This window comes from Paraburkholderia sp. EG286B (assembly GCF_040965655.1).
Lineage (GTDB): Bacteria > Pseudomonadota > Gammaproteobacteria > Burkholderiales > Burkholderiaceae > Paraburkholderia.
The window spans coordinates 340,071-454,057 of sequence record NZ_JBFRCF010000005.1 but is presented as its reverse complement, the minus strand read 5'-3'; the positions used below and the strand labels follow the sequence as shown (position 1 = coordinate 454,057).

The following is a 113,987-nucleotide window of genomic DNA, read 5'->3' as shown; positions in this document are numbered from 1 at the left end:
CCATCCCAGCAGCGCCGTGAAGGTCGCGACCAGCACCACCATGAGCCAGAAGCCGTGGCGGTTTTCCGCGAGCGGAATGCCGCCCACGTTCATGCCGAAGAAGCCCGCGACGATGTTGATCGGCAGCGCGAGCACGGTAACGAGCGTGAGCGTGAAAAGCGTGCGGTTGTTCTGCTCTTCGAGCCGCGCGGCGATTTCTTCCTGCAGGAGCTTGATGCGCTCGACGAGTCCGGCCATGTCGCCCAGCACGAGCGAGAACTCTTCGGTCGCCTCGCGCAGGTCCTGCATGTCGGGTGTCTGGAGCCAGCGCGGCGGGCGAGCGAGCAGACGGAAAATCGAACCCGGCTCCGGCGCGAGCATGCGTTGCAGGCGCACCAGGATGCGCCGCATGGCCGCGAGTTCATGGCGGCTCCTGGAGCGGCGCGAGGCGAGAAACTGGTCCTCGGCACGATCGACGTCAATACTCGTGCGGCGCACGATCTCCACCATGAGGTCGGCCTGGTCGCGCATCAGGTGGATCAGCAGCTCGGCCGGCGAGCGGAACGTCTCGCCGTTGCGCACGTAGCCGCGCAGACGGTCGATGGAGCGCAACGGCTTCAGGCGCGCCGTGACGAGAATGCGCTCGTGCGTGTACGACCAGAGCGTCGCGATCTGCGAGGGCGTGAGTTCGAAATCGAACATCACGTCGTTGACCACGGCGAACAGGCCGTTATCGACGTGTTCGATGCGCGTGGAGTGCGAGCCTTCCACGAGCATCTCGAAGAAGGCGTCGGGCAGGTCGAGATGCGCGCGCATCCACGGTTGCGCCGCGGCGTGGGCGAGATTGAAGTGCAGCCAGTAGAACGTGTCGTCGCGCGCGCCCTGCGGCTCGCCGCTCTCGTGCGTGCGCCGCAGCGCCTCGAGGACATCGTCGCACGTGACGGGCTGCCCGGGCTGGCCGGGCGTGAAGTGAAAACCGCAAATGAGGCCCGACAGGTCGGCGCCATAGGTTGCGACGGACGAAGCGAAATCCATGGTCGTCATGGCCGGTTGATCGGCGCACAGCATGCCACACGCGTGCTTTGACAGGCAAGCGCGCGAATCGATGCGCCGACACGCGCGGGTCATGTGCCCATGTTAGGCAACGCCGGGCAGGCCAAGCTGGGTGCGGCCGAGCGGCGTGAGATCGGCCACGCCCGCCCGGTCCGCCAGATCGGCTTCGATATGTTCGGCGGGAAAGTCCGGCGGGCTGCGGCCTTCGAGAAAGCTCGGCAACTGGCGCTGTAAATAGGCGTCGTTCTTCGCGCAACCCGGTGTGGCCGGAATGTACATCACGTTACTGTAGCCGCTGCCGCGGTGCTCGTCTTCCACGGAGTGAATCACGTCGCAGTGCCAGAACACGGTGTCGCCGGCTTGCATCTGAGGAATCGAAATCAGCGCATCGATCAGCGGCGCATGCCACTCGCGGCTGATCGGCAGCCCACGGCCCGGCTGGGCGCCGCACAGGTCGTCCTCGGCCACGTCGTCCTGCAGTGCGCGCAAGAGGACGTACGCCATCGCGTTGGCAATGGGCACGATCTGCAGCGTGCCGTCGCCGGGGCCCTGCGGCGTGAGCGCGGTCCAGCCCTGGAAGGTGCGGAACATCGAAGAGGCGATGCGTGAGGGAATCTCGCTCGCATGCGTGCGGTACGCGCCGTCGAACGGGTCGTAGCGCCGCCAGTCGCCCGAGAACACGTGGCGATAGACCTGGCGGAAACTCTCGTCGACCCAGCGCTCGACCGCGCCGCCGTCGCAATGCGGGGCGAGGCCGGGCGCAGCCGTTCCAGGCGGCCGGCGCCGCAGACGGTCGGCGTAGACGGGCACGACATCGGGATCGAAATGCACGCGCCCCTCGCTCTCGTGGCGCCACAGGCGGTTGAGGAAGACGCGCGCGGCCGTCAGTTCGGCGGACTCGCGCGCCTGCACCTGCGGGCGGGACCAGTAGAGGCCATAGATCAACGGGCGGCTCGCCTGCGGCGGGAGGGCATTGCGCTGCGCCGCGCGCTGCGCGGCACGCGCGTCGAGATCGTTGCGCGCCACGTACCCGGCGATTTCGGCGTCCCAGCGTGCGGCCTGCTCCGGCTCGAACACGCGGCGGATCACGCAGGCGCCGCGCGCCTTCACGAGCGCGATCGCCTCGGGACTCACGCGCTGCGCCTGGATGTCGGCGAAAGCGATCTCCGGGATCACGGCCTCGCCCGCTTCGCGCAGCCGGGCAATGTGCCGTGCTTGTTCGCCTATGGCCTGCGCGACCTCCTCGAACACTTCGCGATAGTTCGGCAGTTGCGCGCGCAACATGCGCTTGGCTTGCCGGATCGCGGCCGGGACATCGTCGATTTGAAGTGCCGCCATGCGTGTCTCCATCGGGGTTGAATGCCGTCGTTTGATGGCAAGCATACGCCTCCATGGCGCTCGTCTGGCGTTAGCCGTTTGGCATCCCACTTCCTGGGTTTTCAAATTTTCAACAGGTAAACTTGCAAGTTTGGCTGTTTATATTCATGATGGGCTGACGTTCCCCAGCCGAATCCGCGTGAATCGTTTTCAAGGCGGGCGACATCATGAGAAGGCTGGCTGAACGATGAGCGGCACGCGTGAGCCCAGCGGTGCCGGCAACCGGATTTCCGCGTCCGTCTGGAAGGTCGCCGTGGTCGTCTCGATCGGCTCGTTCATGGCACAGATGGACTCGACGCTCGTGAACGTCTCGCTATCGGCCATCGGCCATGCGCTCCACTCGCCCGTTGCCACGACGCAGTGGATCATGAGCGGCTACCTGCTGGCCATGGCGCTCATGCTTCCGCTCAACGGCTGGCTGGTGGATCGCGTCGGTGCGAAGCGGCTTTATCTCTTTGCCTTCACGGCCTTCACGCTCGCTTCGGTACTGTGCGGCGCGGCGCAAAACATGGGGGAACTAATCGGCGCGCGCATCGTTCAGGGCCTCGTGGCGGGGCTGCTCGCCCCCATGGCGCAGATGATGATCGGGCGCGTCGCGGGTAGGAACATGGAGCGCGTGATGGGCTACGCCACGCTGCCCATCCTGCTCGGGCCGATCCTCGGCCCGGTGCTTGCCGGCGCGGTGCTGGCGCGCGCGGCGTGGCCCTGGCTGTTCCTGATCAACGTGCCGGTCGGCATACTCGGCGTCACGTTGGCCACGCGTTTGCTCGCGCCCGACACAGCCCAACCACAAAGGCGCCGCTTCGATTTCGCGGGCTTTGCGTTGATCTCGCCGGGGCTCGCCGCGCTCGTCTATGGCTTCCAGAGCGCCATGCACGCCGAAGGCGCGGGGTTTCTGCTAGCCGGCGCCGCGCTACTCGCGGGATTCGTGTGGCACTCGTTGCGCCGGCCAACGTCGGCGCTGATCGACGTGCGCCTCTTTGCGGACCGGATGTTCGCGGTGCCCGCCATCACGCAATTCTTCGCCAACGGCATCATGTATGGACGGCAGCTGGCCGTTCCGCTCTACCTCATTGCAGGCTGCGGCCTGAGCGCCGCGCATGCGGGCTGGCTGCTCGCGGCGACGGGCGCGGGCATGATGGCCTCGTTCGCCTTCATGGGCTTTCTCACCGAGCGGCTGGGCTGCCGCGCGCTCGCGGCGGGCGGCGCACTGCTGGCGCTCGTCGCCACGCTGCCGTTCCTGTGGATGACGGGCCACGCGTTCTCCACGGGCCTCGCGTTGGCGAGTCTCTTTATCGCGGGCGTGGGTCAGGGAACCATTAGCATTCCTTCGATTTCCGCCGCGTATGCCCGCATGCCGAAGGCACGGCTTCCGGTCGCGAACACCGCGTTGAATATCGCGCAGCGGATTGGCGGCCCGTTCGCCACGACGCTCGTCTCCATCGCCGTTTCCCTGGCAATGCCGAGTGCTTCCGCTGCCGAACCGCGGCACTTCCTGCCGGCGTTCGCGGCGCTCTGCGGGCTGCATCTCCTGTGCTTCGCGGCGGCCATGCTGCTCCCGGCGAGAGTGCGCCGCGCAAACGAGGGCTGACGCCCCGCTCACACCATGTCGCTTGCCGCAGTTCGGCGCTGCCGCCGGAAGAACTGCCACATCAGCGCCATCGCGTCGGGACCTCGGTCCGAATGAAACGCTTCGCGCGGATCGCCGCCGCTCCATGCGTGCCCGAGCCCGCGAACGACACACACCCGCACGACGAGCCTGCCCGACTTGACATAGTCGGTGTATGCCACCGCGTCACGGCTATAGGTCCGGATCTCGCCGACGCGCAATTCGCCCTGCGCGTCGAGCAGCCGGTTGACACGCGCGAACTGCATGCCGAGCTGTGCGCCGTTGCGCTTCGCCACGACCGCGTCGATTTCGCCTTGCACGATGAAGGCGGGCACACCTGGATGGGCGGCGACGTCGAGCGCGGCATCGACCAGATGCACCGGGTCTTCGCGGCTGCCGTGGCGCATGACGCTCATCGCGCTCATGGTTGAACTGGCCGCACCGAAAACCGGCCCCGAGTGCAGGCCCACTGCCGCGAAGCGCCACGGATGGCGCATGGCGAGCACGGACGCGAGACCCGCTCCCGCCGAGATGCCCGCGAGGTAGACGCGCTCGCGATCGAAGCCGTGCTCGCGCGCGACGGCATCGACGAGCGAGGCGACCGCTGGCGCTTCCGACTGCGCATGATCGCCGTGCCAGTGCCAGCATCGCTGCGCGTGCGCCGTTTTCGCCTGCTCGGGAAGCAGCACGGCGAAGCCTGCGCGATCCGCCAGCCGGCAAACCCGCGTGCCCGCGGCAAACGACTCCGCCGTCTGCTTGCAGCCGTGCAGCATGACCACGAGCGGCAGGCCCGTGGCGCTGGCCGCGCCGGCGGGCAAATAGAGCGCATACGCGAGATGGTTGACGAGATGCCCGGCCCTGGGCGGCGCGGAATGATAGGAGCGGATCCACCTGCCGGCCGTGCCCGCCGGTTGCGCACGCCCCACGTGCGCCTTCCCTGCGCGCCTCGCCGGTTTGGCTGCCGGCCTCGCGACCTGCGCGGCCCTGGCGGGCACCGTTTTGCGTGCGGCGGCCTTTTTCTTCGGTCGCGGTGCGCTCATGCGGGTGAGCAGTTCGAGACCTTTGAGCCAGACGCTGGTCTTTTTCCTGGGCATGAGCAATGGCGACAAGGCGTTTTGTTCACGTCACGCCAGGCGGCACACGGCGGACAGCGCAAATACATCGATCGCAGCGATGGCAACGATCGAGCCGCTGCGAGTCCTACCATCATAACGGCCCTGACCTCGCGCTGAATTTTGCGTGACCGCGCGCGCCCGCGTCACAGGTGTTGCGGCGCTATAATTTCGGCCACCGCCGCAAGAGACGATCGCCGAACCGTTCGGCATTACCCGCCTTCCGTCATCCCCGTGACCGCTTCCACGCCAAACGCCTCGCCGGGCCCCATGCTGTTCGGACTCTTTCTGATCTTCAGCCGCATTGGCATGACGAGCTTTGGCGGCGGTTTGAGCGGCTGGCTGTTGCGCGAATTCGTCCAGGATCGCAACTGGATCAGCGAAGAGGACTTTCTCAACGGGCTCGCCATTTCGCAGGCGCTGCCCGGCATCAACGTCAAGAACATGGCGATCTGGATCGGGCACCGGCTGCTGGGCTGGCGTGGCGCCGCCGTGGCCGTAACGGGCATCCTCGTGCCGCCCGCATGTCTGATCGTCGTGATCGGCAGCGTGGTCGGCGCGCTCATCTTCCATCCGCTCACGCAGATTCTGATCGCGGGCGCCGCCGCGGCGGCCACCGGATTGTCGCTGTCGATGGGTGTCGTCACCGCACGGCGCGTGCGTCGGCAGGTCCTGCCGCTGCTGCTCATGGCAGCGACCTTTGTTGCGATCGGCATTCTGCGTTGGTCGCTGGTGTGGGTGGTCGTGGCAGGCGGCACCGTGAGCGTGCTCTACGAATACGTGGCGATCCGCCGGGGTGCGCGATGAATGCACGCCTGCTCGGTCAGCTCGCCGCCATTTTCGCGCCACTTTCGCTCGTGACGATCGGCGGTGGCCAGGCGATCGTCGCCGAGATCCAGCGCCAGGTCGTGGACGTGCATCCGTGGATGACGCATTCGCAATTCGCGGCCGACTTCGCGATTTCGCGCATGGCGCCGGGGCCGGGTTCGCTGCTCGTCACGTTGATCGGCTGGCAGGTTGCCGGCTTCTGGGGCGCGCTCGTGGCGACCGCCGCGCTCCTGCTGCCAACCGCTATCCTCATCTATGGCGTCACGCATATCTGGGGCCGCTATCAGGGCGCGGCGTGGCAGTTGGCGCTCGAGCGCGGCCTGCGCCCCATCGCGGCCGGCATGATGCTCGCGGCGGGCTGGGTGCTGCTCGAGTCGCTCAACGGCGGCCTGCCCGCGAAGGCCATCGCCGTCGTGTCGCTTTGCGTGCTGCTCAGGACGCGGGTCAGTCCGCTCGTCCTTCTGTTTGCCGGCGCGCTCGCGCTCTTTGGCGTCAGCCTGATCGGCGCGGACCTGCCGCATTGGCTCCAGGTGCAGCTCACGTAGAAAAACTCCCTGCGGCAACAACTTCACGGGAATAACAGCCCACCCGCGGCGGTATACCCATTGCAGTCTCCGTTGATTCGACCGTGCGCCAGCCGGTCGCCGAACCATGCTATTTAATCAGGAGTTCGAAATGATCATCCGCCGCCCGCTTTTCGCCTTGCTCGCCGTGACGGCTTGCATCGGCGCCGTATCCACCGCGTCAGCGCAGGGACTCACGCGTGCCCAGGTGCGCGAACAGTTGATCGAAGCGCAGGCCAACGGTTCGCAATTCGTGACCGATAGCTCGTATCCCGACGTGAGCCCCATCTCCGCGCAGCAAGTCGCGCGTGCGAAGGCCCAGCATCAACAGCAGGAACCCAGCGGCATGGGCGCGCCGATGCAGGGCACGAGCGACTCCGGCGCACCGCACACGACGTGTGTCGGGCCGGTGAGCTTCTGCAACCTGTATTCGGGTAGCTGAAAGCGATCGCCGGAACCCGCTCCCGGCCCCGCCAAAGCCGAAGCCCCGCTCGCGACGAGCGGGGCTTTTCGCGGGGCTTTTCGCGCGCCTGCTCGGCGTCGCCCCCACCCTTTCCTGAGCATCCTGACCTGCCGCGAAGTCAGCCAGGCGTCATGTTCGATGCGCCGCGCATGCACCGTGACGCCTGCGTGCCGATTTGCGTGCGGTACAGGACAAACCCTGCCCCCCAATTGTCTTGTGGCGTGACTACACTATGGACGTCGGCATTCGTTTGCTATCCGCGTTCGCGTGCCGCCCGCCAGCACGATGACCACTGGGAGGTGTGCTGTGCTCCGCCTGACCTTCGCCCGCACTTCGCGCCCTGCGGCGGCGCTTGCCCTCGCGCTTGCCAGCGCTTTCTGTTACGAGGCGAACGCCGCAACGCCGCCTCCGGCCGCCGCCAAGCCGCCCGCCAACAAAGCCGCCGCCAATAAGGCCGCTAACAGCAAGGCCGCTAACGACAAGGCGGCAAGCGATACGGCAGTTGGCGACAAGGCGGCTGGCGACAACGCCGCCGCGCCGAAGGCCACCGCCGAGGCAAACGCGCCCGCGGCCGTGGCCGCGCCCGACTTCTTCTCGCTCGCCGAGCGCTACGGCCCAGCCGTCGTGCACGTGATCGCGCGCAGCGCCGACGACCCGTCCGCGCCGCCCGAGCAGGAAGCGATCGATGACGCCGATCCTTTCTTCGCGTTCTTCCGGCGCGCGCCGAAGCCGGCGTCCGACGCCGAGGCCGGCGGACCGCGAGTGATGACGGGCGCGGGCTCCGGCTTCATCGTCAGCCCCGATGGCGTCGTGCTGACCACGGCGCATATCGTCGACAACGCCGAGCAGGTGACCGTGCGGCTCACGGACAAGCGCGAGTTCAAGGCGGAGGTCGTGGCCGTCGACCCGCAAAGCGACGTTGCCGTGCTGCAGATCGACGGCCACGATCTGCCGTTCGTGAAGCTCGCCGATACGGCGAAGGCGCACGCCGGCGAGCCCGTGCTGTCGATCGGGTCGCCGGACAGTTACCAGAACACCGTGACGACGGGCATTCTCAGCGCGACCTCGCGCACGCTGCCCGACGGCAAGCCGTTCCCGTTCCTGCAGACCGACGTGGCGGTCAACCCCGACAACTCCGGCGGCCCGATCTTCAATCGCGCGGGCGAGGTGATCGGCATCGGCGTGCAGATTTACGCGGACGGCGGCCGCTACCAGGGCCTGACTTTCGCGATTCCGATCGACGCCGCCAACCAGTTCCGCGCGCAGTTGCAGGCGCGCAAGGCGGCGCCCGCCGCCAGCGCCAATGCGGCGAACGCGGCAACCGCGGGCAACGGCGGCACGATCCGCACCTTCGGCATGCAGGTGGAAGACGTCAGCCCCGGGCTTGCGGCCGCGCTCGGCTTGCCGCACGCGGGCGGCGCGCTCGTCGACGCCGTCGATCCTGGCTCGCCCATCGGCAAAGCGGGCATCCGGACCGGCGACGTGATCGTGCAGGTCGGCAGCAAACCCGTCGACCGGGCCGCGACGCTCGCCGCCGCGCTCGCTGCCGTGCCGCCGGCGACGCCGGCGTCGCTGAAGGTGATCCGCAACCGTCAGCCCGCGGTGGCGGGCTTCTCGAACACGGCGTTCGAGGCGAAGGCGGCGGATGGGGATGCGCCTGCGGCGGCGACAGGCGCAGCGGGGGCCGCTGGCGCCGCTGGGGCGACGGCAGCACGGGCTACCGAAGCCGCACAGGCGGCGGAGAAGACCGACGCGCCCGTCGCGCCCGCCGTAGCGGATCCGGTGAGCAAGACGCCGCCGTCTGACGTGCACGCCGTCAAAGCGGCGATGACAGACCCGAACGCGCAGCCCGCCGCTGCGACAGCACCGGCCGCGCGCCATGCCGCCGACCGCCTCGGTCTGATCGCGCATGCGCTGAGCGCCGAGGAAAAGCGCACGACCGGGTTGCCGCTTGGTTTGATGGTGGAAGCCTCCACTGGACCCGCCGCGAGCGCGGGCGTGCGGGCTGGAGACGTCGTGCTGTCGCTCGACGACACGCTGGTCGAATCGCAGGAGCAAGCTGTCGCGCTCGAGGCGAAGGCGACGAAGAGCATGTCGCTGCTGATTCAGCGGAATAATGCGCGGAGCTTTGTTGCTGTGAAGATTCGGTGATGGGCGCTGTGCGCGGTTTCTGGCTGCTTTCGGCGTTTCCTTGCTTTCGCGTCATACCGACGCGAAAGCAACGAAAGGCTAACCCGGCCAGGAACAACAACAAAAGACCAACCCTCACCGCGGCGTCAGCTGCGCATAAACATCATGCGCAAGCTGCAGCAGCTCCTTACGGTCGATCCCGCCCGAAAGCGCATAACCAAAGTCGCCATCCACCCAATAAAACACATTCACCGGCCCGTCCTGATAAAGCTTGAACGCGGTCGTGTTGGCGCTCGTCTTACGGTGCGAGATACACAGCGTCACCCGCTCGCCTCGCGCGTTGTGATACATGAACTGCGCAACTTCGCCGCCGTCGTCGGCCGGCAACAAGCGCCCCCCCGAAAGCTCGAACCCGCTCTTCGAGAGCATCGGCGCGTGCACGTTGGTGCCGAGCCGGTTCGCGAGCCACTTCACGAAGTCCTGCTCCTGGCTGACGTCCATCGTGTCGGGCCGCGCCACCGTCGGCATGTAGACCACATGCGCCAACGCCGCTTGCTGCGCGAAGCGCATGGAGTTGTCCGCGCTCACCGCCCGCAGCTCGCCGCCGCCAGCCGCGCCTGCGGCTCCGCCCGTGCCGCTCATGCCGTAGTGCATGCCCCACCCGATTCCCACGCCCAGCACCAGCGCCGCCGCAAGGCCCGCGAAGCGCGGCCAGTTCGCCGCCGGGCGCGTGTCTCGCACCGCTTGCGACCCGGGTTCGGGAGCGGCCACGCGCAGGCGCGCGGGCAGCGGCTCGTTGAGCACACGGTCGTAACGCTCGTGCAGCAGGTTGTTGAGCGCGAAGAAGTCGCTCGCGCGCGCGGCAAGCTCGGGGTTGCGCTCGAGCTCGCGCTCCACGTCGGCGCGGCGCGCCTCGGAAAGCGTGCCGTCCACGTAGGCGTGGATCTCGTCTTGCGTGACTGGATTTTGTTGCTCGCTCATCGCACCACCTTCAGATTCGCACGCGGGACGGAACCGGCCATGAGCGCCCGCAAGCGCTCACGTCCCCTCGACAGACGCGACATGACCGTGCCGATCGGTATGTCGAGCGCCAATGCGACATCGGCGTAACTCATCTCCTCCAGTCCTACCAGAAGCACCACCTCGCGCTGCTCCACGGGCAGGCGCTGCAGCGCGAAGTCCAGATCGCGCACTTCGAGCGCGCCCGTCTGCGTGGCGGGCACGGCATAGTCGGTTTCGGGCACGCTGTCGTCGTCGACGGAAACGTGCGCGCCGCGTGCCGCCGACTTGCGCACCTGGTTCACGAACAGGTTGTGCATGATCGTGAAAAGCCAGGCGCGCAGGTCGGTGCCCGAACGAAACAACTCCGTGCGGGCGATGGCGCGCTCGAGCGTGTCCTGCACGAGGTCGTCGGCGAGCTCGCGGTTGTTGATCAGCGCGCGCGCGTAGCGTCGCAGGCGCGGCACGTGTTCTATCAGCTCGTCACGGATGTCCATGTTTCATCCTGGATTGCCGCAAGGGTCATTGCGCGGTTTGCATCGTCGGGCAGGTTCACGATCCTTCGCCTTCATGCGCCGGCTGCGTGGCGAGCGTCGCGAGATCCGCCGCGCGCATCAAGCCGCGCGTTTGGGCGTTGCCCGCGAGCACCCAGCGCGTGCCGCGCTCGCGCCACATCAGGAGCCGCAGCGGACCCGCGCGGTGGGCGCTCCACTGCGGCGCCGCGCCGGCCAGCCAGGCACGGCTCGCGAGCAGCACCACGCGCTCGCCCTGGTTGTTCTCGTAGACATAGCGCTGCGCCCTCGCGAACGGGCCGACCCGCACTTCGCCGCCGCCGAGAAAGTGCAGGCCCGCCGCGCCGAAATCGAACGGCGCACGCGCCGCGCCCGCTTCCAGCGCCTCCGGCTGCGCGTTTTCGGCTTCCATCAGCGCCATCACCGCGGCATTGTTCAGCACTTGCTGCGACGGCTCGGTCACGCCGATCCACGCCACTGCGGCGCCCGTCATCGCCAGGGCGGCCGCGAGGGCGATAGCGTAGCGCAACACCCGCCTGCTTCGGGCTGGGGCGGTGCGCGAGTGCGCCGCCTGCGCGGTCGACGCACCCGGCGCACCCGGCGCCGGGTAAGCATCGCGGATCTGCGCGTTCAGGCGCCGGTAGAACAGGATGCGATGCCATTCGCCGGGCTTGCCCGCGAGGTAGCGCCGCACGTGCGCCGCCCGCGCGCCGGCAAGCGTGCCGTCGCTATAGGCCTGGATATCGGCTTCGGAAACCGGCGGCTCGTCGAGCGGCCCGCGAAACTTCATGATCGTGAATCGATGCTGATTGGGTGGAGATGCGGGGGCTAACGCGCGGCGGGCGCGGATTATTCCCGCGGGCGGCGAAATTCCCCTTTTGCGCGGCGCTCGAGCGATTTTGCGCCACGCGGGTGCCCCATTCACCGCATCCGCATAAAAAAACGCCACATTACCCGCATTGAATAATATTTGAATTATTTCCTTAAAAGCGCATGCGAGCATCACGCCCAACTGCCGCGCACCCTGCGGCAGGTTCGTGATTGATGGGAATTCAAGTGAAAAATGCTGCTCGCCTCATTGCCTTGTCGGTTGCGCTGCAAGGTCTCGCCATTCAACCCTGCGTTGCGCAAAGCACGCTCAACTACACCACGTCCTGGATCGGCAACAGCTTCGGTTTCGGCGACGGCAAGTGGATGCAGCAGGACGTCCAGGCGATTGCCGTCGCGCCCGACGGCACCGTCTACGCGAACGCGCCCTGGGACGAAAGCGGCAGCGAGATCGGCGTCTACCGCGGCGGAGACAAGCTCGCCGTGGCCGGCAACACGCACGGCTGGGGCAATGCGGGCGGCGACGCCATCGCGGCGAACAGCACTTACGTCTATGCCGCGATGTCGATCGGCAACCAGAGCAACGCTCTCGTGGGCGCGGACTATCCGCCCGCCAACCAGACGTGGTTCGGCGTGACGCGCCGGCTGCGCTCGAACGTGGCGCAGGGCGCGCCGTTTGCGAGCGGCATCGGCAACAGCGCGAACGCGACGAAAAACAGCTTCCTGCGCGTGCTCGCGGCGCCGGGCAGCAGCGACGGCGCCGTGCGCGGCCTGGCCGCCACCGACGCCGAGCTGTACGTTGCCGATACCGCGGACAGCCGCATCGTGGTCTACGACGCGCAAACCATGCGTCAGATGCGTGCTTTCTCCGTGCCGACGCCGGGCCGCATCGCGCTGGCCACGGACGGCACGCTCTGGGTGATCCAGGGCATGCAGGACGCGAACGGATCGAGCATCGGTCACTACCGCAAGGACGGCACCGCGCTCAACGATGCGCCCGTGCTGCCCGCGGGCAGCGTGCCCACCGACCTTGCGTTCGCGCCTTCCGGCCAACTCTCGATTGCCGACAACGGCCCCTCGCAGCAGATTCTGCTTTACGCCCGCGCGTCGAGCGGCCAGATGGCGGCCGCGGGTACGCTCGGCACGCGCCAGGGCATCTTCCACGTCGTGGAGGGCACGCCCGGCGACTGGCGCTTCAACGGCATCACCAGCATCGGCTACGACCAGGCGGGCAACCTGTACGTCGCGCAAAACGGCCAGGGGCCGCGGCCGTACGGCACCGCGCTCGTCGGTCAGGGGGCGGTGCTCGAAAGTTACGCGATGGGCACACGTACGCTGGGCTGGCGCCTCGATGGCCTGACCTTCGTCGATGCCGCCGCCTTCGACCCCGCCAACACCGCGAACGTCTTCACCGGCTCGAAGCGCTTCACGCTCGACTACCGCCAGGCGCCCGGCAAGCAATGGACCTATGCGGGCTTCACGCTCAACCGCTTCGCGTATCCCGACGATCCCGCGCTGCACTCCACGCGCGGCGTGCGCGGCTCGCCCATGGTGCGCCGCTTCAATGGCCAGCCATTCCTCTATACGCTCGACCAGTACGCACACTACCTGAACATCTACCGCTTCTCGCCTTCAACCGATGGCGAAGTCGCGATTCCCTCGGGCCTGCTCGCCCAGAATCCGATGCCCGGCAACTGGCCCGCCGGCCAGCCGACCTACGGCGAGTGGATGTGGCGCGATGCGAACGGCGACGGCCACGTGGACGCCAGCGAGATCGCCTCGAACCCCTCGACGGGCGCGACCGTCGGCAACGGCTACTGGTGGGTGGACACGCCCGGCAACGTGTGGCTCGCCACGCCCCTTTCGGGGATTCGCGAGATGCCGATGCAAGGGCTCGACGTGCAGGGCAATCCGCAGTACACCTACGCATCGTCGAAGATGTTCCCGATGCCGGCGCCGTTCAACCGCATCGCGCGGATCGTCTACGTGGCCGAAACCGACACGATGTACATCACCGGCTTCACCGCGAACATTCCGTGGGATGCGTCGCACTGGAAGGAAGCGGGGCCCGTGCTCGCGCGTTACGACAACTGGTCGAGCGGTTCGCCCACGCTCACGTGGCAGGCGTCATTGCCCTGGAATACGGGCAGCAGCCCGCAGGTGACGACGGTGGGAATCGCCGTGGCCGGCAACTACGTGTTCATCGCGGAGCTCTACACGCAGAAGGTCGACGTGTACGACGCGCGCAGCGGCCAGATCGTCGGCTCGATGACGCCCGGTGCGAACGTGGGCAACACGAGCGGTTGGGTGGACATCTATATGGGCATGAGCGCCGCGCAGCGCGATAACGGCGATTACGTGGTGCTCGTGGAGGACGACGCGCGCGCCAGGATCCTCATGTACGACTGGACGCCAGCTTGAGGCGCCGCGGCTTTACGGCCGCCCCGACGCGTGCGTGGAAAACGCCACGCGATTACGGCCGTCCCGCTTTGCACGATACAGCGCGGCGTCGGCTTCCTCGATCAGCGCGGTTTCCGCGAGCCCCGGCGCGGGCGTGAGCGTCGCCACGCCGATGCTGATCGTGAGGTGCTCGCTCACGGCGGAGCCCACGTGCGGCAACGCGAGCCCCACCACGTCGCGGCGCATTTTCTCGGCGAGCAGCCGCGCGCCCGCGCTGCCCGTGCCCGGCAGCACCACGGCGAACTCTTCGCCGCCGAAGCGCGCCACGAGGTCGCGCGGCTGACGTATCTCGCGGCGGATCGTCGTCGCCACCGAGCGCAGCACGTTGTCGCCTGCCACGTGGCCGTAGGTGTCGTTGTAGGGCTTGAAGTAGTCCACGTCGATCATCAGCAGCGACACTTCGGTGCGCTCGCGCTCCGCCCGCTTCCACTCGGCGCTCAGGAATTCGTCCAGATAGCGCCGGTTCGAGAGGCCGGTCAGGCCATCCGAATGCGTGAGGCGGCGCAGCTCGAGGTTCGCCCGCAGCAGTTCCTGCTGCGAGCGGCGCAGCGCGCGATAGGCCTCGTCGCGCTGCAGCATGCTTACGTAGGAGCGCGAATGATATTTCACGCGCGCGATCAGCTCGACGCTGTCCGGCAGCTTGACGAGGTAATCGTTGGCCCCCGAGGCGAACGCCGCGCTCTTGATGGCGGGTTCTTCCTTGGTGGAGAGCACGATGATCGGCACGTCGCGCGTCGCTTCGTTCGCGCGGTAGGCGCGCACGAGCGTGAGGCCGTCGGTGCCCGGCATCACGAGGTCCTGCAGGATCACGGTCGGGCGCACTTCCTCGGCCATGCGCACGGCCTGGTCGGGATGCGCGCAGTAGTGGAAATCGATCTCGCGCTCGCTGGCGAGCGCCCGGCGCACGGCCTCCGCCACGATCGCCTGGTCGTCCACCAGCAGCACCATCATCGGCATGTCGGCGGCGGGCAGCGTCTGCTCCAGCGCGCTGCGCACGGCCTCCAGCGCGACGGCGAGCGAAGCGTCGTCGGCGCTGCCAGGGTCGAGACCCGCGTCGACGCCGACGTCCGGCCCGATGCCGTCGGCAACGTTTGCGCTGGTGGGAAGATTGGACTTCTCGGTCATGATATCGGTCGCGTCTCGTGATGGCTGGCGTCTAGCCGGCGGGTTGATGCAGTAGTTTCACCCGGCTCGCAAGCTCGGCGGCAATGGCGCCGAGCGGCAGGATCGCGCGCGCGGCGAACAGCGCGGCCGCCGCCTTGGGCATGCCGTATACGGCGCTCGTCGCCTCGTCCTGGGCGATGGTGTGCCAGCCCTTGGCGCGCATCGCCTTCAGGCCGATGGCGCCGTCGCGCCCCATGCCCGTGAGCAGCACGCCGATCGCCTCGCCGGTCCAGGACTCGACGAGGCTGTGAAAGAACGTGTCGACGGAGGGACGGTAGGGTGTGTCGGCCGGCTCGCGAGTGTAAGCCAGCTTGCCGCCCGCTGTCATGCGCAGATGATCGTTGGTCGCGGCGAGCAGCACGCAGCCGGGCTCGGGCTGTTCGCCTTCGAGCGCGATGCGCACCGTGAGCGGCGTCTGGCCGTCGAGCCAGGCGGCCATGCCCGCGGCGAACGACTGGTCCACGTGCTGCACGATCACGATGCTCGCGCCGAAACTGGCGGGCAGCGCGCCGAGCACGGCGGCGAGCGCGCTGGGCCCGCCCGCCGAGGCGCCGATCGCAATGAGCGGTGCTTTTGCCATGCCGGCAGCGCTGAACGCCGGCGTGCGCGCGGCGAGATCGAGCGCGCCTGAAACGCGCCCGATCTGCTCGATCTTCGCGAGCAGCAGGTCCATGGTGCGGCGTGTATCGGGCCCGGCAAGCGTGGGGGTATCGACGGCATCGAGCGCGCCCGCGCCCATCGCCTCGTACACGCGCCAGGCGTTCGCGCCTACGCTGCTCGTGACGATCAGAATGGGGCACGGCGAGCGCGCCATGATCTGCCGCGTGGCCTCCACGCCGTCGAGCTTCGGCATCACGAGATCCATGAGGATCACGTCGGGCACCTGCGCCGCGCAGAACTGCACCGCATCTTCGCCGTTCGCGGCGACCCACAGCACGCGATGGCCCGGCCGCGTCGCGATGGCCTGACGCAGCGCCTCGACCGCTAGCGGCATGTCGTTGGCGATACCGATGTTCATCCTGCCGCCTCTCCGATCAGGTCGTTCACTGCGTCGAGCAGCGCTTCGTCATGGAAGCTGCCCTTGGTCAGATAGTAGTCGGCGCCCGCGTCGAGGCCGCGCCGCCGGTCGTCTTCACGATCCTTGTACGAAACGATCATCACCGGCACGTTGCGATGCATCGCGTCCCCCTTGATCATCGTGACGAGTTCGATGCCGTCCATGCGCGGCATGTCGACGTCGGTGATGACGAGGTCGAAGTGCGCGTTGCGCAAGGTGCTCCAGCCGTCCATGCCGTCCACCGCCACCGTGACGTCGTAGCCGCGTTTTTCGAGCAGCTTGCGCTCCAGCTCCCGCACCGTCAAGGAGTCCTCGACAACCAGAATGCGCTTGCGAGCGCGCGCCCCATCGTGTGCGCCGCCGCGCGCCACGCCCGCGAGCTGGCCGTCGCGCACGAGCCGCGCAACCGACGTCACGATGTCCTCCACGTCGACGATCAGCACGACCTCGCCGTCGTCGAGCAGCGCCGCCGCCGAGACGTTGCGCACCTTGCCCAGACGCGCGTCGAGCGGCTGCACGGCGAGCGTACGCTCGCCCGCGAAGCGGTCCACGGCCACGCCATAGAGGCCCGCCTCGCTGCCCACCAGCACGACGTTCAGGTCTGCCGCGGTCGTGGCTTCGGCACCCGCGCCGAGCAGCTGGCGCGCGGTCACGAGCCCCACGGGCCGCCCTTCGAAGGCAATGTGCTGCTGGCCTTCGAGCATCTCGATCGTGCTGCGCGGCACGCTGAGCGCGCGGCGCACGTGCGCGAGCGGGAACGCATAGGCCTCGCCCGCGACCTCGACGATCAGGCTGCGCACCACCGAGAGCGTGAGCGGCAACTGCAGCACGAAGCGCGTGCCCCGCCCGGCCGCGCTCTCGATGCGCACCGTGCCGCGCACGGCCTTCGCGAAGTTTTGCACGGCGTCGAGGCCGACGCCGCGGCCCGACACGTCGGTGACGGTGTCGCGCAGCGAGAAGCCCGGCAGCAGCAGGAAGTCGAACAGCTCGGCGTCGGACATCGCGGCCACGGCCTGGGGCTGCGCGAGCGAGCGCGAGACGATGCTCGCGCGCAATGCGTCCAGATCGATGCCCGCGCCGTCGTCGGCCACGGCGATCAGCAGCTTGCCGGCGCTATGGCGCGCTTCGAGCGTGAGGCTCGCCTCTTCGGGCTTGCCCGCGCGCCGTCTCGTTGCGGGATCCTCGATACCGTGGTCGAGCGCATTGCGCAGCAGGTGGCCGAGCGGCGCGTCGAGCATTTCGAGGATGTCGCGGTCCACTTGCGTCGACTCGCCCACAATCGCGAAGCGCACGCGCTTGCCGAGCGAGCGTGCAAGGTCGCGCACCACGCGCGGATAGGTGTGCGCCGTGTCGCCGAACGGCCGCATGCGGCATTGCAGGGCCTCGTCGTAGAGGCGTTGCGCGAGTTGCGTGCCGCGCCGGTCGATGCGATCGACGTCGTCGAATCGTTCGGATAGCTGACGATCCAGCGACCCTACTGCATTGCGAATTGCTGCGAGCGCGGCGCGCGCATCGACGTCGAGCGCATCTCCGTGGCGTTCCTGGAACTGGCCCAGCGCCGCGAGCACGTCGCCCTGCGCGCGGCGCGTGCGCAAGAGCCCCTCCGCAAACGGCCGCATGCGGCGCGACGCCACCAGCGATTCGCCCGCGAAGCCGAGCAAGCGGTCGAGCGTGCCGGCGCGTACGCGCAGCATGCGCTCGGCGTCGGCAGAACGGGGGGGCGAGGGTTGCGCCAGCGGCACGGGTTCGACGTCGCCAGATGCGACCGCCTCCGGCTCTGGCTCGGGCAGACGCAGTGACGCCGCCAGCGCGGCGAGGTCGTCGGTTGCCGGTACGCTCGCGGCGACGTCGGCCGCGGGTTTGGACACGTCGGGCTGCGCCCCGCCCTGCAGACGCGCGACGAATGCCGCGACCGCCTCGTGCGAAAGCGGGGGCGCCGCGGCATCGCCTGCCGCGCTCAGCAAGTCGATGCCGACGAGCAATGCATCGATGCGCGCCGCGTCGATGCGCAGTTCGCCGCGCTGCGCGGCCACGAAGCAGTCCTCCATCGCGCTCGCCACCTCGACCGCCTCCGGCAGGCCGACGATGCGCGCGGCGCCCTTGAGCGAGTGCGTCGCGCGCATGCAGGCTTCGAGCGTGGCGGCATCTTCCGGCGCGGACTCCAGCGCGAGCAGGCCCGCGGAAAGCGTGCGCGTCTGCGCCGCCGCCTCCTCATGGAAGAGGTCGAGCAGCGAGCGGCGGCTCAGTTCGTCGTCGCTCATCGCAAACTCCTTGCAAGCGCATCGAATAGCACCTCGGCATCGAGCACGCCCACCGAACGGCCGCGCCAGTGCGTCACGCCGCGCACGTGCCGCCCGACCGACTGCGCGAGCGTGGCGGGCGCAGGCAGGAGCGCGTCGGCGCCGAAGCTCGCCACGCCCTCCACGGCATCGACGGGAAACGCCGTCGTCGCGCCCGCCCATTCGGTCACGAGCAGGCGCGGCGTGGCGGCGCGCGACGGTGCGCCGGCCGCCGCGGCATCGATGCGCAGCAGCGCCGCCAGCGATACCGCGAGCGTGAGCACGCCGCGCACGTTCACGACGCCCAGCACGGCGGCGCTGCGCCGGTGCGGCAGCGTGTGGATGGCGCGCGCCTCGTGCACCTGGCGCAGCGCGGTGGCGGGCAGCGCGAGCCACTCGCCGCCCACGCGGAACACGAGCGAGCCTTGCTCGCGCGTGCGCGTGTCCGCGGACTCAGGCGCGCGGTCGAGCTCAAGCGCGGACGGCGCAAGCGGCGCGGGACGGTCGAGCATGCGCGCCGCCGCTGCTTCGAAAACCGGGCAGTTCAGGCAGCGCACGCATGTTTCGAGGCGCGGGCACGAGTTGTCGCCCAGCGTGCCGATGACTTTCCAGCACTGCTCGGGCAGTTGCGCCGCCGGCGCGAAGTCCTGTTCTAGTTCGCGCTCAGGCATGCGAGCCTCCTGCGTCCGCTTCGCCGCGCTGAGCGACTTCCTGTGCGGCTCGCTGCGCACGGCGCATCAGCCGGCGCGCACCTTCGGCATCGCCCTGCACTTCGAGCAGCGCCGCCAGATGCGTGAGCGCCTCATAGTGCGAAGGCTCCAGATAGATGGCCTTGCGATAGTGCGCAAGCGCAACGGCTGCGCGGCCCTGCGCATCGGCGATCAGGCCTAGCAGATACCAGGTGCCCGCGTTCTGCGTCAGCGCCTGCGCCGCTTGCGTGGCGAGGCGCTCGGCCTCGTCGAGCGCGCCGGCATCGGCCAGACGCCGCGCGTCGGCGAGCGCGGCTTCGGGCGTGGCGCCGGTGGACGGCCCTCCCGCCGCATGACCATTCACGACAGCCGCCGCGCGCGGAGCCGGCGCGCCGTGCAAGGGCCGCAGCGAGAGCCGCGACGGCGCGGACCCGCGTGCTGCCGCGGCCACGGGCGCGTCCAGCGGCGCGAACACCGGCGCGCTGCCGAGGGCGGGCGCCGCTGCCGTGGCGGCCATCACCGGCAGCGGCGTGAGCCCGGGCGGCACGGCGGCCGCCGGGCTCGCCGGATGTTGATGATCCGCCGTCGCACCGGGTTCCGGCGCGCGGAAACCGAACGCGAGCGGAATATAGGCGGACACCATCTCGTGGCGCATCATCAGCCCGGTTTCCGCCGGTCCGACGAAGATCATGCCGCCCGCCGTGAGCCGCGCACGCAGCAAGTTGATGGCGCGGTCCTGCGAGGCGCGGTCGAAATAGATCAGCACGTTGCGGCAAAAAATGAAGTCGTAGCGCACCGGATGCGGGGCGAGCCATTCGAACAGGTTCGCGCGCTCGAAAGTCACCGCCCGGCGCACCGTCGCGGCGATCCGCCAGCCGTCCGGCGCCGCCTCGAAATAGCGCTCGCGAAACGCGAGGCCGTCGCCGCGAAACGCATTGCGGCCATAGACGCCGCGCGCGGCCGCCGCGATCGACTGGCCGCTGATGTCGATCGCGTCGATGGCGGATTGCCCGGGCGCGAGGCCCGCGTCGAACAGCGCCATGGCCGCCGAGTACGGCTCCTCGCCGCTCGAGCACGGCGCGCTCAGCACGCGCAGCACGTCGCCGGGCTGCGCGGCCAGCCGCTTGGCGCCGAGGCGCGCGAGCGCCGCGAAGGCCTCGCGCTCGCGAAAGAACCAGGTCTCGGGCACCACGAGCGCGTCGATCAGCGCCTGGCGCTCGGCAGGCGTAGTCGTGAGACGCTGCCAGTAAGCTTCGCGCGCCCATTCGGGCAGCGCGGCGCCGCTCATCCACTCCTTGCGCGTGAGCGCCGGATGCAGGTCGGCGTGGACCTCGAGCGTCACCGCCGCCCGTGCGCCCACCGCGCGGGCGAGCGCGTTGGCGCCCAGCGATTCGGCGTCGATGCCGGTTTCGTCGAGCAGCCAGGCGGCGAAGCGCGGGTCGGCCTGTCTCATGGCGTGCCTTGCCACGAAGGCGGATCGGGAAAGAGCCGCGCGCGCACGCGCGCGTCGAGCAGCTGGGCCACCTTCACCCACTGTACGAAGCCGCGCTCGTCGCGCGCAACAGGGCCGAGCCAGCGCGCCTCGGGCGTCGCGATGCCGCCTTCGGCAAAGCGCTCGGGTGCAATCGACTGCGTGCGCGTCGCGCTTTCGAGCAGCAGCGCGAGGCGGCGCGGCGGCGCATGAGCGGCAGCCGGGCCGGCGTCGTCCTGACGGTCATAGACGAGCACGAGCCGCGTGGACATGAGCGCGCGCGCGGGCCGCCCGAGCGCGAGCATCGGCAGATCGACCACGGGCACGGGCGCGCCCTCGTACTCGATCACACCGGTGATATACGCGGGCGTGCCCGGAAACGCGCGCACGGGCGCGAGCGGCAGCACGTGCGCGATCTCGCGGGCATCGAGCGCGTAACGCTCGCCGTCCAGTTCGAACACCAGGAAGAGCATCGCCGCTCCCGCGTCACGCCTCGATCCTGAACCGCGACACGCCGGTGCGCAGTTCGTTGGCGACGAGCGTGAGATTGTCAATGGCCTGCGACGACTGGCGCAGCGACTCCGCCGTCTGCTGGGCGGCTTCGGAAAGCTGCGTGAGCGCCTGGGTGATCTGCTCGGCGCTGGTGGCCTGCGCCTGCATGCCGTCATTGACGACCTGGAAGCGCGGCGCGAGCGTCTGCACTGCGCCGATGATCTGCGAAAGCTGCGCGCCCACGGCCTGCACGTCGTGCATGCCGCGCCGCACTTCTTCCGCGAACTTGTCCATGCCCATCACGCCCGCCGACACCGCCGACTGGATCTCTTTCACGGTCTGCTCGATGTCGTAGGTCGCCACGGCCGTCTGGTCGGCGAGGCGGCGGATTTCGGTCGCGACCACCGAGAAGCCGCGCCCGTACTCGCCCGCCTTCTCCGCTTCGATCGCCGCATTCAGCGAAAGCAGATTGGTCTGGTCGGCCACCTTCGTGATCGTCGCCACGACCTGATTGATGCTCACGGCCTTCTCGTTGAGGATGGCGAGCTTGGCGTTCACCGAGCCCGCCGCTTCCATCACGCTGCGCATGGTGTCTTCCATGTGCGTGAGGCCGCTCTGGCTCGTGCTGGCGAGCCCGGCCGACTGCTCGGCCACCGTCGCGACCTCGCTCATGGTGCGCACGAGGTCGCGCGCCGTGGCGAAAATCTCGCGCGAGGTCGCGCCGATCTCGGTCGTGGTGGCCGCCGTCTCGCTCGCGGTGGCCTGCTGCTCCTTCGATGTTGCGGCCACTTCGGCCACCGAGGTCGAGACTTGCAGCGACGACTTCTGCGCCTGGGCGACGAGGCTGGCCAGTTCGTCGCTCATGCGGTTGAAGCCGTCTTCGAGCACGCCGAATTCGTCGCCGCGGTTCAGCGCGAGACGCTGCGACAGGTTGCCGGTGCGCATGGAGTCGTGCACCTCGACGAGGCGCGCCATCGGCACCGTGATCGCGCGATAGAGCGCGTAACCCGTGGCGAGCGCGGCGAGCAGCACGATACCCAGCGCCGTGGCGAGCGTGATCTCTGTGCCGGTGACCGAGTTGCGGATGGTCTGCGCGGACTCGTCGGCCTGCTGACGGTTTTCCTCGACGAGCGCGTTGGCCGTGGCGAGCACCTCCTGCCAGGCCGGGCCGATCTGCGCGAACGCGGCCTGCGCAGCCGGGCGCGAGGCGGGCAGCTGGCTCGCTACCGCCTTTGCCAGCGGCAGATAGCGCGCGTACGCGTCGCGAAAGCGCTGGAAGCGTTCGCGGTCGTCGCTGCGAAACAGCGTGCGTTCGTACTGCCGTGCGGTCTCCTCCACCTGCGCCAGGGCCGCGGGCAGGCCAGACAGGTCGTGGGCCACGCTGTCCGCGTCGGCATCGACGAAGGCCGCGCGCTCGACGAGGCTATAGGTCTGGTTGGCCGCCGCGCGCAGCGAGGTCGCGTAGAACAGGCCCGGCACCGAATCGCCCGTGAGGCTCATCGCCTCGCTATCGATCGCGCGCAGGCGGTCCCACGAGATCGCGGCCATCGCGAGCATCAGCACGAACAGCAGGCCGAAGCTGAAGACGATGCGCGTGCCGAGGGTGAAGCGACCCTGAGTCTGTCGAGGCAGGCCGGCTTGGCCGGAACGGGGCATGGCGGTGCTCATTGCGCTAAAGACTCTCCGGTGGCGTGGACCGGCGCGCCGGCCCTGCCGGCGAGGCGGGGCGCGGCTGCGCTGGGCGTGGCCGCACGCGGCGGCCGTGACCGCCGTAGTGTAATGCGTTTGCGCACTTTTATGGGACAAGCGATGCTAGCTGTCAGCCACGTGGGACGGGGCTCGCCGGGCTATTGGAGATAAATCTGCAGGGTTCGCCGGGAATTTTCGGCGACCCGGCGCGGCGCCGTACGGGGATCGGGCGCACCGTGGCCAATGCGTCCCGCATCGGCAGGCGCTCGGGAAGCGGCCAAAGCGGCCGGGGCGGCCGCGGCGCTGAGCCTTACTTCTTGACGAAGCGCAGCGTGGCGTCGACGACCATCTCGCGATGGCGCGCGCGCAGGCGCGGATGCGAGGGGTCGCGCCCGAACGCCGCGCCGAACGTGTGGCGGTTGCCCACGCGGTGAAAGCACATCGAGCTGATGAGCAGGTGCAGGTCGATGGGATCGATGTCTTCGCGGAACGCGCCGCTCGCCACGCCGCGCGCGAGCAGGTCTTCGATCGTGCGGATCGCGCTGGCGTTGCGGCTGCGGAAGGTCTTCAGGCGCTCGATGTACTTCGCGCCGTGAATGTTCTCGATCGTCACGAGGCGCACGAAGTCGCGATGGCGGTCGTGATAGTCGAAGGTGAATTCGACGAGCCGCCGCAGGCCTTCCATGGGGTCCAGTTCGTCGATGTGCAGGTCGAGTTCGAGCGCGCGGATGTCGCCGTAGACCTTGTCGAGCACCGCTTCGTACAGCCCTTCCTTGCTGCCGAAGTAGTAATACAGCATGCGCTTGGTGGTATTGGTGCGCTCGGCGATCGCGTCTACACGCGCGCCTGCGAGACCCATGGCCGAGAATTCGGCCGTCGCCACTTCGAGGATATTGCGCTTGGTCTGCTCGGGATCGTACTTGCGCCGGCTTTCGGATTGAGCATCGTTGCGTTCGGCCGAAGCCGCCGGTCTTGCCATGTTTTTTTGGGCCCGCAGCAGGGAAGGAATGCCGGGAATTTTAGCACGCGGGGCGCGGCCCTTTAGAAGGTGCCGCGCCCCGCTATCCCGCTGAAAGCCGCCCGCAGGCGGCCTGCGAGCCTTACAGCTCGATGCGCTTGATATCGCCCACGATGAAGATGTACGAGGCCGCGCCGATCAGCGCGATCACGCCGATGAACACGAGCGCCCAGACGAACGAGCCGGTCGCACCCACGATCAGCCCCACCACCAGCGGCGTGATGATGCCCGCGAGATTGGCCGCCAGGTTGAAGATGCCGCCCGTGAGACCGAGCATGCCGGCCGGCGCGATATCCGAAACGAGTGTCCAGCCGAGCGCGGCCATCCCTTGCGCGAAGAACGCCACCGAAAGGATCGCGATCACGGCCACGTTGCTGTCCACGAAGTTCGCCAGAATGATGGTCGAGGCGAGCAGTAGACCGGCGATGATCGGCAGCTTGCGCGCCACGTTGGCCGAGATGCCGCGGCGCAGCATCCAGTCGGAGAACGTGCCGCCGAACATCACGCCGATCGACGCGGCAATGAACGGCATGATCGCGAAGAAGCCGATCTTGAGCCAGCCCATGTGGCGCTCGGTGGCGAGGTAGGTCGGGAACCACGTGAGGAAGAACACGAGCGTGGAGTTGCCCGCGAACTGCCCGAGGCAGATGCCCGCGAGCTGACGGCGGCGCACCAGCTGGCCGGCCATGCGCCAGTCGAAGCCCTGCTTTTTCGGTTCGCCGGCAGCGGCTTGCGTGTCGGCCTTGCGCTCGTGGCGAGCCAGACCGCCGCCCGCCTCGATGTAGTCGAGTTCGGCGCGGTTGGCCGCGGGGTGCTCGTGCGGCTCGCGATACAGGAACCACCACACGACGCCGAACGCGATGCCCACGCCGCCGACCACGTAGAACAGCGAGCGCCAGCCGTACGCGCCCATCAGCGCGAAGAGGAACGGGCTGAAGAACGCGAGGCCGATGTATTCGCCCACCGTATAGGTGCCCGTGGCGAACGCGCGCTCGCTTTGCGGGAACCACGTGGCGACCACGCGGCTGTTGGTCGGGAAGCACGGCGATTCCGCGGCGCCCAGACCCAGACGGCACGCGAACAGCGCCCCCACTCCGCTGATGAAGCCCTGGGCGAGCGTGCACATCGACCAGAGCGTCATCGAAAGCCAGTAGGTGAACTTGCTGCCGAAGCGGTCGAGGAACACGCCGCCCGGAATCTGCGCGACGACGTAGCTCCACGAGAACGCCGAGAACACGAGGCCCATGAGGGCCGCGTTGATGCCCAGTTCCTTGGTGAGTTGCGGCGCTGCGATGCCGAGCACGGTGCGATCGAGGTAATTGATCATCGTGCCGACGGCCAGCAGGCCCAGGATGCGATAGCGCGCTTTCGAGCGGCGCATGACGCCCTCGGCGGGCGCGGCTGCGGAAAGGTTCGGCGCGTCGCCGCGCCCCGTGGATACGGGTGGTGCCATGTCTTCGTCTCCGATGTGTCGACGGGAGTTGGCGCTTTAGCGTTTACTCCCGTCCCATGCCTGTAAGGCGGTCGGCGGGAGTCAGCGACTTGACGCCGACGCCCGTCGCGCGCTGTCGTTGTTATTCGCCGGCGCCTGCAGCATTCGCCGCCAGCATGGACTGCAGATGCGCATACATGCGTTCCGCGTCGGGCTCGACGCCCGTGAACAGCCGGAACGCATCCACTGCCTGGTACACCGCCATGCCGCCGCCGCTCAGCGTGCGGCAGCCGCGCGCCTCGGCCGCTTCGAGCAGCGCGGTGCGGATCGGGAAATAGACAATGTCCGCCACCCACAGCCGCTGGTGCAGATACTCCGCAGGCAGCGGCATGCCGGGCAGCTTCGCCATGCCGGTGGGCGTGGCGTGTATGAGGCCCGTGGCGTGTTGGAGCACTTCGCGCAGATCGCCGCCCGCACTCACGCGCGCCGCCGGGAAGCGCGCCTGCAATTCGCTGGCGAGCGATTCGGCACGCGACGCGTCCACATCGAACAGCGTGAGCGCCTGGGCGCCCATCTGCAGCGCCGCGTGGGCGACCGCCGCGCCCGCGCCGCCCGCGCCCAGTTGCACCACTGCTTCGAGCGAGACATCGGGCAGGCCGCGCTGGTACGCGCGCGCGAAACCCGACCAGTCGGTGTTGTGGCCGATGCGCTTGCCGTCGCGGAACAACACCGTGTTCACGGCGCCGAGCGCGCGGGCGTCGTCGGAGAGTTCGTCGAGCAGTTCGATCACGGCCTGCTTGCACGGATAGGTGATGTTCAAACCGTCGAAACCCATGCGCTCGGCGGCCAGCAACAGCTCGGGCAGCGCGGCGGGCGTGAGCTTCAGCGCCTCGAGGTCGATGCGCCGGTACACATAGTGGAAGCCGAGTTCGCGGCCTTCCTGCTCCTGCATCGCGGGCGTGAGCGAGCCGCCGATGCCCGAGCCGATCAGGCCGCAGAGAAACGAGTTGGCGGTTGCGCGCGCGCCCAGCGCATTCGTTTTGGCGTCGTCCTGGGCGCTCATTTCGTCACCTTTTTGGCGAGCAGCGTGGCCATGCGCTCCAGCGCGAGCACATACCCCTGCGTGCCGCAGCCGACGATGATGGCCTCCGCGATGGGCGAAACGAAGGAATGGTGCCGGAACGCCTCGCGCTTGTGCACGTTCGAGATATGGACCTCGATCACGGGCTTCGCTATGGCGGAAAGCGCATCGGCGATCGCCACCGACGTATGCGTATAGGCAGCCGGATTGATGACGATGCCGTCCACGCGCGTGCGCGCTTCATGCAGCCAGTCGATCAGCTGATGCTCGGCGTTCGACTGGCGAAAATCGATCTCGAGCCCAAGACGCCCCGCCGCTTCGCGGCACAGGTTGGCGACGTCATCTAACGTTTCAGCGCCGTAGATCGCGGGCTCCCGCGTTCCCAGCAGATTCAGGTTCGGTCCGTTCAGGACCAGCACCGAAGGCATTCCCATTACGCACACTCCAGAACAGCTTGACGACCGGCACGGCGCATGCTCGAGAACCGTTGCATGTTTCACCGCATGGTCGCCAGTGTGCCGCGAAGCGGTGCACCGGTCACCTGGGGTTTGCCAGAATTTGTACTAACTAGTTAGTTTGGCGTATCCTTCGGACACTCCAGCGGCAAGTGTGTCTGCGGTGCGCCAGTTAGTTAAACGCCCGCCCCACGCCGCCGCACCGGACCCTTGTTCAACACCGAAGTCGCAGTCAGCACGCTCGCCATGCCCAAGTCCAAGCCGCTCCACACCCCCTCTCGCGCGCTGCGCCGCTCGATCGCCACGGTGTCGATCAGCGGCACGCTCGCCGAAAAGCTTGCCGCGATCCGCGCCGCGGGCTTCGACGCCGTCGAGATCTTCGAGAACGATCTGCTCTATTTCGAAGGCTCGCCCGCCGACGTGCGCCGCATGGCCGGCGATCTCGGCCTCGATATCGTGCTGTACCAGCCGTTCCGCGATTTCGAGGGCGTGGCGCCCGAGCGCCTCGCGCGCAACATCGAACGCGTGAAGCGCAAGTTCGACGTGATGCATCAACTGGGCACGGACCGTTTGCTGGTGTGCAGCAATGTCTCGGCCGACACGATCTGCGACGACGGCCTCGCCGCCGAACAGCTTGGCGCGCTCGCGCAAGCCGCCGGGGAAGCGGGCGTGACGATCTGTTATGAGGCGCTTGCATGGGGGCGCCACGTGCGCACCTATGGCCACGCGTGGCGACTCGTCAACACCGTCGATCACGCGAACCTGACGCTCGCGCTGGACAGCTTCCACACGCTCTCGCTCGACGACGCGCCCGACGGCATCGCTGCGATTCCGGGCGCGCGCATCGGCTTCGTGCAGATCGCCGATGCACCGAGAATGCAGATGGACGTGCTCGAATGGAGCCGGCACTATCGTTGCTTCCCGGGCCAGGGCGACTTCGCGCTCGCGGATTTCACGGCCGAGGTGGTGAAAAGCGGCTACACGGGCCCGCTCTCGCTCGAAATCTTCAACGACGGTTTTCGCGGCGCGCCGCCCGCCGCCACGGCCGCCGACGGCCATCGCTCGCTCTTGCTGCTCGAATCGCTCACGCGCGAAACCCTGCAGGCGGAGCATGTCGAAGCAAGCGCGCTCTACCATCCGAGCGCCGCGCCCGCGAACGCGCAGTGGCAATTCCTCGAGTTCGCCGTCGACGACACCGCGCGCGCGCATGTGGCGAACTGGCTCGAAAAACTGCATTTCCGCCGCGCAGGCCAGCATCGCTCGAAGGACGTGACGCTCTATCAGCACGGCTCGGCCGCGATCGTGCTCAACGCCGAGCCCGACTCGTTCGCCAATGCGTTTTTCCAGCGCCATGGGCTCTCGCTTTGCGCCTCGGCGTTTCGCGTGGACGATGCGCGCCTCGCGCTCGAACGCGCTGCGGGATTCGGCTACCAGCCGTTCTCGGGCCGCGTGGGTCCGAACGAGCGCGTGGTGCCCGCCGTCCAGGGCCCCGACGGCAGTCTTAACTATTTCGTTAACGAGCAGCCGGGCGAGCCCACCCTCTTCGAAGCCGATTTCGCACTCACGGATATCGACGGCCCGGTCGAGGTGGGACCGATTGCGGGCATCGATCACGTGAGCCTTTCGCTGCCTGCTGGCTCGTTCGATTCGTGGGTGCTGTTCCTGAAGTCAGCGTTCGGGCTCGAAGCGACGCCCGCCGTGCTGCTGCCCGATCCGTACGGACTCGTGCGCAGCCGCGCGCTCATGAGCCGCGACCGCGGGCTGCGCGTCGTGCTCAACGCCTCGGTGGACCAGCACACGGCCGCGGCAGAAACCGTGCGTGCCTACCACGGCACGGGTCTGAACCACGTGGCGTTCAACACCGGCGACATCTTCCGCGCCGTAACCGAATTCGAGGCGGCCGGCGTGCCGCTCCTGCGCGTGCCCGCGAACTACTACGACGATCTCGACGCGCGCCACGCGCTCGACGCCGAGTTTCTCGACGCGCTGCGCAGCCACAACCTGCTCTACGACCGCGACGAGCGCGGCGGCGAGTTCCTGCACGCCTACACGGAGACGCTCGACCAGCGCTTCTTCCTGGAGATCGTGGAGCGGCGCGGCGGCTATGACGGCTACGGCGCGCCCAACGCCGCCGTGCGCCTCGCAGCGCAGGCGCGCCAGCGCGCACTCGCCGCACAGGGCGCGAGCCAACCGCAGGATTGATTCAAACGCAGTCACCGTAGTCACTTCGCGCAGCAGTCCGCACGCCGCATCGATCTGAAAATCAGGCGGCGTAGCAAAGAAAACAATAAGCAGTCCAAATCTCACCCGGAGACACACAACGATGAAGAAAGCAGGCTTTGGTTTTGGCACGTTCCTCGCGACTAGCGCAGCCCTCGTGGCCAGCCCCGCGTTCGCGCAAAGCAGCGTCACGCTTTACGGCGCCGTCGACGACGCCATCACCTACGTCAACAACCAGAACGGTCACTCGAACGTCTATCTGCGCCAGGGCAACCTGTATGCGTCGAAGTTCGGCCTGCAGGGCAAGGAAGATCTCGGCGGCGGCACGTTCGCGATCTTCGACCTGCAGAACGGCTTCGACCTCAACACCGGCGCGCTGTCGTCGAGCGGACTGATCTTCAATCGCCAGGCCTACGTGGGCCTGCAGAACCAGAACCTCGGCACGTTCACTGCGGGCCGTCAGTACACGCCGTATTACCTGTTCGTCGGGCCGCTCACGGGAAGCTCGTGGCTCACCGGCGCAACCGGCGCACACCCCGGCGATATCGACGGTCTCGACACGACCGTGCGCATCAACAATTCGGCCACTTACACCTCGCCGATCTTTTACGGCCTGCAGGCCAGCGCCATGTACGCGCTCGGCGGCATTGCGGGCAGCACCGGCAAGGGCCAGACGTGGAGCGCCGCGCTGCGCTACTCCGCCGGCCCGGTGAGCCTCGCCGCGGCCATCCTGCGCATGGACAACGCGCAGTTGACGAGCGGCTTCGACAGTTCCTCGACGGGCAGCTTCGGCAAGTCGTCGCTGAACACGGGCTATGTCTCGGCGAGCGCGGTCCAGCACATCGCGGCGGGCGGCAACTACACGCTCGGCAACCTGGTCCTCGGCGCGTCGTATTCGAACGTTCAGTACATTGCGGGCGGCAAGTCGATCTTCCACGACACGGCCATCTTCAACACCTGGGCGGCGCTCGCCGTGTATCGCTTCACGCCGGCCTTCGACGTGGGCGGCGGCTTCGCCTACACGCTGGCTTCGAAGGCCAACGGCATCACGAGTGCGGCGCGCTACCAGCAGTACTCGCTCAAGGAGTCGTACCACCTCTCGAAGCGCACCACGCTGTATGCGCTGCAGGCCTACCAGCACGCGGGCGGCCAGACGCTCGGCGCGAACGGCGCGGGCAACATCGTCAACGCGAGCCCGGCAGTTGGCGACTCGCAGAACTCCACGCCTTCGTCCACGCGCTCGCAGTTCGTCGGCATGGCTGGTATCGCGCTGTTGTTCTGAACGTTGTGCCGATGCACCGCCGGGGGCCGCCTGCACGGCCCCGGTTTCGTTCGCCGCCCCTCGACGCAGCGGCACGGCGCTGAGTACACTCGCGGGTATCGCCTAAACGAATCCGCGCGAATCCGCGAACTCACCGTGCCGCCCCCCGTTCCCGCCATCAGCCCACGCCTGCGCAGCAGGCTTCGCACGCTCGCCAAGACCCAGCCCAAGGCTGTTCAGCGCACCTACGACACGCTGCTCTCGCTCGAAGGCTATAGCGCGCTCTCGGCGGCGGCGCGCAAGGACATCTTCTCGTCGATCGCGTTTTCCGCGAACCAGTGGTTCCAGTGCCTGCTCGACGGCACGCCGCCCACAGCCGAAGTCATGGATCAGACTGCGGCGTTCGCGCGCCGACGTGTCCACCAGAACGTGCCGCTGCGTTCGCTGCTGCGCGCCTTTCGCCTGGGCGCGCGTGAGTTGTGGCGCACCTGCACGGAGCTCGCCGAGGCCGACCCGGCGCTCGCGCATGAACTGCTATTCGATATTTCGCCTTATCTGCTCGATTACTTCGACGCGATGGCCGAGCACATCGCCGAGGCCTATCTCGACGAGCAGCACCAGCAGGCGCGCTGGCGCGGCTCGCTGCTGCAGCAGCTCTACGACCTCGTGTTTCATGCCCCCGACGACGCCGCGCGCTTTCGCGAGACCGTCGAGGCGCTCGGCCTCGACGCCACGCTGCCGCGCATTGCGCTCGCTGTCGATCTCGATTTGCGCGACCACGCGCCTTCGGTGCGCGAGGATGCGCTCGACCGTTTCGCGCTCAGCGCCGCGCGGCACTTCGAGCTGAAGCCCGACGCGCTGGTGCGTGCGTGGCATCGCGAGCGGCTGGTGTTCTGGCTGCCGTGCGTGCGCGGCGATTCGATGACGCGCAACGATCAGCGCGTGGCCGAGCATGCGGCCGCGCTCGCGCGCGCCGAGCCGCGCGTGCGCAGCATCGGCATCGGGCTCATGAACGAAGGGGCGCGCGGCTGGGCGGCCTCGGTGGAAGAAGCGCTCAAGGCGGTGGACTTTGCGCCGCGTGGCAGCCGCGCGGACGACAGCGAAGAAAATGGCAACTTCCTGCGCGTGCACCGCTTTTCGTCGATCGCCATCGAGGAGAGCGTGCGCAGCAGCGCCAACGTGCTGCGCTATCTCGTTTCGCTCGCCGAGCAACTGGCGACCGAGGCGGACCTGCTCGCCACGCTCGAAGCATGGTTCGCGAGCGGGCAGCGCCGGCGCCAGACGGCCGAAACGTTAGGTGTGCATCCGAATACGCTCGACTACCGGCTCGAGCGCATCGAAACCCTGCTGGGCGCGAAGCTCACTGATGCGCACTGGATCGCGCGGCTGGATATCGCGCTCAAGCTGCGCGGGGCGACGCAGGGTGCCGAGCGCGACGGCAAGAAGAAGGAAAAGAAGGGGCGCCTCGGGGTGAAGAAGGCGAAGAGCGCGGCGCCGCGCTGAACGACGCAGCGCGCTCCTGCCGCGTGTCACCCCGCGTCGCGCAATTCCCGCCGCAGGATCTTGCCCACCGTCGATTTCGGCAGCGCCTCGACGAAGCTCACCACGCGCGGCACCTTGTACGCCGCGAGTTGCGCCCGGCAATGCGCGATCACGGCTTCCTCGCTCAGCGCCGCCTCACGCGCGGGCACCACGAACACACGCACGGCCTCGCCGCTGCGCTCGTCGGCCACGCCCACGCACGCGCACTCGGCCACGCCGGGCAACGCGGTCACGACCGCCTCGATTTCATTCGGATACACATTGAAACCCGAAACGAGGATCATGTCCTTCGAGCGATCGACGATGCGCAGGAAGCCGCGCGCGTCGAACATACCCACGTCGCCGGTGCGAAAGTAGCCATCGTCCGTGAAGGCGGCGCGCGTGGCCTCGGGCTGGTTCCAGTAGCCCTGCATCACCTGCGGGCCCTTCGCGCAGATCTCGCCCGGCTCGCCAGGCGCGGCCTCGACGCCGTCGTTCATCAGCTTGACGTCGGTGGAGGGCACCGGCAGTCCCGTCGTGCCGGTGAAGTGATCGACGCTCCCCGGGTTGAACGACAGCACCGGACTCGTTTCCGAAAGCCCGTAGCCTTCGCGGATGAAACCGCCCGTAATGGCCTGCCAGCGCTCGGACACCGTGGGAATGATCGCCGCGCCGCCACCGCCCGCGAGCCGCAGCCGCGAAAAATCGACCTCGCCGATGCGCGGATGCGCAACGAGCCCCGCATAGAGCGTATTCACGCCCATGAAGCTCGTGGGCCGCGCAGCCTTGAACACGTCGATCATGCTGCCCAGATCGCGCGCGTTCGCAACGAGCCAGTTCTCGGCGCCAATCGAGAAGTAGGTGATGAGATTTACTGTCAGCGCGAAGATGTGATAGAGCGGCAGCGCGGTGACGACGACTTCCTCGCCCGCGTTCATGAAGCCCGGCATGAAGGTCTTGAACTGCTCGACGTTGGCGACGAGGTTGCGATGCGTGAGCAGCGCGCCCTTGGAGAGCCCGGTCGTGCCGCCCGTGTATTGCAGGAAGAGCGGATCGTCGCCGCACAATGCGGGAGCGTCGAACGGCAAGCCGGCGCCCTGCGCGAGCGCCGCCGCGAACGAGCCGGGCTGCGCATCGCGCTCGCCGCCCGCGCTTGCGCAATCGCTCGCGGCAACGCTGAGCACGGTGTTGACGGCCGTATTCGCCTTGATCGCATCGAACGTCGGCAGCGCCCCATCGAACACCACGAGCGTTTGCGCGCCGGAATCCGCCAGCTGGTGCTGAAGCTCGCGCGGCGTATAGAGCGGATTCACGTTCACCTGCACCGCCCCTGCCCGCACGATGCCGATCAGCGCGATGGGAAACGCAAGCAGGTTCGGCAACATCACGGCGACGCGGTCGCCCTTCTTCACGCCCGCGTGCTGCAGATACGCCGCGAAATCGCGCGACAGACGATCGACATCGGCGTAGCTAAGCGAAGTATCGCCCGCGCGCAATGCCGGCCGGTGCGCATGTTCGCGCATCGCCTCGATGAACATATGCGCGAGCGACGGATGCCGGTCGGGATCGATGGTAGCGGGAATCTCGCCATAGCTGGCGAGCCAGGGGGCTTTCGACACGTTCGTCTCCATGAAATCAGTGCGCGACTTGTATGCGAGGTGCCGCGTTTCACGCCCATGCTACGGGCTCGCCCGCGCCGGGAGAACTGGGAAAGCAGATAAGGTGATTGTGAAAAGTCACAAAAGCGCGTCCGCGCGCGGATCGGTGCGGCGTCACGTCCGTGTCTGATTTCTGTCAATTGTGCGACACTGCGTCGTCTCGTCCGCATCGCGCTTTCAGCGTGCCGACGCGGCACCGCGCCACGCACGTTTGCGAACCCGCATACGCTGCGCCGAGGCGCTTCCCCAAGCGGATTGATCAGAGCCACCACGCTTTCATGCCGGACATACCCTTGTCCCCCTACCGCGCGCCGAGCGCACGCCGCCGCGGTATTGGCATCGCCCTATTTCTCGCCATCATCGCGGCCGGGGCGATTTACGTAATCGATCATCTCGTCGTTGATTTGCGCGCCGTAAGCGAAAGCTCGGCGCTGCCCTTCATCCTGCTCGGGCTTGCGCTCCTCATCGCGCTCGGCTTCGAGTTCGTGAACGGCTTTCACGACACCGCCAACGCCGTCGCTACTGTCATCTACACGAACTCACTCGATCCGCATCTCGCCGTGGCGTGGTCGGGCGCGTGGAATTTCATCGGCGTGCTCGTCTCCAGCGGCGCGGTCGCGTTCGGCATCCTGCAGCTGCTGCCGGTGGAACTCATCCTCCAGGTGGGCAGCGGCGCCGGCTTCGCCATGGTGTTCGCCCTCCTGCTCGCCGCGATCGTCTGGAACCTCGGCACCTGGTATTTGGGCTTGCCGTCATCCAGTTCGCATACGCTCGTGGGCTCGATCATCGGCGTGGGGATCATGAACCAGTTCATCAGCGGGCCTTCGGGCACGAGCGGCGTGGACTGGGACCAGGCGGCGGGCGTGGGCAAGGCGCTGCTGTTCTCGCCCGTGGTCGGCTTCGTCATGGCCGGGTTGCTGCTCCTCGTGCTCAAGCTGCTCGTGCGCGTGCCCGCGCTCTATGCCGAGCCCAAAGCCAACCAGGCGCCGCCGCTCTGGATCCGCATCCTGCTCATCCTCACCTGCACCGGCGTTTCGTTCGCCCACGGCTCGAACGACGGCCAGAAGGGCATGGGCCTCATCATGCTGATCCTGATCGGCGTCGTGCCGACCGCCTATGCGCTCAACAAGGCCGTCACGCCCGAGCAAACCACGGCGTTCGTGGTCGTGGCGCGCGAGGCGTCCGCAACGCTCGGCCGATACGCGCACGGCGCGCCGCCCGACAACGCGCGCGCCGAGGTCGAGGCATTCGTGCGCACACGCCAGCTCACGCCCGCCACGCTGCCCGCGCTGCGCCGGCTCACCGACACGATCGCCGACCAGGTCGCCTTGTCCGGCTCGATGGCGACGGTGCCCGACGCGATCGTCGACAACGTGCGCAACGACATGTATGTGGCGAGCGAAGCGATCCGCCTGATGCAGAAGGCGAAGGCACCGGAGATGTCTCCCGCTGACGTTAAAGTGCTCGACACCTTCCGCAAGCAGATGGACCACTCGACCAAGTTCATTCCGACCTGGGTGAAGGTGGCCGTGGCGCTCGCGCTCGGTCTCGGCACGATGGTGGGCTGGAAGCGCATCGTCGTGACGGTGGGCGAAAAGATCGGCAAGCAGCATCTCACCTACGGTCAGGGCGCCTCGGCCGAAGCGGTCGCCATGATCACGATCGGCATGGCCGATGTCTACGGCCTGCCGGTGTCGACCACGCACGTGCTCGCTTCGGGCGTGGCCGGCACGATGGCCGCGAACGGCTCGGGCCTGCAGTGGGCGACCGTGCGCAACCTCGTGCTCGCGTGGGTGCTCACGTTGCCTGCTTCGATTGCGCTTGCTGCCGGTCTTTACTGGATGTTCCGGCGGCTTCTCTGACATCGGCTTCACGCAGCATGTCGCGCAAACGGAACTTCTGCACCTTGCCTGCGGGCGTGGTCGGCATGGCGTCGAGCAGCCAGAGCCGTTCGGGCAGGTACTGCACGGCAACCTTGTGCGACTTGAGAAAGCCGACGAGCGAAGGCAGATCGACCGCCTCGCCGGGCCTCGCCACCACCACGGCGCAGGCGCGCTCGCCCAGCCGCTCGTCCGCGTACGCGACGATCGCCACCTGTGCCACGGCGGGATGCCGGTAGAGCAGCGATTCGATCTCCACCACGGGAATATTCTCGCCACCGCGGATGATCACGTCCTTGCTGCGGCCGCTGATGCGGATGTAGCCGCGCGCGTCGACGATCGCGAGGTCGCCCGTGTCGAACCAGCCTTGCGCATCGGTCGCGTTGAGATGCGCGCGCTTGAGGTAGCCGCCGAAACCCGAGCAGGAGCGCACGAAGAGCCGGCCCGCTACGTTCGGCGGCAGCGCGTGATCGTTCTCGTCGACCACCTTCACTTGCACGCCCGGCAGCGGCGCGCCATCGGTCGTGGAGGCGCGTTCGTCATCGTCGTCCAGATGCGTGAGCGTCACCGCGCCCAGCTCCGTCATGCCCCACGCGGAGACGATCTTCGCCCCCAGCGCCAGGCGTGCGCGATCGACCAGTGCGCCGGGAATGGGCGCGCCCGCGCACAAGAACGTGCGCAGCGTCGGCACGCGCGTGCCCGTCTCGACGGCCGCGTTGGCGAGATCACCGAGGAACGCCGTGGACGCCATCGTGAACGTCGCGCGTTCCTGTGCGATTAGTGCCAGCGCCGCCTCGGGCTGCCATACGTCCTGCAGGACGGCGCTCGCCCGCAATGCAATGGGCATCATGAGGCCATACATGAAGCCGGTTTGATGCGCCATCGGCGAGGCCATCAGCACGACGTCGTCGCGGCCCAGACGCATGGCCTGCGCATACGGGAAGATGTTCGAAAACAGCGTGTTGGACGTGTGCATCACGCCCTTGGGCTCGCCCGTGGTGCCGGAGGTGTAGAGCAGCTGCGTCACGTCGTCGGGGCCTGGGCGATTGCGCGTGAGGATGGCTTCGGCGTCACTCGCCTCTTCCCAGCGCGGGCCGCTCAGGAGCGCTTCGAAACTGTTGCGCGCCGGCTCGCCTGCGTCGGTTGCGCCCACGACCACCACGTGCTGCAAGGCGGGGAGTTCAGGCCGCAGCGCGCGCAACATGGCCTCGTAGTCGAAGCCTCGATAGCGCTGCGGCACGATCATCACCTTGCTGCCGCCATGGTTGAGCATGAACGACAACTCGCGCTCGCGAAAGATCGGCATGAGGGGATTGAGCACCGCACCGATGCGCGAGCACGCGAGATAGAGCAACGTGAACTGCCAGCCGTTCGGCAGTTGCATCGAGACCACGTCGCCCTTTGCGACGCCGAGCCTGGCCAGGCCCACGGCGATGCGGTCCGCCATGCGCGCCATCTGCGCGTAGGTGAAGCGCGTGGTCCCGCCTTCCTCGATGCGTACCGCCGTGAGCGCGATCTTCGCCGGACATTCGGCCACGCAGGCGTCCAGCTCGTCGTTGATGGCGCGCCCGGGCCACCAGCGCCTTGCGTCCTCGCGCGCGCGGCGCGGCCCGATCAGTACCGCGTCGAACTCCATGTGCAGCCTCCCGTGGCGTTGCAGGAAACGTCGCTGGCGGCGCGCATCATGCCGGCACCGCGTCGCGGCCCGCGTTCGAGCGCGCGATGATGGTCTTCATGATCTGGGCCGTGCCGTCGCCGATCTGGAAGCCGAGCACGTCGCGCAGGCGCTGTTCGAGCGGGCCGCGGTCGTAGCCGCCGTGCCCGAACGAAAGCAGGCATTGGTGCACCACGTCGTAGGCGAGCTTCGGCCCCCACCACTTGCACATGGCCGCTTCGGCCGTATGCGGCAGTCCACGGTCCTTGAGCCACAGCGTTTGCAGGCACAGCAGGCGCGCCGCCTCCACCTGGGTGGCGTATTCGGCGAGCGGATGCGACACGCCCTGAAACGCAGAGAGCGGCTTGCCGAAGGCTTCGCGCTGGGCGACGTACTCCCACGTTTCTTCGAGGCTCACGCTCGCCACGGCGAGCACCTGCAGGCCGATCAACGCGCGCGAAAAGTCGAAGCCCTGCATCACCTGAACGAAGCCCTTGCCCTCGTCGCCCAGCAGGTGGTCCACCGGCACGCGCACGTTCTCGAAGAAGATCGAACCGCGCCCGATCGCGCGCTGCCCGTGGCAGTCGAAGCGATTGCGCGTCACGCCCGGCAGGTCCATCGGCACGAGGATGGCCGAGACGCCGCGCGCGCCATCTGCCACGCTGCCGGTGCGCGCGAACACCACGGCGGCGTCGGCCTGATCGGCGGCCGAAATCGAGGTTTTCTCGCCGTTGAGGACGTAGTGGTCGCCCACGCGCTCCATTTTCAGCCGCAGGTTCGCGGCATCCGAACCGCCGCGCGGTTCTGTGAGCGCGATGGCGAGCAGCGCGCGGCCCTGCGTGAGGCGTTCGAGCCACGGGCGCGCAATCTCGGGCGCCGCGTGCTTGGCGAGGATCTGCCCGTTGAGCGAGGCAAGCAGGTTGATGTACGAGAGGCTCAGGTCCGCACGCGCAATCTCCTCGTGGATCACCCCCGCGGCCAGGCAGCCCAGGCCCTGGCCGCCGTACTGCTCCGGCAATTCCGGCGCGATGAAGCCCATCTCGCCCATTTCGCGCATGAGGCCGCGATCGAGCACGCGTGTGGTGTCTCGCTCGATGAAGCCTGGCGCGGCGCGCCCTTGTGCAAAGCGCCGCGCGTGCTCGCCGAGCGCGGCGAGGTCTTCGTCGATATACGGATTCATGGTGTCTCCTTGAAGCGACCTGCTCTATTCATTCGTCATCCTGATCGTCAGGGAGACGCCTTCATTTGGCGTACTTGCGGAACTCGGGTTTGCGCTTCTCCTGGAACGCGCGCACGCCCTCGCGCGATTCTTCCGTGTCGTAGTAGAGCTTGAGCGCATACATGCCCATGCCGGCAATGCCCGCCTGATGCGCGGTGTCCATATTGAACGAGCGCTTGGCGATCGCAATGGCCGTGGGGCTCTTTTCCATGATCTCGTCACACCACTTCTGCACTTCCGCGTCGAGTTGATCGTGCGGCACCACGGCGTTCACGAGGCCCATGGCCAGCGCTTCGGCAGCCGGATAGCGGCGGCACAGATACCAGATTTCACGCGCCTTCTTTTCGCCGACCACGCGCGCGAGAAACGCCGTGCCGTAGCCCGGATCGACCGAGCCGACCTTCGGGCCCGCCTGCGCGAACACGGCCTTTTCCGATGCGATGGTGAAATCGCAGATCGTGCACAGCACGTTGCCGCCGCCCACCGCATAGCCTTGCACGCGCGCGATCACGGGTTTAGGCACGTCGCGGATCGCGGTGTGCAGCTCTTCCATCGGCAGGCCGATCGTGCCGCGTCCGTCGTACTGTCCCGCGTGCGCGGATTGGTCGCCGCCCGTGCAGAACGCCTTGTCGCCCGCGCCCGCAAGCACGATCGCGCCGATCTCGCGGTCGTAGCCCGCCTTGTTGATCGCGTGAATCAGCTCATCGCAGGTGCGGCCGCGAAACGCGTTCATCTTGTCGGGCCGGTTGATGGTGATCCATGCCGCGCCGTTGCGCACTTCGTAGAGAATGTCTTCGTAGTTCATGATCGATGCCTTTGATGTTGCGTAGTCGATAGAGCGCGTGTTCGTCGCCGTTAGCCCGCCATGGTCAGGCCGCCCGATACGCTCAGCACCTGGCCCGTGATGTAGTTCGCGTCGTCGCTCGCGAAGAACACGATCGCGCCGGGCAGATCGTCGGGCTGCCCGATGCGGCCGAGCGGAATGGAACGCTGGAACGCTTCCAGCAGCTTTTCGGGGTTGCCCGCGCCTTCCTTGTATTCGGCGAAGAGCGCAGTGTCGGTCGGGCCCGGACACACCACGTTCACGGTGATGCCGTGGCGCGCATGTTCACGCGCAATGGTTTTCGAAAACGCCACGAGGCCGCCCTTGCACGCCGCGTAGACCGCTTCGCCCGACGAGCCCACACGCGCGGCGTCCGAGGCGATGTTGATGATGCGACCGCGCTTGCGCTCGACCATGCCGGGCAGCACCGCGTGATGCATGTGCAGCGCGCCCGTGAGATTGATGGCGATGAGCTTGTCCCACTGCGCCGGTTCGGTCTTCGTGAACGGGCGGAAAACGTCCCAGCCCGCATTGTTCACGAGCACATCCACGGGGCCGAGCTGCGCTTGCGCCTGCTCGAGCGCCGTTTCCACCTCGGCGCGATTCGTGATGTCGCAACGCAGCGCCAACGCCTGGCCGCCCTTTTCGTGAATCTCCTCGGCCACCTTCAGCGCCGCGTCGAGCGACAGATCCAGCACCGCCACGCGCGCGCCCTCGGCCGCGAAGCGCCGGCAGGTCGCCCCGCCGATGCCGCCGCCACCGCCCGTCACCACGACTGTCTTGCCTTCGAGTTTTCGCACCGCGATCCTCCATTCGGTTGAGCAGTACCATAGACGCCTTCGATGCTGTCCCCATCTTTGGGTCTCGCTTCGAATTACGTCAATATGTTGACGTATACTAGGTAACACTCAGATCGAAGACAAGCGTGGAAGCACCAGGAGAAACCCTTGCCAAAAACACCAAAAATTCAGGATTCAAGCCGCTTCGATCTTGCCAACCGGCTGTTCTTCCGGCTCTACCAATGCGCAAACATGTTGCATAAAACGGGCACGCGCGCCGTGGAGGCCGAGGGTTTGACCACGCAGCAATGGGCCGTGCTCGGCGCGCTCTCGCGCCCGGAAGCCCAGCCGGGCATGAGCGTGGGCGACCTCGCGCGCTATCTGATGGTGAGCCGCCAGAATCTCTCGGGTCTGATCAGCCGGATGGAACGCGATGGCCACGTGAGCACCCAGGCGGACGCGCGCGATCGCCGCTCGCGCCTCGTCTGCATGACCGGGCCGGGCCGCAAGCTATGGGTGGCGCAGGCCACGCCGAAAATCGAGGCGTACTACGAAGCCGTGCTGGACAATTTTTCGTCGGACGACATGACGCACGCGCTGCACTATCTGCTGAAGCTGCTCGATAACATGAAGCGAGTGGACGAACAGGAACGCGTGGCGGACGACGACGATGCGTGAGCGCGCTCCGCTACACTCTGACGTCACGCACAAGGAGAAAACCGCATGAGAATGGATGCATTTCGCTTCGGCACCACCGACTGGTCCAGCGTCGAGCCCACGCAACACAAAGGGGAAACGGGCATGGCCACCTGGCGCACGCGTTTTTTCGGCGACGAGGCCGACCCGATCCGCGTGCGCATGGTCGAGTATTCGCCGGGCTACCTCGCGGATCACTGGTGCAAGAAGGGGCACATTCTGTTCTGCCTCGAAGGCGAACTCGAAACCACGCTCGACGATGGGCGCAAGTTCGTCCTCACGCCCGGCATGAGCTATCAGGTGGGCGACAACGCCGAGGCACACCAGTCGTACACGCGCACGGGCGCGAGGCTCTTCGTCGTCGATTGAAAGCGATGTCGCTTCAGCGCGGCGCGCCGAGATCGGCGTCGAGCCGCTTGCGCAGGTCGCGCACCACGCGCGCGGCGGGAACCAGCCACCATGTGGGCGCCGCCACGGAGAAGTCGTATGCGAGCGCCGTCTGCGCGGCGCCGGTCGTGTGCGCCCGGCAGCGGAACGCCACCATGTGGCGCCGCGTGGCGGTTTGCGAACCAGGCGAGAAGCGCATGACCGCACGCAGCGCGAATTGCGTATCGTCGGGTGCGGCCTCGTACGATTCGATGCTCCACTCCGCTCCGTAGTGCGCCTCGTGACGCAGCGCCGCGCTCACGCGCAGGCGCGTTTCATCGGCGGGCAACGCCACGGCGTGCTCGCGCCCCGCACGCCCGGCGCGATACAGCGTGCGCTGCGACCAGCCCCAGCCGAACGTGAGCACCACGCCGCCCGCCACGAGCGCCCACTGCAGAATGTGCGTGAGCCAGCGGCCCACCTCGAAGCGCGCAATGGGCGCGAGCAGCAAGCCCGCGATCCAGTGCGCGGCAACGAAGATCACGATGCACGCGAACACGCTTGCGGAAAGCGTCAGCAGCCAGCCCCGCGACGGGTCGTCGAATTTCGCAAACAGGAAATCGCGCACGCCGCCTGAACGCGCGTGCACGGCATCGGTTTCGGGCGCGGTTGCGCCCTCGGGCTCGCCTCGCTGCGCGGCATCCGCTTCGCCGCGCAGCCCCGTGAGTTCGCCATGCAGCGAGTCGCGTTCGGTCCGCATGCGCTGGAGCTCGTCGAGGGTACGCGTGCGCTCGGCGCGCAGCCCGTCCAGCTCGGCGCGCACGCGTTCACGCTGCGCCAGCAGCGCCTGCATCTGCGCGTGCAGTTCGTCGGCCTGCGCGACGCTCAGCGCGGAGCGGCTCACCGGCGGCGCATGATGCACGGACCAGTACGCCTCGAGCAGCTCGCGCGCCTCCTTGACGCGCTTGAACTGGTCGTCGGCCCAGCGCATCGAGGCGGCCGTGGGGTGCCGCCATTTGTCGGGATGCAGGATCTGCGCGAGATGGCGATAGTGATGCTTGATGTCGGCCTCGCTCGCCCCCGGCTCCAGATCGAGCCGGTAGTAGAGGCGGTCGTAATCCACGGGTCGGTAATCGCGGCCTGGCATGACCTGTATCTATTCGTCAGTGGATGGATTGGCAGGCGGCGCAACGCCTGCCCGCTCAAGTTAGCGCAATGCGCCCGGTCCGGCAAGGAAAGCGCCGCTGCCCCTGCCGCTACCGTTGCCCGCCCGGTTTCAGTGCGACCGGCCCGCGAGCAGGCGGCTCAACGTCGCAAACGCGGTGACCGGCAGCTCGTGGAGCTTGCGCACGACCACGGCATGCGGATAAAACGCCTCGACGGCGTCGTCCAGGATGCCGATGCCGACCAGCTCGATGCCCTGCTCCCTGACCGCCTGCACGCGCGCGAGCAGGTCGCTGCGCAACACCGCCGGGTCGCCGTCGCTCGTCGAAGGATAGCCGTCCGAGAGGACGAACAGCAGCCGCCGGCGCGCCCTGCGCTGCGCGAGCCGCGCCGCCGCCCAGGCGAGCGCTTCGCCGTCGGGGTTCTCGTGGCCGCACTCGATGGCCGCGAGCCCGCTCAGGTCGCGCGAGTCGAAGCGCTTGAACACGCGCAGATCCAGCCGCTCGACGAAGCGGTTATAGGCCCGCAGATCGGCGCCGGCGGCGCGCTCGCGCTCGTAGCGCGCGCGCATTTCCGGTTCTTCGATCGAACTGTAGCCGAGCACTTCCGAATCGAAGGCGAGCTGCGTGAGCGCGTCGGCGAGCGCCGCCGCGCACAGGCGCGCCAGCTCGATCTTGCGGCCCGCCATCGAGCCACTCAGGTCGAGCAGCAGCGTGACGACCGTGTCGCGCCCGCTCGCATGACGCGCCACGCGAAACGGCGTGCGGTAGCCGCGCGAAGCGGCGAGACGCGCGAAGCGGCGAGACGCGCGAGCGCCGCGCGGTCGATCTCGCCGCGCTCCTGCTCGCGCTTCCAGTGCGTGAGTTCGTCGGCCTTGAGCACGCGCTCGAGCTGGGCCTTGAGCGCACCGGTCTCCGCGCGTGCCAGGGCGCGCAGCTTGCGCCAGGCGGTGGCGTCGCCGCGGCCCGTGAGATCGGAAACGGTGTCGTAGGCCGTGGTCAGCGGGATCGACAGACGTGGCCGCCCGGGCTCCGGGCTGCGATTCGTGGCGGCGCGCGGCGCATCCGGTTCGGAAAGCGCTGCGTCGGCGGCGGAATCGGACTCGGCGCTCGCGCGTGCCGCAGCGCCGTCGTCGCCTTCGCCTTCGCCGGCGTCATCGGGCTGCGCGGCGGCGCCCGGTGGTTCGATGTCGTCGTCTTCGCCGAATGCGTCCATTGCCTGCGCGAGTCGCGCCGATTCGTCGTCGAGCCCTTCGGACAGGGCCGCCGTCTGCATCATGTTGTTCGCGCCACGTGACGCGAGCGAGCGCACCCCCGCCACGATCGCCACGGCGGCACTCACGCTGGCGCGTGTCGACTGGCTCGCGCGGGCCGCGCCGAGTGGAGCGTCGATCGCACGCAGCGCGGCGGCCAGCGCCGCGGCATCGCGCTCGAGCACGCCCGGCGCTTCGTCCCACAGCGTGCGTTCGATCGCCCAGGCAAGGCACTCGCGCCACGCCAGTTTCGACCAGCGTCGTGCGACTGCCTCACTGCGCTGCATACGCCAGCTTTGTGCGTAGCGTTGCGCGCCAGGGAATGCCCGCGCGAGTTGCGCAAGCACGCGACGGTCTTCGATCGCCTGCGCAACGCGCCCCGTCACGCCGGCTTGCGGCGTGTCGAGACGCGCCGCTTCGCTGTAGCGATGGCGCGCCGCCAGCAAATCGAGCGCGCCGAGCAGCGGGGCTTCATTCGCACCATCATTCGCGAGGCGCGCGGGCAGTACGAAGCGTTCGCCTTCAATGCGCGGCTCGCCCGCGCCGAACGTCACGCTCACGCGCGAGTCGCCGGTCAGCACCCGCGCGAGGCGGCCGAGCGCGCCCGCGGGATCGGCGCTCGCCGTCAATCGTTCTGTTTGGTCCTGCAAGCTGGCCACAGGGCCTCCACGCTCACGCGTCGAAGATCACGTGATGCCGGATGACGCTGCGGATGAGCGCCGCATCGTCCGCGCTCACCTTCGCGTAGATCGCCGGCCCCGCCGCGCGCTCGACATCGCCCGTGCGCAGCATGAGTTCGGCCCAGTCGATCAGGCGACGCGTGGAGAACGCGCTCGCGAGATCCTCGCGGGCGAACGCGGCCCGGCAGTCGGCGGCGATGGCGGCGAGTGTGCGCGCGAGCGGCCGCGTGAGCACGGGCAGCGTGCGCAGCAATACTTCGGTTTCCTCTTCAAGTGAGAGATAGTCGATCAGGTAGACGCGCCAGCGGTCGAGAAACGCCTCGTTGAGCAGGTTCGCGCCCTGGTACAGATGGCGGTACGCGCTCATCGCGCCCGCGGCGTTCGCGGTGGCGAAGAGGCGGAACGACGGATGCGGCTCGACGATTTCGTTGCCGCGCTCCTTGAGCAGAAGGCGGCCGTTCGGTTCCAGCACGGCGGTGAGCACAGCCAGAATGGACGGCTCGGCAAAGTCGAGTTCGTCGATGATGAGCCAGTAGCCCTCGCGCATCGCCACGGGCAGCACGCCATCTACCCAGATCGTCTCACCGCCCATCACGGTCCAGAAGCCCACGAAGTCGCCGATGGTGGTCTGGCCGTTCATGTTCGCGCGCAGCACGCCATAGTCCGCGCGCGCCGCCACCTGCTCGATGAAGCTCGTCTTGCCCGAGCCCGTATGGCCGATCAGCATGACGCGGCGATTTTCTACGATGTCCTGAACGATATCGTCGCCGCGTTCTGTGAAAAGGTAGGCTGCGTTCACGCGTGGCACCAGCGCGTTTGGTTCGCTGCGCGGTAGATCTACGGTGCCGATGCGTACGGTGGGCGTGTGGGTTTGCGGCCTGGCTCGAGCGGCTTTGTCCTCGCGCGCCGTTTCGACGGCGCGCTGCAAGGCTGCGGAAAATGTGCTGCCCGCCTGTGTGGCTCGCGCTTCGTCGGCGCGCTGCGCTTCGGAGACGAAGCCCTCGCGGCGCCACTTGAGCAGCTTCGCTTCGAGATTGTCGAGATCGATTTCGGTGTCGATGTCGACTTCACCGTCCTCGCCCTGGCCATGCTCGATGCGGTACATGTGCGCGCGTTCTGAAGGCGAGACGCGCCACCATTCGCTCGCCCGGCCGGCGCCGCGGGAGTAGAGGCCGAGCGGGGCTTCGTCTTGCAGTGCGGGATCGGTTGCGTTCATGGGAGCGAAAGCGGGCAGCGTGGCGCGGTAGGTCGCCCTATCTTACCCGCGCGTGCCGCAGGTGCGCAAAGAATGCGTCGGACAACGCGCGGCCTGACGACAATCTTCGCTTCTTCAGAAAGCGGACTACGCGATCAACAATCGAGGTGCGTCAATGACCGATCGTGAATCTGTTTCAAAGCGCATGCCCCAACATCAAAATAAGAGAGATCGAATTTTCAGGATCCGACTCATTCTTGAACTACAACATTGAATCTGCAGAGGCCCGCATGTCGTTTCCATTGGAGTTGGTACGCGAATACATCGCTGCGTACCGGATTGCCGTTAGCCACGACAAGGCACTTCCCGCTCGCTTTGCTGCGGCTACGCTGATCATGATCGCCGTCGTCGCTCTCGAAAGTGCAGTGCCGTGGCTATTGCGAGAAAGCACCAATGCGCTCTCGGTCGAGCGCGCCCCTGGTTTCGGGGGAGCAGCCGTCACGCTCGCGGGCGTCTACGGCCTGTGCTGGACCGCAGCACGCGTCTCAGAGTGGATCAAAACAATATTCTCATCCGCCACGCTTGCCCGATCCGACGCCGCGTTTCAGAAAGCCTATTATGCGCATCTCATTCGCGTCAAATACGCCCGGCTCGCGACGATCGATCCTGGCGCGATGGTATCGGTCATCGCCAGGAGCCGCACCGCTTTCAGTGCAATCACATTTACGCTCTTCTGGGTAATCGTGCCGGCGCTCTTCCAGCTCGTTGTCACGGCATCGATTCTCTGGCGTGTGACCAATCTCGCATTTGCTGCTGCGTTCGTCGGCGCAATCGGCGCGCTGTTCGCGGCGACGTGGAGGCTCGCTGCGAAAACGAAAGGCGCGCACGCCCGGATTTTCGATGCCTCGAATCTTCTCTCCAGCCATCTGGTGGAACGGCTTGGCTTTATGCTGGATATCAAATTGAACAAGGCCTATGAGCGCGAAGAAGCCGGACTCGACCGCATCCTTGCCCGTTATGTCGCGCAAATTTCGCACGGCAATGCGCGGCTTGCGCTGCTGCTTGCAGCGCAAGCGTTTTTCACCGGACTCGTGCTGACGATCTTCACGATCGTCGCGGCGACATCGGTCACGCGCGGCGTTTTCCGCATCGGCGATTTTGTGATGATTACCGGTTATGTCGTGGCGCTGACCGCGCCATTCACGGGCCTCGCTGCTTCACTTTCCGATCTGCGCAGAAGTCAGCTTGCCTTGCACGAAGGCCTCGGCATCCTTGCACTGCCGCCCGAGCCGGGTGGCGTCGAGGTCGCAACTGCACTTGACGCGAACCCCGTTTATGCCTTGTCGGGTGTCGATATTTCATTCGGACCACGAGCAATTTTTCGCGGAGCCAACCTTATCGCGAATCGAGGCGAGGTAACCGTCCTGATCGGACCATCTGGAAACGGAAAGTCGACACTCGTCAATCTGATGCTCGGCCTCGTGCGCCCCGAACGCGGGCGGGTCGAGTTGAATGGCGTTGACGTTTCTACACTCTCTCCAGCTTCTATATCGCGGACTGTCGCTGTCGTTCCGCAAAATCCGCTGATCATCAGCGGAACGCTCCGTGAAAATCTTGCTTTCGGCTGTGCTGACCCGCCTTGCGACGAACAGTTGCTGGCGCTGGTCTGCGCGCTGGAACTGCAAGGACTCGCCGGCGAGTCGGGCGGCAACGTGCTCGATGTCATCGTCGGCGTACAGGGTCGAGCGCTTTCCGGCGGCGAAAGGCAACGTATCGCGCTGGGTCGCGCACTTGCGCGCCACACTTCAGTCATCGTCCTCGATGAGCCAACCTCTTCACAGGATCCGTCCCGCGAGGCGCGTGTGCTGGAACAGGTACGCCATCGCGTTCCCACGATCATCGCAATTACGCATCGTGAGGCGTTGCTGGAAATGGCAGATCGCGTCTATCAGGTCGATGAAGGGCGCGTCGTCGAATCGGGTGCCAGAAGACAAGCGGCCACGACCAGGCAGAGCGGATAATGTCGCGGAACGCTCCCCCCCCCCCCGCGATTCCCCCGGAGCCCCCCATGCCCCAAGCCGCGCCGCCCGAACTCGACAACGAGCCCGGGCGCGGCCGTTCGCTCGCACGTCACTACCCGCGCGGCCTCCAGATCGAGCCGCACACGCATACGTGGGCGCAGGTGCTCTACGCCGTCTCCGGCGTGATGTGGGTCGAGGTGGAGCGCGAAGCGCTCGTCGTGCCGCCGCAGCGCGCCGTGTGGCTGCCTCCCGGCACGCAGCACGCCATTCACATGCTGAGCGCCGTCGAGATGCGTAATCTCTATCTGCACGAGCGCGACAGCCGGCACCTGAGCGAGCGGTGCGAAGTGTTCGAGGTCAACGGCCTGCTGCGCGAACTCATCACGGGCCTCGCGGAACACGCGCGCGAAGACGACGCCTGGCTCGACGCAGCCTATCGCCTCGCGTCGCTCGAACTCGCCCACGCGCCGCGCTCCACGCTGCGCATCCCGCTGCCCGATGCGTCCGACCGCCGCCTCGCCACGCTGTGCCGCGCGGTGATCGACAACCCGTCGGCCGATATCGGCCTCGAACAGCACGCGGCATCGGTGGGCGCGAGCGTGCGCACGCTCTCGCGACTCTTCACGCGCGAGCTTGGCATGGGGTTTGCGGAGTGGCGCCGCCAGGTGCAGCTCGCACTCGCGGTGTCGCGCCTCGCGGAGGGCGAGCCCGTGAGCGCGGTGGCGCGCATGCTGGGCTATCTGCCCAGCAGCTTCAGCGACATGTTCCGACGCGAACTGGGCGTGCCGCCCAGCGAGTTCCGGCCCGCCGGCACCCTTGGCGGCCCAGCGGGTTTCGCCCAGGAAAGCGCGGCGCAGTAATGCGCGCGTAGACGCGTGGCGCGGCTCAATGCGGCGGCAGATCGCCCACTAGCGGAAACATGTCGGGCGTATAGCCCATATTGAAGTAACCGGCCCGTGCATAAGTGGCGATTCGCTCGAGCTGCTCGGTTTCGCGCGACGCGTCGCGCAGTTCGGGCTCATCGGCTTGTGGCGTGGGCGGCGGCCGGTTCGCCCGGCCGCGCCGCGTGAACCACGCCGGCACGGACAGCATCGACAGCTTCGACATTGCGGACTCCTTGCGAGGCGTTGACCTCTTCCAATCTAGACAGTCGGAGGCGCGCACGCAAACAAGCATTTCTGCGATGCATTGCACACCGCGGCCGATGCTCTCCGCTCACCCAACCCGCCCGCTGTAAACGCCCGAAAACCTTACAAATAACTAACGTTTCGAAATTGGCGCACGAGTTGGTTAGACTGCGAGTCTCGGCCTTCGCTGCACGGCGGGGCACGGCTTCGACGGCATAACAATCATGAGAATGCGTATGCAGCAACTCGACAGTCACCGGCAGCATTTCGCGGCGGCCAAGCCGTTGAGCGCGCCGACTTCGTTTCTCCGCACCGCCTCGCGCGGCGGTCCGACCTCCTGGAGGCAGGCATGAGCGACGTCCCGCAGACGCAACCCGCGCCCCAGCCCCCCCCGCCGCCACCACCACCGCCCGCACCGCCCCCGCAGGCGCCGAAGCGCCGCCGCCTCGGCCCGCTCATTCTCGCCATCGTCGTGATCGTGCTGATCGTGCTCGTAATCGTGCACATCATGCGCAACAAGAAGACGGAGCACGGCGCTACGCCCCAGGTCGTGACCGTGGCCGCCGCCACGCTCGGCCCCATGCCCGTGACGCTCAACGCGCTCGGCACCGTCACGCCTCTCGCGACTGTCACGGTTCTGCCGCAAATCAGCGGCTATCTCACCGAGGTGGGCTACAAGGAAGGCCAGGACGTCGTGAAGGGGCAGTTCCTCGCCCAGATCGACCCGCGCCAGTACGAGATCAGCAAGGAGCAGGCGCTCGCGCAACTCGCCAGGGACCAGGCCCTGCTGGCGCAGGCGCGCGCCGACCTCGCGCGGTATACGCAGTTGAACGCAAAGCAGTCGATCGCCGCGCAGACCTACAGCGACCAGCAGTTCCTCGTCAAGCAGTATGAAGCCGCGGTGCAGGCCGACAAGGCGAACGTCAGGCTGTTCGAGCTCGATCTGATCTATTGCCGCATCACGGCGCCGGTGTCGGGGCGCGTGGGCCTGCGGCTCGTCGACCCGGGCAACTACGTGACTTCGTCCAGCTCCACGGGCATTGCCGTCATCACGACGATCAAGCCCACCACCGTGCAGTTCGCCATCCCGCAGACCTCGCTCGGCAGCGTGCTCGAGCGCGTCAATGCCGGCGCGCAACTGCCGATCACCGTCTTCAGCAGCGACAACACCCGCCAGATCGCCACCGGCACGCTGTTCGCGCTCAGCAACCAGATGGCCACGGCCACCGGTACGGTCACGCTGCGCGCGAGCGTGCCCAACGACAACGAGGCGCTCTTTCCCAACGAGTTCGTCAACGTGAGGCTGCTCGTCGACACGCTGCAAAACGCCGTGCTCGTGCCGACGCCCGCCGTGCAGACCGGCGCGCCCGGCGACTACGTGTACCTCGTGAACGCCGACAACACGGTGTCGGTCCACAAGGTCACGCTCGGCCCGAGCGATGGCCGCTACACGGTGATCTCGGCGGGCCTGCAGCAGGGTCAGCATGTCGTGACCGACGGCCTCGACCGCCTCAACGACGGCGCGAAGATCCAGCCCGCGGGGCCGAGGCCCGCCACGCACGCAGGCGCGGCGAGTGCCCCGCACCATGGCAGCGCCCCGGGCGCGGCCAGCGAACCGGGCGCCACGGCGCCGAACGCCTCCGACGCGAGCGCCGCGGCCTCGCAAGCGGGTTGAGCCCCGGATCCAGCGCCGATGAATATTTCGCGTCTCTTCATCCTGCGGCCGGTCGCGACTTCGCTCCTGATGATCGCGATGGTGCTGATCGGCCTCGTCGCGATGAAGTTCCTGCCGGTTTCCTCGCTGCCCGCGGTGGACTATCCCACTATCCAGGTGCAGACCTTCTATCCGGGCGCGAGCCCGAACGTGATGGCGACCACGGTCACGGCGCCGCTCGAGGTGCAGCTCGGCGAAATCCCGGGCCTGCAGCAGATGATCTCGTACAGCTCCGAGGGCGCCTCGGTCATCACGCTGCAGTTCGACCTCTCGCTGAGCCTCGACGTGGCCGAGCAGAACGTGCAGCAGGCCATCAACGCGGCGAACAGCTTCCTGCCGAGCGGCCTGCCCGCGCCGCCGACCTACGCCAAGGTGAACCCGGCCGACCAGCCCATCCTCACGCTCGCGGTCACGTCGAAGTCGATGTCGCTCACGCAGTTGCAGGACGCGGCCAACAACCGTCTCGCCACCAAGATTTCCGAAGTGCCGGGCGTGGGCCTCGTCACCACGGCGGGCGGCAACGTGCCCGCCGTGCGCGTCGAAGCCGACCCGCAGAAGCTCGCGGCCTACGGCCTGAATCTCGACGACCTGCGCACGCTGCTCGCCAACGTCAACGTGAGCAACCCGAAGGGCAATTTCGACGGCCCCGAACTGAACTACACGATCAATTCGAACGACCAGATCTCGGACCCGAAGGACTACGAAGACACCGTCATCGCCTATGAGAACGGCTCGCCCGTGTTCATGCGCGACGTGGCGCGCGTGTCCACGGCCGCGCAGGACGTGGAGCGCGGCGCCTGGTACAACAAGACGCCCGCCATCGTGCTGAACGTGCAGCGACAGCCGGGCGCGAACGTGATCGCCACCGTCAACCAGATCATGCAGCAGTTGCCGCAGCTCGAAGCGGCGCTGCCCGCGGGGATGCAGGTCACGGTGGTATCGAACAGCGTGGGCGTGATCCGCGCTTCGGTGAGCGACGCGGCCTTCGAACTCGTGCTCGCCGTGGCGCTCGTGGTCGCCGTGATCTTCGTGTTCCTGCGCAATCTGCCCGCCACCATCATTCCGAGCATCTCGGTGCCGGTCTCGCTGATCGGCACGCTCGCGATCATGTACGAACTGGGCTATTCGATCGACAACCTCTCGCTCATGGCGCTCATCATCGCCACGGGCTTCGTGGTGGACGACTCGATCGTGATGATCGAAAACATCGTGCGCTACCTCGAGGAAGGCGACAAACCCTTGCAGGCGGCGTTAAAAGGCGCAGGCCAGATCGGGTTCACGATTCTTTCGCTGACGATCTCGCTCATCGCCGTGCTGATTCCGCTGCTCTTCATGGGCGGCGTGATCGGACGCCTCTTCAGCGAATTCGCCGTCACGCTCGCGGTGACCATCGTGCTGTCGGCCGTGGTCTCGCTCACCGTCGTGCCGATGATGTGCGCGCGCATCCTGCGCGCCCAGGCCGAGCGCCACCCTAGCCGCTTCGAGCGCATCAGCGAAGGGCTGTTCAACAAGACGCTCAACGCCTACGAGCGCGGCCTGCGCTGGGTGCTCGACCACCAGACGCTCACGCTCGTCGTGTTCGTGGTGACGGTGGTGCTCACCGGGCTGCTGTACGTCGTGATTCCGAAGGGCCTGTTCCCGGTGCAGGACGTGGGCGTGCTGCAAGGCATCAGCGTGGCCGACAATTCCATCTCCTACCAGGCGATGGTGCGGCGCCAGTCCGCCCTGGCCGAGGAAATCCTCAAGGACCCCGATGTCGTTTCGCTCACCTCGTACGTGGGCATCGACGGCATCAACAACACGCTCAACAACGGGCGCTTCCTCATCAACCTGAAACCGCACGACGACCGCTCCGAGACCGCCGACGAAATCGGGCGGCGCATTCAGCAGTCGGTCGCGAAGGTGGCGGGCGTGCGCCTCTACATTCAACCCGAGCAGGACCTCACGCTCGACACCACGGTCTCGCGCAACCAGTACAACTTCGTGCTGCGCGGGCCGAGCCAGGACGCGTTCGACCAGTACGTGCCCGCGCTCATCGCGCGCATGAAGCAGATCCCGTCGATCCGCGACGTCACGAGCGACCTCAACACAGATGGCCTTTCCGTGAACGTCGAAGTGAACCGCCAGCTCGCGGCGCGCTACGGCATCACGGCGGCGACCATCGACAACGCGCTCTACGACGCGCTGGGCCAGCGGATCGTTTCGACCATCTTCCAGCAGTCGGACCAGTACCGCGTGATTCTGGTGGCGAAGCCCGAGGCGCTGCCCACGGTCGAATCGCTCGGCGACCTGTATCTGCCTAGCCAGACGAGCAGTGAAGGCCAGGTGCCGCTCAAGGGCATCGCGAAGATCAGCATCACGCGCTCGCCGCTCATGATCAGCCACCTTGCGCAGTTCCCTTCGGTCACGATCTCGTTCAATCTCGCCGATGGCGCGTCGCTCTCCGCCGCCGTGCGCGACGTGCGCAAAGCGGAGGCCGCGGTGAACCTGCCGCCCTCGATCACCTCGTCGTTCCAGGGCGCGGCGCAGGCGTTCGAGGATTCGCTTGCCAGCGAGGTGTATCTGCTGATCGCCGCGCTCGTGGCCGTGTATATCGTGCTGGGCGTGCTGTACGAGAGCTATGTGCACCCGGTCACGATTCTTTCGACGCTGCCTTCGGCCGGCATTGGCGCGCTGCTCGCGCTGATGATCGCGGGCAAGGACCTGGACGTGATCGGCATCATCGGCATCGTGCTGCTGATCGGCATCGTCAAGAAGAACGCCATCATGATGGTGGACTTCGCGCTCGAAGCCGAGCGCGTGCACGGCAAGCCGCCGCGCGAGGCGATTTTCGAGGCGTCGCTGCTGCGTTTCCGGCCGATTCTCATGACCACGCTCGCGGCCATGCTCGGCGCGCTGCCCATGCTGCTCGGCAGCGGCACGGGCTCGGAGCTGCGCCGCCCGCTGGGTCTTGCGATCATCGGCGGCCTCACGCTTTCGCAGATGCTCACGCTCTTCACGACGCCCGTGATCTATCTGCTCTTCGACCGGCTGGCCGAACGCTTCGGCCGCAAGCGCAAGCCTGAAAGCCACGCGGACGGCGACGCGGACGGCGGCTCCGGCACCGGCGCGCCACCCGCTCCCGAGGGCACGCCGTGAACCTCTCGGCGCTCTTCATCCGGCGGCCGGTCGCGACCTCACTCCTGGCGATCGCGATCCTCATTTCAGGGACGCTCGCCTTCTTCCGGCTGCCGGTCGCGCCGCTGCCCAACATCGCCTACCCGGTGATCGTGGTGCAGGCCAACATGGCGGGCGCGAGCCCGGACATCATGGCGTCCACCGTGGCCGAGCCGCTGGAGCGCCGGCTCGGCACCATCGCCGATGTCAGCCAGCTCACGTCGATCAGCAACACGGGCTCGTCGCTCATCGTGGTGGTGTTCGGCCTGAACCGCGACATCAACGGCGCCGCGCGCGACGTCGAAGCGGCCATCCAGGCCGCGCGCGCCGACTTGCCCACCACCCTGCGCAGCAACCCAACGTATCGCCAGTACAACCCCGCGAGCGCGCCGATCATGGTGCTCGCGCTCACCTCGGACACGCTCACCAAGGCTCAGCTGTACGACTCCGCCGATTCGGTCATCCAGCAGCAGCTCTCGCAGGTGGACGGCGTGGGCCAGATCACACTGGGCGGCGGCGCGCTGCCCTCGGTGCGCGTGGAGCTGGAGCCGGGCAAGCTCAACAGCTACGGCATCGGCCTCGAAGACGTGCGCGCCTCCATTGGCGCGGCCAACGCGAACAGCGCGAAAGGCCATATCGACCAGGGCAACCAGCGCTACACGGTGACTTCGAACGACCAGATCAGCAAGGCCGCGCCGTTTCGCGACGTGGTGATCGCCTATCGCAACGGCTCGCCCGTGTTCCTGCGCGACGTGGCTTCCGTCGTCGACTCCAACGAAAACATCCGCAACGCGGGCCTCTACAACGGCAAGTCGGCCGTGCTCGTGATCGTCTACCCGATGCCGGGCAGCAACGTCGTGAAGACCGTGCAGCAGATCCGCGATCGCCTGCCCTCCATCGAGGCCGCGCTGCCCGCCACGATCAAGGTGGATGTGGCGATCGACCGCTCCGAGTCCGTGCGCGCCTCCGTGGCCGACACCGAACGCACGCTCTTCATCGCCGTGCTGCTCGTAATCGGCGTGGTGTTCGTGTTCCTGCTCTCGCCGCGAGCCACGCTCATCCCCGCCGTGGCGCTGCCGCTTTCCATCGTGGGCACGTTCGGGCCCATGTACCTGCTCGGCTACAGCATCGACAATCTCTCGCTCATGGCGCTCACCATCGGCACGGGCTTCGTGGTGGACGACGCCGTGGTGGTGCTGGAGAACATCGTGCGCCATGTCGAGGCCGGTATGGACCCGAAGGAAGCGGCGCTCAAAGGCGCGGGCGAAGTGGGCTTCACGGTGCTTTCCATGAGCCTTTCGCTCATCGCCGTGTTCCTGCCGATTCTGCTCATGCCGGGCATCGTGGGCCTGCTCTTTCACGAGTTCGCGATGACGCTCTCGATCGCGATCCTGATCTCGCTCGTGATCTCGCTCACCGTCACGCCCACCATGTGCGCCTACGTGCTCAAGCGCGAGGCGCTGCACAAGAAGCCCTCGCGCGCGGCCGTGTGGATCGACGCGCAGTTCGAGCGCTTCAAGCAGTTCTACTCGCGCACGCTCGACGTCGCGCTCAATCACGCGCGGCTCACGATCTTCATCCTGTTCGCGCTGCTGGTCGGCAATGTGTTTCTCGCGCGGCTGCTTTCCGGCACGTTCTTCCCCGAGCAGGACACCGGCATTCTGATCGGGCAGATCATCGCGGACCAGAGCATTTCGTTTACGGCGATGGAAAAAAAGCTCGCGCAGCTGCAGGCCATCGTGAAGGCCGATCCGGCGGTGCAATCGGTGGCGGGCTTCACGGGCGGCCGCGCGCTCAATTCGGCCACCGTGTTCGTCGAACTGAAACCGCTCAACGAACGTCGCCTGACGGCCACCGAGGTCGTGAACCGCCTGCGTCCCAAGCTCAATGGCGTTTCGGGCGCACGGCTTTTCATGCAGGCCCAGCAGGACCTGCAGATTGGCGGGCGGCAGTCGGCGGCCGAGTATCAGTACACGCTCACGAGCGACGACGCCGACGCCCTCTTTACCTGGGTGCCGCGTCTAGTGGACGAGCTGAACAAGCACCGCAGCCAGATGTCGGATGTGAACTCGGACCTGCAGCAAAATGGTCTGGAGGCCTACATGACGGTGCAGCGCACGACCGCCAAGCGCTACGGGTTCGACCCGAACCAGGTGGACAACGTGCTCTACGACGCCTTCGGCCAGCGCACCGTGTCGACCATCTATAACGCGATCAACCAGTACTTCGTCGTGATGGAAGTAGCGCCGCAGTACTGGCAGTTTCCGCAGTCGTTCCAGGATATCTGGCTGAGCGCTGCGGCGGGCAACGCGAGCGGCGCCGCGCAAACGCAGATGCCGTCGAGCGTCATCTCGGGCGTCACGCCGTTCACGGCCGTGAACACGGCCACCACGGCGAACGGCAACACCAACGAGCGCAACGCCAACGCGGTGGCCAACCAGCAGAACAACGCGATCGCCAACAGCAAGGGCGGCAGTTCCAGCGGCAGCGCGGACAGCACGGCCGCCGAAACCATGGTGCCGCTCATGGCACTGATGGACTGGAAAACGCGCCATACGGCCACCCAGGTCAATCACCAGGGCACCGAAGTGGCGGGGACGATTTCGTTCAATCTGCCCAAGGGCGGCTCGCTTTCGGAGGCCGGCACGATCATCGAGCAGGCCGAGCGCAACATCGGCATGCCGGCCTCCATCCACGGCGCGTTCGCGGGCGCGGCACAAGCCTACGCGCAATCGATGAGCGTCGTGCCGCTGCTGATTCTCGCCGCGCTCGCCGTCGTCTATATCGTGCTGGGCGTGCTGTACGAAAACACCATCCACCCGCTCACGATCCTCTCGACGCTGCCTTCGGCCGGCATTGGCGCGATTCTCGCCATGCTGATCTTCGGCACGCCGTTCTCGGTGATCGCGATGATCGGCATCATTCTGCTTATCGGCATCGTGAAGAAGAACGGCATCATGATGGTCGACGTCGCCATCCAGTTGCAGCGCCACGAGGGCATGGAGGCGCGCCGCGCGATTCACGAAGCCGCCGTGGTGCGCCTGCGCCCGATCATGATGACGACCTTCGCGGCCGTGCTCGGCGCGCTGCCGCTCGCCATCGGCATCGGCCAGGGCGCTTCGCTGCGCCAGCCGCTCGGCGTGACGGTGATGGGCGGCCTGCTCCTGAGCCAGGTCTTTACCCTGTACACCACGCCGGTGATTTACCTGTTCCTCGACCGCCTGCGCGCACGCCTCGCGCGCTGGGCCGCGCGCCTGCCGTGGAATCGCCAGGCCGATGAGAGCGCATCATGATGAAGACTCGCCTTAATCCATCGCTCACGCGAATGCTGATCGCCGCCGCCGCAAACGCCGCCACGCGCACGCTGCCGCTCGCGCCCCTCACCGCCGCGCTGCTGCTCACGGGCTGCATGGTCGGGCCGGACTACCACCGCCCGCAGGTCACCGTGCCCGCCACGTGGAAGGAACTGCCCGGCTGGACCCAGGCCGAGCCCGAAGCCGCCCAGGGCCCCAAGGGCGACTGGTGGACCGCCTTTCAGGACCCGCTGCTCGACGAACTGGAACCGCTCGTCCAGGTGTCGAACCAGACCGTGCGGCAGAGCTACGCGAACTACCAGCAAGCGCTCGCCGAAGTGCGCGTCGCGCGTGCGAGCCTGTTCCCGACCATTGGCATCACCGGCTCGCTCGCGCGCGAGCGCTCCTCCACCGGCACGCTCAGCAGCGTGAGCAGCATCACGTCCACGCCGAGCGGCGCGCGCATCGTCAACGGCGGCACGCTCGAAGCGAACGCGAGCTGGGACATCGACCTCTGGGGCCAGGTGCGGCGCCAGATCGAGGAACAGTCGGCCACGGCCCAGGCGAGCGAGGCGACGCTGGCGAACGCTACGTTATCCGAACAAATTGCCCTGGCGAACGCCGTGATCGATCTGCGCATCACCGATGCCGATATCGACCTGCTCACGCATACCGTGCAGGCGTACTCGGACTTCCTGCGCGTGGTGGCCAACCAGGACCAGGCGGGCACCGTGCCGCCGTCCGACCTGATCTCCGCGCGCACGCAGCTCGAATCGGCGCGCGCGAGCCTGATCGCCCTGGGCGTGGCGCGCGCGCAAAACGAGCACGCCATCGCGGTGCTCGTGGGCCGCAACCCCGAAGAAGTCGATATCCCGCACAGCACGCAGCTTCCCGCGCTGCCCGCCATTCCCGCCGGCGTGCCCTCCACGCTGCTGCAGCGGCGGCCCGACATTGCGACCGCCGAACGCCAGATGGCGTCGGCCAATGCGGCGATCGGCGTGGCGGTGGCTGCGTACTATCCGACGATCTCGCTCACTGCGCTCGACGGCTTCACGCAGTCGCCGCTTTCGGGCCTGCTGCACATGAGCAACTATGTGTGGTCGCTCGGCGCGAGCGCGACCCAGACGATCTTCGACGGCGGCCAGCGCAGCGGCCAGGTCGCGGCCGCGCGCGCGAGCTACGACGCGGCGGTGGCGAACTATCGCGGCACGGTGCTGACGGCGTTCCAGGGGGTGGAGAACGATCTCTCGGGGCTGCGCATCCTCGCGCAGCAGGCAGATGTGCTCGACGGCGCCGTGCGCGACGCCATCCGCGGCGCGCAGATCGCGCAAAACGAATACGAGGCGGGCACCGTCGACTACACGACGGTCGCCACGGCGCTGGCCACGCAGGTGACCAATCAGCAGAGCGCGCTCAACGTGCATCAGCAGCGGCTGCTCGATACGGCTTCGCTGATCGGCGACCTGGGCGGGGGCTGGTCCGGGCAGCTGCACGATGCGCAGCATCCGGCGCGCGCGGTGACGCCGGCTTCCGACGCCGCAGCGGCGGGCGCGAGCGCGAGCGTTCCGGCAAACGTGGAAGCGAGCAGGACGCAGGGCGCCGCTGCGAGCCCCTGACCGGGAGAACCTGCGCTACGCGCGCGGCTCCCGTTCCGAAGCCGTCGCCACCGGCATGGCGGAGGCTGGCAGGCCGAACACGGCGTCGAAGATCAGGTTATAGACGTAGTTGTAGACGAGAAAGAACACCGAGAGACCGATATCCATCGCGAACGCCTCAAACAACGTCACTTGCAGCGTGAGCGCGATCATCGGCACGAGCAACACCAAGAGGCCGCCCTCGAAGCCGACCGCATGCGCAATACGGCGCGCAAAGCTGCGGCCGCGTTTCGTCTGGCGCGCTTCCCAGCGCTCGAACAGCAGGTTGTAGACGAAGTTCCAGCCCACCGCGATCAGCGATGAAAGCACCGCCGCCGCGCCCGCGCGGTCCATGCCGCTGCCCGAGAGCGAGGCGAAGCTCGTGCTGGTAATCAGGATCGCGATGCCTTCGAACAGCGTGACGTACACGATCCGGCGTTTGATACCCTGCATGAACGAATGCTCCTGATGCGCTTACCGCGTGGCTTCGGGCCGTGTCGATCGCCGCGTTTGCCGCGAGCGCGGCGAAACCCTGCGCGAATCAACCGAGATCTGTGAATACCGAAGCTGCGGGCAGACGCGACTTCGGCAGCTTCGCGTTGAAGTCGTCGGCGCTGCGGTAGCCGAGACCGACCACCACGAGCGCGGTGAGGCCCTGCTCGCGCAGGCCCAGTTCATCGTCGAGCGCCTTTGCGTCGAAGCCTTCCATCGGGCAGGCGTCGATTTCGAGCGTCGACGCGCCGATCAGCAGCGTGCCGAGCGCGAGATACGCCTGCTTCTCCAGCCACGCCGGCAGGTCGTTGCGCTCGCGATGCAGGTTCACATAGAACGCGCGGGTCTTTTCCTGACCCGCCTTGGCCTCGGCATTGGCGAAGCGGCCGTCGGCCTCTTCCTGCGCGAGCACGCCGGCGAGGTGCGCTTCGTCCATGTCGGTGCGCACGCACAGCACCACCACGTGCGAGGCGCGCGTGACCTTCGGTTCGTTGTACGCGAAACCTTCCATGCCACGGGCGATACGCGCGCGTGCCGCGTCGCTTTCGGCCACCACGAAATGCCACGGCTGCGAGTTCACCGAGGACGGGCTGAAGCGGATCAGCTCCTTGAGTTCGTCGATGACGGCGGCGGGAATCTTGCGGGCGGGGTCGAACGCCTTGGTGGCGTGGCGGGTTTTCGCGAAGCGGGTGAGGTTCAAGCGGTTTTCTCCTTCGTATGCGGTCGGCCGGGGCGAAACCCGGCAAGGCCGACATCGTACCAGCATCGTGCGCCGGCCGAGGGGGGCGGTCTGCGCGGCTGGCGTGCCTGCGCTATGCTGCAAGGGTGGAATCGCCGCGACGGCGCACCCGCCACGCGCCGCCAGCAAGGAGAATACCGAACATGCGCCAGGCCATCCATCATCTGCCGGTGAGCACGCGCACGCGCGGGCTCGTCGAAATCAGCCATGAGGTGCGCGCCTTCGTGCGCGAACAGCGCATCGCGACCGGCTTGCTCACCCTCTTTTGCCGCCACACGTCGGCGTCGCTCGTCATCCAGGAAAACGCCGATCCATCGGTGCGCCGCGATCTCGAACGCTACTTCGAGCAGCTCGCGCCCGAGGATCCCCAGCGCTACGAGCACGACACCGAAGGCCCCGACGACATGCCCGCGCATTTGCGCACGGCGCTCACGCACACGCAGCTCTGCATCCCGGTCGAGCACGGCAATCCCGTGCTGGGCACATGGCAGGGCATCTATGTGTTCGAACATCGGCGCGCGGCGCACACGCGCGACATCGTCCTGCATCTGATCGGCGAATGAGCCGATCAGGCGCGCGCACGCAAATCCCGTAGGCAAGCGCTATGCTACGGCTTTCGTTCAACCGACTCACCGAGGGTTGCCCCAAATGAAACAGTCCGCCGGATCCATGATTTCCTTCACCCGCCCTGACGGCCAGTCGCTCCAGGGTTATCTCGCCAAACCGGAAAAGACCGAAGGCGCGCCCGCCATCGTCGTGATCCAGGAATGGTGGGGCTTGAACGACCAGATCCGCGCCGTGGCCGACCGGCTCGCACAGGCTGGCTACTTCGCGCTCGTGCCCGACCTCTATCGCGGCAAGAGCACGGTCGAACAGGAAGAGGCCCACCATCTGATGACGGGCCTCGACTTCGCGGACGCGGCCTCGCAGGACGTGTACGGCGCGGTCAATTACCTCAAGACGCTCACGGACCGCGTGGGTGTGACGGGCTACTGCATGGGCGGCGCGCTCACGCTGCTCGCGGCCACCATGGTGCCGGGCCTGACGAGCGCCGTGGTGTGGTACGGCTTCCCGCCGCTCGAATACATCGACGCGAGCAAGATCACGGCGCCCATCCTCGGCCACTTCGCGACCCAGGACCAGGCGTTCAGCATCGAAACGGTGGCGGAACTCGAAACCAGGCTCAAGGGCGCCAACGTCGACGTCGAATTCCATCGCTATCTCGCCCACCACGCGTTTGCGAACGAGACAGCCGTGGGCCCGAACCGCATTCCCATCACGCAGTACGACCCGGTCTGGGCGCAGCTCGCGTGGGACCGCTCGCTGACGTTCTGGGGCCGCACGATGTGGCCGCAGCGCGCGGCGCGCTGAAGCGCTCACAGCGGCCCGCGCGCACGCGCGGATCTGACGTAGAATCGGCGTCGCACCGCCTCACGCGGGCGACGCCGATTTGCATTGCAGCGCCTTCGTCCCTCTCACGCAATTCGCGGAGACTCCATGACGCCGCTCATCCTCCAGCGCCCCGCGCTGCTGTTCATCGTGCTGATCCTCGTGCTGCCGCTTGCCGCCGGGCTCGGTGCGAGCGTGCTGCACCGCTGCTTCCCGCTCGCCGAAGAGGCGCGCGAGAACTACAAGATCGTGCAGGGCGCGACGCTCACGCTGCTCGCGCTCCTGATCGGCTTCACGCTCTCGATGGCCGTGAGCCGCTACGACCAGCGCAAGAACCTGGAGGAAGAGGAAGCCAACGCGATCGGCACGCAGTATCTGCGCGCCGACCTGCTTGGCGGCGAGGCGGCGGCCCGGACCAAGGCGCTGCTCGCGCGCTACCTTCAGGCGCGCATCCAGTTCTACGTCGTGCGCGACGTCGGCGCGCTCGACCAGATCAACCGGGACACCGGCGAGCTTCAGACGCAACTCTGGGCAAGCGTGCGCGATCCCGCGAAGGCGCAGCCGAATCCGGTGATGGCGCTCGTGGTCGCCGGCATGAACGACGTCATCAACGCCCAGGGCTACACGCAGGCCGCGTGGATCAACCGCATTCCCGTCGCCGCGTGGGCGCTGATGATCATCATCGCCATCTTCAGCAACCTGATGCAGGGCTACGGTGCGCACGGCCAGGTCGGCCGGCGCGTGCTGCTGCTCATCCTGCCTATCACCGTGACGCTGTCGCTCACGCTCATCGCCGATATCGACAGCCCGCGCGGCGGCCTGATTCGCGTCGCACCGCTCAATCTGATGAGCCTTGCGCAATCCATGCCCGCCAATCCCTGAACCCCGTCGCGCGGCGCCGCACGATCACATCCAAGGCCGTACCACCATGAAAGTCATCCGCTCGAAAACCTTCACCGCCACCCGCCCCTGGGGGGCGCTCGATATCGCCAACATGAACGGCACCACCGTGCGCCTGCACTGGACCGACCAGCCATACAAATGGCACGTCAACGACGGCGAGGAAGTGTTCGCCGTGCTCGACGGCGTGGTCGACATGCATTACCGCGAAGACGGCGCGGAACAGGTCGCGGTGCTCGAAGCCGGCGACGTGTTCTTCGCGGGCGTGGGCTGCGAGCATGTCGCGCATCCGCGCGGCCAGGCGCGCATTCTCGTGGTCGAGCGCGAAGGGAGCGTGTAGCAGCGTGCAAGTCGCGCCTTGCGGCGAAAAGACGGCGCGCGCCGTTTCCACTAAACTTGGCGGCCTGACTCCACTCCCGCCTCTCGATCAGGCCGCGGCGCGCCTTGCACGGCGAGCGCCGCGCCGTTGAAGGACTTCAAGGACCCCGCATGAGCGACCTTTCCGCCTTTCCCATCACCGGCAAGTGGCCGGCGCTTCACCCCGATCGCATCCAGCTCTATTCGCTGCCCACGCCCAATGGCGTCAAGGTCTCGATCATGCTGGAGGAAAGCGGCCTGCCTTACGAACCGCATCTGGTGCGCTTCGACGCGAACGACCAGATGTCGCCGGAATTCCTTTCGCTGAACCCCAACAACAAGATTCCCGCGATCCTCGATCCGAACGGCCCGGGCGGCGAGCCGCTCGCCCTCTTCGAATCGGGCGCGATCCTCATCTACCTCGCCGACAAGAGCGGCCGCTTCCTCGCCCGTGAAGGCGCGGCGCGCTACGAGACGATCCAGTGGGTCATGTTCCAGATGGGCGGCATCGGCCCGATGTTCGGTCAGGTGGGCTTCTTCCACAAGTTCGCGGGCAAGGAGTACGAGGACAAGCGTCCGCGCGACCGCTACGTCGCCGAGTCGCGTCGCCTGCTCGCCGTGCTCGACCAGCGCCTCGAGGGGCGCAAGTGGATCATGGGCGACGAGTACACCATCGCCGACATCGCCACGTTTGGTTGGGTGCGCAACCTTGTTGGCTTCTACGAGGCCGGCGACCTCGTGGGTTACGCCGATTTCAGGAACGTCGCGCGCGTGCTCGAAGCATTCGTCGCGCGGCCGGCGGTCGCGCGCGGGCTCAACATCCCGCCGCGCGGCTAACGCGTCCGGGCGTCATTGCGGCGCCGCTTTCACGCGCGCCGCGACCGAGTCGGCCACTTCGGCCGCCGCGCGGTCCACGTTCTTGCGGTCGTCGGCGCGCGCCAGCACGAATTTGGCCGCCGCCACATAGGGATTGAGCTTGATAGCCGCACCGGCGCCGGGCTTCGCATGGCTCGACTGGCTGTCGATCACCTGATACAGCGGCTGCGGCGCCTGGGTGGCCAGGTTGTCCACGGCCACCGCCAGCTCGATCTGGCTCGCGCCCGAGCCGAAGCCCACCACCGCGCGCCGCATGCTGTTGCCTTCGTCCACGCTCAGGAAGACGCCGCGCACCAGCCAGCCCTGCGCGGGTAGCGGCGCGCCGCTGGGCAGGCGACGTGCGTCGAGGCCCTTCTCGCGCAGGTCGTTCACCAGCGCGTCGGCCATTTTCGTGACGACCTGATCGGCCTGCTGCTGCGGGTCGCGGTGGCGCAGTCGTGGCAGCAAGCCGCCCATGCGCTCGCGCGCATTCTCCACAGGATTCGAATCCTGCTTGACGTTGGCCGCGTCGAGTTCGAAGTCCGTCACGTAGACGAGCGGCGCGCCCGGTTGTTGAGCCGCGGCGAGCGGCGCGAACGCGCACAGGCAGAGTGTCGCGACCAGCTTCCAGTTCCATTGCATTTTCATCGCAAGCCCCCGTACGTTCGCCAGCCATCCATCTATTCATGCATGCCGTCGCCGCCCGTGCGGCACGGCCATCAAGCGTCGATCAGCCCGAGCCGCGCCAGGTCGCTCGCGAGCGCATCGGCTTCGACAAAGTGGCACGCCTGCAACCCCGCGTCGAGCGCGCCCGTGACGTTCGCTTCGCTGTCGTCGATGAAGAGCGTTTCCTCGGGTTGCGCGCCGAGCTGGGCAACGCAGCCAAGGTAGGTCTGCGCGGCCGGCTTGACCGCGCCGAACGTCGCCGACGAATAGATCTGCGAACCGAACAGCCGCGCAACGGGCGGATTCAGATAGTCGAGGTGATGCGTGACGAGCGAGCAGTTGTTGGTCAGCACGGCGATGCGGCAGCGCGCGGCCACACGCTGCGCCAGCGCGAGCGCCGCCTCGTTCGGCGTGATCGACGCGCGCCGCGCAGCGAGCCACACATCGCGGCCAACCTCGCATCCGAGCATCGCACCGAGCGCGCGCAAATACGCGTCGGGGTCGATCTCGCCCGCGTCGGCGCGCGCTTCGAGACCCGAGCCCCAGATCGCGTGACGCACCGTCGCGGGCGGCGCGCCGGTGGCGGCCGCGAGGCTCGCCACGCGCGCGTCGCGATCGTAGTGGGACAGCACGCCCTCCATGTCGAACAGGACTACGCCGATCGCCGCCATCTGCCGCTCCCGCCACGCTAATTCGAACCGCGGTCCCGCCACATCCGCAGCCGATCATACCGCCGGGCCGCGCCAGGCGGCGCACGAGTGGCACGCGCGCCGCGCGACGCTGATCGCGCCCCTAAACCCTCAATCGATTTTGGGTAAACTGGGATGCATGGACACCTGCCGTTACTGCGGAAAACTGCGCGACGAATGGGATTGCCACGGGCCAGCGTGCCGCCAGGCGATCGCGCAGGCGCTGCACCGCCAGCGCAAGGGGCTGCCGATGGTCGCGAACGTGATCCGCAACGAAATCCCCGCCGACGCCACCACCGGCCAGATCATCACCGTGCTTTCGCGCCAGCGCCAGCGCGCGCGGCGCGGCAACGAGGAACGTCGCGAGCGCAAGGCGCTCGGTCTCCCCGAAAGCGAGTAAGGGACCCGCCGAACCCGCTCAGCGCCCGCTCTCGTCCTCGTTTGCGGGCACGGCAATGCCGATGCGCGCGAAGGTTTCCTCCAGATGATTCACGCACACGCGCACCTTCGCGGACTGCGCGAGGCGCGCCGGGTACACGGCCCAGACATTGGCCGGCTGCGTCACGCCGGGCAGCACGCGCTGCAGGCGCCCGCTCTCCAGCAATGGCGCGACGTCCCACATCGAGCGCAGCACGATGCCGCGGCCCGCCAGCGCCCACTGCACGGCGACCTCGCCGTGATTGGTCGAGAGCGGCCCGGCCACCTTCACCGAGACCGTTTCGCCATGCGTGTTCAGGCGCCATACGCCGAACGGATGATCGCGCTCCTTGATCGCCAGACACGCGTGTTCGGCAAGATCGGCGACCTCCTGTGGCGCGCCGCGCCGCGCGAGATACGCGGGCGCGGCGCAGAGCACGCGATAGTTCGTGGCGAGACGCCGCGCGATCAGATGGCCGGCGATCTCGTCGCCGATACGCACGTCGAGATCGAAGCCCTCGCCCGCCACATCGACGAGCCGGTCGAACAGTTCGAGGCGCACGCTCAGTTGCGGATAACGCTCGGAAAGCCCCGCGAGCGCGGGCGCGAGGAAGTTGCGGCCAAAGCCGAAGCTGCTCGACACGCGCAGCGTGCCGCGCGGAATGCGCCGCGTGGTGGAGACGTCGTCCACGAGGCGCTCGACGTCGTCGAGGATCTTGCCCGCCGACGCATAGACGCGCTCGCCCGCCTCGGTCATCGCGACGCGCCGCGTCGAGCGGTGCAACAGGCGCGTGCCGAGGCGCGCCTCGAGCACGCCCACGCGCTTGCTGACATAGGCCGGCGACGCCGCCAGCGCCTCGGCCGCCGCGGTGAAGCTCGCCTTGCGCGCGACCATGCAGAACACGCGCAAGTCGTCGAGCTCCGGCGACGCGACGGATTTCGGCGCTTTCGGTACGTCCGGCATCGGCGTCACCGCGGCGTCACAGCGCGGCGGCTACCGCTTCGCCGAGCGCAGTCGTGTTCGCCGTGCCGCCCATGTCGGGCGTACGGGGGCCTTCCACCAGCACCTTCTCGATGGCCTGCATGATCGCGTCGTGCGCGGCCTTGTATTGCGCGTCGCCGTTGCCGAGGAACTCGAGCATCATCGCGCCCGACCAGATCATCGCGATGGGGTTGGCGATCTGCTTGCCGAAGATGTCGGGCGCGGAGCCGTGCACGGGTTCGAACAGCGACGGAAACTTGCGCTCGGGATTCAGGTTCGCCGAGGCCGCCAGACCGATCGTACCTGTGCAGGCGGGGCCGAGGTCCGAAAGAATGTCGCCGAAGAGGTTCGAGGCGACGACCACGTCGAAGCGGTCCGGCTGCAGCACGAAACGCGCGCACAGAATGTCGATGTGCTGCTTGTCCCACTTCACGTCGGGATACGCCTCGCCCATCGCCGCCACGCGCTCGTCCCAGTACGGCATGCTGATCGAGATGCCGTTGGACTTCGTGGCCGCCGTGAGCTTCTTGCGGCCGCGCTGGTTCGCGAGTTCGAACGCGTACCTGAGAATGCGGTCGACGCCGTGGCGCGTGAACACCGACTCCTGCAGCACGAACTCGCGCTCGGTGCCTTCGAACATCTTGCCGCCCACCGAGCTGTACTCGCCCTCGGTGTTCTCGCGCACGACGAGAAAGTCGATGTCGCCGGGCTTGCGGTTGGCGAGCGGGCACGGCACGCCGGGCAGCAGACGCACCGGACGCAGGTTCACGTACTGGTCGAACTCGCGGCGGAACTTCAGCAGCGAGCCCCACAGCGAAATGTGATCGGGCACCTTGTCGGGCCAGCCGACCGCGCCGAAATAGATCGCGTCGAAGCCCTTGAGTGTGGCGAACCAGTCGTCGGGCATCATCTTGCCGTGCTGCAGGTAGTAGTCGCAGCTTGCCCAGTCGAAATGGGTGATGTCGAGCTTCAGGCCGAACTTCGCGGCCGCCGCCTCGACCACGCGCACGCCCTCGGGCATCACTTCCTGGCCGATACCGTCGCCGGCGATGGCGGCGATTTTGAATGTCTTGCTCATGTCGCGTTCTCCGTTTCTGTGTTGATTCTGTGCTGATGCGCCAGCATGCCCGAAAAACCGTCGGCAACCAGCCCCGCAGGCGTGGATAGATTCAACACGAAACGTGAATAATCGCACGAGGGCGCGCTACGGTCCATGGATGCGCCATATTCAGCGCCCGGCGAATTCCTGCCGATAGCCGATCTCGCCTAAAATCTCGTTTGGCCCCACCGCGCCTTTCGCTGCAACGGCGCATATCCAGATCGACCGACTTATGTTCTCGCTTTCCGACACGCTTCCCTCCGACAAACCCGCCCTCTACGAATCGCTGGCCGCGCAGGCGCGCTCGCTGATCGAAGGCGAAACCGACGTCATCGCGAACGCCGCGAACTTCGCTTCGCTCGTGTTTCATTCGCTCGAAGGCCTGAACTGGGCGGGCTTTTATTCGTTCGACGGCAAAGAGCTCGTGGTCGGCCCGTTCCAGGGCAAACCGGCGTGCGTGCGCATTCCCCTGGGCAAGGGCGTATGCGGCACGGCCGCGGCCACGCGGCAAACGCAGGTCGTGCCCGACGTGCACGCGTTCGCGGGCCACATTGCGTGCGATTCGGCTTCGCAGTCGGAAATCGTCGTGCCCCTCGTCACGCCGGACGGCGAGCTGATCGGCGTATGGGACGTGGACAGCCCGCATCTCGCGCGCTTCGACGAAGAGGACGCAAAGGGCATGGAATTGCTGTGCCGCACGTTCATCGAGTACGGCATGAAGCGCCGCTAGGCGTCGTTACGCGTGGTTACGCGTGGTTAGGCGCACGACGCCGCGTCTTCCCGAGTGGGCGTCCTGAATCGCTCGACGCGTACTCAGGACGCCGAATCGTCTGGTGCATTCGCCTTGACGAAGTCGACGAACGCGCGCAGCGGCGCCGGCAGGTGCCGCCGCCCAGGGTAGTAGAGAAACGGCCCCGGAAACGACACGGCCCAGTCGTCGAGCAGGCGCACGAGCGCGCCGCTGCGGATCTGCGGCAGCAACATCTCTTCAAACAGATACGCGATGCCGACGCCGTCGAGCGCCATGTTGATCAGCAAGTCGAGCGCCGCGCCGGGGCGCACGACGAGCGGCGTGGGCGGGTCGAGGCGCAGCACTTCGCCGTCGCGCTCGAAATGCCAGAGCGGCATCGCGCCGCCCGCGAACTGCACGCGCAGGCACGCGTGGTCGAGCAGCTCGCGCGGATGTTCAGGCCGCCCGCGCGCCGCGAGATACGCGGGCGACGCGACTGTCGCGAAACGCTCCACGCGCGGACCGATCGGAATCGCGATCATGTCCTGCTCCAGCCGCTCGTCGTAGCGGATCCCGGCGTCGCAGCCGATCTGCAGCACGTCGACGAAGCCGTCCTCCACCACCACCTCGACGCGGATCTCGGGATACGCGCGATGAAACGGCGCGAGCACGCCCGGCAGGATGGTGCGCGCCGCGCTCGCGGGCACGTTGAGCTTGAGCGTGCCCGCCGGCTTTTCGCGGTAGCCGTTGAGCACATCGAGCGCCGCTTCCATCTCGCTGAAAAGCGGCGTGATCGATTCGAGCAGACGCTGCCCCGCCTCGGTCGGCGCGACGCTGCGCGTGGTGCGGTTCAACAGCCGCAGCCCGAGCTTCGCCTCCAGCCGGCGCACCGCGGCACTCAGGCTCGACGCCGAAACGCCGCCCACGCGCGCCGCATCGCGAAAGCCGCCCGCGCGCGCCACCGAAACGAAAGCGGCCAGATCGTTCATTTCCATCGGCATGGTTCATCCTGCACTGTTCGGTTTTCCGCACAGCCTGTTCTGATCAGATGGGATTATCGGACAATTCGAAGGCGCCCATACTGCGGACATTCGTCAACCGAGGAGTACGCAATGCCGAACCGCAAACCCGCAAGCACCTATGAACTGGCCGGCCGCCAGGTGAACCGCATGGGCTATGGCGCCATGCAACTGGCCGGCCCCGGCGTGTTCGGGCCCCCGAAGGACCGCGCGCAGGCCGTCGCGGTACTGCGCGAGGCGCTGGAACTGGGCGTCAACCACATCGACACGAGCGACTTCTACGGCCCGCACGTGACGAACCAGATCATTCGCGAGGCGCTGCATCCGTATGCGCCGAACCTCACGATCGTCACCAAGGTGGGCGCCGTGCGCGACGACAAGGGCGCCTGGCTGCCGGCACTGGAACCCGCCGACATCGAGCGCGCTGTGCACGACAACCTGCGCAACCTGGGCCTCGACGCGCTCGATGTGGTCAACCTGCGCATCATGGGCGACGTCCACAAACCGTCCGAAGGCCCTGTGGAAAAGCAGGTCGAGGCGCTCGCCCGGCTGCGCGAGCGCGGCCTCGTGCGCAACGTCGGCATGTCCAACGCGACCGCCGCACAAATCGCGGCGGCGCAGCGCCTCGTGCCGATCGTGTGCGTGCAGAACCACTACAACCTCGTGCACCGCGACGACGACGCACTGATCGACGCCCTCGCCGCGCAAGGCATCGCCTACGTGCCGTTCTTTCCGCTCGGCGGCTTTACGCCGATTCAGTCGTCGGCGCTTTCAGCGGTGGCCGCGCGCCTCGAAGTCACGCCGATGGCGCTCGCGCTGGCGTGGCTGCTGCGGCGCTCGCCCAACATCCTGCTGATTCCGGGCACGTCCACGCTTTCGCATCTGCGCGAGAACGTGGCGGCCGCGCAGCTCGACCTGAACGACGACGTGCTCGCCGAACTCGACGCCATCGGCAGCAGCGGCAACGCCGCTCACGCCTGAGCGCGAGGCGCTGCGCCGTCACGCCACTTCGGCCATCTCCAGCTTGTTGGCCAGCGCGTCGCGGATGAGCGCGACCGGCCGCACGAGGCGCCCCGGCAGCGCCCCGTGCACGAGCCACACATTCAGGCCCGAGCGGAAGTCGGTCGCGTCGATGATCTGCAGCTGGTCGCGCAGCGGGCTGCGGGCAAGCGCCTGCGGCGCGGCGAGCCCGACGCCCATGCCGCGCGCGACCAGCGAAAGCTGCAGTTCCGAGCCGAAGGCCTCGACCGCGACGTTGAACGGCAGACCCGCCATGCCCATGGCGCGGCTCAGCGCCGAGCGCATCCCGCAGCCGTCCTGGTTCAGCACCCACGGATGGTGCGCGAGCGCGGCGAGCGTGGTGGGCTCGTCGGGCAAACCAAACGAGCGCGCCGCGACGACGAGGGTCGGCGTGTAGCCGAGCTGGGTCGCGACCACGCCCTCCGGCGGCATCACCGCGGCGGGCAGCAGGATCACGGCCGCATCGAGCCGCGCGCGCTCGACCTCGTCGAGGAGGCCTGGCGACCAGCCCGCCCTCACGCGCAGCGTCAACTTGGGAAACTCGCCGCGCAATTGATCGACGGGCTGTTCGAGCGCCAGCTCCGAGAGAAACGGCGGCACGCCGAGCTTGAGCTCGCCGACCGGCTCGCTCTCCGGCGAGGCGACCGACATCAGGTCGTCGACCGCACGCAGGACCGAGCGCGCGAGGCCGTACACCTCGTTGCCCGCGGCCGTGGGCTTGAGGGGCTTGCTCTGGCGGTCCAGAAGCTCGATGCCGAGCGTCGTCTCCAGGTTCTGCACGCGGCGCGTGAGCCCCGGCTGCGTCAGGAACAGCCGCTCCGACGCCCGCACGAGCGAGCCGCTTTCGACCACCGCCACGAAGGCTTCCAGATCTCGGGTGTTCACAACGACTCCGCATAAAGATTATCGCGATAATTCAATTGTCGCATAACGTGACGCTCCCTACGATAGCTGGAGTTGCCACGTTGCGGAGCCAATCGATGGAGCACCCTGCTGAAACCTGTACGCGTGCGATGGCGCGCGAAGCCACCCCCGCGAGCCACGCCAACCAGCCCAATCACGCCAATCACGCCACCCACGCCACGCTCACGCTGCCGATGACGCTGTTCTTCGCCGCCGCCGTCGGCGTGATCGTCGTCAATCTGTCTGCGGCCCAGCCGCTCGCCGGGCTCGTGAGCCAGTCGCTGCAGTTGCGCCCCGAATTCGTCGGCGCGGTCGCCATGCTGCCGCAGCTCGGCTACGCGGCCGGCCTGCTGCTGCTCGTGCCGCTCTGCGATCTGCTCGAAAACCGGCGGCTGATTTTCCGCACCCTGCTTGCCTGCTCCGTCTTTCTGGCCCTCGCGGCGCTGGCGCGCTCGGGGCCGCTCTTTCTCGGCGCGGCGTTCCTCGCGGGGGCGACCTCCAGCGTGATCCAGATGCTCGTGCCGATGGCCGCTTCGATGGCGCCCGAAAGCCGGCGCGGGCGGGCCGTCGGCAACGTGATGAGCGGCCTGATGCTGGGCATTCTGCTGTCACGGCCGCTCGCGAGCCTGATTGCGGGAACGCTGGGCTGGCGAGCGTTCTACGGCATCGAAGCGGTGGCGGACGCCCTGCTCGCGGTGGTCCTCTTTGTGCGCACGCCGCGGCGCATGCCGGGCGTGACGGCGCGCTACGCCGATCTGCTCTATTCGCTCTGGACGTTGCTGCGCACCGAGCGCGTTCTGCGGCGCAGCGCCTTGCTTGCGGCGCTTGCACTGGGAGCCTTCTCGGCGTTCTGGACCGCGGTCGCCTTGCTGCTGTCGCAGCCGCCGTTTTCGCTCGGCATGAACGGCATTGCCGCGTTTGCACTGGCGGGTGCGAGCGGCGCGATCGTCACGCCGCTTGCGGGCCGGCTGGGCGATCACGGCGCGGGGCGCGCGGTGCAATACGCCGCGCACGCGACGATGCTCGGCGCGGTCGTGCTGCTGGGCGTGGCGGGCGCGGGCTGGGGCGGCTTTGCGCCCGCCGCGCATCCCGCGCTGGCGCTTGGCCTGCTCGTTGCGGGCGCGGCTGCGCTCGATGCGGGCGTCATCGCCGACCAGACGCTCGGGCGGCGCGCGATCAACCTGCTCAACCCCGCCGCGCGCGGCCGGCTCAACGCGATTTTCGTGGGGATGTTCTTCATCGGCGGCGCGGCCGGCGCGCTCATGGCCGGCGCCGCGTGGGCCACGGCGCGCTGGAGCGGCGTGTGCCTCGTCGCTCTCGGCTTCACGGTGGCGGTCATCGCGCTGGGCTTCGTTTATCGCGCGTCGCCGGGTTCTGGGCGCTGGCGGGCCGCCCGGTGAGCGGTCCAATGAAAAAGCCGCGGCTGATCCGGCCGCGGCTTTCCTGTATCTGTACTGCCACTCGCGTATCGAACGACACGCAGCCATGCGAAGCGAAGCGCGCCAGACTCCCCGGTCAAACCGTCATGCGCGCCGCAATGTGCTCACGTCTGCTGATCCGACCCATCCGCGGGCTGCGCGGTGTTGTCGTCGGCGGGCTTTTCGTCTTCCTTCTTCTCGACTAGCTGCTCGACTTCCTTGGCGCCCTCGAAACCGGCAACCGCGGCGGCTGCCTTGGTCAGGAAGCCCGCGTTCGGATCGAGCTTCTCGGCGCCTTCCACAGCGGCGACCGCACCGGCAATTTCACCCACCTTGTCCAGAATGCCCATTTCATCCCTCCAGTTGAAACCCGCTCCGGGCTGACGAGGCGATGTCTCGCCTCCCGTGCGCCGCACCTTCCATCCAGCGACGCGCCGCTTCATTGTGTGCCTGCCCGATGGCCACATCAATCACTAACTCATTAATCTGACAATGATTAACGATGTTATATACGAACGTATATTGCGACGCGTCAATTGTTTGACTATAGTGAAGTTGTCTCCTCCATGTCTCCCTTGGCATGGTTCAAGCCCGCGTTCACTGCGGGCTTTTCTTTTTGCTGCCTCGCGTTTCCCCCACCGATTCGTCGCTGGCCTGCGGGCCGCGGCCTGGCGCGCGCCGTCCGCTGGCATAATCGTCCTTTCGCCGTATTCCAGCCCTCTTTGATCTCGTCGCTGCAATGAATCTGCATACCTGGTGGCTGTTCGTCGTCACCGTCTTCGTCGTCTGCGCCATCCCCGGTCCCAACATGCTGCTCATCATGTCGCACGGCGCGCAGTACGGACTGCGCCGCACGAGCGCGACCATGGCCGGTTGCCTTTCCGCACTGGTTCTGATGCTGGCCGTCTCGGCGGCAGGGCTCGGCGTGTTCCTGCAAGCGTGGCCGACCATGTTCAACGCGCTGCGCTTCATCGGCGCCGCGTACCTCGTGTACCTGGGCATCAAGGCGTGGGGCGCACCCGTGCCCGAGGCCGCCGCCGACGTTGCCGAACGTGTGGCCGCGCGACCCGTGCGCTCACCGTTCGCGCTCTATCGCAACGGCTTTTTCGTCGGCGGCAGCAACCCGAAGGCGATCCTTTTCGCGGCGGCGCTCCTGCCGCAGTTCATCGACGCGACCCGACCGGTGCTGCCGCAGTTCGGCGTGCTCGTTGCGACCTTCGCCGTGTGCGAAGTGAGCTGGTATCTCGTCTACGCGGGTTTCGGCACGCGCATCGGCGCGACGCTCAAGAGCCGTCGCGTGGCGAAAGCGTTCAATCGCGTGACGGGCGGGGTATTCGTCGGGTTTGGCGCGATGATGGCTTTGCTTCGGCAGTAGGGCTCGCTGGGCGGCGCGATGGTTGCTGACAGTGGCTGCATCGAGCAACTTGACGTCAGCTAACTGCATCTGCGAACTCACGCTTTCGACCCGTTTCCCTCAATCAGGTCATTGCACTAGTTGTGGCTGTTCTCGAATTACCAACGGTCACTCGCGTGTCGTGCGTGCTGCGCATCTTCAAGCGCCGAAAACAAAATACCGGGCTTGATTAGCGGAGGCTGCCTTTGCAAAGAAGAGGGCCGACTGCAACTGGTTGGGAGCGGTGCTCCTATCGGCTTGCAACGGCCTCAGCATCGGTGGGTTGCCACCCCCCGCCGAGCGCCTTGAAGGCGGCGACCGCTGCGCGAGCCGCTTCCGTTTGTGCCTGCACCCGCTCGTCGGATGCGCGCAGCAAGTCTTGATCGGCCTGCAGGACCTCGATCAGGCTAACGACACCTTTCTGGTAGGCCACAAACGAGGCCGCTCGCGCCCGGCCCAGCGAAGTCACACCCTGCGCGAGAACGGCAGCCTGCTCCTCGCGCTTGACGAGTGCCGAGAAGGAATTCTCGACGTCCTCCGTTGCGTGCAATGCGGCAAGCCGGTAAGCGGCGAGCATCTCGGCCTCCTGGCCTTTGGCCTCATTGATCTGCGCATTGATGCGGCCGAAATCAAACAGACGCCAGCGCAGCCCCAGCACGCCGGCCGCCTGATTGGCGCCGCTACTGAACAGGTTGCCGCTGGCCATTGATGTTGCGCTCCCGATCAGTCCACTGAGCGACAGCTTTGGGTAATACTCGGCAATGGCCATGCCGATACGCGCGTTCGACGCCGCCAGACGACGCTCGGCCACGATCAGATCGGGCCGACGCCTGAGCAACTCGCCAGGAGATCCGGTGCCTGCGATTCCCGGGGCGGCAGGGATCTCGCCGCCCTCGAAGAGGTCCGTGCGATGCGTGCCGGGCTGTGCACCCAGCATTACGTCCAGCGCGTTCATGGCCGTATCCAGACCGACCTCCAGAACAGGGATGGATGCCTGCACCGGGGCCAGCGCCCCTTCGGCCTGGCTCACCTGAAGGTCGGCCGCCAACCCTTTGGCATAGAGGAGGTTGATGGTCGAGAGCAGATCCTGCTGCGTCTGCAACTGCTTGCGCGCCACCTGCAGACGGGCCTGCAATCCGCGAATGGTGATGTAGATGTCGGCAGTCTGTGCTGCCACAGCCAGGCGCGTGGCCACCTCGCCGGCTTCCGAAGCCTGATAGCCGGCAAGAGCCGCTTCCCGCCCGCGACGCAGCCCGCCAAAAATGTCCAGTTCCCAGCTCGCGCTGAAATTGGCCTCGTAGTCGTTGCCGTAGCGATCGAAACCGGGCGTTGAATTCAGGACACGTCCCAGCGGAGTTTCGACCGACTGGTAGACCCGGGCCGCCTGGCCGCTGACATTGCCGGAAGGCAGCAGCGCGGCATTCGCTGCGCCGAGTCCCGCGCGCGCCTGCGAGACGCGCGCCGCGGCCTGCGCGAGGTCCAGATTCTGGTCCAGCGCGAGCGTAACGAATCGTGTAAGTTGTGCATCGCCAAAACCCGACCACCACGTGACCGGGTTTGCACTCGCCGCCGCCTGCCGGTGATCTACCGCGGCCTGACCCTGGAAATGCTCTGGCATGGCTACCACTGGCCGGACATAGTCGGGGCCTACAGCGCAGCCCGAGAGACTGGCGACAATGACCGCGGCAAGGAGGTGTTTGGGTAGCATGAGCGTCTTCGCGAGGTTCCGGTTGTGATCATAATACCAAATAGTCACTAGTTGTCCATTCCTGTATGCTATGTCCATGAAAAACACCACCACTCCCTCCGCTCCCGCGCGCGGCCCGGCTGATCACGAGGTGCGGGACCAGATCGTTGCCGCCGCCACCGAGCACTTCAGCCGATATGGCTACGAGAAAACGACGGTCTCTGACCTTGCCAAGGCGATCGGGTTTTCGAAGGCGTACATATATAAGTTCTTTGAATCGAAGCAGGCCATTGGCGAAATGATCTGTGTCAACTGCCTGCACGAAATCGAAAGCGAGGTGCGGACAGCGGTCGCGGAGACGGATCTGCCGCCGGAGAAACTGCGACGAGTGTTCAAGGTCTTTGCCGAAGCAAGCCTCAGGCTGTTTTTCCGGGACCGCAAGCTGTACGACATCGCTGCATCGGCCGCCACGGAAAACTGGCAGGCGGTGCAAGCTTATGAAGCACGTGTCCAGAAGCTACTCCAGGAGGTTCTCCAGGAAGGCCGGCAAAGTGGCGACTTCGAGCGCAAGACGCCGCTGGACGAAACCGCGATGGCGATCTATCTGGTGCTGCGCCCCTACCTCAACCCGCTGCTACTGCAATACAACCGCGACACCACCGACGTCGCGCCAGCGCAGCTCTCCAGCCTGGTACTCCGAAGCCTGTCGCCCTGACCGATCTCGGAGAGTGACTATTGACTGAAATGGTCACGAGAACCATAATGGAAGCCGTCATCACTTCATCGATGGGACTTTCATGTTCTCGCGTCGCCTCGCCACCTCCGCACTCGCCTGTGCGCTGCCGCTTGCGCTAGCGGCCTGCGGCGAAAAAGCCCCATCTGATCCGCGCACCGAGGTACCGCTGGTGCGCACGGCCATCGTTCAGGCGGCGATCCCCGCGTCCCGTTCGTTTACCGGAACTGTCTCCGCACGCGTGCAAAGCGACCTGGGATTTCGCGTTTCCGGCAAGGTGCTGGAGCGGCTGGTGGATGCCGGCCAAACCGTCAAACGCGGGCAGCTGCTGATGCGCCTCGACCCCGTCGATCTCAAGCTTGCCGCGCAGGCCCGGCAGGAGGCGGTCACCGCCGCGCGGGCGCGAGCGCAGCAGACCGCGCAGGATGAGGAGCGCTATCGCGACCTGCGCGGTACGGGTGCGATCTCGGCTTCGGCCTACGACCAGGCCAAGGCGGCCGCCGATGCAGCCAGGGCGCAGCTCAGCGCGGCTGAGGCTGACGCCGACGTGGCGCGCAATGCGACGAGCTATGCCGAGCTGGTCGCGGACGGGGATGGCGTGGTGATGGAGACGCTGGCCGAACCGGGCCAGGTCGTCAGCGCCGGACAGCCCGTAGTGCGCCTGGCCCACGCGGGACGCCGCGAGGCTGTCATCCAGCTACCGGAAACCCTGCGCCCCGCCATCGATTCGGTCGCCGACGCCACTCTCTTCGGCAACAGCGGCATCAGCGTGCCGGCCACCCTGCGCCAGCTCTCGGATACGGCGGATCCGCGTACCCGCACCTTCGAAGCGCGTTATGTGCTGCAGGGTGCGCTGGCCGACGCGCCTCTAGGCGCAACCGTCACGATCGAGATACCGGACGCACGCGTGGCGCTCCAGGGCGGCTTGCAGGTGCCGATCGGCGCGGTGCTCGACGCGGGCAAAGGGCCCGGCGTGTGGGTCATCAACGGCGAACAGGCCAAGGTTGCGTGGCGGCCGGTCACGGTCCTTCACCTCGATGACGACAGTGCTCGCGTGTCGGGTGCGTTGAAACAGGGCGACCGCGTCGTTGCGCTCGGTGCCCAGTTGCTGCGCGATGGCGAACAGGTCCGAATGTCCGGCGAGGCCGTCGCGGTGGCGAACGAGGGAGCACGTCCGTGAGCGAAGGTCGATTCAACCTGTCGGCGCTCGCCGTTCGCGAGCGCTCCATCACCCTGTTCCTGATCTGCCTGATCTCGCTGGCCGGACTCGTGTCGTTCTTCAAGCTGGGTCGCGCCGAAGACCCGGCGTTCACGATCAAGGTGATGACCATCGTCACTGCATGGCCTGGCGCCACCGCACAGGAGATGCACGATCAGGTCGCCGAGAAAATCGAAAAGCGCATGCAGGAACTGCGCTGGTACGACCGGACCGAGACATACACGCGGCCCGGCCTGGCTTTTACAACGCTGACGTTGCTCGACAGCACCCCACCGTCGGAAGTGCAGGAGGAGTTCTACCAGGCCCGGAAAAAAATCAGCGACGAAGCCGCCAACCTTCCGGCTGGCGTGATCGGGCCGATCGTCAACGACGAATACGCGGATGTCACCTTCGCACTCTTTGCGCTGAAGGCCAGGGGAGAACCGCAACGCCTGCTCGTGCGCGACGCCGAGTCGCTGCGCCAGCGGTTGCTGCACGTGCCGGGCGTGAAGAAGGTCAACATCATCGGCGAGCAGGCCGAACGTATCTACGTCCAGTTCTCACATGACCGGCTGGCAACGCTCGGTGTCAGCCCGCAGGACGTGTTCGCCGCGCTCAATGGCCAGAACGTCCTGACGCCAGCGGGCTCGGTGGAGACCAAAGGTCCGGAGGTGTTCATTCGCCTGGACGGTGCCTTCGACAACCTGCAGAAGATCCGCGACACGCCAGTCGTGGCGCAGGGTCGCACACTGAAGCTATCGGACATTGCCACCGTCACGCGTGGTTATGAAGATCCGGCGACGTTCATGATCCGCAACAACCGCGAACCAGCCTTGCTGCTGGGCATCGTGATGCGCGACGGCTGGAACGGGCTCGATCTCGGCAAGGCACTCGACAGCGAGGTCGGCGCAATTAACGCCGTGCTGCCGCTGGGAATGAGCCTGACCAAGGTCACAGATCAGGCCGTCAACATTCATTCGGCGGTCGACGAGTTCATGCTCAAGTTTTTCGCCGCTCTGCTGGTGGTCATGCTCGTGAGTTTCGTGAGCATGGGGTGGCGCGCAGGCCTGGTGGTTGCCGCCGCCGTGCCGTTGACGCTGGCCATCGTGTTCGTGGTCATGGCCGCGACAGGCAAGAACTTCGACCGCATCACCCTGGGATCCCTGATCCTGGCGCTGGGCCTTCTGGTAGACGACGCGATCATCGCCATTGAAATGATGGTGGTGAAGATGGAGGAAGGCTACAGCCGTGTGGCCGCCTCGGCGTATGCCTGGAGCCATACCGCCGCACCCATGCTCTCGGGCACGCTGGTGACGGCTGTCGGCTTCATGCCCAACGGCTTCGCGAGGTCCACCGCAGGCGAGTACACCAGCAACATGTTCTGGATCGTCGGCATTGCACTGATCGCATCCTGGGTCGTCGCCGTGTTCTTCACGCCCTACCTCGGCGTGAAGATGCTGCCCGACTTCAAAAAGGTCGAAGGCGGCCACGACGCGATCTATGACACGCCGCGCTATAACCGCTTCCGTCAGCTGCTCACGCGCGTCATCGCGCGCAAATGGCTGGTCGCCGGTTCGGTGGTGGGGCTCTTCGTCCTGGCTATTCTCGGCATGGGCGTGGTCAAAAAGCAATTCTTCCCGATCTCGGATCGTCCTGAAGTGCTCGTCGAGGTGCAGATGCCCTACGGAACATCCATTTCCCAAACGAGCGCCGTTACCGAAAAGGTGGAGGCGTGGCTGGCGAAACAGAAGGAAGCCAAAATCGTCACAGCTTATGTCGGGCAAGGTGCGCCGCGCTTTTACCTGGCCATGGGGCCGGAATTGCCCGATCCCTCGTTTGCGAAGATCGTAGTGCGCACGGACAGTCAGGATGAGCGCGACGCATTGAAACTGCGTCTGCGCCAAGCCATCGCCGACGGTCTCGCCCCGGAAGCGCGCGTGCGGGTCACGCAACTCGTCTTCGGTCCGTATTCGCCGTTCCCGGTCGCCTATCGCGTCACGGGTCCGGACCCGGACAAGCTGCGCGCAATCGCGGCTCAAGTCGAGCAGGTGATGGATGCCAGCCCAATGATGCGCACGGTCAACACCGACTGGGGCACGCGCTCGCCCACGCTGCACTTCACGTTGCAGCAGGACCGTGTGCAGGCGGTGGGGCTCACCTCAAGCGCCGTCGCGCAACAACTGCAGTTCCTGCTCACTGGCGTGCCTGTCACCGCCGTGCGCGAGGACATTCGGACCGTGCAGGTCATCGCGCGTTCGGCCGGCGATGTGCGTCTCGACCCTGCCCGGCTCGGCGACTTCACGCTGGCTGGCGCGAACGGGCAGCGCATTCCGCTATCGCAGGTGGGCAGGGTCGACGTACGCATGGAGGAGCCGATCATGCGTTGGCGCGACCGCGTCCCGACGATCACGGTACGCGGCGACATTGCCGACAACCTGCAGCCACCAGACGTATCAACGGCGATCACCGGGCAACTTCAGCCGATCATCGCGAAGCTGCCCAGCGGCTATCGCATCGAGCAGGCGGGCTCCATCGAGGAGTCGGCCAAAGCGACGACCGCCATGTTGCCGCTGTTCCCGATCATGCTGGCGATCACGCTGGTCATCATCATTCTGCAGGTTCGCTCGATTTCCGCGATGGTGATGGTGTTCCTGACGAGTCCACTCGGCCTCATCGGTGTCGTTCCGACATTGATCCTGTTCCGGCAGCCGTTCGGTATCAATGCGCTGGTCGGCCTCATCGCGCTCTCGGGCATCCTGATGCGCAACACGCTGATCCTGATCGGGCAGATTCACCAGAACGAACATGCCGGGCTGGATCCGTTCCATGCGGTTGTCGAAGCTACCGTGCAGCGTGCCCGCCCGGTGATCCTGACGGCCATGGCCGCGATCCTGGCCTTCATCCCGCTGACGCATTCGGTGTTCTGGGGAACGCTCGCCTACACGCTGATCGGCGGCACGTTCGCCGGGACGATTCTGACCCTGGTGTTCCTGCCGGCCATGTATTCCATCTGGTTCAAGATCCGCCCCGGCAACCCAGCGGGTTCACACAGGGACCGCGATCACCTGCCATTGCATTCAGATTCGATGACACAGGACGCGCTCGACGCGCGCAGTTGACACCCCATCCATTCACCAAACGGAGTTGTTCATGTCGAATTCCACGGTTGTCGTTGTGACCGGCGTGTCATCGGGTATCGGCCGCGCCACCGCCGAAAAATTTGCGAGGCGAGGTTGCCGAGTGTTTGGCACAGTGCGCAGCATTGCAAAAGCGGTGCCTGTCTCCGGCGTCGAGCTTGTCGAGATGGATGTTCGCGACGATGCTTCGGTCAAGGCCGGAATCCAGTCCGTCATCGAACGCGCCGGGCGAATCGACGTACTCGTCAATAATGCGGGTACGAGCCTGATCGGTGCTGTGGAGGAGACTTCAACTGCCGAGGCTGTGTCGCTGTTCGATACTAACGTCTTCAGCATTCTGCGCACGACGCAGGCGGTACTTCCCCTGATGCGGGCACAACGTGGTGGAAGGATCGTCAATGTCAGTTCGGTGCTTGGCTTCTTGCCCGCCCCGTACATGGGCCTCTATTCGGCGTCCAAGCATGCCGTCGAAGGGCTGACTGAAACGCTTGATCACGAGGTGCGCCAGTTCGGCATCCGGGTAACATTGGTCGAACCATCTTTTACCAGGACCAACCTGGACGTCAACGCCCCACTGGCAAGCTCGAAAATCGCCGACTATGACCGCGAGCGGGCCCTGGCATCGAACGCAGTCGTCAACAGTGTCAAAGGTGCCCCCGCGCCCGACGGCGTGGCAAACACGATCGTCGAAGCGGCGCTTGGCACCTGGCGTATGCGTCGCACACCGGCCGGCGAAGCATCCCTGTTGCGCAAATTGCGGCGCTTCATGCCCTCCGGTCCGGTGGATTCCAGCTTGAGGAAAACTTTCGGGCTAGTGTGAAGTTTTCTTTCTCGCCGCAACGTGGTCTGTGCATCACGTTCACGAGCGCGCCCTGCGCCGACGAGTAATCAGCTGCGGACGTCCATGGTCATGACGACCTCGACGCGTCGCAACAACCTCGCAGCAGCAAGAAAATCTTGGCAACTGAGTCCGTACGCACCTGAAACTGAAGATATGCCAAGTCAGAATTGCGCGTCGTCGATGCACCGACCGTATTCGTAGCTATGACCTTTGCTGGCGCTCCGTTGGAGTTGCAGGGGTTGATGTTAGAAGCAAAGCGGTCGTCTCAATGACACTGTCTCAGCGCAAGTGATCTTACCCACGTTCAGTGGCCTGTCCATGGTCGCACAAGTGGCTCTCCCTCGAAGCGCGTCGCCTTGCGAAACCTGGAAATCGAATCGATCTGCGGGTGTCCTTCGACGTGGCCGAAGACGGGATGCCCGACGGGCAACTCGCCGAACTGTGCCGAAAAGGCGACGTGCTGTTCATGACTGAGGAACTGCTCGCGGAAAAAGATCACGCGCCATTCTTGCAACGCGCCGCGGATAGCCTTGATCCGCGCTGGCGTCAGCGGCCGGGAAAGATCGACACCGCTGATTTCAGCGCCAATATGGGCTGAAAGCGGGCGGACAACGATCTGGGCTTCTTCTGGGACCACGGCCGTGCTCACGATGATTTCCGGTTGAAAGCGTAATACGCGCGCCAATGAGTCAGATCGAAAGAAGCGCAATGACTAACGTCGAGCGCTCCCATCAAGGTCACTGTTCGACGGGAATCCAGGCCGCCGTCGCCGCGTCGCTGGCCCGGAATGCCGGGAATTTCGCCCCCAGCTCCGCGATGGTGTGGATATCGTTCTTCACCAGATCGTCGCGCGTGACGAGCGTGGGCTTCACGAGGATGTGGTGGTCGAGCGGCTGCCCGGCCACGTCGAGCGCCGCGGCGCGCACCGACACGGCGCCCACCACGGCGGGGTTGGTCGCCGCGGTGGCGACCCACGCGCTGTTCGGCGCGCGAATCGCCTCGATGTCGGCAGTCGAGATGTCCGCGCTGTAGATCCGCACCTTGCTCGCAACGTTCGATTCATTCGCCGCGAGATTGGCGCCGCGCGCAAATTCGTCATAGGGGGCAATGACCACGCGAATATCCGGATGCGCGCGGTAGGCGGCAGCCGCCTGATTGGCAACCGACTGCGCGATCGGATTGTCCACGGTGCCCCAGCGCGCCTTTTCCTGGATGCCGGGATGGTCGTGCTTGAACGTCTGCCAGACGGCGTCGCGCCGGTCGAGCGGCGCAAAGCCCGCTACGTACACATAGCCCGCGGAAAACGCGTTGCCATTGTCCTTGACGGCCTGGGCGAGCAGCAGCGAAGCGAGGTCACTATCGCTCTGCTCGATTTGCGGGACCTTCGGATTGGCCAGATTGACGTCGAAAGCGACGACCTTGATGCCCTTGTCGAGCGCCTGCTGCACGACATCCTTGAGCGACTCGGGCAAGCCGTGATTGACGATGATCGCCGACACGCCCAGATTGATGGCCTGCTGGATCTGGTCGCGCTGCTCTGCCGCATCCTGGCGCCCCTCGTAGATGCGCAGATCGATGCCTAGCGCCTTCGCCTGCTTCTGCGCGCCCGCCTCGTAGGCTTGGAAGAAGTCGCCCTCCGAAAGATAATTGACCAGCGCGACCTTCACGCCGCCTTTGTCGAACGGCGCCGGGGCGCCAGCCAGTGCGGCGGCCTCCGCCGTGAGCGTGCCGAACAGGCCCGCCGTGCAGAGCGCCAGTGCGCAGTTGCGAATGTGCCGTTGAATCGATGTCTTCATGACGTTCCCGTTTGTGCGATGGGGTTAGTTCCACGCGTGACGTGCCGGCTTGACGCCGTTGAGGTAGTAATTGCCAACAAGGTGATACTTCCAGCGCACCGGATCATGCAGCGTGTGCGTTCGTGCGTTGCGCCAATGGCGGTCGAGGTTGTGCACACCGAGCGTCGACTGCGTGCCGGCCAGTTCGAACAGCTTCTCGCCGGCCAGCAGCGCGACTTGTGTCGTGAGCACCTTCGCCTCCCCCACGGCGACCGAGGCGCGCGCCACGTCGTCCTCCGTCGTCTCGCCCTTTGCGGCGAGTTCGTCGAGCACACGCGCCGCACGCTCGAGCAAGGCCTCGGCGGCATGCAACTGGATATGCAGATTGCCGACCTCGCGGATCGTCAGGGGGTCGTCGCTTGCACGGTCGACGCCGCTATCGACCCACGGCCGCGAGCGCGAGCGCACGAACGCGAGCGTGTCTTCGATCGCCGCGCGGGCAATGCCTGCGTCGATGGCCGCCTGGATAATCTGCGAGAGCGGACCATTGAGCGTGGGCTGCTCCGACACGCGATGCGCGGGCAACACGAGCCTTGCCGGCACGCGCACGTTGGCAAGCGTCACGGTGCCGCTAGCTGTGGTGCGCTGACCGAAACCGGACCAGTCGTCCACCACGCTGAGCCCTTGCGTGCCGCGCGGAATATAAGCGAGCCAGCCCCTGCGGTCCTCGTCGAGCCCGAGTACGGGAACGTAATGCGCGAAGAGGGCGCCCGTCGAATAGAACTTGGTGCCGTCCACGACGTAGTGATTGCCGTCGCGGCGCACGCGCGTCTTCAGGTCGAGCACGTGTTTCGTGCCCTTTTCCGAGAAGCCGTTGCCAAAGCGCTTGCCGGCGAGGACTTCGCCGAACAGCTCGCGCTTCTGCTCATCGCTGCCGGTGAGCGTGATCACGTCGACGAGGCCGAAGTGATTTTGCGGCAGTTGCCCGAGCGACGGGTCCGCAGCCGAAATGATCTTGACTACCTCCGTGAGCGTGACGTTGGACACGCCAGCGCCGCCATACGCTTTGGGCACCGTGATACCCCACAGTCCCGAGCGCGAGAACCACTCGATCTCCTCGTGCGGCAGGCGCCGCTCGCTGTCGCGCTGCGCCGCGCCAACGGCCAGCCGCGCGGCCAGCTCCGTTGCGACCGCAATCGCTTCGCTATCCGTAGCAATCACGTGCGCGGCTTCCGTTAAGGGAGCGGCGCCCAGTGTCTCGCTGCCTGCCAGTGTCTCTGCCATGATTTGCTCCGCTCGACTAAATTGTGTAGTTTTGCCAACCGCAACATTGCCGGACGTCTGCCGGCCTCAGTTGCGCCCTTCCGCCCGGCGCCCGATGCTGAACGTGAACGCCAGCGCCACGACCAGCAATGCGCCCTTGATGAAGTCCTGCAGGTAATACGGCGCGTTGAGCATCGTGAGCCCATTGAGCAGCACGCCGACGAACACCGCGCCGATCACCGTGCCCGGCACATTGGGCCGCTTCGCGCCCCACACGGCGTAGCCAACCAGCGCGGCCGCCACCGCATCGAGAAGCAACGAATGCCCCGCGCTCACGTCGCCTCGCCCCACGCGCGCGGCGATCAGCAGTCCGCCGAGCGAGGCGATCGTCGCGGAAGCGACATAGGCCGCCAGCCGGTAGCGGGCCGTTGGCGCGCCGGCCAGCCGGGCCGCCGTCTCGTTGCCGCCGATCGCATAGACCACCCGGCCCCAGCGCGTGGAGCCCATAACGAATGAGACGAGCACGGTCAGCGCGAGCAGCACGATGACAGGCACCGGCACCACGTCGAAAAGGCGTGCGCGCCCTAGCGCGAGGAACGCATCGGGGAACGTGCCGCTCGCTTCGGTGCCGTCGGGCAGGATCGTGCCGGTCGCGAGCGAGCGGCCGCCGGTGGGAATCAGTTGCAGGCCCGCAAGCAGGAAGAGCGTGCCGAGCGTCGCGAGCTGGTCCGGGACATGCAGGCGCGTGATCAGCAACCCGTTGAAGAGCCCCGCCGCCACACCCAGCGCGAGACACGCGAGCACGGCTTCCCAGCCGCTGCCGTGCCAGACCACGAGCACATAGCTCGCGGCCATCTGCGCCGAGGCGGCGACGCTGCCCACGGAAAGATCGAAGCCGCCCGCGGCGAGCGTGATCGTCACGCCGATGCCGAGCAGCGCCACGATCGAGACGGCCTGCAAGATGCTGAACAGGTTCGCGACGTTCAGAAACGCGGGTTCGCGAACCGTGAAGATGACGCCGAGCGCGACGAGCACGAGCAGCAGCCCGCCGCGCTCGAGCGCGACGAAGAGGCTGTGCCGGCGCTGCCGGGTCGTGTCGCGCGTGGAAGACTCGTCGTCCGATGCTGCCGTGGGTGTGATGGATCTCATGAGTGGGCTGATAAGAGGGGTTCCGCTACGGCTGCGCGTTCGACTGTTCCGCGGTCGAACATGACGATGCGGTCGGCGACTTCATGCGCCTCTTCGAGGTCGCTGACGAAAACGAGCGTCGCGCGCGAAGCGGCTCGCTCGCGCAACGCGGCGGCGATATCGGCCCGAGCGCCCGCATCGACGCCCTGGAACGGCTCGTCGAGCAGCAGCAGCCGGGCCGGCTCGGCGTGCCAGCGCGCCAGCAGCACCTTCTGCTGATTGCCGCCCGAAAGCCGCGCGACGCGGTCGTCCGGACCCGAGCAGCGAATGCCGAATGTCTCGATGGCGTCTTGCGCCTGCGCGGCTTCGCGATCGCGCGGCAGGCCCACGCCGCGCTGCCAGCGGGACAGAAACGGAAAACTGATCGTGCCGGCGATCGATGCGAACGCAACGGTGTCGGGAAAGAGTGACGTGCGCCACCGGTCTTCGCCGGCGAGGAATACGCCCGCGCGGATCGCGTCGGTTGGCGCGCGCGGGGCCCAGGCGCTGCCGTAAAGGCGCATCTCGCCCTCAGCCGCGCGCAACGCGCCAAATATCACCTGGGCAAGCCTCGACTTCCCCGCACCGACCGGGCCGACGATTGCGACTATCTCGCCTTGCTGCACGTCGAGATCGAACGCAGCGCCATGCGCCGTGAGGCGCAGTCCACGCAGCCGCAATGCAGGTTCCGCGCCTGCCTGGCCCGTGCGTGGCAGGACTCGCGCCTGCGGCAGGGCGCGGCCGATCATCGCTTCCAGCGCCGCGTCAAAATCGATGGGCGCGTTCTGTTCGTCCACAATGCGGCCATCACGGAGCACCGCCACGCGCGAAGCCAGTCTTCGCAGGTCGCCGAGCCGATGCGAGACGAGCAGCACCGCCACGCCCTCCGCGCGCAAGTCATCCACTAGCGCATGGAGCCGTGCGGCCTCGCTCGTGGAAAGGCTGGCCGTGGGCTCGTCGAGAATCAGCAGCCGCGGGCGCGAAGCCAGCGCACGCGCGACCACCACGCGCTGCTGGCCGGCGAGAGAAAGCGAACCGAGCGGTGCCGTGAGATCGGCTTCGAGCCCCACGCGCGCGGCCAGCGCGGCTGCACGGGTGTAGCGGGAGGCGCGCGGCGTCCACCAGCGCGCTCCGCCGCCGCAAAGTTCGTCGAGCAGAAGATTGTCGGCAATGGACAGCGCAGGCACCACCGCGTCGGCAATGCTCTGATGCACGGTCGCCACGCCCAGACGCTTCGCCGCCTGGGGTGAACCCGGCGCATAGGCGTCCTCGCCGAGCGTGAGCGTGCCTTCGTCCTGCGCATTCACGCCGCTCAGGATCTTGACGAAGGTCGATTTCCCGGCGCCGTTCGCGCCCATCAGCGCAACGACCTCGCCGGCGCGGATGGAAAAATTCAGCCGCGACAACGCGAGCGTCGCGCCAAAACGCTTCGTGATCGAGTGGGCAGTCAGAATCGGAGCGGACATCGATGGGTTAGCCGGTTGGAGATCGCTAGCGGACACTGCTGCCCATCGTAGCGAGGCGGGGGAGAGAGCCCAACGAAGCGATGCTCATATTCATGCGTCCGCATTTGATAAGGCGCCCTACAGAAAGCGCCCTGACAGCAACAGGGCGTATCCGCTGCCGCAACAGCCGATTCGACGACATTGCGAAGAACGCGCCGGAGCAAATCGGGCAAGCCTATATCGATTCATCAATCCGTTATTGGAGCCGCTGCGCGCGGGTTTCTATACTTTTCTCCTTCGCTGCGTGGTGCGCATTCTCTCCACCCCCAACCGAGAAAAAACGCATGAATGTCTCCCGATCCCATGACGCGCTCTCGCAAGGCGCCGACTACGAAACCCTTGCCGCCCGCTTCCGCCCGATCTTCACGGAGATCGCCCGCGAAGCCGCCGAACGCGAGCGCTCGCGCACGCTGCCGCATGACGCGATTGCGGCGCTCAAGCAAGCGGGCTTCGGCGCCGTGCGCATTCCGGTGCGTGACGGTGGCGCGGGGGCTTCGATCGCACAGCTGGCGCAACTGCTCATCGAACTCGCTGCCGCGGACTCGAACCTGCCGCAGGCGCTGCGCGGCCACTTCGCCTTCGTCGAGGACTGGCTGAACGTGCCTGCCGGCGCGGACCAGCGTGCATGGTTCGATCGCTTCGTGAGCGGCCAGTTCGTCGGCAATGCGTGGACCGAGGCTGGCGACGTCGCGCTCGGCCAGATCGGCACGAAGGTCGCGCGCCGCGACGGCGGCTTCGTGCTCAACGGTTCGAAGTACTACAGCACCGGCAGCCTCTACGCGGACTGGATCGACGTGTTCGCGCAGCGCGAAGAAGACGGCAGCGACGTGATCGTGGCCGTCGCGACCGACCAGCCCGGCGTGCTTCGCGAGGACGACTGGGACGGCTTCGGCCAGACGACCACGGGCAGCGGCACCACGCTGTTCCGCGACGCCGCGGTCGAGGGCCGCAACATCATCGACTTCAGCCGCCGCTTCAAATATCAGACCGCGTTCTATCAGCTCTTTCACGTCGCCACGCTCGCAGGAATTGCCGAGGCAGCGAGGCGCGACGCCGCCACCCTCGTGCGCAGCCGCAAGCGTATCTACAGTCACGGCAATGCGCCGCGCGTGAGTGACGACGCGCAGATCCAGCAGGTGATCGGCGAGATCGCCTCGTGGGCCTATGGGGCAAAAGCGGTAGCGCTGCAGACTGGAGAAGCCGCACAGCGCGCCTACGAGGCGCGCTTCGAAGGTGACGACGAGGCCGAGCGCGCGGCAAACGTGGAAGCCGAAATCGCTTCGGCACAGGCCCAGATCGTCGCCTCCGAATTCGCACTGCGCGCGGCGACGCATCTGTTCGATGCGCTCGGCGCGTCTGCCATCCGCGCCGGCCACGCGCTCGACCGCCATTGGCGCAATGCACGCGCGGTGTCGTCGCACAATCCGCTCGTCTACAAGGCGAAGATCGTGGGCGACTGGACCATCAATGGCACCGAGCCGCCCTTTCTCTGGCAAATCGGCAACGGACCGGAACGCGGGAGCAAGTGAACATCATGAGCAAAACCATCCACCTGAACGCCTTTGAGATGAACTGCGTGGGCCACCAGTCGCCAGGCCTCTGGACCCACCCGCGCGATCGCTCGTGGCAGTACAAGGATCTCGATTACTGGACCGACCTCGCGAAGATACTCGAGCGTGGCGTTTTCGATGCGATCTTCATCGCGGACGTGATCGGCTATTACGACGTCTACAAGGGCAACAACTATCACGCGCTGCATCAGGCGGCGCAAATTCCCGTAAACGACCCCCTGCAACTGGCTGCGCCCATTGCCATGGTGACGTCGCATCTGGGCATCGGCATCACGGCGTCCACGAGCTTCGAGCACCCTTACACGTTCGCGCGCCGTCTCTCCACGGCCGACCATCACACGCAGGGGCGCCTTGCGTGGAACATCGTGACGTCGTATCTCGAGAGCGGCGCGAAGAATATCGGGCAAGGCGGCCTGCGCGACCACAACAACCGCTACGAAGTCGCGACGGAGTACGTCGAAGTGCTCTACAAGCTGTTCGAAGGAAGCTGGGAAGACGGCGCCGTGGTGCGCGACCGGGACCGGGGCGTGTTCACGCACCCCGAGAAAGTACACGAAATCGGCCACAAGGGAAAATACTTCGAAGTGCCAGGCTATCATCTTTGCGAGCCCTCTCCGCAGCGCACGCCGGTGCTGTTTCAGGCGGGCGCATCGGGTCCCGGCAAAACGTTCGCGGCGCAGCATGCCGAGTGTGTGTTCGTCGCGGCGCTCACGAAAAACCTGCTACGCGACTACGTGACGGATGTGCGCCGCCAGGCGGCGCTCGCCGGGCGCGACGCGAACAAGCTGCTGATCTACAACCTCGTCACCGTGATCGTCGACGAGACCGATGCCAAAGCACAGGCGCGCTTCGAGGAGTATCAGCGCCACGTCTCCTACGACGGCTCGCTCGTGTTCATGTCGGGCTGGACCGGCATCGACTTCGGACAGTACCTGCCCACCGACACGGTCAAGCGCGTGCAAACGAATGCGATCCACTCGGCCGTCGAACATCTCTCGGGCGGCGACACGACCTGGACCATCGAAGCGCTGGCGAAGTGGGGCGGCGTCGGCGGAATGGGGCCGGTATTCGTCGGCTCCCCCACGACGATTGCCGACATCCTCCAGGAGTGGGTCGAAGAGACCGGCGTGGACGGATTCAATCTGGCGTACGCGCTCGCGCATGAGACCTTCGAGCATGTCGTCGAGTACCTCGTGCCCGAGTTGCAGCGCCGCGGCGTGTATCCGCGCGACTACGCGCCGGGCACGTTGCGCGAAAAGCTCTTCGGCGGCGGCGCGCGCTTGCCTGACGAGCATCCGGCGGCGCGCTATCGCGACATCGAGCGAGTCAAGCGCGAATCGGCCCTGGAGACGGGCGAAGTGGTTCCCGCCCCGGCTGCGTAAATAAACATAAGCAACCCAAAACAAATGCGTTAGCCGCAAAGAGGCGCACTTCTTTACTCGTCGCATCGAGGGGCCGCGTACCCGCACGGCCTCCTCTTTCCTTGCGCCCATCCACAGGACATACCCATGACGACCTCGAATCAACGCACCGCCGACCACGCGATCGACCGACAGTTCCTCGACCGCTGGTCGCCGAGGGCCTTCACGGACGACACGCTGCCACAAGCCACGCTGCTCACGTTTCTCGACAGCCTGTCCGGCTGGAAGGCGCACGGACTGGCAGGAATCGAGCGCGAGCGGATTCGCTCTGAACTCGCGATACCGGACGACTATGCCATCGAAGCGGCCCTCGCGATCGGCCGCGCGGGCGACCCCGCACAGTTGAATGAGACGCTGCGCGCCCGCGAACTGCCGAACGGACGCCTGCCGTTGGCCGCGATTTCCGCGGAAGGCGCGTTCGCGTTCACCGAATGACCCCGATCGGCGCGCTCTGGCGCGCTGATCTCAGCTTTCCCGCGCGGCGCGTCCGTCGCTGCGACATATCCGTCGTTATATTCCACCAGAGCATATGCATAGCGAATGTGTCTGGTTTGCAGGCAGACACGCCGACCGTAGAATCCGTTGACTCACTGATGCCGCCAACGAAACTCTCATTACGAATATTTCAATCATGAAAGCCATCCGCTCCGCTCTTTTCGCCGCTCTGCTGTCGGTCGTCGCCGCGGCGCCGGCCCTCGCTGCCGACGAACTTGCGCAGGTCAAGTCGTCCGGTGTGTTCCGTGTCGGCACCGAAGGCACTTACGCGCCGTTCACCTACCATGACGAAACCGGCAAGCTGACCGGCTTCGACGTCGATATCGCCACGGCCATCGCACAGCGGCTTGGTGTGAAGCCGCAGTTCGTCGAAGGCAAATGGGACGGCCTGATCGCGGGCCTCGACGTCAACCGCTACGACGCCGTGATCAACGAGGTTTCGATCACCGACGCACGCAAGGCCAAGTACGATTTTTCAAAGCCGTATATCTCGACGCACGCCGTGCTGATCGTGCGCTCGGACAACACGACCATCCATTCCTTCGACGACCTGAAGGGCAAGAAGTCGGCCAACACGCTGACCAGCAACTTCGGCAAGCTCGCCGCGTCGCACGGTGCCGACGTCGTGCCGGTTCAAGGCTTCAACGAATCGATCGATCTGCTGACGTCGGGCCGCGTGGACGCCACCGTCAACGACGCGCTTTCGTTCCTCGACTTCCAGAAGCACAAGCCGGACGCGAAGCTCAAGATTGCCGCCATCGACGCGTCTTCCGCTGACGACCAGTCGGGCGTGCTGCTGCGCAAGGGCAACCCGGACCTGGTCGCGGCCGTCGACAAGGCGCTCGCCGATATCAAGGCCGACGGCACCTACGCGAAGATCTCGCAGAAGTATTTCGGCAAAGACGTTTCGCAGTAAGGCGGACTGAACGATGCCGGCATGGCTGCATTTGATGGCGCAATCGTTGTGGCCACTGCTCTACGCGGGACTGGTCTTTTCCGTCCCGCTCACGCTGGCTTCGTTTGCGATCGGCATGGCGCTCGCGTTCTGCGCGGCGCTCATTCGCCTCTTCGGGCAACGCTGGGCCGTCGCGGCCGTGCGTTTCTATATCTGGCTCTTTCGCGGCTCGCCGCTGCTCGTGCAGCTGTTCGTCATCTTCTACGGGCTGCCCAACGTGGGCATCGTGCTCGATCCGTTGACGGCAGCCATCATTGGTTTTTCACTCAATGTGGGCGCTTATAACGCGGAAGTCATTCGTGGCGTGATCGAATCGATTCCGCGCGGTCAGTGGGAAGCCGCCTATTCGATGAACATGACGCGCGCGCAGGCGCTGCGCCGCGCCATCCTGCCGCAAGCGATTCGCGTGGCGTTGCCCGCGCTCTCGAACTCGTTCATCTCGCTCGTGAAGGACACGTCCCTCGCGGCCGTGCTGACCGTGCCGGAAATCTTCCAGGCTGCACAACGCATCGCGGCCGTGACCTACGAACCCCTCATTCTCTATACCGAGGCCGCACTGATCTATCTCGTGTTCAGCTCGGTGCTCTCGCAGGCTCAAGGGCGTCTCGAAGCGCGCTATGGCCGCCATGCCCTGTTCCAGGCGGGGCGCTGATGATCCACATCGAGAAACTCCACAAGTCGTTCGGGGACCACGAGGTGCTCGCGGCCATCGACCTCACGCTCAAGGCCGGCAGCGTCACGGCACTGATCGGACCGTCCGGCAGCGGCAAGAGCACGCTGCTACGCTGCATCAATCTGCTCGAAGTGCCTGACTCCGGCACGCTGAGCGTGGGCGATGCCCGCCTCGAATTCAGCCGCGGCCGGCTGCTCTCCCACGCCGAAATCGCCTCGGTGCGCCGGCATACCGGCATGGTGTTCCAGAACTTCCAGTTGTTCCCGCACCTGAGCGTGATCGAGAACGTGATGGAAGGCCTCGTCACGGTCCTCAAATGGGAGAAGGAGCGAGCCCGTGAGCGCGCCGCCGCGCTGCTTGCGAAAGTGGGAATTGCCCAGAAGGCGCACGCATGGCCCTCCACGCTTTCGGGTGGCCAGCAGCAACGCGTGGCGATAGCGCGCGCACTCGCGCCCTCGCCCCAGGTGCTGCTCTGCGACGAGCCGACTTCGGCGCTCGACCCCGAACTCTCCGCGGAAGTGGTCGACGTGCTGCGGCAGCTTGCCCTCGAAGGCACGACCATGCTGATGGCGACGCATGATTTGCGGCTCGCGGCTTCCGTCGCGCACGACGCCGTTTTCCTCAAGGATGGCGCGATCGTCGAGGCCGGTCCGTCGCATGAACTCTTCGCACGCCCGCGCGATGCGCGCACGGCGCGCTTCGTCTCCACGCTCACGCAGGCGCTGCCATCGTTCTGAGCATAGGCAGGCGGCGTCGCCCGTCGCCGCCTGTTCATACTCCCTCAATGCACCTTGGGAAAACCGTGCCGCTCGGCGAGCCTCGATGGCGCCCGCTTCGCCCGCGCCGTCCATCACCGTGGTGTTTTCCTTGCCCACCTCGATGCGCTTGGCCTGGCCCAGCTCCTGGAGCGTGGCCTTGACGGCGTCGGCGAGCAGGTTCACGCCTTCGATGAGTTTGGTGCGGGCGAGATCGCCGAATACGATGTCTTTGGCTGCCATGATGACGTGCTCTTCTCGTGGAGGCGACCCAGGACGTCGGCTCGTTCGTGCAGCTGTCGGGCGTGCTCAAGCGCGTGGCCGCCAAGCTCTCGAAGACCTGCAATGACCTTCGCCTGCTTTCGAGCGGCCCGCGCGCAGGCCTTGGTGAAATCAATCTGCCGCCGGTGCAGGCGGGCTCCAGCATCATGCCGGGCAAGGTCAATCCGGTCATTCCGGAGGTGGTGAACCAGATCGCTTTCGAAGTCATCGGCAATGACGTGACGGTCAGCTTTGCCGCGGAGGCCGGTCAATTGCAGTTGAATGCGTTCGAGCCGGTCATCGCGCACAGCCTGTTCAAGAGCGTGGCGCACCTGCGTGCGGGATGCCTCACCCTGGCGTCGAGGTGTATCGACGGGATCACGGCCAATCGCGAGCGGCTTCGTTCGCTCGTCGAAAATTCCATCGGCATCGTGACTGCGCTGAACCCGTACATCGGCTATACGAATGCGACGCAGGTAGCCCAGGAAGCGCTCGTATCGGGAAGGAGCGTCGCCGAGAACGTCATCGAGAGAGGGTTGCTCACGCGGGCGCAACTCGAAGACATTCTCAAGCCCACGATGCTGACGCAGCCAAGGCATCACCTGCCGCTCGAGTAGTGACCGGCCGGCCACCGTATTGCTAATTGCGGCCTTGCGTACGGTAGAGTTCGTTGGCGCGCGTCAGATGAGCGCGCATCGCCGCCTCGGCGGCGTCGCCGTCACGGGCGGCGATCGCATCGACGATGCGTTGATGTTCGGTGAGCGTGAGTTCCTCGACGCCTGGCGCACGCACGAGCGGCTGGTAGTATTCGCCCGCCCAACGGAACAGCGACTCCACGATCGAGGGAAAAATCGGGTTGCCGCTGATCTTCGCAATTTCGCGGTGGAACGCCATGTCCCTCTCGATGAATTCCGCGAGATTGACCATGGACGCGCGATGCTGCGCCACGCTCAACTGAAGCCGTGCGACGTCTTCTTCCGTGGCCCGCTCGGCTGCCATGCGTGCGGTGCCGGTTTCGAGAAAGAGCCGGGCATGCTTGAGGTGCTCGAGCATGTCGGGCTGGGTGCGCAGCAGATGCAGCGCGCCGCCGGCAATCTGGGCAATCAGGCGATCAGCGGTCGGCACGACCACGCGGGCGCGCTCACCATGCACGATCTCGACGATGCCGGAACGCTCCAGCGCCTGCAGCGCTTCGCGCACCGCCGGCCGGCCGACGCCGTATATCTCCATCAGCTCGCGTTCGGACGGCAACTGCGCGCCGGGCGCGATCTCGCCCGCACGAATGCGTTCCATGAGCCGGTCGACGACTTCCTGGTATAGCTTGCGACGTGGAATGATCTCGCCCATTGCGGTGGTACTGTAAACGTCTGGTGTAATGACAATACCATACCGCGCCGCCGGCCACCACGTCACCGCCGGATCACTTCGCCCGCCCTTCGCGCACGGTGCCGAAGAAGTCGGCCTGGCCGATCTGTCCGCCCTTGAGCACGATTTCGAGGCCATCGCGCGCGGCGGTGCTCGACCACGCCCGGCACAGCGGCGCACCGGGCGCCACGCCCGCCGCCACGCTGAGCGCGTCAATGCCCAGCGCGCTCGCGACCTCGCCCGAACTGTCACCGCCCGCAACCACCACGCGTGAGACGCCGGTGCGGTCGAGCATGCGCCGCATCACCTCCGCGAGCGCGCGGCCGACCTCGCGGGCGGCGTCCTGGCGCGTGCGTCCGCAGCGCCGCGCAATCTCGTCGAAGCCGCGCACGACCGGGTCGTCCGGGCCTTCCGCGCTGTGGACCACGGCGCTGCTTCCATTGATGATGGCTTGCGTAGCGGCACCTGCGGCCCGCTCGATCTCAGCGGGTCCCGCCTGCGGATCGAGGGCACGCGCGAGGTCGAGCCGATCCACGTGAAAACCGTGCTGGCGTGCCCAGCCAATCTGCGCCGCAGTAACCGGCGAACAACTGCCGCTCACCACGCCAATCGCCTCGACCGGACTCGCCGCGGGCAGCGACGGCGCAGCAGGCAGCCAGCCTCGCGAGCGCCAGTACGCGGCCAGCGCATACTGGAGGCCCGACGAAGAGGCCGTAAACACCCCTTCTCCGCGCGCTTCCCAAACGAGGCGGCCCGCTTCTGTCAACGTTTCGTCGTCGAGCACATCGATCAGCACGACGGGGGTATCGTCCGCGCATAGCATGCCCACGCGTGCGGCGCCCTCCCCGGCGCGCAACTGAAGCATGTCGACGAGTTCGATGCGGCGCGCCGTCTGCCGCGCGAGATGGCGGCGCAGATCGGCTTCGTCCATCGGCGTCACGGGGTGGCGCGACATCGTCGGATGACGGTCGAGGCGATAGCCGACGCCGTCGACGGCTGCGAAGAGATTGCCGAACACCTGATAGCGTTTCAGGCGCGGCGCGCCGATCACCATCGGCGACCAGTTTCCCGGCATGGACTGCGTGCCGATGTCGATCGCGGCACCGATCGAACCCACCTCGGGCGACGAATCGAACGTGGAGCACACCTTGTACTGCAGCACCGGTGGGCCGAGCGCGGCGAGGCTCGCGAACGCTTGCGGCAGCATTTCGCGCATCCACGCGGCACTGCGCCCGCGCGACGAGCCCGCGATACCTACGCAGCGCGCCTCGGGAAAGCGCGCGAGCGCCTCGGGCGTTGGCGTATCGAGAAACAGGATGGTGGGAATGCCCGCGGCCGTCATGGCCTCCATGGCATCGGTCGACCCCGTGAAGTCGTCGCCGTAATACGCGAGCAGCAGGCCCTCGGGCAAGCGCGCGTAGTTTGTTTCAGCCATCGCGCTGCTCACTTCCAGAAGCCGAGCGCCGCGCGCAACGACGGATGCCTTTGCGCGTGCTGCTCCAGCGGTACGCCTTCGATGGCGGCGCACCAGGCTTCGCGCAACGCATCGACGCCCGTCGCCACGCCCTGCGGGTGTCCGAAGATGCCGCCGCCCGCCGTGTGGATGAGATCCGCGCAGCCGAGTGCAGCGTAGGTATCGGCGGCCTGCAGGCCGGTCTGCCCCGAGCTGAAAACAGGCATGGCGGGCATGGGGGCGCTCGCCATCACCGGCGCGAGCACGGCGCGCGCCGCGGCGATTACGCTGTCGTCGGGTTCGCTGAACTTGTTGCGCAGGCCGTTCACGTGCATGTGGTCCGCTCCGGCGAGACGCCAGATCATCTGCCACGGCGCGTAGTCCCAACCGAGCGCCGGACTGCGCGAGAGGTAGCCCCACCCCGCCCGATGCGCGTGGATGGGCAACTGCGAATGCCGCCGCAATTCTTGCAGGCCCACGATACCCACCGAATTGAGCACGGCCATTACGCACGTTCCGCCATGCGCGAGCACGAGATCGTGGCGCCGGCGCATCTGGTCGAGATCGCCCGTGAGATTGAACGCCACCATCGCCTTCTTGCCGGTGCGCTCGGCGTGCTCGTTGACGACGCGCATCACCGCCTTCACGCGTTCGTCGAAGGGACAATGGGAGCCGTCGGCCTGTAGTTCGTCATCCTTGATAAAGTCGATGCCGCCCTGCACGAGCTCGCGCACCTGCTGCGCGGTTTCCGCGGGCGAGAGCCCCACGCTCGGCTTGATGATCGTGCCGATCAGCGGACCGTGCGCCACGCCCGTGAGCCGCCGCGTGCCTTCGATGCCGAACGCCGGCCCTGGATAGGCCGCCGCGAACGACTCAGGCAGTCGCAGCCCGGTGAGCCTCAGGCCCGACACCTGGCGCAACTCGAACAGGTTGCCCGCAACGGTCGACATCAGATTCGGCAGCGACGCGCCGAAATTCCCGATCGGCCACGAGAGTTCGAGTGTGCAACGCGTGTACGTGTCCGAACGCATGCCGCCGGGCAGGCTCGGTGCATCCACGGTTTCGAGCACGTCGAGGCGCTCGACCCGCGCGCCCGAGCGCGCCTTCAGCTCGGGGGTTTCGTTTGGCAGTGCGACGAAAGTGCCGCTCGACTGTTCCCCGGCGATGACGTCGGCGGCACGCCGCGGATCATCGGCGGTTTCCAGCCAGTAAGTCGCGTGAATACGTTCGGTCACGGGTGCGATTCCTGTTTCGGGTCAGGTGATGCGGCGAATGCTCTCGGCGATCTCGGCGCGATCGAATACGCCTTTCCAGTCGTCGCGCATGAGGCGCGGCTTGCCGAATTCGATCGCCTTGTTGCACGCGTCGGAGAACGCGCCAGGGATCTCGTTGAAGATCACCGCGCTCAGGATGTTCATGTGGCCGAGCAGGAAGTCGCGCGCGGCTTCCTTGGGCACACCGCGCTGGATGGTCTCGTCCATCGCTTCGCGCATCACGTACAGCAGCGTCGCGCAGACCGTTTCGGAGAGGCCCGGCTCGAGCATGGCCATCTGGTCCACGCTCAGGCGATACGAGCGCAGAATCGGCGCGTAGATCGTTTTCGCCACATCCTCGCCGAGATCGAACGCCGAGTCCGGGCCCTGCATCAGCGCGCTCGTGATCGACTGCTTCGCGTACGCACCGCCGAAATGATCGTGAAGCGACTTTTCATCGACATCGTAGTTAAAGATGATCGGATGGCACGGATGCGCAACGAAGTACGTGAGGTCGGGCCGCTCCGGCAGATGGCCCGCGAACGGCGCGGCGGCGTCGAGCGTCATCACCATCGTGCCGGCCTTCAGCATGGGCGAGATCTCGTGGCTCAGCTTGCCGATCAGCGTATCGGGCACGGCGAGGATGACGACCTGCGCGCCATCGAGCGCCGCTTCGACCGACACGCAGTCGATGTTCAGTTCGTCCTTGAGGCGCTTGCGGCCCGCTTCGCCGACTTCCACGTGCGCCACGCGGTAGTCCGACTTCTGCAGGTTGCCCGAAAGGCGGAAGCCCATCTTTCCGCCCGCGCCAAAGAGCGCAATTTTCTCTTTCATGCTCATCCTCCTTGCTAGTCCGTGAGTCCAGCTTCGATCAATTCGCGGCGAGCGCGCGCTCGCGCTCACGCGATGCGCGCGGTTCGCGGGCAAAGGCCAGCGCGAGCACGGCGCTCAGCAGCATCAAGGCGCCGACCACGAACATCGGCGCGTGGTAGGAGCCGGTTGCATCGTGCATGGCGCCTGTCACGTAAGGCGCGACGAAGCCCGCCACATTGCCGACCGTGTTGATGAGCGCGATGCCAGCCGCGGCGCCCGCGCCCGAGAGCGAGCGGGCCGGCAGCGTCCAGAAGCACGGCAGCGCGGCGAACACGGCGCAGGCCGTCACCGTGATGACGGCAATGCTTGCGGCCGGCGACTTCATGTAGAGCGCGACCGGAATGCTCAGCGCGCCGAGCAGCGCAGGAATCCCGACGTGCCAGCCGCGCACGCCGCGGCGCGTGGCGTCGCGGCTCCAGACGAAGAGCGCGATGGCGGCGGGCAGATATGGAACGGCAGTGATGAGCCCCTTCTGGAACACGTTGAAGTGTGTGCCGAACTGCCCTTCGAATCCGCCGATGATGGTCGGCAGGAAAAACGCGAGCGCATAGAGGCCGTAGACGAGCCCGAAGTACATCAGCGAAAACATCCACACGCGCGGGCTCAGCAGGGCCGCTCCCGCATGCGCGCCGTGGTGCACGGCGCCCGCTTCTTTCGTGCGCGCCTCCGCTTCGAGTTCCGCGTTGAGCCACGCCTGTTCGTCGCGTGTGAGCCAGCTCGCCTGCGAGGGACGATCGCTCAGATAGAACCACGCGATCACGCCCACCACGATGGCCGGCAAGGCCACGCCGATGAACATCACGCGCCAGCCCGCCAGGCCAAACAGGCCATGGGCCCCGATGAGCAGCGCGGCGAACGGCGCACCGATCACGATGGTGAGCGGCTGGGCGAGATAGAACAGCGCGAGGATATGGCTGCGATGGCGCTGCGGCACCCAGTTGCTGAGAAAGAGAATCGCGCCGGGGAAAAAGCCCGCTTCCGCCACGCCCAGCAGGAAACGCAGCACATAGAGCGAGGTCGCGCTGTCGACCCACGCGAGCAGCAGCGCGACCACGCCCCACGTCACCATGATGCGCGCGAGCCAGCGGCGCGCGCCGTAGCGATGCAGCGCCAGGTTGCTCGGCACTTCGAGAAAGATGTAGCCGATGAAGAACACGCCCGCAGCGAAACCGAACTGGGCCGCGTCGAGACGGAGGTCGTGCGCCATGCCGTTCGGGCCGGCAAACGAGATCGCGGTGCGGTCGAGGAAATTGATGAAGAACATCAAGGCGACGAACGGCACGAGGCGCAGCGAGACCTTGCGGATCGTCGGACGTTCGAAAGCGGATTCGGCTTTTCCTGAAACGGCTTGCATGCGTTTGCTCCCGCGAGATGATCCGCAACAGATCATATGTGCTGGTATGATGAGTAGACCATCATGACGGAACGACTACACCTGGTATTTCCACCGACATGCGTGCATGCCGCAGCGCTCATGCGGCGCGGACGCTACGCCAACACCGCGCGCGAAGAGGCGCACACGCAGGCAAACGGAAGCAGCGCTACCGGAACACCGGGCGCCAGCGTCCACGGCGAGGTCGCGCCGGGTCGTCCGATCAAGGTGCGTTCATCGAGGCTCGTCGCGTGCAGCGACGTGTGGATTGCCTCGTCGACTTCGAGCTGAATCTCGCGTGGCTCGCTCGTCAGATTGGCCAGCACGAGTTCGATCGCGCCGTCGGCGTGGCGTACCGCAAGGCACGCGATACGGACGGCATCGCCGCTTCGCGTGACCCGCAAGCGCGCCGCTCCCGCCACGCGAGCCAATGCCTTCGCGACATCGAGAACCGGATAGCGTGCGGGCGTGTCGCCTTCCACATCTTCCACAGCGGCAAGCCCGCGCGGCCCTGTCAAGGCGCCCAGCGTGAGCGTTTCGATTCCCGCGCCTTCGAGCGCCGCCGCGTACCCTGCGAGCCAGGCCGCGCCGAATAACGCGCGCTGGCGCGGATCGTTGGCGGCCATGGCCACGCGTTCGCCTGCGGGATTCGGCATCACGCGCGAACCGTATGGGTTCTGTCGCATGCCGATCGAGACCGGCCCGATCGCGTAGGGCTGGCCGCCGATCAGCGCGCGGCACGAGCGCGCAATGTGGGGAATGGCTTCGAGCGTCTGCATGACGCTGCGGTCGTCGGCGGCGTGCACGATGGGACACGTCGCGTGGGTAACCCAGTCGACCATGTCGAGCGGCGGCCGCTTGCGGTTCAGCTCCGTGAAGTAGCTCAGCATGCCGCCGCCAAGGCGTAGCCTGGGGAACGCACGGCGCGCCTCGCGATAGACCTCGTCGAGCGCGGGACACGGCGGGCTCACGCTGCCCGGCGGGTTCGACTGCCGATGCACGGCCGGGCTCACGACGATGCCCGTCAAGGCGAGGCCCGCCTGATCGATCTGGGCGGCGAGACACGAGAGCTCCGCAGGCGGCGCCTCGACACCGGGCAAGGCAAACTCCAGCACGGCGGGCACGCCGCTTTCGCGCTGCAACTGTGCAAAGCGTTCAAGCTCGGGTACGCCATCGCCCGCAAGCGGGTCGAAGCTCAGCGTCATTTGCTGCGGTCCAAGCTCTGCGAGCAACGCGAGATTCGCGAGCGCCGCTGCGGTATCGTTCGAGGCGATCGCCACGCCGATCGCGGGCATGGTTTCGTGCTGCACGGAATTTCCAGAAGCGATTTCGATCTTGTCGGCCCGCGCCTCTCGTGTGGCTTCTGCTTTCCCCATCGCCTGATGCGTACCGCTCACGCTCAGCGTCACCGTCTGCGCGAACGCCGCGCCCTTTTCCAGCGTATAGGGCCAGGGCAGTTCAAGCGGGCGTGAGTAGGTCTTGAACGAAGCATCGGACCAGTTGCGCTGGTCTTCCATCTCGAACACGTCGCCCGTGAAGGCGCAACGCACCGTCAAGCCGTTCGGCAGATCGTGTTCGATTGCCGCGATGTCCTTGAAGGGCTGCCACGGATCGATCAGCGCCGGGAAGGCCGCGTTTTCACGACGGCCATCGCCGTGCTCCACCCGCGCGGGCGCTCCGGCTACGCCGTCGATGGGATGGAGCACGCAAAACCCGCAGCGGGCCGCCAGAAAATCGGCATGCGCGGTGACATCACAACGAAACGTGAGGGCACCGCTGGCTGAACACACCATCGCAAGCGCGTAGCTGAGCGCGTGTCCCTCCGGATTCGCGCAGCGCGCGTCATACGCGACGTGAAAGCCGCTCGCCGTCTCTTCGACGTCGATGCGCTCGATGTCGGGGCGGCACGTGCCCCAGTCCTTGTCCCGCACGAGAAACGACACGGCGCGGATGACTTCGGTGCCTTGATAGCGGATGTCGTGCAATGCGCCGTCGATCAGCCACGCCGACCACGGTCCCGCTTCGAGGCGGCGCGCCGGGGTCACCGACTGCTGCGTGCCGTAGTAGACCGCGTTGTTCATACCCTCGCTCATGACGCCGCCTCTCCCGGCACGACGCTGCGCCCCTCGCGCGCCGAAAGATACGTGGCTTCAACAAGTTCCAGCGTACGCAGATTGTCGCGACCGCTCGTGGCCGGCTCGACGCCGCGCCGCAGGCAATCCACCCAGTGCGACTGGATGCTGAACACGCTGCCCTGGATCGCCACCCAGGGCTCGCTCGTCCATGAGAGCGCACGCGGCGCGACGCTGCGCAGCTCCGTACCTGTACGCGTATGGATCTGCAGCTGGTAGTCGGCGAAGAGCCGCAGTGTGCCCTCCGCGCCGTCGACTTCGATGAGCGTCTGCGGAAAGAGTTCGAGCGGCAACTGCGTCGCGTAGCTGCAATCCACCACGCTGCTCACGCCGTTTTCATGCGCGAGCAGGATCGTCGCGACGTCTTCGCCGCGAATCGATGGGTTCACGCGCGCGGTCGTGGCGCTCACGCGCGCCACGTCGCCGAACAGGAAGCGCGCGACATCGAGAATGTGGATGCCGAGATCTTCGACGATGAAGCGCTCGCCCTGCGCCAGATAGGGCTGACCGCTAAACACATCGTATGCCGAACGAAACGACACGCGGCCCCAGAACGGCTGCCCGATCGCTCCCTCGCGCAGCGCCATTCCCACGGCCTGGATCGCGCTCTGCCAGCGAAAGTTTTCGTGCACCATCAGCGGCACGCCGGCCTCGCGGCACGTTTGCACCATCGCGCGCGCATCGGTGAGCGTGGAGGCGAACGGCTTCTGGCAGATCGTGGCCACGCCGGCCGCCGCCGCCAGCTCCACGAGCGCGCGATGGCTCGGCACGGTGGTCGCGATATCGACGAAGTCGAGCCGCTCTTCGCGCAGCATCGTGGCCGCATCCGTGTAACGTCGTTCGATGCCAAAGCTGTCGCCGACTTCGTCGAGGCGCGTACGGTTCGCGTCACACAGCGCCACGATCCGCGCACCGTCGATGTCCTGCCACGCATGCAGATGATTGAGCGAGAAGAACCCGCAGCCGATCAACGCGCCCTTCAATTGTGCCGCTGTTGCACTCATCGGTCACGCCCCCGTTGCAGCCTGCTTTTGCAGCGCAAAGCGCTGCTGCGCGCGCCGCTGGATCTGGTCGACGACCACCGCCGCCACGATGACGACGCCCTTGATCACCGTTTGCCAGAAGGAACTCACGCCCATCATCACGAGCCCGTCCGAAAGCATGCCGATCACGAACGCACCGACGATGGTGCCGCCGATCTTGCCGCGTCCGCCCGACATCGACGTGCCGCCCAGCACGGCCGCCGCGATCGCGTTGAGTTCGAATGTCTCGCCGCTCATGGGGTGCGAAGCGACCAGTTCCGATGAAATGATCAACCCGACGATCGCCGCGCAGAAACCGGAAAACATATACACGAACATCTTCACGCGATTCACGCGCACACCCGAGAGCTGGGCGGCGCGCTCGTTGGCGCCGACCGCATAGATCTGCCGGCCGAGCGGCGTGCGCGCGGCGATGTACGCGGCGACCACGCCCACCACGACCAGCAGCCATACCGTAAGCGGGATGCCGAGTATCGTCGCGCTGCCGAGCACAGGAAAGCCGCTGGTGCCGTAGGCGGGATTGCCCGTCAGGTTCGGGAAGGTCTCGCCGCCCGAGGACAGCAACGCGGCTCCTCGCGCGATATAGAGCGTGCCGAGCGTCGCGATGAACGGCGCGACGTTCAGCCGGGTGATGAGCAGGCCGTTGATCGCGCCTACCAGTACGCCCACGAGCAGCGCCACGACGATCACGGCGGGCACGCTCAGAAAGAGCGTGTACTCGCTGCCGACGGGAATGCCCTTGAGGATGAGCCCGCCTGCCACCATGCCCGTCAGGCCCACGACCGAGCCCACCGAAAGGTCGATGCCGCCCGCCACGATCACGAACGTCATGCCGATCGCGAGGAAGGCATTGAGCGCGACGTGCCGCGACATGATGAGCAGGTTCTCGATGCTCAGAAAGTTGTGGGCAGCGAACGAAAAGAAGACCACGACCGCGAACAATGCGATGAACGTACGCAGCTTCAGCAGCAGGAGCAGCGGCGCCTCGCTGAAGCTCGCTCCGGGTGCCGTGCTCTTGATGGCAAGCGACATGAATGCTCTCCAGATGAATGCAGGCTAAACGTTGGAACCGTGACAACCATTGAACGCGCGTGCTCAGGCCGCCTGTTCGTGCGCCGTCCTGTGCCCGACTGCAGAGGCGGCGACGAGCGCGTCCTGCGTAGCGTCGGCGGCATCGAATTCAGCGGTGACACGGCCGTTCGACATCACGAGAATGCGATCGGACAAGGCCATCACCTCTTCCAGATCGGACGTCACGAACAGCACGCCCAGTCCCCGGCCGGCCAGGTCGCGCATGACCCTGAAAATGTCCGCCTTCGCACCGACATCGATGCCGCGGCTGGGCTCGTCCATCAGCAGGACTTTTGGCGTGGTCATCAGCGCACGCGCGATCACCACCTTCTGCTGATTGCCGCCGGAGAGCGAACTGACCGCCAGCCGCCAGTCGGCCACCTTGATCGCGAGGTCGCGAATGTAGTCGAGCACGGAGCGCTGCTCGCGCCGCGGATCGATATGAAAACCTCGCGCATGGGCCGCGAGACTCGAGAGCGTCATGTTCTCGCCAATCGACATGATGGGCAGCAGCGCGTCGGCCTTGCGGTCCTCGGGAATGAGCGCAAGGCCCTGTGCGACGCGCCCTGCGATCGGCTTGCCGTCGAGCGCCTTGCCGTCCAGCACCACGCTGCCGGTTGCGTGAGGATGCACGCCCAGAATGCATTCGAACAGCTCGGAGCGCCCCGCCCCCATCAGTCCGTAGATGCCGACGATCTCGCCCGCGTGCAGCGACAGCGAGACGTGATCCACGAGCAAGCCACTGCCCTTGCGCGGCAGCGTGACGTCCCGCAGCGTCAGCACCTCGGCGCCGCGCGTGTGGCCGACGGGGCGTGAGAAGTCCCTGGTTTCGCGGCCCACCATCTGCCGCACGATCCACGGCACGTCGATCTGCGCCATCGGTTGATGGCCCGTGATGAGGCCGTCGCGCAGCACCGTGATGTAGTCGCCGATCCTGACCAGTTCTTCGAGCCGGTGCGAGATGTAGACGATCGACACGCCCTGCGCCTTCAGCTCCGCAATCACGCGAAACAGCACGGCCACCTCTGCCGCGCTGAGCGCCGAGGTGGGTTCGTCGAGGATCAGCACGCGCGCGTCGTGGGCGAGCGCCTTCGCGATCTCCACGAGCTGCTGCTGCCCGATGCGCAGATCCTCGACCAGCGTGTCGGGGCTGAGGTCGAGTTCGAGCCGCGCGAGCAACGCGCGTACTTTCTCGCGCTGCGCGTCGGCGTCGATATCGATGCCGCCGCGCGTGATTTCGTGCGCGATGAAGATGTTCTCGGCGATCGTGAGGTTCGGAAAGAGGTTGAGTTCCTGAAAGACGATGCCGATGCCGTGGCGCAGTGCCTCTGCGCTGCTAGCCGGCGCGACAGGCTTGCCGTCCAGCACGAGCCTCCCGCTGGTCGGCTGCTCCGCGCCCGCGATGATCTTCATGAGCGTGGATTTTCCCGCGCCGTTCTCGCCCACGAGCACGTTGACTGCGCCACGGCGCACCGAGAAGTTCACGCCCTTCAGGGCAACCGTGCCGGGATAGACCTTGGTGACGTCCTCGACCTGGAGGATCACGTCCGCATTGCTCGCATCGGTCATGACTTGCCTCCGACCGTGACCGCGAGCGGCACGATCTCCGGCTGGTCGCTCGACGAGTCGTACGAGAACGCACCCGTCACCGTAATCGGCTTGCCTTTCAGATCGTTGCGCGGCAGCGGCTTCATGACGTGATTCGCCGCATACGCATTGAGCGCCGTGCCAAACTGCGCATACTCGATCTGGTTGCGGAAATTGCTGAACGAAATGAAATCGAGCGAATCGCGCAGCGTGGTGCCGAGCACCGTCGGGCCGATGTCGACGATCACGCTGGCCTGCCCGCTGCCGTCGACGTCCACGCCCACGGTGCCCTGGCTCGACTGCGTGTCCACGTCCACGATGGTGCCGTGCAGCGTGGTCGGAAAATTCCATGGCGCGCCATCGTCCTTGCCGCGGTAGCCGTACTTGTGGCCGGCGGCGTCGGGGTCCGCCTTGATCGCGTCGCGCAGCGTGCGATAGTCCACCGCGCGTTTCTCGATGTCGGGCACGATCTTCGTACTCCACATCGACGCCACCATGGCGTTCGGGTCGTAGCCCGCCGACGCGTAGTTGTCGTGCGATCCACCCGAGCCCTGCAGGTCGCTGTTCTTCACCAGCTTGCAGCCGTGCAGCGCGCCACCCAACACGGCGGCCACCACGACAATGACCGCGTACCGAAGCACTCCCATGCATAACCCCATGTGGTTGCGGATGTCGTTGCGGAGCGCGCCGCGCTCCGCTCGTACGATGCTCGTGCTGCCGATGCGCGCCTTAACGCAAGGCGAACATGTCGAGCTTGCTGGCGTTCGTCTTCGTGATGAGCGAGCAGTTGATGAGCTGCTTTTCGGGCTTGCCCGTCGCGCCGGTCTTCAGATACTTGTCGGCCTGATCGACGGCGTCCGTGGCCGCCTCGGCCGCCGGCTGCAGTACCGTTGCGCGGATGTCGCCGCGCTTGATCGCGTCGCGCACGTCGTTGCTGCCGTCGAAGCCCACGACGATGATGTCGTTGCGCTTCGCGGCTTTCAGCGCGGCTGTCGCGCCCATCGCCATGGTGTCGTTGCCGGCTATCACGCCCTTGATGTCGGGGTGACTCTGCAGGATCGATTCCATCACCGTATAGGCTTCAGTCTGACTCCAGTTCGCCGATTGACGCTCGACCATCTTCATGTTCGAAAACTGGTCGATCACGTCGTGATAGCCCTTCGAGCGGATGCCGGCATTGATATCCGCCTCGCGGCCGACGAGCTCCACGTAGTTGCCTTTCTCGCCCATCGCCTTGACGAAGGCGCGCGCGCCGAGCTGCGCACCCTGGTAGTTGTTCGAAACGATCTGCGAGACCGCGATGCCGGTCGCGTTGATTTCACGATCGATCAGGAACGCCGGAATTTTCGCGTCCTTCGCCTTCTTGACTGCGGCGATGGACGCCTCCGAACCGGCGTTGTCGAGAATGATCGCCTTGGCCCCGCGGGCGATGGCGGTGTCGATGAGTTGCGATTGCTTGTTGGCGTCGTCGTCGTGGACCAGCACGATGGTGTCGTAGCCGAGCGCCTTGGCGCGCGCGTTCGCCGTGTCGGCTTCCGCCTTGAAGAAGGGATTGTCGTGAGAGGGGGTGATGATGGCGATGAGATTGGCCGCTTGCGCGACGCCCGCCGTGCCGAGAACCGCAAATGACATCAACGTCGACGCAAGCCAACGCCTGGGTGCCTTCATGATGCTGTCTCCTGTCTGGTTAAACGCCTTTGTCTGACTACAACCAGCTGACGGTCGTGATTGCTTACTCATCACTTATGCCGTCATGATGTCATCATACCAGCAGGCAGGAGCTCCGCTATGTTTTTAGATCCAGGGTTTTCTCTCATCTCGCACAAGTGGCAGAATCGGCACTTATCTCCTGCCCAGGTTAAAGATTGATGGGTCCCGGGCCCGCTCGGCGCGCAGCCCGCTTGCGCGCCCATCGCGCGCCTTCTACTCCTTTTACTCCTCTTCCCGCTTCCGGCCTGAAATGAAGTCCCATCGGCATCCCATCTTCACGGCGCTGCTCGCGGCGGCCCTGTTCGGCATCACCACACCGCTCGCCAAGGCGCTGCTCGGCAGCGTGTCGCCGTTCATGCTCGCGGGCCTCTTCTATCTCGGCAGCGGCTCGGGACTCGCGGTCGTCCTGCTGATACGGCGTCTCCTGGCGCGCCGCGGCGACGCAACCGCCACCCAGGAGCCCGCACACGACCTGCTGCGCCTCGCCGAACTACCATGGCTTGCCGGTGCGATCGCCGCGGGCGGCGTGGCGGCGCCCGCCCTGCTCATGCTCGGCCTGAACACCACGCCCGCCGCCACCAGCGCGCTGCTGCTGAACCTCGAGGGCGTGCTGACGGCGCTCATCGCCTGGGTCTGCTTTCGGGAAAACTTCGACGCGCAGATCGCGCTAGGCATGCTGGCGATCGTGGCGGGCGGCGTGCTGCTCTCGTGGCCCGGCGCGCACGCCGGCGCCGTGTCCGGCATCGCGCCCGGTGCGCTGCTCGTCGCGCTCGCGTGCCTGTGCTGGGCCATCGACAACAACCTCACGCGCAAGGTCTCGACCAACGACGCGATGGTCGTGGCCTGCACCAAGGGGCTCGTGGCCGGGCCGGTGAATATCGGCATTGCGCTCGCGGCGGGCGCGCACTGGCCCGCCTGGCAGGCGGTGAGCGGCGCCATGGCCGTGGGTTTTGCGGGCTATGGCGTGAGCCTCGTGCTGTTCGTCGTCTCGCTGCGCCATCTCGGCACGGCGCGCACCGGAGCCTATTTCTCCGTGGCGCCGCTCTTCGGCGTGGCGCTGTCACTGCTGCTGTGGCCGGAGCGCCCGGCGCTCGCCTTCTGGCTCGCGCTCGCGCTGATGGCGTTCGGCGTGTGGCTGCACGTGCGCGAACGTCACGACCACACGCACACGCACGAACCGCTAGAGCACACCCACGCGCACCGGCACGACGAACACCATCAGCACGAGCACGATTTCGCGTGGGACGGCTCGGAGCCGCACACGCATGCGCACCGTCACGCGCCGATCACCCATAGCCACGCGCACTACCCCGACGTGCATCATCGGCACGCGCATTGAGGGCGGCATGCGCCGCAGCCGCTGCCGGCGCAAACGAGGTCAGGATTTCCCAGGACCGCCGCGCGTGGCGCGCGCACGATGCACGCGTCACACAACACGAAGGAGGCAAGTGCGATGGCTACCGTCTACCGGGACATTCCCGTTGAAGCCTCGGCGCAGGACGTCTGGGCCGCGCTGCGCGATCCCGCCAACGTCGACCGCGTGTTCGCCGGCGTGCTGACCGATGCGCGCATGGAAAACGACGTGCGATGGGTGACGTTCGCCGACGGCACCGTGATCGAGGAACGCGTGATCGGCGTCGACGACGCCCGCATGCGCCTCGCCTACACCGTGTGCGGCGGACGTTTCGAGCATCATCATGCGACGCTTCAGGTGGTGCCGGACTCACCCGATTCCTCCCAACGCTGTCGCGTGGTCTGGATCAGCGACTTCAAGCCCGATGAGCGGATCCAGATGGTCGAGCCGCTCACGGATGCGGGCTGCGCGGCGCTCCAGCGCAATCTGGCCCGGCGCTGAGGGTGGTCGCCGGGCAGTAGCAGCCTGATGAAGACCAGGCACGCGCGCTCGGGCTTCTGCGCCGCGCGCCGTGGCGACCGGTGTCGTTCATGTCAATGGCCGGATTCTTTTTGCGTTGCGCGGGCCAAATTCGATTGTGGAAGGCGGGCTTGACAGTTAGTTGCACAACACTGCCGCGGCCAGGCTGACAAAAGGCACGAGCCAGGCGTCGTGCTGCTGCGAGACACACTGTGCGACGGCGCCCATACCGGCACGCCAATTGCGATCACAATAGTGCCAGATGACTCGACACCGGGAGCCGCAATGCGGGTAGGTAAATTAACGTTGACCGTGCACTGCATCGCTGTCTGCGCGGGCCTTGCTGGAACACCGGCTGCGCACGCCGCCGGCACCTTCGACGGCGACTGGAACGTGACGCTCACGTGCCCCAAGGGCGCCGGCGATACGCCGGGCTACCGCTATCAATTTCCCGCCGAAATCCAGCAAAACGTCCTGCACGGCGAACATGGCGAACGGGACACCAGTGGCTGGCTCACGCTGGACGGCAAGCTCGAACCAGACGGGTCGGCCACGCTCGTCGCCCAGGGTCTGACTGCCACAGCGCCCCACGTCAACAATCGCGCGCCCTATTCGTATGAAGTCAGCGCGCAGTTCGACGCGACCTCAGGCAGCGGCTCGCGCACGACCGCACGCAAATGCGACTTTGTGTTCGTAAAGGAATGACCGGCGAGGATGGCTGGCCGCCCGCGCAAACCGGCGCCAGAAAAGAAAAAGCCCGCTGAGAGAGCGGGCTGAATCCATATCAGAAGGAGACATGGAGGAGACGGGTTAAGTATAGGGTTTCCCCCTAGACTGTGCAACTGTTTTTTTCACGATCTTGCCGCTGCCTGCCTCGGCCTCAATCTGCGCGCTTTTCCCGCTGGACCGCGCCGAAATGGAACGCGAGAAAAAGCCCCATGACGAGCCCGCCCGCCAGCAGCGCGACGACGTCCTCGCGCGTTGCAGGCTGCTGAAGACGTCCGGTGCCCAGCGCGATTGCGATCGCGATATTCACGAAGCCCCAAACGACATTCACGATGGGCGAAGAGTCGCCCCGCCCGCGCGGACGGGCGAAGGGCGTGGGAAAAGGCAGCCCCTGCAGGCCGGAAGCCAGATGCGGGATCGCGTTGCAAAAGAACGCGCCAGCGAAAAAGAGCCACACGTACGGCATGTCGTAACCTCGAACGTTCAAACGGGAAAGGTAAGCATGATGGCGGCAGCGGCGGCGCGCGCCACGGCGAAATGCGAGGATGTCCTCGCAAATCATGGTAGAGAGTAACCTCGCGTAAGTCAATCGATCGTCAAGCGGTCGGCGCGCGTCCGTGCCTTCTTGCGCCTGGCAGCGAAAGGCGTCCCGCATGCTAATATGCGAGGAATCCCCCTCATATCCTCGCATTTGAAGATCACGCCATGACGTCCACCACGCCAGTTGCGGAAACCGCGCGCCCCACCGAGCCCAAACGCGAGCGGGGCCGCCAGCGCGTGGCCGCGATCATGGACGCCGCCGTCGCCGTGTTCACGGAGAAGGGTTACGACGCCGCCACCATGACCGAAATTGCAGCGCGCTCGTCGACGGCGATCGGCTCGCTGTATCGCTTCTTTCCGACCAAGGAGGCGCTGGCCGAAGCGCTGTTGCTGCGCTACGCCCAGCAGGCAAAGAACGCACTCGCCGAACTGGGGCAACAGGTCCCGGAGATGACGCTCGAGGCCGTCGCCGATGCGCTCGTCGATTTCGTGCTGCTGTTGCAGTCGCAGCGCAGCTTTGCCGCTGCACTCGTCGACGCCCGCAGCGGCAGCGACGACCACCGCAAGCGCTTTCGCGAAGCGATGCGCGGCGGCGTTGCCGACATCCTGAGCCGCGCGATCGCGCATCTCAAGCCGGCCAGGGCAAAAGTCATGGCGATCGTGCTGATCCACATGCTCAAGGGCGTCGCCGGTGTTGCCAACGAAGAGCCATCGGCGCGCGCCGTGCTGATGGCCGAACTGCGCGACCTCGTGCGCCTGTATCTCGTTTCGGCTGCGGAGCGCGCCGAAGGCAAATAGCCTGCCGCCGGGACAAGCGGCTTGCGACGCGCATGATCTTTGTGCGCTACCATCGCTGCATGTCCGAACCATCGCTACCCGCACGCGCGGCTGCCGTGCCGCTTACCGACACGGCGCAGCCCCCAGGCCCCTACGCCACCGCATTGGCGGGTGTGATCGCGCTGCTCGCGTGGGGCGCGCTCGCGGCGCAAACCGACATGACGATCCAGCGCATGGTGCTGCGCGGCTTCGACACGTTCGAGGCCATCGGCAGGCTTTCGGCTTACCTCACCAATCTCACAGTGTTACTCGTCGCGCTCACCTTCACGTGCATCGCGCTGCGCGTGCGCACGTGGCCGGCACGCCTGCTCCGCGCTCCGGGCGCCGTGAGTGCGGTCACGGTGTATATCGTCTTCGTTGGCATTGCTTATAATCTGCTGCTGCGGCATCTCTGGACGCCGCACGGTTATCGCGCGCTGCTCAACGAGAGCCTGCATAGCCTGATCCCGCTGCTATGCGCGACATATTGGCTACTGTTCGTGCCGCGCTTCACCCTCACTGCTCGCGACCGCCTCGCCTGGCTCGCCTATCCGCTGGGCTACCTTGCCGTCACCTTCTGGCGCGGCAGCGAGACGGACTTCTACCCCTATCCGTTCATCGACGTCGCTCAGCTCGGCTATGCGCACGTGCTCGTCAACAGCGCCTTGCTGCTCGCCGCCTTCATGGTGCTGATGGCGGTCTTCGTGACGATCAACGCGCGCAGGCGCCCTGCCATCGTGGCAAACCAAGGCCTCGGCGCAACCGACCTGCAGCGCCCTGACTAACTCCCGGCTTCCCGATCGATCCCATGCCCGTCTATATCGCCCTGCTACGCGCCGTGAATGTCGGCGGAACCGGCAAGCTGCCCATGCCCGAACTTCGCGGCATGTGCGAAGCACTCGGGTTCACGCAAGTGCGTACCTATATCGCGAGCGGCAACGTGGTGTTCGAGAGCCGGCTGGCCGAAGCGTCGGTGAAAACGAAGCTCGAGCAGAGCCTCGAGGCTTATGCGGGCAAACCCGTTGGCGTGGTGGTGCGTACTGCCGCGGAACTGGCCACCGTGTTGCAGGGCAACCCGTTTCCCGCTGCCGCGCCGGATCGCACCGTCGCGATCTTTCTCGACACGCCGCCGCCCGCCAACGCATTCGACAACGTGAGCGGCCAGCAGGCGGAAGAATTCCGGCTGGGCGAGCGCGAGATCTACGTGTTTTACAAGGACGGTATCGGGCGCTCGAAGCTCAGGATCGCCGCGGCGAAGGCCGGAACGGCGCGCAACATGAATACCGTGGCGAAGCTGCTGGAGCTGGCGCAAGCGTGAGCCGCCCTTGACTTGCGCTGCGCATCGCAACACCTGCCTGCCACAGATCGCCTCGGCGTACGTCACCCCCTGCCGGTCGCCGCCGTCAAAGTCCCCTGCCGAGCCTCCCCACGCGCGTGCGCCGGATCGCCTTCGCTCGTATCGTGCAGGCGGTCCGGAATGAACAGCGCCGTCACGCCGCTCAGGAAAAACACCGCGCCGACCACAAGAAAGCCCATGCCGATCGAAAACTGCGTCGCGATATAGCCGATCACGACAGGCGCCGCGCCCGAACAGAAGCGTCCCACGTTATACGAACCGCCCACCGCCGTGCCGCGAATGCGCGTTTCGAAGCTCTCCGACATGAACGTGCCGATCGTGCCGAGCGGCACGCCGTAGAGAAAGCCGAATACGAGCATCAGCCACGCAATGTTCTCGCGAGTGTGGAACAGCACGATCACGGGCAGAAAGACGGCCGCACCGATACAGCCCAGCACATACACGCCGCGCCGGCTCCAGCGGTCGCCCAGCCAGCCCGCCACGATCTTGCCGATGAACGCCACGACCCACGTCGCGGTCATGTACCCCGTCATCGAGCTGAATTTGATGTGCAATTCGCTTTCCAGATACGTCGGCAACCAGTTGTTCAAGCCGTAGAATCCGGAAAGCGCAAACACCGAAGCGAGCGACCAGAAGATGAACATCCGGCGCGCCTCGCGGTCCGCGAAAATCAATGCGTAGCGGTTGTCGTGCCAGCGGCGGCCGCTCGGGCGGGCCGCGGCCTCGCTCATGCGCCAGCTCGGCGGCTCGGGCACGAAGAAGCGAATCGCCACCGCGAGCAGTACGGGCGCCGCCGCCACATAAAACAGCGTGCGCCAGCCGTAGTGCGGCAGGATCCAGGTGCTGAGCGCGATTACCGTGATATAGCCTGCGGAAATCGCCGTTTGCAGCACGCCGAGTATCAGCGAGCGCCGCGCCATGGGCACGTATTCGGCCACGAGCGTGCTCACCAGCACCATGCAGCCAATACCCATCGAGCTGATGAAGCGCACGACCGCGAATTCCAGGAAGCTGTGCGTGAAACCGAGCAGCCCGGCACCCACCGAGAACAGCATCATCGCCCAGACCACCACGCGCACGCGCCCGAACGAATCGCTCGCCCAGCCGCCGAGAATCCCGCCAATCGCCATGCCGAGCAGCGTCAGGCTGCCGAGCGCGCCCGCCTCGACATTGGTCAAGCCGAATTCGCTCTTGATGCGCGAGAGTGTGAGGCCGTACATCATGACGTCCGCGCCGTCGACCAGCAGCGCGAGATAGCCGAGCGCGAAGACGAGGAGCCAGCGATTGGCGGTTACGGTGGATGTCGTTGGGTTCATCGACAAGGGTCCTGCAATCAGGGGCTCGAATGGGCTGCGCAAGACATGCCGTGCGCGACGAGCGCAGGCGCGAGGAACGCGCCGAGCAGCAGGCCCGTTTCCTCGTGTTGCGCGGTGTACCAGCCCTCCACGTGCGTCAGGTTCATCGTCCCGACGCAACGGCCGTTATAGGCAACCGGTATGTTCAGTATCGAGCCTAGCCCCATCGCCGTCATGACCGCGTGATCGTCGAAGGCTTCGCGCAGCCCCGCTGGCGTCGTGGCGCGAAACGGTTCGAGATCCGAAAGAATGCGCTGCGCCCAGGGCGTGCCACTCTTCCGCTTGCGGCCGCCCGGCGGGTAGACGTCGGGCATGTTCGTGAACATGCGCGCCACCTCCTGGTTCCCGGCGTCGTAGGCCATGATCGTGAAGAGGCGAAAGCCGATGGCTTCGGCGGCAACGGCGCACACTTCGCGGAAAATCGCGTCCGGTTGCCCGGGCTGGCGCATGACGTGCGAAAGGCGCGCAAGTGCGGCAAGTTCGCGTTGCAGCGCGTAGGGTTCGTTCGCGAAGGAGAGGGGCGTTTGCATGGGACGTACGAGAGTGAGAGTGGCGCGCGCTCAGCCGCGCAGCCCGTCGCGGGCGAGCGGCTTGTGCGCATCGAAGTCCGCCTGCGCGCCGCTCGCCTCGATGTCTTCAAGCGAGCGATTGCGGGTTTCGATGCCGAGGAAGAACACGACGCAAGCGCCCGCCAGCAATACGGCGGTCGTCATGGCGAACACGCCGAAGAAGCCGAACGCCGGATACACGAGACCGACCAGAATGGGCGCGCTCACCGAGCCGATACGACCGAACGAAGACGACGATCCCGTACCGGTCGTGCGTACCGCCGTCGGGAAAACCTCCGGCGTATAGGCATAGACACCCGCAAACGCGCCGTTCATGAAGAACGAGAGGCACACG

General features: G+C 66.5%; 100 protein-coding genes and 2 pseudogenes (2 of these 102 cut by a window edge). 45 read left to right on the top strand and 57 right to left on the bottom strand.

The annotated features are described in order from the left end of the window. Positions 1 to 1,014: the 5' portion of a transporter gene (locus AB4Y42_RS13650; RefSeq protein ID WP_368694544.1), read on the bottom strand. 30 nt of this gene lie to the left of the window's left edge; 1,014 of the gene's 1,044 nt are visible here — the first part of the coding sequence; its start codon is at positions 1,012 to 1,014; its stop codon lies off the left edge, out of view. A gap of 102 nt (positions 1,015 to 1,116) precedes the next feature. Next, a complete protein-coding gene (locus AB4Y42_RS13645; RefSeq protein ID WP_368690527.1) occupies positions 1,117 to 2,370 on the bottom strand; it encodes a DUF1479 domain-containing protein in 1,254 nt (417 codons plus the stop codon). A gap of 226 nt (positions 2,371 to 2,596) precedes the next feature. Between AB4Y42_RS13645 and AB4Y42_RS13640 the strand changes: the two genes are divergently transcribed. Then, positions 2,597 to 4,000 carry a DHA2 family efflux MFS transporter permease subunit gene (locus AB4Y42_RS13640; protein WP_368694481.1) on the top strand — a complete coding sequence of 468 codons (1,404 nt, stop codon included), beginning with the start codon at positions 2,597 to 2,599 and terminating at the stop codon, positions 3,998 to 4,000. An 8-nt stretch (positions 4,001 to 4,008) separates the two neighbouring features. Here AB4Y42_RS13640 and AB4Y42_RS13635 read toward each other — a convergent pair whose 3' ends face one another. Further along, complete coding sequence (locus AB4Y42_RS13635) at positions 4,009 to 5,112, bottom strand: PHB depolymerase family esterase (protein ID WP_368694480.1); 1,104 nt, start codon at positions 5,110 to 5,112, stop codon at positions 4,009 to 4,011. A gap of 288 nt (positions 5,113 to 5,400) precedes the next feature. On the opposite strand from AB4Y42_RS13635, the gene AB4Y42_RS13630 reads away from it, so the two are divergent. From AB4Y42_RS13630 to AB4Y42_RS13615, 4 genes are all read left to right on the top strand, one after another. Then, a complete protein-coding gene (locus tag AB4Y42_RS13630) occupies positions 5,401 to 5,937 on the top strand; it encodes a chromate transporter (RefSeq protein WP_368694543.1) in 537 nt (178 codons plus the stop codon). After that, a complete protein-coding gene (locus tag AB4Y42_RS13625) occupies positions 5,934 to 6,503 on the top strand; it encodes a chromate transporter (RefSeq protein WP_368694479.1) in 570 nt (189 codons plus the stop codon). The genes AB4Y42_RS13630 and AB4Y42_RS13625 overlap by 4 nt, the downstream gene beginning before the upstream one ends. Positions 6,504 to 6,633: 130 nt before the next feature. After that, positions 6,634 to 6,963, top strand: a complete 330-nt coding sequence (locus tag AB4Y42_RS13620) for a DUF4148 domain-containing protein (RefSeq protein WP_368690532.1) — start codon at positions 6,634 to 6,636, stop codon at positions 6,961 to 6,963. 327 nt (positions 6,964 to 7,290) lie between these two features. Then, complete coding sequence (locus tag AB4Y42_RS13615) at positions 7,291 to 9,135, top strand: trypsin-like peptidase domain-containing protein (protein WP_368690533.1); 1,845 nt, start codon at positions 7,291 to 7,293, stop codon at positions 9,133 to 9,135. A 114-nt stretch (positions 9,136 to 9,249) separates the two neighbouring features. Here AB4Y42_RS13615 and AB4Y42_RS13610 read toward each other — a convergent pair whose 3' ends face one another. From AB4Y42_RS13610 to AB4Y42_RS13600, 3 genes are read right to left on the bottom strand one after another with little or no spacing between them, the layout of a single operon-like run. Further along, positions 9,250 to 10,095, bottom strand: coding sequence for an anti-sigma factor (locus AB4Y42_RS13610; RefSeq protein ID WP_368690534.1), 846 nt, complete (start codon positions 10,093 to 10,095; stop codon positions 9,250 to 9,252). Beyond that, a complete protein-coding gene (locus AB4Y42_RS13605; RefSeq protein ID WP_028205375.1) occupies positions 10,092 to 10,610 on the bottom strand; it encodes a sigma-70 family RNA polymerase sigma factor in 519 nt (172 codons plus the stop codon). Before AB4Y42_RS13605 ends, AB4Y42_RS13610 begins: the two co-directional genes overlap by 4 nt. A gap of 55 nt (positions 10,611 to 10,665) precedes the next feature. After that, complete coding sequence (locus tag AB4Y42_RS13600) at positions 10,666 to 11,415, bottom strand: transcriptional regulator (protein ID WP_368694478.1); 750 nt, start codon at positions 11,413 to 11,415, stop codon at positions 10,666 to 10,668. A gap of 404 nt (positions 11,416 to 11,819) precedes the next feature. On the opposite strand from AB4Y42_RS13600, the gene AB4Y42_RS13595 reads away from it, so the two are divergent. Next, positions 11,820 to 13,874, top strand: coding sequence for a hypothetical protein (locus AB4Y42_RS13595; RefSeq protein ID WP_368694542.1), 2,055 nt, complete (start codon positions 11,820 to 11,822; stop codon positions 13,872 to 13,874). Between the two features lie 12 nt (positions 13,875 to 13,886). Here AB4Y42_RS13595 and AB4Y42_RS13590 read toward each other — a convergent pair whose 3' ends face one another. The 11 genes from AB4Y42_RS13590 to aroQ form a co-directional block, all read right to left on the bottom strand. After that, positions 13,887 to 14,870 (bottom strand): diguanylate cyclase, encoded by a 984-nt coding sequence (locus AB4Y42_RS13590; RefSeq protein ID WP_368690591.1) that lies wholly within the window; start codon positions 14,868 to 14,870, stop codon positions 13,887 to 13,889. Between the two features lie 199 nt (positions 14,871 to 15,069). After that, positions 15,070 to 16,095 carry a chemotaxis response regulator protein-glutamate methylesterase gene (locus tag AB4Y42_RS13585; protein ID WP_368694477.1) on the bottom strand — a complete coding sequence of 342 codons (1,026 nt, stop codon included), beginning with the start codon at positions 16,093 to 16,095 and terminating at the stop codon, positions 15,070 to 15,072. Continuing rightward, complete coding sequence (locus AB4Y42_RS13580; RefSeq protein ID WP_368694476.1) at positions 16,092 to 18,395, bottom strand: hybrid sensor histidine kinase/response regulator; 2,304 nt, start codon at positions 18,393 to 18,395, stop codon at positions 16,092 to 16,094. The genes AB4Y42_RS13585 and AB4Y42_RS13580 overlap by 4 nt, the downstream gene beginning before the upstream one ends. Beyond that, positions 18,392 to 19,084 carry a chemotaxis protein CheW gene (locus AB4Y42_RS13575; RefSeq protein WP_368694475.1) on the bottom strand — a complete coding sequence of 231 codons (693 nt, stop codon included), beginning with the start codon at positions 19,082 to 19,084 and terminating at the stop codon, positions 18,392 to 18,394. Before AB4Y42_RS13575 ends, AB4Y42_RS13580 begins: the two co-directional genes overlap by 4 nt. After that, the gene (locus AB4Y42_RS13570; protein ID WP_368694474.1) at positions 19,077 to 20,555 is read right to left on the bottom strand and encodes a CheR family methyltransferase; all 1,479 of its coding nucleotides are present in this window, start codon (positions 20,553 to 20,555) and stop codon (positions 19,077 to 19,079) included. Before AB4Y42_RS13570 ends, AB4Y42_RS13575 begins: the two co-directional genes overlap by 8 nt. After that, positions 20,552 to 21,046 (bottom strand): chemotaxis protein CheW, encoded by a 495-nt coding sequence (locus AB4Y42_RS13565; protein ID WP_368694473.1) that lies wholly within the window; start codon positions 21,044 to 21,046, stop codon positions 20,552 to 20,554. Before AB4Y42_RS13565 ends, AB4Y42_RS13570 begins: the two co-directional genes overlap by 4 nt. Before the next feature lie 13 nt (positions 21,047 to 21,059). Then, positions 21,060 to 22,733: a methyl-accepting chemotaxis protein gene (locus AB4Y42_RS13560; RefSeq protein WP_368694472.1), complete on the bottom strand. Its 1,674-nt coding sequence runs from the start codon at positions 22,731 to 22,733 to the stop codon at positions 21,060 to 21,062. Between the two features lie 331 nt (positions 22,734 to 23,064). Beyond that, positions 23,065 to 23,733, bottom strand: coding sequence for a TetR/AcrR family transcriptional regulator (locus tag AB4Y42_RS13555; protein ID WP_368694471.1), 669 nt, complete (start codon positions 23,731 to 23,733; stop codon positions 23,065 to 23,067). Positions 23,734 to 23,854: 121 nt separating this feature from the next. Then, entirely contained in the window at positions 23,855 to 25,153 is a 1,299-nt protein-coding gene (locus AB4Y42_RS13550) for an MFS transporter (protein WP_368694541.1), read from the bottom strand. A gap of 193 nt (positions 25,154 to 25,346) precedes the next feature. Then, entirely contained in the window at positions 25,347 to 26,267 is a 921-nt protein-coding gene (locus tag AB4Y42_RS13545; RefSeq protein ID WP_368694470.1) for a shikimate dehydrogenase, read from the bottom strand. Next, positions 26,264 to 26,719 (bottom strand): type II 3-dehydroquinate dehydratase, encoded by a 456-nt coding sequence (gene aroQ / locus AB4Y42_RS13540; protein WP_158762774.1) that lies wholly within the window; start codon positions 26,717 to 26,719, stop codon positions 26,264 to 26,266. Before aroQ ends, AB4Y42_RS13545 begins: the two co-directional genes overlap by 4 nt. Positions 26,720 to 27,025: 306 nt before the next feature. Here aroQ and AB4Y42_RS13535 point away from each other — a divergent pair, with 306 nt between their 5' ends. From AB4Y42_RS13535 to AB4Y42_RS13525, 3 genes are all read left to right on the top strand, one after another. Next, a complete protein-coding gene (locus tag AB4Y42_RS13535; RefSeq protein ID WP_368694540.1) occupies positions 27,026 to 28,942 on the top strand; it encodes a bifunctional sugar phosphate isomerase/epimerase/4-hydroxyphenylpyruvate dioxygenase family protein in 1,917 nt (638 codons plus the stop codon). Between the two features lie 121 nt (positions 28,943 to 29,063). Continuing rightward, positions 29,064 to 30,242, top strand: coding sequence for a porin (locus AB4Y42_RS13530; protein ID WP_368690545.1), 1,179 nt, complete (start codon positions 29,064 to 29,066; stop codon positions 30,240 to 30,242). A gap of 135 nt (positions 30,243 to 30,377) precedes the next feature. Then, positions 30,378 to 31,724 carry a PucR family transcriptional regulator gene (locus AB4Y42_RS13525; protein WP_368694469.1) on the top strand — a complete coding sequence of 449 codons (1,347 nt, stop codon included), beginning with the start codon at positions 30,378 to 30,380 and terminating at the stop codon, positions 31,722 to 31,724. A gap of 26 nt (positions 31,725 to 31,750) precedes the next feature. On the opposite strand, the gene AB4Y42_RS13520 is transcribed toward AB4Y42_RS13525, so the two are convergent. After that, the gene (locus AB4Y42_RS13520; protein ID WP_368694468.1) at positions 31,751 to 33,361 is read right to left on the bottom strand and encodes an AMP-binding protein; all 1,611 of its coding nucleotides are present in this window, start codon (positions 33,359 to 33,361) and stop codon (positions 31,751 to 31,753) included. Positions 33,362 to 33,678: 317 nt separating this feature from the next. On the opposite strand from AB4Y42_RS13520, the gene AB4Y42_RS13515 reads away from it, so the two are divergent. Further along, a complete protein-coding gene (locus tag AB4Y42_RS13515) occupies positions 33,679 to 35,262 on the top strand; it encodes an inorganic phosphate transporter (protein WP_368694467.1) in 1,584 nt (527 codons plus the stop codon). Here AB4Y42_RS13515 and aliA read toward each other — a convergent pair. The 4 genes from aliA to badH form a co-directional block, all read right to left on the bottom strand. Then, complete coding sequence (gene aliA / locus AB4Y42_RS13510) at positions 35,198 to 36,916, bottom strand: cyclohexanecarboxylate-CoA ligase (RefSeq protein WP_368694466.1); 1,719 nt, start codon at positions 36,914 to 36,916, stop codon at positions 35,198 to 35,200. The genes AB4Y42_RS13515 and aliA overlap by 65 nt on opposite strands. 46 nt (positions 36,917 to 36,962) lie before the next feature. Next, entirely contained in the window at positions 36,963 to 38,114 is a 1,152-nt protein-coding gene (gene aliB / locus AB4Y42_RS13505) for a cyclohexanecarboxyl-CoA dehydrogenase (RefSeq protein ID WP_368690550.1), read from the bottom strand. 61 nt (positions 38,115 to 38,175) lie between these two features. After that, positions 38,176 to 38,958 carry a 2-ketocyclohexanecarboxyl-CoA hydrolase gene (gene badI / locus AB4Y42_RS13500; RefSeq protein WP_233888679.1) on the bottom strand — a complete coding sequence of 261 codons (783 nt, stop codon included), beginning with the start codon at positions 38,956 to 38,958 and terminating at the stop codon, positions 38,176 to 38,178. A 50-nt stretch (positions 38,959 to 39,008) separates the two neighbouring features. After that, positions 39,009 to 39,776 (bottom strand): 2-hydroxycyclohexanecarboxyl-CoA dehydrogenase, encoded by a 768-nt coding sequence (gene badH / locus AB4Y42_RS13495; RefSeq protein WP_368694465.1) that lies wholly within the window; start codon positions 39,774 to 39,776, stop codon positions 39,009 to 39,011. A 231-nt stretch (positions 39,777 to 40,007) separates the two neighbouring features. On the opposite strand from badH, the gene AB4Y42_RS13490 reads away from it, so the two are divergent. Together AB4Y42_RS13490 and AB4Y42_RS13485 are read left to right on the top strand one after the other, a co-directional pair. Next, the gene (locus tag AB4Y42_RS13490; RefSeq protein WP_368690552.1) at positions 40,008 to 40,433 is read left to right on the top strand and encodes a MarR family transcriptional regulator; all 426 of its coding nucleotides are present in this window, start codon (positions 40,008 to 40,010) and stop codon (positions 40,431 to 40,433) included. Positions 40,434 to 40,478: 45 nt separating this feature from the next. Continuing rightward, positions 40,479 to 40,820, top strand: a complete 342-nt coding sequence (locus AB4Y42_RS13485) for a DHCW motif cupin fold protein (RefSeq protein WP_368694464.1) — start codon at positions 40,479 to 40,481, stop codon at positions 40,818 to 40,820. A gap of 13 nt (positions 40,821 to 40,833) precedes the next feature. Here AB4Y42_RS13485 and AB4Y42_RS13480 read toward each other — a convergent pair whose 3' ends face one another. The 4 genes from AB4Y42_RS13480 to AB4Y42_RS13465 all read right to left on the bottom strand — a co-directional run bounded on the left by AB4Y42_RS13480 (position 40,834) and on the right by AB4Y42_RS13465 (position 45,129). After that, the gene (locus AB4Y42_RS13480; protein ID WP_368694463.1) at positions 40,834 to 41,964 is read right to left on the bottom strand and encodes a DnaJ domain-containing protein; all 1,131 of its coding nucleotides are present in this window, start codon (positions 41,962 to 41,964) and stop codon (positions 40,834 to 40,836) included. Positions 41,965 to 42,093: 129 nt separating this feature from the next. After that, a complete protein-coding gene (locus AB4Y42_RS13475) occupies positions 42,094 to 42,732 on the bottom strand; it encodes a hypothetical protein (protein ID WP_368694462.1) in 639 nt (212 codons plus the stop codon). Further along, a complete protein-coding gene (locus AB4Y42_RS13470) occupies positions 42,678 to 43,892 on the bottom strand; it encodes a hypothetical protein (protein ID WP_368694461.1) in 1,215 nt (404 codons plus the stop codon). The genes AB4Y42_RS13475 and AB4Y42_RS13470 overlap by 55 nt, the downstream gene beginning before the upstream one ends. Positions 43,893 to 43,905: 13 nt before the next feature. After that, positions 43,906 to 45,129 (bottom strand): AAA family ATPase, encoded by a 1,224-nt coding sequence (locus AB4Y42_RS13465; protein WP_368694460.1) that lies wholly within the window; start codon positions 45,127 to 45,129, stop codon positions 43,906 to 43,908. Positions 45,130 to 45,365: 236 nt separating this feature from the next. On the opposite strand from AB4Y42_RS13465, the gene AB4Y42_RS13460 reads away from it, so the two are divergent. Then, entirely contained in the window at positions 45,366 to 47,129 is a 1,764-nt protein-coding gene (locus AB4Y42_RS13460; protein WP_368694459.1) for an ATP-binding cassette domain-containing protein, read from the top strand. A 47-nt stretch (positions 47,130 to 47,176) separates the two neighbouring features. Then, complete coding sequence (locus AB4Y42_RS13455) at positions 47,177 to 47,989, top strand: helix-turn-helix transcriptional regulator (protein ID WP_368694458.1); 813 nt, start codon at positions 47,177 to 47,179, stop codon at positions 47,987 to 47,989. Between the two features lie 25 nt (positions 47,990 to 48,014). Here AB4Y42_RS13455 and AB4Y42_RS13450 read toward each other — a convergent pair whose 3' ends face one another. Further along, complete coding sequence (locus AB4Y42_RS13450) at positions 48,015 to 48,236, bottom strand: hypothetical protein (RefSeq protein WP_368690558.1); 222 nt, start codon at positions 48,234 to 48,236, stop codon at positions 48,015 to 48,017. Positions 48,237 to 48,605: 369 nt separating this feature from the next. Here AB4Y42_RS13450 and AB4Y42_RS13445 point away from each other — a divergent pair, with 369 nt between their 5' ends. From AB4Y42_RS13445 to AB4Y42_RS13430, 4 genes are read left to right on the top strand one after another with little or no spacing between them, the layout of a single operon-like run. Then, the gene (locus AB4Y42_RS13445; protein WP_368694457.1) at positions 48,606 to 49,931 is read left to right on the top strand and encodes an efflux RND transporter periplasmic adaptor subunit; all 1,326 of its coding nucleotides are present in this window, start codon (positions 48,606 to 48,608) and stop codon (positions 49,929 to 49,931) included. A gap of 18 nt (positions 49,932 to 49,949) precedes the next feature. Beyond that, on the top strand, positions 49,950 to 53,108 hold the full coding sequence (locus AB4Y42_RS13440) for an efflux RND transporter permease subunit (RefSeq protein ID WP_368694456.1): 3,159 nt from the start codon (positions 49,950 to 49,952) through the stop codon (positions 53,106 to 53,108). Then, positions 53,105 to 56,419 carry an efflux RND transporter permease subunit gene (locus AB4Y42_RS13435; RefSeq protein WP_368694455.1) on the top strand — a complete coding sequence of 1,105 codons (3,315 nt, stop codon included), beginning with the start codon at positions 53,105 to 53,107 and terminating at the stop codon, positions 56,417 to 56,419. The genes AB4Y42_RS13440 and AB4Y42_RS13435 overlap by 4 nt, the downstream gene beginning before the upstream one ends. Further along, positions 56,416 to 58,035: an efflux transporter outer membrane subunit gene (locus AB4Y42_RS13430; RefSeq protein WP_368694454.1), complete on the top strand. Its 1,620-nt coding sequence runs from the start codon at positions 56,416 to 56,418 to the stop codon at positions 58,033 to 58,035. Before AB4Y42_RS13435 ends, AB4Y42_RS13430 begins: the two co-directional genes overlap by 4 nt. Positions 58,036 to 58,050: 15 nt before the next feature. Here the strand turns inward: AB4Y42_RS13430 and AB4Y42_RS13425 are convergent, their stop codons facing one another. Together AB4Y42_RS13425 and nfsB are read right to left on the bottom strand one after the other, a co-directional pair. Further along, complete coding sequence (locus AB4Y42_RS13425; protein ID WP_368690562.1) at positions 58,051 to 58,506, bottom strand: PACE efflux transporter; 456 nt, start codon at positions 58,504 to 58,506, stop codon at positions 58,051 to 58,053. A gap of 88 nt (positions 58,507 to 58,594) precedes the next feature. Further along, positions 58,595 to 59,245, bottom strand: a complete 651-nt coding sequence (gene nfsB, locus AB4Y42_RS13420; protein WP_368694453.1) for an oxygen-insensitive NAD(P)H nitroreductase — start codon at positions 59,243 to 59,245, stop codon at positions 58,595 to 58,597. A gap of 182 nt (positions 59,246 to 59,427) precedes the next feature. On the opposite strand from nfsB, the gene AB4Y42_RS13415 reads away from it, so the two are divergent. The 5 genes from AB4Y42_RS13415 (at position 59,428) to AB4Y42_RS13395 (ending at position 62,767) form a co-directional block, all read left to right on the top strand. After that, positions 59,428 to 59,847: a secondary thiamine-phosphate synthase enzyme YjbQ gene (locus AB4Y42_RS13415; RefSeq protein ID WP_110855664.1), complete on the top strand. Its 420-nt coding sequence runs from the start codon at positions 59,428 to 59,430 to the stop codon at positions 59,845 to 59,847. 85 nt (positions 59,848 to 59,932) lie between these two features. After that, positions 59,933 to 60,655 (top strand): dienelactone hydrolase family protein, encoded by a 723-nt coding sequence (locus tag AB4Y42_RS13410; protein ID WP_368694452.1) that lies wholly within the window; start codon positions 59,933 to 59,935, stop codon positions 60,653 to 60,655. 126 nt (positions 60,656 to 60,781) lie between these two features. Continuing rightward, positions 60,782 to 61,555, top strand: a complete 774-nt coding sequence (locus AB4Y42_RS13405; RefSeq protein ID WP_368694451.1) for a hypothetical protein — start codon at positions 60,782 to 60,784, stop codon at positions 61,553 to 61,555. Positions 61,556 to 61,601: 46 nt separating this feature from the next. Next, positions 61,602 to 61,913, top strand: coding sequence for a cupin (locus tag AB4Y42_RS13400; protein ID WP_368694450.1), 312 nt, complete (start codon positions 61,602 to 61,604; stop codon positions 61,911 to 61,913). Positions 61,914 to 62,062: 149 nt separating this feature from the next. Next, on the top strand, positions 62,063 to 62,767 hold the full coding sequence (locus AB4Y42_RS13395) for a glutathione S-transferase N-terminal domain-containing protein (RefSeq protein WP_368690568.1): 705 nt from the start codon (positions 62,063 to 62,065) through the stop codon (positions 62,765 to 62,767). Between the two features lie 12 nt (positions 62,768 to 62,779). On the opposite strand, the gene AB4Y42_RS13390 is transcribed toward AB4Y42_RS13395, so the two are convergent. Both AB4Y42_RS13390 and AB4Y42_RS13385 read right to left on the bottom strand, forming a co-directional pair. After that, entirely contained in the window at positions 62,780 to 63,433 is a 654-nt protein-coding gene (locus AB4Y42_RS13390) for a DUF4410 domain-containing protein (RefSeq protein ID WP_368694449.1), read from the bottom strand. A 71-nt stretch (positions 63,434 to 63,504) separates the two neighbouring features. After that, positions 63,505 to 64,122 carry an HAD family hydrolase gene (locus tag AB4Y42_RS13385; protein WP_368694448.1) on the bottom strand — a complete coding sequence of 206 codons (618 nt, stop codon included), beginning with the start codon at positions 64,120 to 64,122 and terminating at the stop codon, positions 63,505 to 63,507. 157 nt (positions 64,123 to 64,279) lie between these two features. Here AB4Y42_RS13385 and AB4Y42_RS13380 point away from each other — a divergent pair, with 157 nt between their 5' ends. Then, positions 64,280 to 64,540 (top strand): hypothetical protein, encoded by a 261-nt coding sequence (locus tag AB4Y42_RS13380; RefSeq protein WP_368690571.1) that lies wholly within the window; start codon positions 64,280 to 64,282, stop codon positions 64,538 to 64,540. 18 nt (positions 64,541 to 64,558) lie between these two features. Here the strand turns inward: AB4Y42_RS13380 and AB4Y42_RS13375 are convergent, their stop codons facing one another. Together AB4Y42_RS13375 and AB4Y42_RS13370 are read right to left on the bottom strand one after the other, a co-directional pair. Continuing rightward, positions 64,559 to 65,521 carry a LysR substrate-binding domain-containing protein gene (locus tag AB4Y42_RS13375; protein WP_368694447.1) on the bottom strand — a complete coding sequence of 321 codons (963 nt, stop codon included), beginning with the start codon at positions 65,519 to 65,521 and terminating at the stop codon, positions 64,559 to 64,561. Positions 65,522 to 65,537: 16 nt separating this feature from the next. Continuing rightward, positions 65,538 to 66,617 carry a tartrate dehydrogenase gene (locus AB4Y42_RS13370; RefSeq protein ID WP_368694446.1) on the bottom strand — a complete coding sequence of 360 codons (1,080 nt, stop codon included), beginning with the start codon at positions 66,615 to 66,617 and terminating at the stop codon, positions 65,538 to 65,540. Positions 66,618 to 66,870: 253 nt separating this feature from the next. Here AB4Y42_RS13370 and AB4Y42_RS13365 point away from each other — a divergent pair, with 253 nt between their 5' ends. Further along, positions 66,871 to 67,368 (top strand): GAF domain-containing protein, encoded by a 498-nt coding sequence (locus AB4Y42_RS13365; RefSeq protein WP_368690574.1) that lies wholly within the window; start codon positions 66,871 to 66,873, stop codon positions 67,366 to 67,368. 83 nt (positions 67,369 to 67,451) lie between these two features. Here the strand turns inward: AB4Y42_RS13365 and AB4Y42_RS13360 are convergent, their stop codons facing one another. Further along, positions 67,452 to 68,363 (bottom strand): LysR substrate-binding domain-containing protein, encoded by a 912-nt coding sequence (locus AB4Y42_RS13360; RefSeq protein ID WP_368694539.1) that lies wholly within the window; start codon positions 68,361 to 68,363, stop codon positions 67,452 to 67,454. Positions 68,364 to 68,480: 117 nt separating this feature from the next. On the opposite strand from AB4Y42_RS13360, the gene AB4Y42_RS13355 reads away from it, so the two are divergent. Next, positions 68,481 to 69,368, top strand: coding sequence for an aldo/keto reductase family oxidoreductase (locus AB4Y42_RS13355; RefSeq protein ID WP_368694445.1), 888 nt, complete (start codon positions 68,481 to 68,483; stop codon positions 69,366 to 69,368). 18 nt (positions 69,369 to 69,386) lie between these two features. Here AB4Y42_RS13355 and AB4Y42_RS13350 read toward each other — a convergent pair whose 3' ends face one another. Then, entirely contained in the window at positions 69,387 to 70,292 is a 906-nt protein-coding gene (locus AB4Y42_RS13350) for a LysR family transcriptional regulator (protein ID WP_254319794.1), read from the bottom strand. Positions 70,293 to 70,387: 95 nt separating this feature from the next. On the opposite strand from AB4Y42_RS13350, the gene AB4Y42_RS13345 reads away from it, so the two are divergent. Continuing rightward, entirely contained in the window at positions 70,388 to 71,710 is a 1,323-nt protein-coding gene (locus tag AB4Y42_RS13345) for an MFS transporter (RefSeq protein WP_368694444.1), read from the top strand. Positions 71,711 to 71,853: 143 nt separating this feature from the next. Here the strand turns inward: AB4Y42_RS13345 and AB4Y42_RS13340 are convergent, their stop codons facing one another. Next, the gene (locus AB4Y42_RS13340; protein WP_028205419.1) at positions 71,854 to 72,078 is read right to left on the bottom strand and encodes a hypothetical protein; all 225 of its coding nucleotides are present in this window, start codon (positions 72,076 to 72,078) and stop codon (positions 71,854 to 71,856) included. Between the two features lie 389 nt (positions 72,079 to 72,467). Between AB4Y42_RS13340 and AB4Y42_RS13335 the strand changes: the two genes are divergently transcribed. After that, the gene (locus AB4Y42_RS13335; protein WP_368690577.1) at positions 72,468 to 73,103 is read left to right on the top strand and encodes a LysE family translocator; all 636 of its coding nucleotides are present in this window, start codon (positions 72,468 to 72,470) and stop codon (positions 73,101 to 73,103) included. A gap of 268 nt (positions 73,104 to 73,371) precedes the next feature. Here AB4Y42_RS13335 and AB4Y42_RS13330 read toward each other — a convergent pair whose 3' ends face one another. Next, positions 73,372 to 74,829 carry an efflux transporter outer membrane subunit gene (locus AB4Y42_RS13330; protein ID WP_368694443.1) on the bottom strand — a complete coding sequence of 486 codons (1,458 nt, stop codon included), beginning with the start codon at positions 74,827 to 74,829 and terminating at the stop codon, positions 73,372 to 73,374. Positions 74,830 to 74,905: 76 nt separating this feature from the next. On the opposite strand from AB4Y42_RS13330, the gene AB4Y42_RS13325 reads away from it, so the two are divergent. The 4 genes from AB4Y42_RS13325 to AB4Y42_RS13310 all read left to right on the top strand — a co-directional run bounded on the left by AB4Y42_RS13325 (position 74,906) and on the right by AB4Y42_RS13310 (position 80,696). Beyond that, the gene (locus tag AB4Y42_RS13325; RefSeq protein WP_368689054.1) at positions 74,906 to 75,523 is read left to right on the top strand and encodes a TetR/AcrR family transcriptional regulator; all 618 of its coding nucleotides are present in this window, start codon (positions 74,906 to 74,908) and stop codon (positions 75,521 to 75,523) included. A gap of 82 nt (positions 75,524 to 75,605) precedes the next feature. Further along, positions 75,606 to 76,721 (top strand): efflux RND transporter periplasmic adaptor subunit, encoded by a 1,116-nt coding sequence (locus AB4Y42_RS13320; protein WP_368694442.1) that lies wholly within the window; start codon positions 75,606 to 75,608, stop codon positions 76,719 to 76,721. After that, entirely contained in the window at positions 76,718 to 79,858 is a 3,141-nt protein-coding gene (locus AB4Y42_RS13315) for an efflux RND transporter permease subunit (protein ID WP_368694441.1), read from the top strand. Before AB4Y42_RS13320 ends, AB4Y42_RS13315 begins: the two co-directional genes overlap by 4 nt. A 31-nt stretch (positions 79,859 to 79,889) precedes the next feature. Continuing rightward, positions 79,890 to 80,696, top strand: coding sequence for an oxidoreductase (locus AB4Y42_RS13310; RefSeq protein ID WP_368694440.1), 807 nt, complete (start codon positions 79,890 to 79,892; stop codon positions 80,694 to 80,696). A gap of 331 nt (positions 80,697 to 81,027) precedes the next feature. Here the strand turns inward: AB4Y42_RS13310 and AB4Y42_RS13305 are convergent. The 5 genes and pseudogenes from AB4Y42_RS13305 to AB4Y42_RS13285 form a co-directional block, all read right to left on the bottom strand. Further along, positions 81,028 to 81,366 (bottom strand): annotated as a pseudogene (locus AB4Y42_RS13305) (TauD/TfdA dioxygenase family protein); the annotation flags it as partial. An 88-nt stretch (positions 81,367 to 81,454) separates the two neighbouring features. Next, a complete protein-coding gene (locus AB4Y42_RS13300) occupies positions 81,455 to 82,513 on the bottom strand; it encodes a substrate-binding domain-containing protein (RefSeq protein WP_368689050.1) in 1,059 nt (352 codons plus the stop codon). A gap of 24 nt (positions 82,514 to 82,537) precedes the next feature. Further along, the gene (locus AB4Y42_RS13295; RefSeq protein WP_368689049.1) at positions 82,538 to 83,776 is read right to left on the bottom strand and encodes an SfnB family sulfur acquisition oxidoreductase; all 1,239 of its coding nucleotides are present in this window, start codon (positions 83,774 to 83,776) and stop codon (positions 82,538 to 82,540) included. 66 nt (positions 83,777 to 83,842) lie between these two features. Continuing rightward, positions 83,843 to 84,904, bottom strand: a complete 1,062-nt coding sequence (locus AB4Y42_RS13290; RefSeq protein WP_368694439.1) for an ABC transporter permease — start codon at positions 84,902 to 84,904, stop codon at positions 83,843 to 83,845. Then, positions 84,901 to 86,388, bottom strand: a complete 1,488-nt coding sequence (locus AB4Y42_RS13285; RefSeq protein ID WP_368689047.1) for a sugar ABC transporter ATP-binding protein — start codon at positions 86,386 to 86,388, stop codon at positions 84,901 to 84,903. Before AB4Y42_RS13285 ends, AB4Y42_RS13290 begins: the two co-directional genes overlap by 4 nt. 323 nt (positions 86,389 to 86,711) lie before the next feature. On the opposite strand from AB4Y42_RS13285, the gene AB4Y42_RS13280 reads away from it, so the two are divergent. The 7 genes and pseudogenes from AB4Y42_RS13280 to AB4Y42_RS13250 form a co-directional block, all read left to right on the top strand. After that, the gene (locus AB4Y42_RS13280) at positions 86,712 to 87,956 is read left to right on the top strand and encodes an acyl-CoA dehydrogenase family protein (RefSeq protein ID WP_368689046.1); all 1,245 of its coding nucleotides are present in this window, start codon (positions 86,712 to 86,714) and stop codon (positions 87,954 to 87,956) included. Positions 87,957 to 87,961: 5 nt separating this feature from the next. Further along, entirely contained in the window at positions 87,962 to 89,380 is a 1,419-nt protein-coding gene (locus tag AB4Y42_RS13275; protein WP_368694438.1) for an LLM class flavin-dependent oxidoreductase, read from the top strand. A 126-nt stretch (positions 89,381 to 89,506) separates the two neighbouring features. Beyond that, positions 89,507 to 89,854, top strand: a complete 348-nt coding sequence (locus tag AB4Y42_RS13270; RefSeq protein WP_368694437.1) for a hypothetical protein — start codon at positions 89,507 to 89,509, stop codon at positions 89,852 to 89,854. A 196-nt stretch (positions 89,855 to 90,050) separates the two neighbouring features. Beyond that, positions 90,051 to 90,830: an amino acid ABC transporter substrate-binding protein gene (locus tag AB4Y42_RS13265; protein WP_368689043.1), complete on the top strand. Its 780-nt coding sequence runs from the start codon at positions 90,051 to 90,053 to the stop codon at positions 90,828 to 90,830. A gap of 13 nt (positions 90,831 to 90,843) precedes the next feature. Next, positions 90,844 to 91,521 (top strand): amino acid ABC transporter permease, encoded by a 678-nt coding sequence (locus AB4Y42_RS13260; protein ID WP_342922916.1) that lies wholly within the window; start codon positions 90,844 to 90,846, stop codon positions 91,519 to 91,521. Then, entirely contained in the window at positions 91,521 to 92,279 is a 759-nt protein-coding gene (locus AB4Y42_RS13255; protein ID WP_368694436.1) for an amino acid ABC transporter ATP-binding protein, read from the top strand. The genes AB4Y42_RS13260 and AB4Y42_RS13255 overlap by 1 nt, the downstream gene beginning before the upstream one ends. Positions 92,280 to 92,554: 275 nt before the next feature. Further along, positions 92,555 to 93,175, top strand: a pseudogene (locus AB4Y42_RS13250) (lyase family protein); the annotation flags it as partial. 22 nt (positions 93,176 to 93,197) lie between these two features. Here the strand turns inward: AB4Y42_RS13250 and AB4Y42_RS13245 are convergent. The 11 genes from AB4Y42_RS13245 to AB4Y42_RS13195 all read right to left on the bottom strand — a co-directional run bounded on the left by AB4Y42_RS13245 (position 93,198) and on the right by AB4Y42_RS13195 (position 106,375). Then, positions 93,198 to 93,905 (bottom strand): transcriptional regulator NanR, encoded by a 708-nt coding sequence (locus tag AB4Y42_RS13245; protein WP_069266474.1) that lies wholly within the window; start codon positions 93,903 to 93,905, stop codon positions 93,198 to 93,200. A 73-nt stretch (positions 93,906 to 93,978) separates the two neighbouring features. After that, complete coding sequence (gene oiaK, locus AB4Y42_RS13240) at positions 93,979 to 95,358, bottom strand: 3-oxo-isoapionate kinase OiaK (RefSeq protein WP_368694435.1); 1,380 nt, start codon at positions 95,356 to 95,358, stop codon at positions 93,979 to 93,981. Positions 95,359 to 95,366: 8 nt separating this feature from the next. Next, positions 95,367 to 96,611 carry a ribulose-bisphosphate carboxylase large subunit family protein gene (locus AB4Y42_RS13235; RefSeq protein WP_368694434.1) on the bottom strand — a complete coding sequence of 415 codons (1,245 nt, stop codon included), beginning with the start codon at positions 96,609 to 96,611 and terminating at the stop codon, positions 95,367 to 95,369. A 21-nt stretch (positions 96,612 to 96,632) separates the two neighbouring features. Continuing rightward, positions 96,633 to 97,463: a phosphogluconate dehydrogenase C-terminal domain-containing protein gene (locus AB4Y42_RS13230; protein WP_368689039.1), complete on the bottom strand. Its 831-nt coding sequence runs from the start codon at positions 97,461 to 97,463 to the stop codon at positions 96,633 to 96,635. Between the two features lie 37 nt (positions 97,464 to 97,500). Then, on the bottom strand, positions 97,501 to 98,856 hold the full coding sequence (locus tag AB4Y42_RS13225; RefSeq protein WP_368689038.1) for an MFS transporter: 1,356 nt from the start codon (positions 98,854 to 98,856) through the stop codon (positions 97,501 to 97,503). A 134-nt stretch (positions 98,857 to 98,990) separates the two neighbouring features. Continuing rightward, positions 98,991 to 100,967 carry a hypothetical protein gene (locus tag AB4Y42_RS13220; protein WP_368694433.1) on the bottom strand — a complete coding sequence of 659 codons (1,977 nt, stop codon included), beginning with the start codon at positions 100,965 to 100,967 and terminating at the stop codon, positions 98,991 to 98,993. Beyond that, positions 100,964 to 102,010, bottom strand: a complete 1,047-nt coding sequence (locus AB4Y42_RS13215) for a Gfo/Idh/MocA family protein (protein WP_368694432.1) — start codon at positions 102,008 to 102,010, stop codon at positions 100,964 to 100,966. Before AB4Y42_RS13215 ends, AB4Y42_RS13220 begins: the two co-directional genes overlap by 4 nt. A 3-nt stretch (positions 102,011 to 102,013) precedes the next feature. Further along, positions 102,014 to 103,081, bottom strand: a complete 1,068-nt coding sequence (locus tag AB4Y42_RS13210; protein WP_368694431.1) for an ABC transporter permease — start codon at positions 103,079 to 103,081, stop codon at positions 102,014 to 102,016. Between the two features lie 63 nt (positions 103,082 to 103,144). After that, a complete protein-coding gene (locus AB4Y42_RS13205) occupies positions 103,145 to 104,689 on the bottom strand; it encodes a sugar ABC transporter ATP-binding protein (protein WP_368694430.1) in 1,545 nt (514 codons plus the stop codon). Continuing rightward, positions 104,686 to 105,354: a DUF2291 family protein gene (locus tag AB4Y42_RS13200; protein WP_368689033.1), complete on the bottom strand. Its 669-nt coding sequence runs from the start codon at positions 105,352 to 105,354 to the stop codon at positions 104,686 to 104,688. The genes AB4Y42_RS13205 and AB4Y42_RS13200 overlap by 4 nt, the downstream gene beginning before the upstream one ends. Positions 105,355 to 105,436: 82 nt before the next feature. Continuing rightward, positions 105,437 to 106,375, bottom strand: a complete 939-nt coding sequence (locus AB4Y42_RS13195) for a D-ribose ABC transporter substrate-binding protein (RefSeq protein WP_368689032.1) — start codon at positions 106,373 to 106,375, stop codon at positions 105,437 to 105,439. Between the two features lie 292 nt (positions 106,376 to 106,667). On the opposite strand from AB4Y42_RS13195, the gene AB4Y42_RS13190 reads away from it, so the two are divergent. From AB4Y42_RS13190 to AB4Y42_RS13180, 3 genes are all read left to right on the top strand, one after another. Next, positions 106,668 to 107,756 carry a DMT family transporter gene (locus AB4Y42_RS13190; protein WP_368689031.1) on the top strand — a complete coding sequence of 363 codons (1,089 nt, stop codon included), beginning with the start codon at positions 106,668 to 106,670 and terminating at the stop codon, positions 107,754 to 107,756. A 114-nt stretch (positions 107,757 to 107,870) separates the two neighbouring features. After that, positions 107,871 to 108,272, top strand: a complete 402-nt coding sequence (locus tag AB4Y42_RS13185) for an SRPBCC family protein (RefSeq protein WP_368694429.1) — start codon at positions 107,871 to 107,873, stop codon at positions 108,270 to 108,272. Positions 108,273 to 108,482: 210 nt separating this feature from the next. After that, the gene (locus tag AB4Y42_RS13180) at positions 108,483 to 108,995 is read left to right on the top strand and encodes a hypothetical protein (protein ID WP_368694428.1); all 513 of its coding nucleotides are present in this window, start codon (positions 108,483 to 108,485) and stop codon (positions 108,993 to 108,995) included. A 175-nt stretch (positions 108,996 to 109,170) separates the two neighbouring features. On the opposite strand, the gene AB4Y42_RS13175 is transcribed toward AB4Y42_RS13180, so the two are convergent. Continuing rightward, complete coding sequence (locus AB4Y42_RS13175; RefSeq protein WP_368694427.1) at positions 109,171 to 109,482, bottom strand: hypothetical protein; 312 nt, start codon at positions 109,480 to 109,482, stop codon at positions 109,171 to 109,173. 239 nt (positions 109,483 to 109,721) lie between these two features. On the opposite strand from AB4Y42_RS13175, the gene AB4Y42_RS13170 reads away from it, so the two are divergent. From AB4Y42_RS13170 to AB4Y42_RS13160, 3 genes are read left to right on the top strand one after another with little or no spacing between them, the layout of a single operon-like run. After that, on the top strand, positions 109,722 to 110,354 hold the full coding sequence (locus AB4Y42_RS13170; protein WP_368694426.1) for a TetR/AcrR family transcriptional regulator: 633 nt from the start codon (positions 109,722 to 109,724) through the stop codon (positions 110,352 to 110,354). Positions 110,355 to 110,413: 59 nt separating this feature from the next. Further along, entirely contained in the window at positions 110,414 to 111,157 is a 744-nt protein-coding gene (locus tag AB4Y42_RS13165; protein WP_368694425.1) for a Pr6Pr family membrane protein, read from the top strand. Positions 111,158 to 111,180: 23 nt separating this feature from the next. Then, positions 111,181 to 111,690, top strand: a complete 510-nt coding sequence (locus AB4Y42_RS13160) for a DUF1697 domain-containing protein (RefSeq protein ID WP_368694424.1) — start codon at positions 111,181 to 111,183, stop codon at positions 111,688 to 111,690. Positions 111,691 to 111,752: 62 nt separating this feature from the next. On the opposite strand, the gene AB4Y42_RS13155 is transcribed toward AB4Y42_RS13160, so the two are convergent. The 3 genes in view from AB4Y42_RS13155 to AB4Y42_RS13145 are tightly spaced (at most 30 nt apart) and all read right to left on the bottom strand, a layout consistent with a single transcriptional unit that may run on beyond the window. Then, positions 111,753 to 113,045: an MFS transporter gene (locus AB4Y42_RS13155; RefSeq protein WP_368694423.1), complete on the bottom strand. Its 1,293-nt coding sequence runs from the start codon at positions 113,043 to 113,045 to the stop codon at positions 111,753 to 111,755. 17 nt (positions 113,046 to 113,062) lie between these two features. Then, positions 113,063 to 113,614 (bottom strand): GAF domain-containing protein, encoded by a 552-nt coding sequence (locus tag AB4Y42_RS13150; RefSeq protein WP_368694422.1) that lies wholly within the window; start codon positions 113,612 to 113,614, stop codon positions 113,063 to 113,065. Positions 113,615 to 113,644: 30 nt separating this feature from the next. Next, positions 113,645 to 113,987, bottom strand: the final stretch of a protein-coding gene (locus AB4Y42_RS13145) for an MFS transporter (RefSeq protein WP_368694421.1). The gene runs 1,070 nt beyond the window's last position; 343 of the gene's 1,413 nt are visible here — the last part of the coding sequence; its start codon lies beyond the right edge, outside the window; it ends in the stop codon at positions 113,645 to 113,647.

Coding starts and splice junctions, on each gene's coding strand:
- AB4Y42_RS13335 (WP_368690577.1), top strand. CDS start 72,468: ATGAATCTGCATACCTGGTGGCTGTTCGTCGTCACCGTCTTCGTCGTC.
- AB4Y42_RS13405 (WP_368694451.1), top strand. CDS start 60,782: ATGACGCCGCTCATCCTCCAGCGCCCCGCGCTGCTGTTCATCGTGCTG.
- AB4Y42_RS13255 (WP_368694436.1), top strand. CDS start 91,521: ATGATCCACATCGAGAAACTCCACAAGTCGTTCGGGGACCACGAGGTG.
- AB4Y42_RS13560 (WP_368694472.1), bottom strand. CDS start 22,733: ATGAGCACCGCCATGCCCCGTTCCGGCCAAGCCGGCCTGCCTCGACAG.
- AB4Y42_RS13275 (WP_368694438.1), top strand. CDS start 87,962: ATGAGCAAAACCATCCACCTGAACGCCTTTGAGATGAACTGCGTGGGC.
- AB4Y42_RS13410 (WP_368694452.1), top strand. CDS start 59,933: ATGAAACAGTCCGCCGGATCCATGATTTCCTTCACCCGCCCTGACGGC.
- AB4Y42_RS13635 (WP_368694480.1), bottom strand. CDS start 5,112: ATGCCCAGGAAAAAGACCAGCGTCTGGCTCAAAGGTCTCGAACTGCTC.
- aroQ (WP_158762774.1), bottom strand. CDS start 26,719: ATGGGAATGCCTTCGGTGCTGGTCCTGAACGGACCGAACCTGAATCTG.
- AB4Y42_RS13245 (WP_069266474.1), bottom strand. CDS start 93,905: ATGGGCGAGATCATTCCACGTCGCAAGCTATACCAGGAAGTCGTCGAC.
- AB4Y42_RS13480 (WP_368694463.1), bottom strand. CDS start 41,964: ATGCCAGGCCGCGATTACCGACCCGTGGATTACGACCGCCTCTACTAC.
- AB4Y42_RS13205 (WP_368694430.1), bottom strand. CDS start 104,689: ATGACCGATGCGAGCAATGCGGACGTGATCCTCCAGGTCGAGGACGTC.
- AB4Y42_RS13625 (WP_368694479.1), top strand. CDS start 5,934: ATGAATGCACGCCTGCTCGGTCAGCTCGCCGCCATTTTCGCGCCACTT.
- AB4Y42_RS13605 (WP_028205375.1), bottom strand. CDS start 10,610: ATGGACATCCGTGACGAGCTGATAGAACACGTGCCGCGCCTGCGACGC.
- AB4Y42_RS13580 (WP_368694476.1), bottom strand. CDS start 18,395: ATGAGCGACGACGAACTGAGCCGCCGCTCGCTGCTCGACCTCTTCCAT.
- AB4Y42_RS13455 (WP_368694458.1), top strand. CDS start 47,177: ATGCCCCAAGCCGCGCCGCCCGAACTCGACAACGAGCCCGGGCGCGGC.
- AB4Y42_RS13150 (WP_368694422.1), bottom strand. CDS start 113,614: ATGCAAACGCCCCTCTCCTTCGCGAACGAACCCTACGCGCTGCAACGC.
- AB4Y42_RS13340 (WP_028205419.1), bottom strand. CDS start 72,078: ATGGGCATTCTGGACAAGGTGGGTGAAATTGCCGGTGCGGTCGCCGCT.
- AB4Y42_RS13400 (WP_368694450.1), top strand. CDS start 61,602: ATGAAAGTCATCCGCTCGAAAACCTTCACCGCCACCCGCCCCTGGGGG.
- AB4Y42_RS13465 (WP_368694460.1), bottom strand. CDS start 45,129: ATGAACGCAACCGATCCCGCACTGCAAGACGAAGCCCCGCTCGGCCTC.
- aliB (WP_368690550.1), bottom strand. CDS start 38,114: ATGAATCCGTATATCGACGAAGACCTCGCCGCGCTCGGCGAGCACGCG.
- AB4Y42_RS13555 (WP_368694471.1), bottom strand. CDS start 23,733: ATGGCAAGACCGGCGGCTTCGGCCGAACGCAACGATGCTCAATCCGAA.
- AB4Y42_RS13575 (WP_368694475.1), bottom strand. CDS start 19,084: ATGCCTGAGCGCGAACTAGAACAGGACTTCGCGCCGGCGGCGCAACTG.
- AB4Y42_RS13380 (WP_368690571.1), top strand. CDS start 64,280: ATGGACACCTGCCGTTACTGCGGAAAACTGCGCGACGAATGGGATTGC.
- AB4Y42_RS13545 (WP_368694470.1), bottom strand. CDS start 26,267: ATGAGCGCCCAGGACGACGCCAAAACGAATGCGCTGGGCGCGCGCGCA.
- AB4Y42_RS13210 (WP_368694431.1), bottom strand. CDS start 103,081: ATGTCGCTTGCCATCAAGAGCACGGCACCCGGAGCGAGCTTCAGCGAG.
- AB4Y42_RS13360 (WP_368694539.1), bottom strand. CDS start 68,363: ATGGAAATGAACGATCTGGCCGCTTTCGTTTCGGTGGCGCGCGCGGGC.
- AB4Y42_RS13310 (WP_368694440.1), top strand. CDS start 79,890: ATGTCGAATTCCACGGTTGTCGTTGTGACCGGCGTGTCATCGGGTATC.
- AB4Y42_RS13390 (WP_368694449.1), bottom strand. CDS start 63,433: ATGAAAATGCAATGGAACTGGAAGCTGGTCGCGACACTCTGCCTGTGC.
- AB4Y42_RS13185 (WP_368694429.1), top strand. CDS start 107,871: ATGGCTACCGTCTACCGGGACATTCCCGTTGAAGCCTCGGCGCAGGAC.
- AB4Y42_RS13385 (WP_368694448.1), bottom strand. CDS start 64,122: ATGGCGGCGATCGGCGTAGTCCTGTTCGACATGGAGGGCGTGCTGTCC.
- AB4Y42_RS13600 (WP_368694478.1), bottom strand. CDS start 11,415: ATGAAGTTTCGCGGGCCGCTCGACGAGCCGCCGGTTTCCGAAGCCGAT.
- AB4Y42_RS13260 (WP_342922916.1), top strand. CDS start 90,844: ATGCCGGCATGGCTGCATTTGATGGCGCAATCGTTGTGGCCACTGCTC.
- AB4Y42_RS13370 (WP_368694446.1), bottom strand. CDS start 66,617: ATGAGCAAGACATTCAAAATCGCCGCCATCGCCGGCGACGGTATCGGC.
- aliA (WP_368694466.1), bottom strand. CDS start 36,916: ATGGAGTTCGACGCGGTACTGATCGGGCCGCGCCGCGCGCGCGAGGAC.
- AB4Y42_RS13165 (WP_368694425.1), top strand. CDS start 110,414: ATGTCCGAACCATCGCTACCCGCACGCGCGGCTGCCGTGCCGCTTACC.
- AB4Y42_RS13610 (WP_368690534.1), bottom strand. CDS start 10,095: ATGAGCGAGCAACAAAATCCAGTCACGCAAGACGAGATCCACGCCTAC.
- AB4Y42_RS13195 (WP_368689032.1), bottom strand. CDS start 106,375: ATGAAGGCACCCAGGCGTTGGCTTGCGTCGACGTTGATGTCATTTGCG.
- AB4Y42_RS13415 (WP_110855664.1), top strand. CDS start 59,428: ATGCGCCAGGCCATCCATCATCTGCCGGTGAGCACGCGCACGCGCGGG.
- AB4Y42_RS13325 (WP_368689054.1), top strand. CDS start 74,906: ATGAAAAACACCACCACTCCCTCCGCTCCCGCGCGCGGCCCGGCTGAT.
- AB4Y42_RS13290 (WP_368694439.1), bottom strand. CDS start 84,904: ATGAGATCCATCACACCCACGGCAGCATCGGACGACGAGTCTTCCACG.
- AB4Y42_RS13645 (WP_368690527.1), bottom strand. CDS start 2,370: ATGGCGGCACTTCAAATCGACGATGTCCCGGCCGCGATCCGGCAAGCC.
- AB4Y42_RS13200 (WP_368689033.1), bottom strand. CDS start 105,354: ATGGGAGTGCTTCGGTACGCGGTCATTGTCGTGGTGGCCGCCGTGTTG.
- AB4Y42_RS13220 (WP_368694433.1), bottom strand. CDS start 100,967: ATGAGCGAGGGTATGAACAACGCGGTCTACTACGGCACGCAGCAGTCG.
- AB4Y42_RS13565 (WP_368694473.1), bottom strand. CDS start 21,046: ATGCTCTTCCTGGTGTTCGAACTGGACGGCGAGCGTTACGCGCTCGAT.
- AB4Y42_RS13295 (WP_368689049.1), bottom strand. CDS start 83,776: ATGGCAGAGACACTGGCAGGCAGCGAGACACTGGGCGCCGCTCCCTTA.
- AB4Y42_RS13270 (WP_368694437.1), top strand. CDS start 89,507: ATGACGACCTCGAATCAACGCACCGCCGACCACGCGATCGACCGACAG.
- AB4Y42_RS13230 (WP_368689039.1), bottom strand. CDS start 97,463: ATGAAAGAGAAAATTGCGCTCTTTGGCGCGGGCGGAAAGATGGGCTTC.
- AB4Y42_RS13225 (WP_368689038.1), bottom strand. CDS start 98,856: ATGCAAGCCGTTTCAGGAAAAGCCGAATCCGCTTTCGAACGTCCGACG.
- AB4Y42_RS13590 (WP_368690591.1), bottom strand. CDS start 14,870: ATGCCGATGATGGTGCTGCTGGTGGACGACCAGGCGATCGTGGCGGAG.
- AB4Y42_RS13485 (WP_368694464.1), top strand. CDS start 40,479: ATGAGAATGGATGCATTTCGCTTCGGCACCACCGACTGGTCCAGCGTC.
- AB4Y42_RS13345 (WP_368694444.1), top strand. CDS start 70,388: ATGGAGCACCCTGCTGAAACCTGTACGCGTGCGATGGCGCGCGAAGCC.
- AB4Y42_RS13640 (WP_368694481.1), top strand. CDS start 2,597: ATGAGCGGCACGCGTGAGCCCAGCGGTGCCGGCAACCGGATTTCCGCG.
- oiaK (WP_368694435.1), bottom strand. CDS start 95,358: ATGGCTGAAACAAACTACGCGCGCTTGCCCGAGGGCCTGCTGCTCGCG.
- AB4Y42_RS13595 (WP_368694542.1), top strand. CDS start 11,820: ATGCAGCAGGACGTCCAGGCGATTGCCGTCGCGCCCGACGGCACCGTC.
- AB4Y42_RS13620 (WP_368690532.1), top strand. CDS start 6,634: ATGATCATCCGCCGCCCGCTTTTCGCCTTGCTCGCCGTGACGGCTTGC.
- AB4Y42_RS13355 (WP_368694445.1), top strand. CDS start 68,481: ATGCCGAACCGCAAACCCGCAAGCACCTATGAACTGGCCGGCCGCCAG.
- AB4Y42_RS13320 (WP_368694442.1), top strand. CDS start 75,606: ATGTTCTCGCGTCGCCTCGCCACCTCCGCACTCGCCTGTGCGCTGCCG.
- AB4Y42_RS13285 (WP_368689047.1), bottom strand. CDS start 86,388: ATGTCCGCTCCGATTCTGACTGCCCACTCGATCACGAAGCGTTTTGGC.
- AB4Y42_RS13300 (WP_368689050.1), bottom strand. CDS start 82,513: ATGAAGACATCGATTCAACGGCACATTCGCAACTGCGCACTGGCGCTC.
- AB4Y42_RS13330 (WP_368694443.1), bottom strand. CDS start 74,829: ATGCTACCCAAACACCTCCTTGCCGCGGTCATTGTCGCCAGTCTCTCG.
- AB4Y42_RS13440 (WP_368694456.1), top strand. CDS start 49,950: ATGAATATTTCGCGTCTCTTCATCCTGCGGCCGGTCGCGACTTCGCTC.
- AB4Y42_RS13365 (WP_368690574.1), top strand. CDS start 66,871: ATGTTCTCGCTTTCCGACACGCTTCCCTCCGACAAACCCGCCCTCTAC.
- AB4Y42_RS13445 (WP_368694457.1), top strand. CDS start 48,606: ATGAGCGACGTCCCGCAGACGCAACCCGCGCCCCAGCCCCCCCCGCCG.
- AB4Y42_RS13490 (WP_368690552.1), top strand. CDS start 40,008: ATGTTGCATAAAACGGGCACGCGCGCCGTGGAGGCCGAGGGTTTGACC.
- AB4Y42_RS13630 (WP_368694543.1), top strand. CDS start 5,401: ATGCTGTTCGGACTCTTTCTGATCTTCAGCCGCATTGGCATGACGAGC.
- AB4Y42_RS13585 (WP_368694477.1), bottom strand. CDS start 16,095: ATGAACATCGGTATCGCCAACGACATGCCGCTAGCGGTCGAGGCGCTG.
- AB4Y42_RS13450 (WP_368690558.1), bottom strand. CDS start 48,236: ATGTCGAAGCTGTCGATGCTGTCCGTGCCGGCGTGGTTCACGCGGCGC.
- AB4Y42_RS13515 (WP_368694467.1), top strand. CDS start 33,679: ATGCCGGACATACCCTTGTCCCCCTACCGCGCGCCGAGCGCACGCCGC.
- AB4Y42_RS13160 (WP_368694424.1), top strand. CDS start 111,181: ATGCCCGTCTATATCGCCCTGCTACGCGCCGTGAATGTCGGCGGAACC.
- AB4Y42_RS13395 (WP_368690568.1), top strand. CDS start 62,063: ATGAGCGACCTTTCCGCCTTTCCCATCACCGGCAAGTGGCCGGCGCTT.
- AB4Y42_RS13155 (WP_368694423.1), bottom strand. CDS start 113,045: ATGAACCCAACGACATCCACCGTAACCGCCAATCGCTGGCTCCTCGTC.
- AB4Y42_RS13170 (WP_368694426.1), top strand. CDS start 109,722: ATGACGTCCACCACGCCAGTTGCGGAAACCGCGCGCCCCACCGAGCCC.
- AB4Y42_RS13530 (WP_368690545.1), top strand. CDS start 29,064: ATGAAGAAAGCAGGCTTTGGTTTTGGCACGTTCCTCGCGACTAGCGCA.
- AB4Y42_RS13425 (WP_368690562.1), bottom strand. CDS start 58,506: ATGCAGGGTATCAAACGCCGGATCGTGTACGTCACGCTGTTCGAAGGC.
- AB4Y42_RS13430 (WP_368694454.1), top strand. CDS start 56,416: ATGATGAAGACTCGCCTTAATCCATCGCTCACGCGAATGCTGATCGCC.
- AB4Y42_RS13280 (WP_368689046.1), top strand. CDS start 86,712: ATGAATGTCTCCCGATCCCATGACGCGCTCTCGCAAGGCGCCGACTAC.
- AB4Y42_RS13375 (WP_368694447.1), bottom strand. CDS start 65,521: ATGCCGGACGTACCGAAAGCGCCGAAATCCGTCGCGTCGCCGGAGCTC.
- AB4Y42_RS13190 (WP_368689031.1), top strand. CDS start 106,668: ATGAAGTCCCATCGGCATCCCATCTTCACGGCGCTGCTCGCGGCGGCC.
- AB4Y42_RS13215 (WP_368694432.1), bottom strand. CDS start 102,010: ATGAGTGCAACAGCGGCACAATTGAAGGGCGCGTTGATCGGCTGCGGG.
- AB4Y42_RS13265 (WP_368689043.1), top strand. CDS start 90,051: ATGAAAGCCATCCGCTCCGCTCTTTTCGCCGCTCTGCTGTCGGTCGTC.
- AB4Y42_RS13175 (WP_368694427.1), bottom strand. CDS start 109,482: ATGCCGTACGTGTGGCTCTTTTTCGCTGGCGCGTTCTTTTGCAACGCG.
- AB4Y42_RS13570 (WP_368694474.1), bottom strand. CDS start 20,555: ATGAGACAGGCCGACCCGCGCTTCGCCGCCTGGCTGCTCGACGAAACC.
- badI (WP_233888679.1), bottom strand. CDS start 38,958: ATGAACTACGAAGACATTCTCTACGAAGTGCGCAACGGCGCGGCATGG.
- AB4Y42_RS13550 (WP_368694541.1), bottom strand. CDS start 25,153: ATGCGCCGCTCGAAAGCGCGCTATCGCATCCTGGGCCTGCTGGCCGTC.